We start from the raw sequence: 115,343 nt of genomic DNA, 5'->3' as shown, positions 1-115,343 counted from the left end.
AAGGGTGCGCCCACCGCCATGCAAGTGGTGGTGCGTGGCAAAACCACCGAGCTGAAACTGCTTGCCGAGCCCGCTAAAGGTTCGCTGAACAAGGTCGCGGATGCGTTGAAAGCCGCGCAGTAATCAGGCGACGGAGGCGCTAGCCCCGATACCTCACCGCCTCGACAAACGCACTGAACGCCGGCGACGCCTGTCGCCGGTTCGGGTAGTACAAGTGAAAGCCTTCGAAATACGGGCTCCAGTCGACCAGCACTTCTTTCAAGCGACCGCTGGCGATGTGCGGTTCGGCCATGGAGTCCGGCACGTAGGCCAGGCCCACGCCGTCCAGTGCGGCGTTGAGCACGTGGATCATGCTGTTCGACGTGAATTGCCCATTGACCCGTATGTTGAGCTTGCGGCTGCCCTTCTCGAACTCCCAGGCGTAGCAGCTGCCGTTCGGCGAGTGGCGGATGTTGATGCAGGTGTGTTGAGTCAGGTCCTGAGGCTGCAGCGGGACGGGGTGTCGCTCGAAGTAGGCCGGCGACCCGACCACTGACAAGCGCCAGTCAGGCCCCAGGCGCACGGCAATCATGTCCTTGCTGATGGATTCACCCAGACGGATGCCCGCATCGAAACGTTCGCTGACAATATTGGTAAAGCCGTAGTCGATGCAGATCTCGATCTGGATATCCGGGTACTGCGCCAGAAACCCCGCAAGCATAGGGCGGATGATGCCTTCTGCGGCGTCATCGGAGCAGGTAATGCGAATGGTGCCGGCGGGCTTGTCACGCAGCTCGCCCAACACTTCGACTTCTGCAGCAATCTGATCCAGCAGCGGCCCGATCGAGCGCATCAGCCGTTCGCCTGCTTCGGTCGGGGCTACGTTGCGGGTGGTTCTCGCCAGCAGGCGCAGGCCCATGCGCTCTTCAAGGCCGCGCAGGGTGTGGCTCAGGGCTGAAGGCGTAACGCCCAGCTTGGTGGCCGCCTTGGTAAAGCTCTGATCGCGTGCTACCTGCAGAAAGGCTTGCAGATCATTGAGTTTGGGTGTGCTCATTGCTGAATTTTTCTCACAAGCGCGTTTAAATTGTGGTGTCTAATCATCCTAATACCTTTGCCCTAACCTGTGCCGACTATTTTCAATATCGCCAGGTCAGGACGCATGCAAGCATTCGATTCAACGCTAAAGGGGGCTGAGACGACAGCACATCCGCCAGCCTGGGGCGCCGTGTTTTCGATGGCGCTGTGTGTGGTGGTGCTGATTGCGTCGGAGTTCATGCCGGTCAGCCTGCTGACACCCATCGCGCAGGACCTGGGCATCAGTCAGGGGCAGGCAGGGCAGGCGATTTCGATCTCCGGTTTTTTTGCCGTGCTGACCAGCCTGCTGAACACGCCGCTCACCGGGCATCTGGATCGCAAGCCTGTCCTGCTGGGCTTCAGCCTGTTGCTGCTGGTGTCTGGCGTGATCGTCACGCTGGCCTCCAACGGCTGGTTGTTCATGACAGGCCGTGCATTGCTCGGGATCGCCATCGGCGGCTTCTGGTCGATGTCGACCGCTACCGTGATGAAGCTGGTGCCGAAGCAATCGGTCGCCAAGGGCCTGGCACTGATCAACGGCGGCAATGCGCTGGCTGCAACGGTCGCCGCGCCATTGGGCAGCTTCATGGGCCAGTACATCGGCTGGCGCGGCGCGTTTTTCCTGGTCATCCCGCTTGCGGCGCTGGCGTTTGCCTGGCAGTGGCTGAGCCTGCCGGCCATGCGCAGCCAGCCGAACAACCGGGCACGCAATCCGTTCCGCCTGCTGCGCAACCCGCAAGTGGCCGTCGGCATGAGCGCGATCCTGTTGCTGTTCATGGGCCAGTTCGCCGTCTTCACCTACCTGCGCCCGTTTCTGGAAGAGATCACCGGGGTCAGCGTCAACACGTTGTCCCTGATGCTTTTGGCGCTGGGGGCCAGCGGGCTGGTCGGCACCTACCTGATCGGCAGGCTGCTGCACAAAGGCCTGTATGCCTGCCTGATCGTCATTCCGCTGCTGATGGCGGTGCTGGCCGTGGCGCTGACTGGTCTGGGTCATTCGCCACAGTCCGTCGCCATTGTGCTTGCCGTCTGGGGCCTGATTGCCACGCCGGCACCAGTCGCCTGGGGCCTCTGGTTGAGCCGCACGCTGCCCGACGATGCCGAGGCAGGCGGCGGCCTGATGGTGGCGACCATTCAATTAGCGATCACCGCCGGGGCCGGCATCGGCGGCGCGCTGTTTGACAGCCTTGGTTGGTGGAGCCCGTTCGCATTCGGTGGCGTGTTACTGGCGTGTTCGGCCGCGCTGGCCTGGACGGCACGCGACAACGCGTCTGTGCAGGAAAGCAACACCGGTCAGGGCCGGGCAGATAAACGCGGGTCAATTTCTCAACGAGGTAACACGCCATGAAAAATATTCTTTTGATGCTTGGGCTTTTAATAAGCTCATACGCTGCGACAGGAGCAGACATGTCTCACGGTGCCGATAATTTCTACACAAGCGACAAGGTCGTTGCGCAAAAAGTGCTGTTCAACAACCAGTACAAGATGAAAGTCGCGGGCAATCTATTTATACCCAAAGGCTCGAACCCGAACGTTAAAGCTCCGGCAATCATCGTTGGCCATCCGATGGGGGCGGTGAAGGAGCAAAGTGCCAACCTGTACGCGCAGAAACTGGCCGAGCAAGGGTTTGTCACCTTGTCGCTGGACCTGTCGTTCTGGGGCGGGAGCGAAGGCCAGCCGCGTAACGCCGTTTCACCCGATCTCTACGCCGAAGACTTCAGTGCTGCAGTGGACTTCCTGGGCACTCAGACCTTCGTGGACAAAAAACGAATCGGCGTGCTGGGGATTTGCGGCAGTGGCAGCTTTGTCATCAGTGCCGCGAAGATCGACCCGCGCATGAAAGCCATTGCCACGGTGAGCATGTATGACATGGGCGCCGCCAACCGCAACGGCCTGAAACACTCGCAGACGCTGGCGCAGCGCAAGAAGATCATCGAGCAGGCGGCACTGCAGCGCGACGTGGAATACAGCGGCGGCGACACTGCGTATACCAGCGGCACGGTACACAAACTGACTGACACATCCGGCCCGATCGAACGCGAGTTCTATGATTTCTATCGCACGCCGCGGGGCGAGTTCACGCCCGAAGGCCAGTCCCCCGAACTGACCACTCACCCGACGCTGACCAGCAACATCAAGTTCATGAACTTCTATCCGTTCAACGACATCGCGACCATCTCGCCACGCCCGATGTTGTTCATCGCCGGTTCAAAGGCGCACTCGCTGGAGTTCAGCGAGGAAGCGTACAAACTGGCCGGCCAGCCCAAGCAATTGATCATCGTGCCGGAAGCCGGGCATGTGGATCTGTACGATCGGGTCGATCTGATCCCGTTCGACAAGCTGGGCGAGTTTTTCAAGAACAACCTGAAGTAGTCCGCCAGAAAACACTACGCATGAAAAGGCCCTGCACAAGCAGGGTCTTTTCTTTATCAGTCACTGATCGCGCAGGTGAATGTCCAGCCCCTGCCGGCCTGTTGCAAGATCCGCTCGCAATGTCAGCGCCGGGATCTCGTAGTCGCCGTCGTTTTGCCTGCGAAAGGGCAAGGGTTCAAGGGTGAACAGGGTATCCAGGCGGTCGCCATAGTCGGCGCAAATCTGCGCAAATGTTGCGCTGTCCACTTTGCCTGCCCGGTACACAGGGAAGGGCGCGAGCACATCGAAACCTGGATAGAACAGGATGCCGTGCTGGATAGGAAAGAGTACGTCGTTCAGCGCCCCGTTTACGCCACGCTCGCTGTAGTGGGACTCCCAGCCGCCCATGGTCACCGTCAGCATGGCGCGCTTGCCTGCCAGCGTTCCTTCACCATAGCGATCACCCCAGTGCTGGTCGCTGTGCTCGCCCACGCCGTAGGCGAAACCACAGGCGTACACCCGCTCTATCCAGCCTTTCATGATCGCGGGCATCGAAAACCACCAGAGCGGAAACTGGAATATGACGGCGTCTGCCCAGAGTAGTTTGGCCTGTTCGGCCTCGATGTCCGGCGGCTGAATACCGGCGGCAAACACGCGTTGCGACTCAAGGGCAGGGTCAAAGCGGCTGCTTGTTTCATGACCGGGAGCATCGTTGGCGTCGATGATCGCTTTCCAGCCCATCTGGTAGAGGTCGGACACCTGCACTTGATGGCCGTTGTTCTGCAGATGATCGACTGCGAAGTCTTTCAACGAACCGTTCAGCGAGCGCGGTTCGGGGTGGGCGTAGACAATAAGTACGTTCATGAGGGCTCCGGTTTGTCTCTAATGAGGCAACGCTACAGACTCGATCGGGTATGCTGGAAATCAATCTCCCAAACACTTGGTATGTGCATGAACAATACCTTGCGGCGTATCGACCTCAATCTGCTGGTCACGCTGGATGCACTTCTCTCGGAGCAGAACGTGACCCGTGCGGCGCATCGGCTGAACCTGACCCAGCCCACCGTCAGCCTGCAATTGGGCAGGCTGAGGCAAGTGCTGGACGATCCATTGTTGTTGCCGGGACCGCGGGGCATGACCCCGACCGCGCGGGCTGAAGAACTGCGCGAACCTCTCAGGCAGGCACTTGCAGCGCTGGAGTCTGCTTTGCTGCCCGGCCGGGATTTCGATCCGGCAACGGCCGATCACACCTGGCGTGTGGCTGCCAGCGACTACGCGACCATCGCATTGATATGGCCGTCGCTCGGCAGGTTGCGCAGCAGTGCTCCGGGCACACGTCTGGCCCTGTTGAACAAGCACCCTGTCAGCCTGGCCGCAGATCTTGAAAGCGGTCGGCTGGATCTGGCGTTGCACACCCGCGAGGAGGCGCCGCCCAAGCTGCGCCAGCGGTCGTTGATCCATGAGCGTTATGTGCTTGCTGGCCGGCATGATCATCCGGACCTTGTGCAACCCGTGTCGCTGACACGTTTCTGTGAGCTGGAGCATGCGGTCATGTCTCCCAACGGCGGTGGCTTCGCCGGCAGCACCGATCAGGCCTTGGCGGCGCTGGGGTTAAGTCGGCGGGTCGTATTGTCGGCGCCGCATTTCGGCTCGCTGGTGTCGGCATTGACCAGCAGCGACCTGGTTGCCGTGGTGCCTGAACGGCTGGTGCGCGGCCAGCCGACGCTCGTGGTTCAGGAACCGCCGCTTTCGATTCCGGGGTTTGAAATGCTCATGCTGTGGCCAGAGCGTTTGCACCGCGATCCGGCTCATAGGTGGTTGCGAGAACTGATGGTCTCGGCCATTGATTGAGCCGTGCGACGCTCACGATTCAAGCCCGCAGCCTGCGCTCGCGCAACGCACTCAAACACTCGCGCCCCGCAGCCTCGGCGGTTTGCATGACCGTCTGGCTGTTGTCCTCGGTGATCCAGGTCAGCAGCCGCACCTGACCCGTCGCCTGGCTGCCGCCATGCATGCGAGACAGGGTTTCGCGCTGCTTGAGCATGGCTTTCATGCGGGTGGCGAGCATGAAGATATCGTCGATGAAACCGTCTTCGACGTTGTCGTGATGCTCGATGCCCAGCCCCGTGGCGTCGTGGTCGATACGCAAATGGTAGTGCATGGCCCCGGTTGCATCCTCGCTGCCGAACAGCGCGATGACGAAGCCTTTGCCCAGCAGCGAGCGCAAGGCGTGCTGGATGATTTCCTGCACATCGGGGGTGATCTGTCTGACTTCGCGGCTCATGTAACGACTCCTGACCTGATGAGTAGTGCAGGCAGTATTCAACGACGGGATGTAAAGCGCGGTCCGGGCCAGGTAATGCTGGGTAAAGACCGCCTTGTTCATGCTGTAAAAGCTCCGCCTCAAAAGGTCTGGCCCAGCGAGAACTGGAACACTTGGGTCTCGGCGTCTTCGGGCTTTTTGATCGGCACGGCGAGGTCGAAGCTCAGGGGGCCGAGCGGCGAGTACCAGGTCAAGCCGACGCCGACCGAACTGGCCATCTGGTCGATATTGATGTTGCCGCAGTTCTGCGTGGTGGTCAGGTAGCACTTGTCGGCGTAAACCGTGCCGAAGTCCCAGAACAGCGAGGTGCGCAGGGATTTCTGGTCTTTGACGAAGGGCATCGGGAAGAGGTATTCCATGCCGCCGGTGATCAGGATGTTGCCGCCCAGGGCTTCGGTGTCGCGGTCGGAATAGTAGATCTGCCCCTGACTGGCGTAGGTGCCGGTGGCCGGGGTATTGCGCGGCCCCAGCGTGCCGTCCTTGAAGCCGCGCACCGTGGCCTGGCCGCCCGCCGTATAGTTTTCGTAGAAGGGCAGGCCGTCGGTATCGCCGTAACCGTTGCCGTAGCCGAGTTTGGTATGCAGGCGCAGCGAGGTGGTGTCGCTGAGCGGCAGGAAGGTCTGGCCGTTGTAGTCGAGTTTGTAGAACTGCAGGTCACTGCCCGGCACGGTGCTGGTCAGGGTCAGACTTTGCGAGTGCCCGCGGGTGGCAAGTACGCCCTTGTTGAGGGTCGATTCCGACCAGCCGACGCTGGCCTTGAGGTTGGTGAACGCATCACCCTCGCGCTCAATGAAGTCGTAGATCTCGTCAGCGCTGTAGCTGCCGGCGTCGAGGGTGTCACGCTGGATCGACAGCCCGTAGGTCAGGCGCGATGTTTCGCTGATCGGATAGCCGAGGTTGACCCCTGCGCCCACGCTGTTGAGCGAGTAGTAGGAGACCTCGTCGTCGTCATCGTAATACTTGCTGTAGTCGGTCGCGTTGTAGAAAACGTTGTAGCCCAGGCTCACCCCGTCAGGCGTGAAGTACGGGTTGGTGAACGCGAAGTTGTACTTGGTCTGGTACTCGGAGCGGGTCATGCCGAGGCTGGCGAAGTTGCCGGTGCCGAGAATGTTGTTCTGCGAGATAGAGCCGCCGAGTATCAGCCCGGCGCTTTGCGAAAAGCCCACGCTGGCGGTGATGTTGCCCGAGGCCTGTTCTTCGACGGCGTAGTTGATGTCCACCTGATCGTCGGTGCCGGGGGCCGCTGGCGTTTCGACGTTCACTTCCTTGAAGAAACCGAGACGCTCCAGGCGCACCTTCGACTGGTCGATCAGGTAGGTCGAGGCCCAGCCGCCTTCCATCTGGCGCATTTCACGGCGCAGCACTTCGTCGGCGGTCTTGGTGTTGCCGCGAAAGTTGATGCGGTTGGCGTAGGCGCGCTTGCCGGGGTCGACCACGAAACTGATATCAACGGTGTGATCGGCATCGTTGGCTTTCGGCAAGCCGTTGACGTTGGCGAAAGTGTAGCCATCGTTGCCCAGACGGCGGGTGATCAGGTTGGTGCTGTCAGTCATGACCTTGCGTGAAAACACCTGGCCCGGTTTGACCAGAATCAGTTGTTCGAGCTGGTCCTTCGGCACTTTCAGGTCGCCGCCCAGTTTGACGCTGCCCACCGTATACCGGTCGCCTTCGGTGATATTGACGGTAATGAACACGCCTTTCTTGTCAGGCGTCAGCGACACCTGCGTCGAGTTGATATCCATGTTGATGTAGCCGCGGTCCAGGTACCAGGAGCGCAGTCGCTCCAGGTCGCCGGAAAGTTTTTCGCGGGCGTACTTGTCATCGTTCTTGAAAAACGACAGCCAGTTGCTGGTCTTGAGCTGAAACTGATCAGCCAGCTGTTCATCGGAGAACACGGTGTTGCCGACCACGTTGATGTGCTGGATCGACGCCACCGTCCCTTCGTCGATGGTGATTTTCAGGGCGATGCGGTTACGTGGTGCAGGCAGCGCCTCGGTATCGACCGAGGCACTGTAGCGGCCCTGGGAGACATATTGGCGTTGCAGTTCATTGCGCACGCCCTCCAGCGTGGCGCGCTGGAATATCTCGCCTTCACTGAGCCCCGACTGCTTGAGCCCCTTCATCAGGTCGTCGGTGCTGATGACCTTGTTGCCGACAATCTCGATACTGGCGATAGAGGGGCGTTCGACTACATTGATCACCAGCACATTGCCATCGCGTGCAACGTTGATGTCCTGAAAGAAACCGGTCTTGAACAGTGAGCGCGACGCGTCGGCCAGGCGCTGCTCATCGGCCTGATCGCCGACATTGAGCGGCAGCGCAGAGAATACGCTGCCGGCTGATACGCGTTGCAGGCCGTTGACGCGGATGTCCGAGATGGAAAAAGTGTCGGCGTGTGCCAGCGGGACGCTGATTAACAGGCAGAACGATAGAAGCAGACGCGAAGAAATCATCAAACCCTTTCCAGAAAGCTGCGACAAAGGCATTTGAGCGCTGCCGATGACACGCCAGAAAGGGCCGGTCCGGCGGGCGCTGTTGGCTGCGCAGCATAGGGCGAGGGCATGTTGGGGACGGTTAACGCCGTGTAAGGTTAGGTAAAGATCATCGAGCCCGGCTGACACGCCGCAGCAGCGCCGGGATAATCGGCAACCACCAATCAAGGGCCTGCCATGACTTCCGTATTGCTTGTCGACGATGACCGGGAACTGACGGAAATGCTCAGCCAGTACCTGACCCGTGAAAGCTTCGACGTGACCTGCACCAACAGCGCTGAAGAGGGCGAGGTTGAAGCCTTGTCCGGGCGTCACGACATCGTCGTGCTGGACATCATGATGCCGCGCATCTCCGGTATTGAGGTGCTGCGGAGGATCCGTGCGCAAAGCCAGGTGCCGGTGATTCTGCTGACCGCACGCGGCGACAATATCGACCGTATTTCCGGTCTGGAATTGGGCGCCGACGATTACGTGCCCAAGCCCAGCTCGCCGGGTGAGCTGGTGGCGCGTCTGCGGGCGATCATGCGCCGGGTGCGTGCGGTGCCGGTGATCGAGACGGTCAGGGATGTGATTCAGGCCGGAGAGCTGATGCTCTGGCCAGGCAAGCGTGAAGCGCGCTGGCAGGGCGTGACGCTTGAACTGACCGGCAACGAGTTCTGCCTGCTCGAAGAGCTGGCGCGGCATGCCGGGCAACTGGTCAGCAAACAGAACCTGTCGATGAACGCGCTGGGACGGCCGCTGGCCCGCTACGATCGCAGTATCGACGTGCACATCAGCAGCATTCGCCACAAGCTCGGCCCGCGCAACGATAACCAGAGCTGGATACAGAGCGTGCGCAATCTGGGCTATATGTTGATCACGCCATGAGACCGAGCCGGTTGTTCTGGAAGCTGTTTCTGGCGTTCTGGCTGGCGACCAGCCTGACCTTCATGGTCGGTGCCGGCCTGTTCATGTTCACCCAGTCGGGGCGTGGCGATCCTTCGTTCAGCACGGTGCTCGACAACGAAGTGCGCATTTTGCAGCGCTCGGGCATTGCCGCAGGGCAGGCGTTGCTCGATGCCTGGCAGCCGGAGGGTCACAGCAAGGTCGGTCTGTACGACAGCCAGGGGATGCTGCTGGCGGGCGATTTGCTGGAAAACCCTCGCTTCGAACTCGCCGTGCGCACACGCGAAGGTGCACTCGTGCATATCCGCTCTACCCAGCGCCCCAACCATGACGATCAACCCTCTCACCTCAATCCGCTGATCACCGGCACGGTCATGAGTGCGCTGTTCAGCTGGTTTCTCAGCAGCTATCTGGTGGCACCGCTGATTAAATTGCGCGAGGCGATGGGCAAGGTCGCCAGAGGCCGATTCGACACACGGGTGAAACCTGATATGGGCCGCCGGCGCGATGAAATCGTCGACCTCGCCGAGGATTGCGACCGCATGGCCAATCAGCTCAAGGTCATGGCCGACTCCCAGCAACAACTGCTGCATGACATTTCCCATGAGCTGCGTTCGCCGCTGACGCGCATGAGTGCCGCCATCGGCCTGCTGCGCCAGGAGCCGACCCAACTGGACATGCTCGAACGCATCGAGCGCGAATCGGAGCGCATGGACTCACTGATCGAAGAATTGCTGACCCTGGCGCGCATGCAGAGCGATGTCGAAAGCCTGACCCGCGACCAGGTCGATGTCATCAGCCTGCTGGCGGCCATCGTCGAAGATGCCGAATTCGAGGCCGGACTGAAGCAGTGTCGGGTCAGGCTGCAGGCTCCCGGGTCTTTCGTCGCACAGGTCGACAGCGAACTGCTCTACCGGGCCTTCGAAAACGTGATCCGCAATGCCGTTCGCCACACGGCGGTCGGCACGGATGTAGTGGTGGTCGCCAACGTTCAGGCCCAGCCGCTGTGCCTGATGGTCAATGTCATCGATCAGGGGCCGGGTGTGGACGAGGCGTGCCTGCAACGGATTTTCCAGCCCTTCGAGCGCGGTCCGGAGAATGCCGCGCAGGGCTTTGGCCTGGGCCTGGCCATCGCCCTGCGGGCTATCGAAATGCACGGCGGGCAGATCGCCGCACGCAATCGGCCGGGCGGCGGTCTGGTGGTCGATGTGCTGCTGCCGGTGTCGTGACGGCGCTCGATGGCCGTCCCTCGGCGCGTTGCTCAATGCTCAGCGCAACGGCGCCTGGAGACTGGCCCTGAGCCCGCCCTCCGGACGATTGTCGAGGCTTACGTTGCCACCCATCAGCAGCGCGACTTTCTCCACGATGGCCAGCCCCAGACCTACTCCTTGATCGTTGCCACGGCTGTAGAACGGCTCGAACAAGCGTTCGCGCTCCTGCTCATCGATACCGGGGCCCTGATCGTCGACATTGAGCCGGAAGCAATGCTCACTGAACGTCAGTTCCACCGTGACCTGGCCGCCCTCGGGTGAAAAGTTGACGGCATTGGTGATCAGGTTGTGCAAGGCGATGTCCAGCGCGGGGAAGTCCACCGTTACGTCGCGGCTGGCTTCACTGCACTCAAAGGACAACTCCAGATGCTTGCTCAGCACCCACGGGGTCAATTGCACCAGACTGTCGCGCACAGCGCTGACCAGATCCACCGCCACCTTGCCCGCTGGCGACGGGCCGGGTTCCAGGCGCGCAATGGTCAGCAACTGGTTGACCAGCCGCGTGGTACGGTCCACGCCGATGATCAGGTAGCCCAGCGACTGTTTCCGCTGTTCTTCGTTGTGCGCTTCCAGGACGTTTTGCGCGTGCACCCGCAGGACCGCCAGAGGCGTGCGCATTTCGTGGGCCGCATCGGCGATGAAGCGCCGCTCGCGTTTGAGCAGGTCCTGGATCTGTCCCAGCAGGCGGTTCAGGGCGGCCTGCATGGGTTCCAGTTCGGTGGGCAGGGCGTTGAGCTGCAGCGGGTGCAGAGCACCGGCGTTACGGCCGCGCAGGGTATTGGCGAAATCGGCCAGCGGCCTCAGCCCCCAGCGGATCGCCAGCCAGATGGCGATCATCAGCACCAGACTGCCGATCAGGTTCGGCAAGACTGTGTGACGCACAATGCGATTGACCAGATCCGAGCGCACGTCATCGCGCTCACCGACCCAGACCAGCAGACCATGCTGCTCGTCCCTGAGCACGAAGGCTCGCCATTGATGGCCGGCCATGTCGTTGAAATCACTGAACCCGGTGCTCTGTGGCGGATGAGTGAAGGTCGGGGCGCTGGCAGTGTGTACCAGCGAGTTGTTGTCCTTGTCCCAGACCTGAAAGGCGATCTTGCCCTCGTAAGGGTGGCCGTCCACACGTGGTTCAGCCTGGGCGAGGGCCTGATTAAAGGCCTGATAGAGTTGCGCATGTTCCTTGCGCTCCATGGGCATGCGCATCACGCCTTCCAGCAGCCTCGCGTTCTGCGCCAGCTGGGCATCGTAGATTTCCGCGATTTCGTGATTGCTGTCATGCACGTTGAACAGCGTCAGTACCAGAAGACCACTCAGCAGCAGGCCGATGATCAGGGTCAGTGTGCGGCGGCGTATCGACTTCAAGAACGCTCCTCCACCAGGTAACCCACGCCTCGAATGGTACGGATCAGGGTGCTGGAAAACTTTTTGCGCAGATGGTGAATGTGCACTTCAAGGGTGTTGCTTTCGGCCTCTTCGTTCCAGCCATAGAGCAGCTGCATCAGCCGTTCGCGGGTCATGACCCTGCCTGGTGGCGAGAGCAATTCATACAGCAATTGGTATTCCTTGGGCGTCAGGGCAACTGCGGCATCGTGATAGCTGACCTGTTGCGTGCTGGGGTCCAGGCGGATGCCGTTGTGTTCGATCAGCACCTTGGCGCGCCCGGCACTGCGGCGTAGCAGGGCGCGCAAGCGGGCTTTGAGCTCGGACACATCGAAGGGTTTGACCAGGTAATCGTCAGCGCCACTGTCCAGGCCGATAATCCGGTCTTCGGTGGCGTCGCGTGCGGTCAGGATCATGACCGGCAGCGTCGAGCCGCTGTGACGCAGTCGACGCAGGACTTCAAACCCACTCAGCGTCGGCAGGCCGACGTCGAGAATGGCCAGATCGAAGCTCTCGCTGAGCAGGGCATGCAGGGCGCTGCTGCCGTCCTTGATCCAGTCAACGGTGTAGCCTTCCCGGCTGAGTGCCTGCTGAATGCCTTCGCCCAGTGCAACGTCGTCTTCGATAAGCAGCAGACGCATGGTGTCTCCGTCAGTTGAGCTTCTTGTTCACGCTGGCGAGCAGCGACTGGATGTCTTTCCTGCGCCCGGCGTCGGCCTCTTCACGGCCCGGACGGGGTGGTGCCTGCAACGCCTTGTTCAGGGCTTGCTGTGCTTGAGCATAGTTGCCCTGATCGAACTGATGCTGCGCCGAGAAAAATAGCGTATCTATGCCGTTCGGGTTGAGTTTCAACGCCTGCTCCAGCAATTGCCCGGCCTTGGCCGAGTCGCCGAAGCCTATCGGCCAACCCGGAACCTTGTCATACAGCGCTGCCAGGCTGGTGTAGGCCGAGCCCTGCAAGGCATTGGCGTCCAGGGTCATGGCCTTTTCCAGGTCGGCCTTTGCCTGTTTGGCTTTGCCCAGCGCACCAAGGCCGCCTTGTGCCCCGGCCCAACTGCTGGTGACGATGCCCGACCAGATCCACGCTTCTGCTGCGTCGGGACGATCCTGAGTGAAGGCCGTGGCTTGCGTGGCCAGCTTCTCGAACGCGTCGACACGCTGCTTCTCGGGCAGGCCGTACTGAATATGCGCCCATTCCTTCTGGATACCGGCCAGACGTTGCTGGTCGGGTGCATCGAGTGCCCAGAGCGGCAGGCTGATCAGGCTCATGACGACGAAAGCGATTCTTTTCATGGTATGTGCTTCTCTTGCGCAATGGGTGAACTGTGGTGGCGGATCAACGGGAGGTGCTTGCGCAGGCCGCGGTCCACGAGGGTCGGCAACAGGCTGTTGAGCCTGACGAAAAAACGCTCCGGCCAACCCAGGTAAAGCTCTCTGCGGTTGCCTGCAATGGCCTGGAGCACCGCCTGGGCGACGTCCTGCGGGTCGTCGACTGCTGAACTCAGCGCGTCGTTCAGTGCCTGTGCTGCGGCGCTGTTCATGCTGGTCCGGGTGGCGCGCGGGGCGACGTACAGTACGCCCACCCGGGTGTCGGCCAGCTCGCGACGCAGCGCTTCGGAAAACCCTCGCAACGCAAACTTGCTGGCGCAGTAGGTCGCATACCCGGCATGGCCGATGGAGCCGTAGGTAGAACCGACGTTGACCACCATGGCTTCGCTGGCCTGCTTGAGCACCGGCAGCATCAGGCTGGTCAACTGGATCGGTGCATGCACATTGAGGGTCAGCATGGAATCGATGTCGCTGGCTGACAGCTGTTCGAGCATCGCGAAATGGTTGGTGCCCGCCGCATTGATCAGCAGGTTGACGCCAGGCACGGCACTGACCGCGCGGACTACTTGCTGACGACCCTGTGCCGTGCACAGGTCCGCCTCGACCCAGTGCAGGTTGGCTGAGTAGAGTTCGAGCAGCTGACGCAGCGGATGCACATGGCGCGACACTGCCAGCACCTTGGCGCCCTGGCTGCACAATGCTTCGGCAATGGCCAGACCGATGCCGCCGCTGGCACCCGTGAGGACGACGTGCGCGTCAGGCAGCCGCATGAGCCGACTCCTTGTGCGTGGTCAGGGCAGCGCCCGGCAACTCGCGAAACATGTCGGTGTACAGGCGGTAAACCATGCGCGACGCATGAATCACGGCCTGTTGATCGTCCGGATCGTCGACCTTGTCCATCAGTGTGCGGAAGGTTTCCATGTGGCCGATGTCCAGGCTGCCGTGAGAACTCAGGTAGCTGAACGCTTCTGGCCCAAGGCCGAGCCCTTCGCGCATGCTGTCTGCTGCGTGCGTGGCCAAGGCAATGCTGGTGCCTTCCAGCACATTGACCATGCCGAACAGGCCCACCGGGTTGCCGCGTGCGATGAGGTCGTAAAGGTAGGCGACCATCAGCTCGATAGGCGCGCCGGGTTGGCCGTTTTCCACGGCGTCAGCCTGACCGCCGCAGGCACGCAGGTCGTTGATTACCCACTTTTCATGCCCGTATTCGTCCTCGATGTACTCACAGACGGCCGCGCGCAGCCATTCCATGCGCGACGGCAGCCGCGCGCCGCAAGCCATCATCAACGGCACGGTATGGCGCACGTGGTAGTAGGCCTGAGTCAGAAACGCCCGGTAACTTTCCAGGCAGACCTGGCCGGCCATTGCCTGGCGGATGATCGGCAGATTGAACAGGGTTTCGCGTTGTTCCTGGGTCGCATCCTGCAGGGTCTGAAAAAAACTCATGACAAGGCACCTTGGGTCAGGTTGGAGGGAGTGAAAAGTGTTTGGTAGCGTTCAAGAATGGCCTCGCGGCGAGGCCGGCCATTCGCGGTAGACAAACCGTTTGCGGGGCTGAAAGGTTCGTCGAGGCGGGTCCAGCTCGTGACGCGGGCATAATCGGGTAGCGTCTGATTGGCCTTGTTGACGGCCTCGTCGATCTGCAGGTCAGTGGTGCCGGGGCTCGATGGCCAGAGCAGGGCGTGGTTGGACGGCAGGGCCTCGCCATACACGAACGCTTGGGCAATGCAGAGGCTCTGGGTCAGTTCGGCTTCGATCCATTCCGGATTGACGTTGCGTCCGAAACTGGTCACGAACTGATGTTTCTTGCGGCCTTTCAAGTACAGGTAGCCGTCAGCATCGAGCTCACCCAGATCGCCGGTAGGCCACCAGGCCGGTGCGGGTGTGGTGTCGCCCAGATAGCCGAGCATCGGACTGCCGGCCACCAGCACTTCGCCGTCAGCGGCCAGGCGTAGCCAGATGTGCGGCAGTGGGCGACCGACGCTGCCGGCACGCTGGGCGTCCGGTCGATTGAGGGTGATGACCGAGGCGCACTCCGACAGGCCATAGCCCTCGAAGACCGGCAGGCCTGCCGCTTGAGCGCGTGACAGCAGATCAAGGCTGACGCGCGCGCCACCGACTGCAGCGAAGCTCAGCATCGACGCATCGAACGCGCCCGCTTCGCAGGCCGTCACCAGCAGCAGCAACAATTGCGGAACCAGAATCATGCTGTCCGGGCGGCGCTGTTGCAAAAACATCAGCAGACGCGAGGCGTCGACGCCACTGGCACCCTGGATACCCAGTTCCTGCTGGCTTGGCAGGCTGATGCGTGCGCCGGCATACAGGGCTGCATAACAGCCAATGTTTTCCAGCAGGATCGCCAGCGGCAACAGGCTCAGATGGTGTACAGGTCGCACCGACTGACTGGCTTCATGAAGCCCGCGAGCAACTCGGAGGATGCTGTCGGCACTCAGGCACACGCCCTTGGGGGTGCCTGTGGTGCCCGAGGTAAAGGTCAGTTTGGCGGTGCCCACTGGCATGTACACTTGCTCGGCAGCGCGGCGTTGCCAGAATGCGCCGTGTTGTCTGTAGTCAGAGGCCTGCAGCTCTTGGGCGAAGATCGACACGGTAATCACCGTGTCCGCCTGGCTTCGTTCCAGGCAATGCCGTCTTTGGGTGAGGCTGAAGAACGGCGGCAGCGCCACGCAGCTCAGGCCTTCGAACAGCACGGCCAGGTCCCAGAGCAGGGCGTCGGGGCTGTTGTCCAGCATCAGCGCCACGATCCGCGCATTGGCGACGCGCAACTGTTCGCGGCGCTGCGTAATCTCCTCGACCAGTGCGGCGTAATCCAGCGTCCGGTCTTCGCCTTGCAGGGCGATGGCCCGGGGCTGCTCATCGGCCAGCGTCTGCAGTCTTAGCCAAAAGGCTTCACGTTCATGCGACATGGCAATCAGGCTCCAGTGTCTGTGGCAGTCCAAAACGCTCGAAGATGCCCATGCTGCTCAGGTGCAGAAAACCGGCACGGATATCGCCGACATGCACGCTGGGCCGTGAGTCGTAATACGAGCCCCAGGTGTGACGCCCTTCGCCCAGACGGGCCGGATCGGCAGCGCACAGCGTGACCGGATTCAGGCCCAGACGATTGAAGCTGTTGACCAGTGCCGCATTGCCGGTAAAGGCGACCCATTCAAACCCGCTCATCGCCAGCAACCAGGTCACTGTGATGATGCTCAGTCGAGCGCTGCCCAGGCTGTTGGCCGCCAGGTTGCCGACTTCGACGATGCCCTGGCGCTCGATCAGGCGGCCTGCCGCAGCGTTGACCTGCTGTTCGATGGGCGCATCCAGATAGTTCTCCAGAAACAATGTGCCGGCGCTGGCGTGACGGATACCGGCAACGGCACACAGCGCGCCGCTGCCGTCCTGGAGTCCGAAAAGCTCCGGCATGAATTGCCTGACGTCGGCGTCGTGGGCCTTGCGAAATTGTTGCTGAACGAACAGTTCCAGAGGTTCACGCTGCTGTTCATGCGCCAAGGCGCGGAAGAGGGTCAGGGTGGGTGCCCCGGTATTGCCAAAACTCAGCGGTAGACGAATGTTCGAATCGATATCAGGCATTGGCGAGGCTCCTCCCCCGGTCAGCGAGTAGGGTGGAGTATCGAAGCGCTTTCTTAACCGAATCTGAAGGTAGACAAAGAAATCACGACCTTCGATTTTCCGCGCGCAAGAGGGGTGAAATATCGGCGCGAGGTGCGAGACGGCGGCATTGTCCGGCAAACTTGCGATTGGCCTTTATTCGCCCGTTGGTAAACAAAATCGGCCTTTGGTGGTAAAGAAACTCGGCCCCGGCGCTCGAAACCGTTACGCTATGCAGCTGTATTTTTGTTTTTCGTCGAGGTAGCACCCGTGTTTTCCGAATTCGCCCTGCACGAACGCCTGCTCAAAGCTGTGGCCGAGCTTAAATTTGTCGAGCCTACGCCCGTGCAGGCGGCCGCCATTCCGCTCGCACTGCAAGGGCGCGACCTGCGGGTGACTGCGCAAACCGGTAGCGGCAAGACCGCCGCATTTGTGCTGCCGATCCTCAACCGTCTGATCGGCCCGGCCAAGGTTCGCGTCGACATCCGTGCGGTGATCCTGCTGCCGACCCGAGAGCTGGCTCAGCAGACGCTCAAGGAAGTCGAGCGCTTTTCGCAGTTCACTTTCGTCAAGGCCGGTTTGATCACCGGTGGCGAGGACTTCAAGGTTCAGGCCGCCATGCTGCGCAAGGTGCCGGACATTCTGATCGGCACGCCGGGTCGTCTGCTGGAGCAGTTGAACGCAGGCAATCTGGACCTCAAACACGTTGAAGTGCTGGTACTGGACGAAGCCGACCGCATGCTGGACATGGGCTTCTCCGAAGACGTCGAACGTCTGGCCGGTGAATGTGCCGGTCGTGAGCAGACCATGCTGTTCTCTGCGACCACCGGCGGCGCTGGCCTGCGGGAAATGATCGGCAAGGTGCTCAAGGATCCACAACACCTGCAAGTCAACAGCGTCAGCGAGCTGGCTTCCGGCACACGCCACCAGATCATCACTGCTGACCACAACGTGCACAAAGAGCAGGTTCTCAACTGGCTGCTGGCCAACGAGACTTACCAGAAAGCCATTATCTTCACCAACACCAAGGCCATGGCCGACCGTCTGTATGGCCGCCTGGTGGCGCTGGAATACAAGGCGTTCGTGCTGCACGGCGACAAGGACCAGAAGGACCGCAAGGCGGCCATCGACCGTCTCAAGCAAGGCGGTGCGAAGATCATGGTTGCCACCGATGTGGCGGCTCGTGGCCTTGATGTCGAAGGTCTGGACATGGTGATCAACTTCGACATGCCACGCAGCGGCGATGACTACGTCCACCGCGTCGGGCGTACCGGCCGCGCAGGCAGCGACGGTCTGGCGATCTCGCTGATCTGTCATGGCGACTGGAACCTGATGTCGAGCGTGGAGCGCTACCTCAAGCAGAGCTTCGAGCGTCGCGTTATCAAGGAAGTCAAAGGCACCTACGGCGGGCCGAAGAAGGTCAAGGCCTCCGGCAAGGCGGTAGGCGTCAAGAAGAAAAAGACCGACGCGAAGGGCGACAAGAAGAAAGTCGCGGCCAAAGGGCCGACCAAACGCAAGACGGTCAACCGTCCCAAGTCCGACCTGGTCAGCCAGGACGGCATGGCCCCGCTGAAAAAACGCAGCACCCCGGCCCCGGCTGCCGAGTGATTGCCGTGATCGCTCCCGTGCATTCGGGAGCGATCAACCTCTTTAAAGTACTGACAACGCCTCGCTACACCGCCCGCCAGCTTCTCTGAACCGTCATACGCCTCGCAGGTCACACCCTTTGAGTCGCATGCCCGTGGCTGGAGGTCATGGGTGATCATTCCATGCTGGACGGAGGTTTAGAGAAATGACTTACAACTGGGATCTTATCGAGCGTTTGTTGCACGATGTGCAGAACAACGGCACCGCCTCGACATCCACTGAATTCGAGACGCTGCTCAATCGCAGCTACATCGAACCGCGCCCTCGCGAGGAAGGCGGAGGTGGCTCGACGTACATGCTGACAAAGCGCGGCGCAAGCCTGCTGGCTTTGATCGACAGCAGCATTCCGGGGAATGACCACCCACGTCAGGTACTCAATGAGCAGGTCGGCGACCCCCTTGACCCCGCGCTCTTCGACACCATCGCCAAAAAGCCCCAGATCGCCTAACACCGCCGACCCCGCGCATGCCGATTCCGGGCAGGACGCAGAGCGTCCGGAACGGCATACCCACCCGGAGCATGGGTACGATAGCTGTGGTAAGAGGGCTATCGGACTACTTCTGCGACTTCAGGCAATCGAGGTCGGTGAAGTCTTTGCGCATGTCGGCGATGCGGCTCAGCAATTTGGCGCGTTGTTCCGGGGTGCTCAGGGCGGTGATGTCGACGATCAGCGATATCGCGGCCTTCTCGGTCTGGTCGTAGGCCTTGCGGTATTCAGGGGTCCAGAACGTTTCGCGGTCCTGCAATAGCGCGGCGATGCGTTGCGGAAAGTCGCTGGCCTGACGCTGCTGCACCGTGGCCAGGAACAGGTTCTGCCAGCGCGTACGGTTTTCAATCCAGGCCTTGTTCTGTTCGCCCAGCGATGCAGACCAGGCCTGAATGCGGTCTTTCTGCGCCTGATTGAGCTTGCCGACCCAAGGCGTCACGCGTTTCTGCATACGGTCGGCACGTTCTGCGATCTGGCGTTCCAGTGGCTGGTCGAGGTATTTGTTTTCGCGTTTGCGCTGATCCTTGGCGAACGACTCCTGCATCTCCTGCACTTGCTTGTCATCAAAGCGCGACAGCAACTCCACCGCAGACGGGGTGATTTCCTTCGAGATCTTGGCAATCGCCTCTTTGGCTTCGCTGGTACGAGCCTGCAGCCCTTCGTACGTCACCTGGTCGGTCTTGACCATGTCTTCGAGCTTGTCCAGCCAGGTCAGGTATTCCGGCAGTTGGGTGCTGCAGTGCCAGCTCAAGTGTTGCTTGAGGCGCACGTCCAGCCAGCCTTTCTGTTCCGAATTCATGTCCAGGTAGTCGCTGAGCGTCCACGGAATGATCACGTCGAGGTTGCGATACGCCAGTCCTACCTGATTGCATCCTGCGAGCAGTGCAACGGTCATCAACAGCGTGACGAATGCTTTGAATAAAGACTGCATGACATCTCCTTGGCGTACTGACGTGCAGTAGAGGAGTGTAGCGTCTGGCAGTTCAACCGGTTTGGGCCTTTAAAAGAATGAACGCACCGCTTTGAGGGTAAACGTCCCGTCACAGCGTGCGTTGTGGCCGCTGTAAACGCTGCAATCGCCGCCGCTCAGGCTTGAGCCGCTGTAGATGAGGTTCATGTCGATGCCCAGCCAGGGGCGTGACAGGTTCAGCGACCAGTCGTTGAAGCCGTTGATCAACCCGCCGTCGGCGGCGGACTGCGGGGTATCGAACTGGTGATTGGCGTACTGCATGCGCACCCCGACGCCGAGTTGCTCGATGGCGCCCAGATCGACGAATACCGTGCTATCGCGGGTACCGACATCGTTGCTGAAGGCCGCGCCGATCCGGCTGTCACGCATGCGCAGACCGGCATAGAACTCGTGGCTGTCGATCTGGCTGGTGTCGGGGTAACTGTAACGAATCATCCCCAGCTCGTAGCCAAGGGTGTTATCGAAGGGCTTCTTGAAGCCCATGTAGGAATCGAGCTCCATCGCGGTATCGGAGGCCAGGCCCACGTTGGGCGCCCACTGCCCGAAGTAGAAACCGCTCTCGTGAGTCAGGTCCATGCCGCCGTGAAAGGAGCCGGAGCCGCCGGTGGGCGTTACCAGACCCTGGGCCATGCTGCGCGTAGGCGTGGTGGCGAGTTTCAGGTCGAAGTCGCCCAGATCCCGCTCCAGAACCTGGGCAGAGACGGACTGACAAAAAAGCATGGCGCTGAAAGACAGCACGTGTAAGCGATGGCTGAGCATGGCTCACTCCTTGATCTGCGAGGAGTGTGGTCAGGGATGGCGTATCGAAAATGGCTCAGGAGCCGACACATGCCGCGAGCTAGAGCCTCGCAAGCATACCGTCGAAATGAGCAGAGGGCGGACCGTTCGTCGATCCGTTGTGTGTCAGTTGGCCGCAGTGGTGCGCGCAGAGGGGATGATCAGACCGCGAATCACCACCAGCGCCTGCTCGAACGACGGGTAGCCGCTCTTGGCGACGTCCAGTTGGGCGTATTCAGCCTGGTAACGTTCGGCAAGCTTTGGATCGCTGACGCTCAATTGCTGGGAGAGCAGGGCGATGGCCAGGGGATGCTTGTGTTTCGCAGCGGTTTGCAGCAAATCGATAATCTGCTTTGGGTCGGCCTGCTGGCGAATCAGCAACACGGCCTGATAGAACTCGGCTTCGCCCGACGCGTCGTCAAGTGCGGCTCGGCGCAGCATGGCTTCGGCCAGCTCATAGTTTTCGCGGTTGTCTTCGCTGATCAGCAGTTTGGCCTGCAGCATGTCGTTCTGATACAGCAGGTGCTCCGCCCGGCAGGGGCTGTCGGTGAGCTGACTGTCGTTGGGGCCGTTTTCGCAGTGGTGCGACGCGCAGCCGCCAAGGTAGACAAGTGCACCGAAAAGCATCCAGTTCTTCATTCGAGCATTCCACAAAGAAGATAACGTCCAGAGCGTGATCCAGCTCGTGGTCATAGTGATATCAGAGGAGAGAGTAGCAGCGTGACCGGAAGAATATCCAGCGAAGGATGGTCAATCTAGCGCCTTGAGTGTCAAGGCGCGTAGAGATCGACAGGCAGGACGCGGTTTTACTTTTTACCGAGATTGATCTGCTTGGAAGGTGCAAAGGTCTGGCCACTCACGCCTTTGGCAATTTGCTGGATTTCACCGCCGGACTTCAGGAAAGCTGCAATCTGCGCGTTGATCGAGTCGCTCGTTTCAACGGCTGGGGCGGGTTTGGCTTTCGAGTGGGATGCTTTGATACGCATGGCTGCCATTTACCTTCATAAACGTAATACGGCCAGCCAGAGTACAGGAAACGCTTGATTATTGCTTGGTGAATATGGCATTCGCCCGAGCGGGGCCTGTAATCGGTGGCTGGCCGGATTTCTTCTAAATGGCGCTAACCGACTGTTTTCAGATATAAATTTTCGATGAGGCGCTGCGCCGCCGCCCAGCAAGGCCGATCGATGGGTAACCGGGAAACTGACGAGTGGAGGCTGCATCGCCACCTTCGGCCACGCAACGCGAACCCGGACTCAAAGTCGGGTAGAATGCCGCCCACGTAATGAGGGTATCTGGAAATGGCTTTAATCGGGCGCTACAACAGCTTGCAAATCGTCAAGCACACGAACTTCGGTCTGTATCTGGACGGTGCGCAGGATGGAGAAATCCTTCTGCCCAATCGGTACATTCCCAAGGACGTTCCTACGGAAGATGAAGACTGGCTCAATGTGTTCGTCTATCTGGACAGCGAAGACAAGCTGCTCGCCACCACTGAAAAACCCAAGGTGCAGGTCGGTGAGTTCGCCAGCCTGAAGGTGGTTGAAGTCAACAGCATCGGTGTGTTCCTCGACTGGGGCCTGCCCAAGGACCTGTTGCTGCCATACTCCGAAGAGAAGCGCACGCTGCAGGCCGGTGATTACTGCGTGGTTCACGTCTACCTCGACAAGCACACACGGCGCATCACCGCCACTGCGCGTCTGGACCGCTACCTGGATAAAACTCCCGCCAATTACAGCGTGGGGCAGGAAGTCGATCTGCTGGTCGCCGAAGCGACCGACATGGGCTTCAAGGCGATCATCAACAACAAGCACTGGGGCCTGATTCACAAGAACGAAGTGTTCAAGTTCATGCGCGCCGGCAAGCAGGAAAAAGGCTACATCAAGGAAATCCGCAGCGACGGCAATATCAGCCTGAGCCTGCAGCCCGTCGGTGCAGAGGCCGCAAGCAGCCTGAATTCGAAGATTCTTGCCAAGCTGCGCGAGAACGACGGCACGCTGCCAGTCAGCGACAAAAGTGATCCGCAGGTCATCAGCGGCCTATTTGGCGTCAGCAAGGGCAACTTCAAAAAGGCCATTGGTGCGTTGTACAAGCAGGGCCAGATCGTGATTCACGCCGACCGTATCGAGCTGGTCTGATACGGCATCGCAGCCTGGGTGCCCTTGAGTTAATCGATGTGAGCTGCAATCGACGCAGCTTGCGGCACCTCAGGCCCAGGTGGCGAGCGCGTCTATTTCCTGGCTCAGGCGATCAAACGGCAAGGTGCCGTTGAATACCCGGGCGTCTTCCAGTGCCTCGCCACTGCGTCGCAGCAGCAGGACCGGCACCGCTCTCAGTCCAAGCTTTTGCGCCAATTGCTGGTCGTCCATCACGGCCTTTTCGAAATGACCGGCGTTGAGTGCCTGCTCCATCGCTTGCCGATCCAGTCCGGTGGTGGCGGCCAGCTCGAGCAGCGTGTGCGTCTCGCCGATATCCAGCCCCTTTTCGAAGAAAGCCCGATAAGCCTCTTTGTGGAAGGCTTCAAAACTTCCTGCGTTTCTGGCAAAGGCCGCGGCTTCCAGCACCTTGCGGCTGCGCGGCTGAACGCTGGGCATCTTCATTGTCACCTGACGCCTGTCGGCCATCGGCAGCACTGAGCGAGACCAGGTTTCACGCAGATAATCGGCACTCGGGTCGAGCAGTGCCAGCGGATCAGGGCGCAGTTCAAAGGCATGCCAATTGAATTCGAGCCGTTCACCGTAGGTTTGCTGAAGCTGTTCCAGGACGGCCAGTTGCAGGTAGCAGAAGGGGCAGACGTAGTCGCTCCAGACATCTATTTTCAGGGGACCAACAGTGTTCATGTGCTTGAAACTCCATAACGCTCGTTAACACTGACTCCCTTAACCTTTTAAAAGTCCTGAAGTTGGATGGATCAATGTCTACCTTTGGTCGGTCATACCCTCAAGCGGGCTTTCCCGGCCCTGAAACTTCATCAAGGACGCGCCATGAAAAGAATACTGATCGCTTACTTCGGCACATTGCTGGCGTTTCTGATCCTCGACGGACTGTGGCTGGGCGTGTTGATGGGGCCGACCTACCGTGAATGGCTCGGACCGCTGATGCTCGATACGCCCGTATTAGGACCTGCCATCGCGTTTTATCTGCTGTATGGGGCGGGGGTGGTGTTTTTCGGCGTCATGCCTGCGCTCAGAGTGCAACGACTGAGCCATGCGACATTGTGCAGCGGTCTGCTGGGGCTGATTGCCTATGGCACCTATGACCTGACCAACTGGGCCACCTTGCAGGGCTGGCCGGCGCAGCTGGCGCTGGTGGATCATGCGTGGGGCACGATTGTGTCGGCGCTGGCCGGTACGGCGGGCTATCTGGCGGTACGTAAGTTTGCCTGAAGCGCTGTGCCGCAATGAGCGTTGCCGATGCGCAACGTTCACCCGACGCAGTGCGCGAGCGTAGCGGCTACGCTGCCGCTACGTTCAGAGTTACTTCTGCAGGAAGCTGGCAAAACTCAGGTTGCTGCCCTTGGGGCGCATGTCCTTGAGGAAAGAGTCCTTGTCGGCGCTCAGCTCCAGGCTGACGGTCGGCTTGCGCTTGTCGGCATTGCGCACTTCAAGGCCTTCCATGTGATCGCGCATGAAGACCGTGGTCACTTTCAAATGCAGCAACTGGTCGGTTTCAGGCGTGTGCAGCAGCAGGTGCAGCCACTCGTACTGACCTACTTGCAGGCGCGGGACAGGCAGGTCGAACCACCAGATGTTTCTTTTGTGGTCGAGCACGGCGAAATGCGTGTTGTTGACGCCCAGCACTGCACCACCCAGATCCTGGTTTCTGCGTGCGATGGCCAGCTTTTTATCGAGTTTCATAACGTTCCTGTGAATCGGTGTGTTCAGCGTGTCGGCCCTGCCGGACAACGGTGGCGCGCATTCTCGCACAAACTCTGCCGCAAACATGCCCCAATGCACGGCAGATGAGCGGCAACAGGGCCCCGAAAATAGTTGAAACTCTTTGCCTCCCACGCAGGTCAATCTTTCGTCGAGTACGACATCCGATTCCAGTGCGGTCTTCAGACCCAGGAGATTTTCGATGAGCAGCACCAGCGATAAAGCCAAAGGTATGGCCAACGAAGCAGTTGGTAACGTCAAGCAGGCTGTTGGCAAGGCTACCGACAATGACAAGCTGCAGGCTGAAGGCAAGGTACAAGAGCTGAAAGGCGAAGGCCAGCAGGCCGTAGGCAAGGTCAAGGACGCGATCAAGAAGGGCGTTGACAAGGCTTGAGTCGATTGTTTCCGGCGCGTTGGCGCCGGGAGCATGCATTACCGATAACGGTCATCCACGGATGGCCGTTATGCTTTCTGCTCTGCGGGACTGAAACCTTTCATGGCCTGTCCAGTCAATGTGCCATCGGTATTCGCGTATCGGCTCCGTCAGCGCGATATGTCATCTAGGACATGCCGGTTTTCAGGATGTAAGGTTTTCCAGTAAGGGAGCGAGAGGAAGCGCCATGATTTTCCCCCATTTGCGTAAATTGAAAGTCGGCAAGGTGCTGGTGAGAACCGTCAACGAGTTCCTCGATGACGAGATGTCCACCTATGCATCGGCACTGGCTTACCAGATGCTGTTTTCTCTGTTTCCGTTCCTGCTGTTTCTGATCGCGCTGATCGGTTTCTTGCATCTGCCGGACTTTTTCTCCTGGTTGCGACTGCAATCGGAGTTCCTCTTGCCGCCGCAGGCCCTCGAGCAGGTCAACCCGGTCATCGACCAGTTGCAGCAGTCCAAGGGTGGCTTGCTGTCGATCGGTATCGTCATCGCGCTGTGGACCGCGTCAGCAGGTGTGCGCCTGATGATGAGCGCCATGAACGCTGCGTACGACGTAGTCGAAGGGCGTCCTATCTGGAAGCGTCTGCCGCTGTCGATTCTCTACACAGTAGGCATTGCCGGCATGTTGCTGGCGGCAGCCGCCTTCATGGTGCTCGGGCCGCAGGTCATGAACTGGATTGCCGCGCAGATCGGCATGGAAGACTTCATCGTCACACTGTGGACCATCCTGCGCTGGCCCGCGATCATCATTCTGCTGATGGTCGCTGTGGCACTGATCTATTACGTGATGCCTGACGTCAAACAGGAGTTTCGCTTCATCACTCCAGGTTCGGTGCTGGCCGTGGTGGTATGGATCGTTGCTTCCCTGGCCTTCGGTTTTTACGTCAAGACCTTTGCCGACTACAACGCCATGTACGGCAGCATCGGCGCGATCATCGTGCTGCTGCTGTATTTCTACATCTCGGCGGCGGTGCTGTTGCTGGGGGCGGAAATGAATGCGGTGATCGAGCACATGTCCGCTGAAGGCAAGGACGCAGGCGAGAAGGAAGCCGGTGACGGCGGCGAAGAAAGCAGCGAGACAGACAAGCAGCATGTCTCCGGTCTGGGCCGCGACCACTCAGTGCCGCTGCAGAAGGCTGACGAAGCCTGATCGATTTCTGTGGCAAGATCGCTTTTTAAGTCGGCAAGAGACAGGCAGTCATGATCCACAAAATCCTGAAGATGGGCGATGAGCGCTTGTTGCGCATCGCCCCTCCGGTGCCCGCAGAGATGTTCGGCAGCAGCGAGCTCGATACGCTGATTGCTGACATGTTCGAAACCATGCACAGCGTCGGCGGTGTTGGCTTGGCGGCACCGCAGATCGGCATTGACCTGCAACTGGTGATTTTCGGTTTCGAGCGCAACGAGCGCTATCCCCAGGCCGAGGCGGTCCCGCAGACGATCCTCATCAACCCGCTGATTACCCCGCTGAGCCCGACGCTGGAAGAGGGCTGGGAAGGGTGTCTGTCAGTGCCCGGATTGCGCGGCATGGTGGACCGTTATCAGAGCATTCGTTACGAAGGCTTCGATCCTCAGGGGCAGCCCATCGAACGTGTTGCCCATGGTTTTCACGCACGCGTCGTTCAGCATGAATGCGACCACCTGATCGGTCGACTTTACCCATCCCGCATCACCGATTTCAGTAAATTCGGCTTCATGGACGTGATGTTTCCGGACATGGACCCCAACGCCGACGAGTGATCGTCGTGTGGCACAGCGAAGCCGTCAGGCTTCGCGGCACAGTGCTATCAGCGGCTTGCTGCGGCTGTAACGCATGAATCGTTCGCCGAGGGTCTGTGGCAGACGCTGTGCCGTCTCGAATCCTGAGCGTTGGTAGAAGACCAGCAGGTCCGGATGGCAGAACAGCCAGATCGGCCCGCCCAACGGTTGCAACGCGGCTTCGATCAAGCCCCGCGCCACCGCTTGTCCACGCAGCGCCGGCGCCACGAATAGCCCGGTCAGCCAATGCCCCTCTGCAACGGGCGTCAAGCACAACGCGCCGATGATTTCTGCCTGCTTTGCAACCCATGCCTGGCCTTTGCTGGCAGCGCGCATTGACGACTGGTGCTCGCGGTAGAACTTGCCCAGCAATGGGCGACATTCATCAGGTAGTGGGTAGAACTGGATTTCGGACATCGCGGCTGCGCTTGAAATAGGAGCCTTGCATCATACAGAGGCTCAAGCCTTGACAACTAATCGGCGCAGGCTGGTGTCGATACTTTCAGACCCGTTTCTTCCGCGCCATTTGAGGTGAGCATGAAATCAATAACACGACTACTGGGCTGTTCACTTCTGGCGCTGGGCCTACTGGGTCAGACCGCGACCGCGGCTGAAAAAACCAAGCCTATCCAGTTTGGCGCGCTGACCTGGGAAAGCGGCAGCCTGATCACTGAAGTCCTGCGTACCATTGTCGAGAAGGGCTATGGCTACCCGACCGATACCCTGCCAGGCAGTACGGTCAGCCTGGAAACCGCGCTGGCGAAAAATGATATTCAGGTGATCGCCGAAGAATGGACCGGACGCAGCCCGGTGTGGGTCAAGGCTGAAGAGGAAGGCAAGGTGCTCGGCTTGGGCAACATCGTCAAGGGCGCGACCGAAGGCTGGTGGGTGCCCGAGTACGTGATCAAGGGCGACGCCGCCAAAGGTATCAAGCCGCTGGCGCCTGACCTGAAGTCTGTCGCGGACCTGGCGCGCTACAAGGACGTCTTCAAAGACCCGGAATCGCCGGACAAGGGCCGATTCCTCAACAGCCCGAGCGGCTGGACCTCGGAAATCGTCAACACCCAGAAACTCAAGGCTTATGGCCTGGCCGACAGCTTCGTCAACTTCCGCACCGGCTCGGGCGCAGCACTGGACGCCGAGGTCGCATCGTCCATCCGGCGCGGCAAGCCGGTGTTGTTTTACTACTGGTCACCTACGCCCCTGTTGGGCAAGTACAAGCTGATCAAACTGGACGAGCCCGCCTTTGACGCTGAAGCCTGGAAAACCCTGACCGACGCCAGCAACCCCAACCCGCGCGGCACGTCTTCGCTGGCGGCAACGCTGTCGATCGGCGTGTCGGCAGAATTCAGCAAGCAATACCCTGAGCTGGTGAGTGTCTTCAAGGGCGTGGATTTTCCGATTGACCTGCTGAACAAGACCTTGGGCGAAATGAGTGACAAGCATGAGGATGCCAAGGTCGTGGCTGCACGCTTTCTCAAGCAACATCCCGACGTCTGGAAAGCCTGGTTGCCTGCCGATGTGGCGGAACGGGTCAGCAGCAGTCTTTAATGTTCACTCTGCTGCATGGCGCCAGGCGCATAGCTGATAGCGGCATCAATGACCGGTATGCGACGCGCCGAGTGGTAAAGCCCCGCCGAGCTGATAAGTTCAGGTCTGGGTCAATCGATGCTCGGGAGGCGTCATGACTGATCACGCTCGGGGCTCGCGGGGCAATTGGCAGACCTGCCTGGCATTGCTGGCCTGTCTGTGCCTGGACGCGATGCATCCGGCCAGCGCCGAAGAGGCCGACGACATGGCGCTGGCCCTGGTGGAACAACGAAACCTGGGCGAAGGCCTTGCCTGGCTGGGCTATCAGGTCGCCTCGCGCACGGCGACGTTTGCCGGTATCGTGCAGGCTGTCGGCAAGACTGAAGCGCAGGAACTGGTACAGAAAGAATTGCAGCGCCTCAAGCCGGAATATCAGGCGCAGTGGGACCGCAACCTGGCAGCCGCTTATGCTCATGCCTTTACCGCCGAGGAATTGCGTTCGCTCAATCAGGGCGAGGATTCGCCTGCATTGGGTAACAGATTCAGGGCGAGAAATACCCAGGTCAGCACCGATATGAAAGCCCGGTCATCGGAGCTGCTGGGACAATTTGTCAGTCGTGCGCTGAGCAATGCCGAGGCAGCACTGCGACGCTGACAGCTATTTTGACGAGACGAGGCAAAGAACATGGACGCATTCATGCAGGCAGCATTCGATGAGGCGCAACTCGGGCTGAAGGAAGGCGGAATTCCTATCGGCTCGGTCATCGTCCACGGCGGCAAAATCATCGGTCGAGGCCACAACCGTCGTGTACAAGAGGGCAGTGCGACGAAGCATGGCGAGATGGATGCGCTGGAAAATGCCGGTCGCCAGCCTGCCAGTGTCTACCGTGACTCGGTCCTCTACACCACGTTGTCGCCTTGTGCGATGTGCAGCGGTGCGATCCTGCTCTACGGGATTCGCAAAGTGATCATCGGTGAGAATGAGTCCTTCATGGGCGAGGAAGAACTGCTGCGCTCGCGTGGCGTGCAGATCGACGTGCTGGACAACCCTGAGTGCACACACATGATGAAAGACTTTATCGCCAGCAAGCCCGAACTGTGGAACGAAGACATCGGCGAGTGAATCCCGCGTCTTGTCAGCCCCACGCTCCGCGTTCATCGTAAATCTGACTGCTCATCGTGCCAATGCTCCGCATTGGCATGCAGTTCGTGACGCTCCTGCCTTAAAGTGCGGTTTGTGCCACTAATGTGCCTTTAACGGTGATAACCTCCTCTCATCTTTATCACGGTATGCACATACCCAGCCGTTTACCTGGCCATTTTTGGAGCCCGACATGTCGGTCCAGCAGCGCAACAACGTCAATATTTCAGGCGACGGACCGATCACTCTGATTTTCGCTCATGGATTCGGCTGCGATCAGAACATGTGGCGTTTTATGGCGCCGCACTTCGCAGCGCGCTTCAAGGTCGTGCTGTTCGACCTGGTGGGCAACGGCAATTCTGATGTGTCGGCCTGGTATCCGCACAAGTATTCGTCGCTCAAGGGCTATGCAACTGACTTGTTGCAAGTGGTCAACGAGTTCGCCGCAGAGGGGCCGGTGGTGCACGTCGGTCATTCGGTCAGTTGCATGATTGCCGTGCTGGCCGAGCTTCAGTCGCCCGGCCGGTTCGACGGTCACATCATGATTGGTCCATCCCCGCACTACCTCAACGAGGGAGATTACATGGGGGGATTCACTCGCGCCGATGTGGATTCGTTGCTTGAGACGCTGGAAAGCAATTACCTTGGCTGGTCGAGCACCATGGCGCCCGCACTCATGGGCGCCTCGGACCGGCCTGAACTGAGCGAAGAACTCGCCAACAGTTTCTGTCGCACCAATGCCGAGATCGCCAGACAGTTTGCCCGCGTGACGTTTTTATCCGACCATCGTGCAGATGTCGCGCAACTCAAGAGCAGAACACTCATTCTGCAAAGCAGCGACGATATGGTGGTGCCAGTCGAGGTGGGTGAATATTTGCACCGCGTCATTACCGACAGCACCCTGCGCATGATCGACAACGTAGGGCATTACCCACACATGAGCGCAGCCCAGGAATGCATTACTGCGATGAATCAGTTTCTGGCCTCTTACGAGAGCGCCGCACATGACCGTTGAACAGGTGAGTCTGCCTGTTACGGGAGATCTCTACGAGCATGCGCCCTGTGGTCTGTTGATCACGTTGCCCAACGGCACTATCGAGCGCGCCAACCTGACGTTTTGCCGATGGCTGGGGCTGGAGCGCGACGCTGTTGTGGGCCGCCGCTTTCAGGAACTGCTGAGTCTGGCAGGCAAGGCCTTTCTGCAGACTCACTGGGCACCCACACTGCTGGCACAAGGTTCAATTGCCGAGGTCAAGGTCGAGCTGATTCATGCCGATGGCCGCCCCATTCCGATGATGCTCAATGCCGTCCGCCGCGAGTACCCGTCGGGGTATTTGCATGAAGTTGCCGTGTTCCTGGCCGAAGAGCGCAACAAGTACGAGCGCGAACTGCTGGCTGCCCGCAAGATCGCCGAGGAGCTCCTGCAACAGCAGATGACCGTGCAGAGCGAGCTGACCTCGGCGCGTAATCGCTTGCGTCTGGCGCATGCCGAGGCGGAGATCCGGGCTATTTTTGCCGAACAGATGATTGGCATCGTCAGCCACGACCTGCGCAACCCGCTGGCCGCGATCAAGATGGCTGCCGGGCTGCTGGAACGCACGCCGCTGGAGTCGCGCCAAGAGCGGATTCTTGGACACATCAACCATTCCACCGACCGTGCCGATCGCATGATTGTCGACCTGCTGGATTTCACCCACGCCCGGGTCGGCAGTGGCATTACCGTCGTACCTCAGCCTGTCGATTTTCACGCAGTCGTCGCCCGTGGCGTCGAAGAGCTGCGCCAGGTTTTCCCGGATCGGGTGCTGACCCATCGCAGCGAAGGGCAGGGCGCGTGTTCGGCTGATCCTGACCGCCTGCTGCAGATGCTTGGCAATCTGGTCAGCAATGCCATCAATTACGGCACCGACGACGGCGAGGTTTTGATTACGTCGTCGTTCGACACCTGGATGATCAAACTGTCGGTGCACAACGTTGGTGAACCGATACCCATGGAGAAGGTAGACGACCTGTACGAGCCCGTCGTACGCGTGGTCAGCGACAGTGACGAGACGCGCACCGTCGGGCTCGGGCTGTTTATCGTGCGCGAGATCGTTCGAGCCCATCTGGGCGATGTGACGGTTCGTTCTTCGGCTGAAGAGGGCACGACCTTCACCGTGGCGTTTCCGCGTCCCCCGGCGAAAACCGAGGTTTGATCAGGTTTCATGCAGATTGACGATCAACCGGTGTTATTCACGGGTGCAGAAAAATCGTTACAGTTCTAAACTTACGAGCTGCGTCATCACATCAAGGCTCATACAGGTTCTACATGCGGCGATCCCTTTCAAATGATGTGGCCACGATCAGTCGGATCAGCGCGGTGCCGGCCATCCTGCAAGTCATTGCCGAATCCACCGGGTTGGGTTTCGCCGCCGTGGCGCGTGTAACCGAAACCACCTGGACGGCCTGTGCGGTATTGGACAAGCTCGATTTCGGTTTGAAACCCGGCGGCGAGCTGGAGCTGAGCAGCACCATCTGCCACGAGATTCGCAGCTCCCACAAGGCTGTGGTGATTGATCATGTCGCTGAAGATCCGTTGTTCTGTGCGCATGAAACACCACGTCTGTACAGCTTCCAGAGCTATATCTCGGTGCCGATCTTTCTTTCCGACGGCTCCTTTTTCGGCACTATCTGCGCGCTGGATCCCAAGCCGGCGAAGCTGACCGGTACGCCCATCGAAGCCATGATGGTGTCGTTCGCACGCCTTCTGGCTCTGCAGATCGAGGCCGAGGAAAACCTGCAACAGGCGCGTGAAGACCTGCTCGCCGAACGTGAGGTGGCTGAGCTGCGCGAGCAGTTTATCGCCGTGCTGGGGCACGACCTGCGCAACCCGCTGTTTGCCATCAATGCCAGCGCCGAATTGCTGCTGCGCCGTCCGCTGGATGAAAAGGCCGAGCAGATCGTGCACCACATCCTGACCTCTGGCCAGCGCGCCTCGCAGCTGGTCGATGACGTGCTCGATTTTGCCCGTGGCCGCATGGGTCATGGCATTCCTCTCAGTATCCATGAGGCGCCCGGCCTGGATAAAACCCTGGAACATGTGATTTCAGAGGTGCAGCGTGTTCACCCGTCGCGGCCGATTCACTCGAACATAGGCGCGCTGGAGCGTATCCGCTGCGATCACGAGCGAATCGCGCAATTGCTCTCCAACCTGGTGTCCAACGCGATCAGCCATGGTGATGCCGAGAGCCCGGTCGAAGTGACGGCAGGCGTGCATGGCGAGGTGTTTGTGCTCAGCGTTACCAATCAGGGAGAGCCGATACCTGAATCGGTTCGTGCGCAACTGTTCCTGCCGTACTCAAGACCCATCACCGACGAGCCGCAAGCCGGGCTCGGACTGGGGTTGTACATCGCCAGCGAGATAGCCATCGCTCATGGGGGTACGCTCGAGGTGTGCTCGACGCGAGAGCAGGGCACGGTCTTTACCTTCAGCATGCCGTTGAAATCTGCGTAGGCACCCTGCGCCAGCTTGTGCGTTTTGAGCGCACCGGCTGTCTGCAGTGTGGCTTTTGTTATCCGCAAAACCTTGGGCTGCAGGCCGTCACGTCGTTCTGCTTCGACAGCCCTGAGCATCCTTGTTACAAACTCTCCCAGCGCTTTGCTTGCTCATTGGCAGTGTCGCGTCGAACCTGAGGCCCGGGTTGCCATCAAAGGCCTGAGCCTTCACGGTTACTCCGAAGTTTTCACTTTGCCCAGAGGTAGTGATGAACAGTTTTGTGCGCAATCTTGTCGGCGGCGTGCTTGTTGCGTCATGCAGCATCGGTGCGGTCCAGGCGCAGACGCTGCCAAACAGCACCCTCAACAACGGTGCCAGCAGCAACCCCTATAACAGCCCGATTCACCGTGCCAACCCCAACAGCCGCCAAGGCACCGAGTCCAGCGTGCCACCGTCTCGTGGCCCCAACATTGCGCCGCCGGTGCGCAAGCCCACTCTGGAAAACGGTGGCATTGGCAACGGCTACCCTACGCGCCAGAACACGCCACGTCCTTCTACTACTCCGATAACCGACCCCAAGCGCGGCAACTGAATTTTCAACCCGGCGAACCCTTGCGGACGTCGACTCAATGCATAAGGAAACGCTCATGCTTAGAAAAACCCTGATCGCGACATTGTGTACTGCAGCCATTCTGAGCCTGCCACTGGCGGCCAGCGCCGCTACGGAGTCCTACAAAAGCGAACTGGGCACCGTCACGGTGACGCCTGTTGTCGAAGGTCTGGACCATCCGTGGGGGCTGGCCTTTCTGCCTGACAGGCAAGGCATGCTGGTGACAGAGCGTTCCGGCAACCTGCGCGTGGTGTCGGCGGATGGCAAATTGTCTGCACCGCTTTCCGGAGTCCCGCAAGTCTGGGCGCAAAAACAGGGCGGTCTGCTCGATGTGGTGCTGTCACCGGACTTCGCCAAGGACCGCATGGTCTATCTGACCTACTCCGAGGGCAGCGGCAAGACCGCCGCCGAGGGCGATACCGCCGGCACTGCCGCTGGGCGTGGTCGCCTGTCCAAAGACATGACCCGTCTGGAAGACTTCGAAGTTATCTTCCGCCAGGAACCGAAACTGTCGGTGGGCAACCACTTCGGCGCGCGGATGGTCTTCGATCGCGACGGTTACCTGTTCATCGCGCTGGGCGAAAACAATCAGCGCCCCACTGCGCAGGATCTGGACAAGTTGCAGGGCAAGATCGTGCGCATCTACCCGGACGGCAGCGTACCGAAAGACAATCCGTTCGTGGGCCAGAAGGGCGTACGCCCCGAGATATGGTCCTATGGCCATCGCAACCAGCAGGGCGCCGCGCTGGATCCCTGGACCGGGACGTTGTGGACCAACGAGCATGGTCCCAAGGGCGGTGATGAGCTGAATATCATCGAGCGTGGCGCGAATTATGGCTGGCCGATCGCGACCCACGGTATCGACTACTCGGGTCAGCCGATTCCGGAGTCCAAGGGCAAGGTTGTCGAAGGAACCAAAATTCCGTTCCAGGTCTGGGAAGTGTCGCCGGGCCTCAGTGGCATGGCGTTCTATGACCACAGCCTTTTCAAGGCATGGGATCACAGTGTATTCATCGGTGCGCTGGCCACTGAAGAGTTGATCAGGCTGCAGTTCGAGAATGACAAAATCGTTCATGAAGAACGTCTGTTGAAAGACATGAAACAGCGCATACGTGATGTTCGTCAGGGACCGGATGGTTACTTGTATCTGTTGACCGACGACGATAAGGGCAGTCTGCTGAAAGTGGGCTTGGCTCAGTAATAAACTGTTAACCGCTTGAAAAAGAAAATTCCCACAATATTGTGGGAATTTTCTTATGAGTTGCTTGCGGTGGTAACCGGTAAAGCAGTCGGATCAATTATCTTTTGCGTCACGTACCACTTCGCCCGTTTTGGCATCAACGTCGTAGTTCCACTCCACACCCTTGGCGTCTTTCAGTTCGATCTGATAGATCAGGCGGCCGGTGCGGTCCTTGTCCAGTTCGGTATCGTGGACCGTGAAGCCCTGGTGCTTGGCAACGGCATTCTTGTTGAACTGTCCAAAGTCACCCAACGCTTGGGACTTGTACAGGCGGATCACTTCATCGGGACCAACGTCAGCTTGGGCGGCACCAGCAACAGCAGTGAGGGCAACAGCGGCGAAAACGGCAGGCATAAGTTTCATGGGGTATTCCTTTCTGATTGATCTGTCTTGATTGATTCATCACACGCTGATTGGTTCAGCGGTTTTGTTGAACTCAGATTATCCGCGCTTACTTAATTCACGCTTAATTATTCAAGTGTGTGGGGCGTTTTGAAGCCGGTCTCGCTCTGCTGATTCGTAAGTAAAGTTTTCCCCAGCACTTCGTTTAAAGGCAAAGCATCACGTAAAGGTTGAAAAAAACCGACAGTGAACGTAAAAGGTTGGCCCCCTGCCGGAAGGTGCGTCGCGTCTGTCCAGGCATCTGTCCTTGCGGAGTCTGCTCGATGAGAACGCCTTACCGACCTGCCATGCGCCACGCCTGGCGATTGTTACCGTTGGGTATGGCGGTTGCCTCGCCGTTGCTGGCCGCAGAGGTGCTTAGCCTGGATGCGGTCAATGTCACTGGGTTCAGCGAGCCGGAAAGCACCGGCGACTATAAAGCCGAGCGGGCGTCGATTTTCGGGTTCGATCAGGCTTCACTGCTGGATACGCCTGCCTCGGTGTCAGTGTTCAGCGCTGCGTTGATCAAGGACCGTCAGGCAAAGCTGCTGAGTGAAGTGCTGCGCAACGATGCGTCGGTCGGCGACGGCTATGCCCCGGTGGGCTATTACGAAAACTTTGTGGTGCGCGGGTTTTCGTTGAACGCCGCCAACAGTTATCGCATCAATGGCCGCAGCATTGCCGGTGAGCAGAACGTAGCGCTGGAGAACAAGCAGCAGGTCGAGTTGCTCAAGGGGCTTTCCGGCCTGCAGAGCGGCGTGGCCGAGCCCGGTGGGGTCATCAATTATCAGACCAAACGGGCGCATGACGTTCGCTCGGTCACGGTCTCGACCAACGAACACGGCGAACGCTACATCGCGACCGATGTCGGTGGCTGGTTCGGCAGCGAACAGCAATTCGGCCTGCGCGCCAACCTTGCCCATGAAGACATTCGTTCATATGTCGAACACGCCGATGGCCAGCGCGATTTTGCCTCCCTGGCGTTCGACTGGAACATCAGCGAGCGCGCCCTGCTGCAACTCGATGTCGAGTACCAGACCAAAGAACAGCGTTCGGTGCCCGGTTATCAGCTTCTGGGCGGCACTGCGCTGCCTCACGACGCCTCGCCACGTAACTTGCTGGGCCACCAGAACTGGTCCAATCCGGTCGGTATCGACTCGCTGAACATGAACGGACGTTTCGAATATCGCTTCAATGACAGCTGGAAGGGCAGTCTCAGTGCTTCGCGCAGTCGCGTGGTCATCGATGACTACAGTGCCTTTGCGTGGGGGTGTTACGGCTCGGCCAGTTGCGCCGGGCAAGCGGTGCCTAATCATTTCAGTGCCGAGGGCGGTTATGACATCTATGATTTCCGCAGCCCGGACGATACGCGTCGCAACGATGAAGTCGAAGCAGCCATGTCCGGTACATTCGCTACCGGATCGCTGGGGCACGAACTGACCTTCGGTAGCAGTGCCTACCGCCGTACGGTCGATACGCGCGGGACCTTCAACGAATTTGTCGGCACGGGCAATATCAATGAGGCACCTGAGCAGGTGGCACCCTCGACCCTGGCGCTTGCACATACCGAGCGCCGCCTGGACAGCCGCCAGTACGGGCTGTTTGCCACCGACCGGATCAGCTTCAACGAGCACTGGCAAACCGTGCTGGGCGGACGCGGGGTGCGGCTCGACGAGCAGGCATTCAACGAGGACGGCAGTGATGCGCGACACACCGAGCGCTATGTGTTTCTGCCGCAGGCGGCGCTGATCTACAAGCCGGTGGACAATGTTTCGCTCTACACCAGCTACAGCAAGGGCCTGTCGCTGGGCGGGACGGCGGCGTGGTTCACCACCAATGCCAGTGAAATTCTCGCGCCGACCGTATCCCGACAGCTGGAAGCAGGCATCAAGTATGACTGGCAGCGCATGAGCCTGACCGCCGCAGTGTTTCAGGCCCGTCAGGCCTACCAGTATTCCAGGCCCAACGATGACGGTACGTTCACTTACGTGCAGCAAGGCGAGCAGAAAAACACCGGCCTTGAGCTGGGGGCAAGTGGCTGGGTGACTGACCGCCTGCAGATATCCGCCAGTGCGGCGGCCATCCGGGCGCGCGTTGAAGACAGCGGCACCGACGCCTATGACGATCACCAGGCCCTCAATGTGCCCAGATACCGTGGCACCCTGCAAGCCGACTACAGCCTGCCGGTGCCCGGGCTCGCGTTGCTCGGTGGAGTGCAGTACAGCGCAAGCAAGTACGCTGACCGTGAAGGTACCGTGCAGGTCAATGACTACGCACTGTTCAATATCGGCAGCCGTTACAGCACCCGAATCAGCGGTTACGACACGGTCCTGCGCCTGACGGTAGACAACCTGTTCGACAAACGCTATTGGCGTGATGCCGGAGAGTATTTGGGTGACGACTACCTGTTCATGGGCGCGCCCAGAACGGCGAGATTGTCGGCCTCCGTCAACTTTTAGCGAAGGGCTCTGGTGCGAGGAGCATCGGCACGACAGTCGAGATGATCGTTCGGCATACTCCCGCATGGCAATGCAGTCCGGAACGGCATGCGACGCGGAGCGCCGCACGATAGTCGGGATCATCGTTCCCGCTACAGGCCTCAGCTCCGTATCAGTGCGCCCGCAAGCTTTGCTATTCTTCGCGCCCTGTGAGCGTCAGGCGCTCTTTTCAGCCATGTTTCGGGGGCTTCATGACGGCCATCGTTCAATCCACTCCGCAACCTTTCACCAAAGGCGACTACAAGACCCTGAGTCTTGCCGCGCTGGGTGGGGCGCTGGAAATCTACGACTTCATCATTTTCGTGTTCTTTGCGCTGACCCTCAGCCAGCTGTTCTTTCCCCCGGACATGCCCGAGTGGCTGCGTCTGCTGCAAAGCTTCGGGATCTTCGTGACCGGCTATCTGGCGCGCCCGCTGGGCGGGATTCTCATGGCGCACTTCGCCGACCGGCTGGGGCGCAAGCGCGTGTTCAGCCTGAGCATTCTGATGATGGCTCTGCCTTGTCTGCTGATCGGCGTCATGCCCACTTACGCACAGATCGGTTACTGGGCGCCGCTGGTCCTGCTGGCGCTGCGCATCCTGCAAGGAGCCGCTGTGGGCGGCGAAGTGCCAAGCGCCTGGGTATTCGTAGCAGAACACGCGCCCAAGGGGCACCGCGGCTATGCACTGGGCGTACTGCAAGCCGGCCTGACGTTCGGATATCTGCTGGGAGCGCTGACCGCAACATGGCTGGCGCGGGTCTTCAGCCCCGGCGAAATTCTTGACTGGGCATGGCGTATTCCGTTCCTGCTCGGTGGCGTATTCGGTGTGGTTGGGGTCTGGTTGCGCCGCTGGCTAAACGAAACCCCGGTGTTCATCGCCCTGCATGCCCAGCGTGAACACCTGCCGGCGCTGCCGCTTGGCCAGGTGCTGCGCGATCATCGCCAATCCTTGCTGCCTGCTGCGCTGCTGACCTTTGTGCTGACCTCAGCAGTGGTGGTTCTGGTGGTGGTTACTCCGACTGTCATGCAGCAGCGCTTTGGTATCAGTGCCAGCGACACCTTTGCCCTGAGTGCCGTCGGTATCGTGTTTCTCAATATAGGCTGCGTGCTGGCAGGCATGCTGGTCGACCGTATCGGCGCCTGGCGCGGCATCCTGTTCTACAGCCTGCTGATGCCGATGGGCATCGGCGTGCTTTATACCAGCCTCATCGAGCAATGGATGCCACTGGGCATTGCCTACGCGATTGCCGGACTGGCGTGCGGGATTGTCGGTGTGGTGCCGTCGGTGATGATCGGACTGTTCCCGGCGAACATCCGGGTGTCAGGCATCTCGTTCACTTACAACATCGCCTACGCCTTCTGGGCCAGCACCACGCCATTGCTGCTGATTGCCCTGGTGCCCTGGAATATCTGGGTGTGTGTGCTGTACAGCCTGATCATGGGCGCCACGGGCCTGATGACCGCTGCAGTATTCGGCCTGCGCCGGGGCATGGTGGTGGATGACCTGGCAAGCGGTAAAGCCGGATAACTCCGGGCGGGGTGACGCAACGCCCGCTGCTCACCTCTGCCGGGGTGAGTGGCAGCTCGAACATGGCCGGAAAGTTCCTTGTGCAGACGCGTTCAATTGTAACAAGTGATTGTAATTCCATTTCCTCAAGTCTATCTTGCCCCTCTCTATAGTGTTTACGTTATTTATCTAGTGCGTCCTTGCTTCGTGCCCGCGGAAAATATTTCGCCAGGTGGGTCATTCATGGCGTCGATAAATAGGAAGACTTGATTATTCTGTATTTGCCGTAGGATTTTTCCTTGGTATTTAAATATTAAAGATTTTTCTTACGGCTTTCAGCTTTATTGCGAAGCTTTGAGGGCTATCTCGTGTTAATGCAAAACAAGACTAAATAAAATGATTTCTGTGCCGATTTACTGTGTAGGTCATGGAAGACGAATGTAAGAAACATCCTACGAATTTGCCGATTAGGCAAAATGATGGCAAGGGGAAGTATCATGTGGGTGACAATGAGAGAGCAGGAGGTTCTTGGCCTGTTGTTGCAGGGATGTACGAACAAGGAAATTGCCAGGCAGCTCAGTATCAGTGACTACACCGTTCGCGATCACGTATCTTCGCTGCTAAGAAAGAATCAGGTAAGGACGCGTGCCGAGCTCATGGCCCGGTGTGTATCTCTATTGCTTCCGGGGAACACTGTCCAACCCCCTACATCTGTCGGATTGCGCAGCGAGCCAGCACATACATAATGTGTCTTGTCGCAACCTGTAACTTGTTAATGCAATAAGCACTGCTGATACTTTGGCAGTGCAATCAATAATACCGTGCTGCTCTGTGACTGCCGTCAGCCACTGCTTCCTGGCTGTCTGCATAAAGGACTATCCGAAACCTGCTCGCACGACGAACTGTAAACAATAAAAAAGGAGCCACTCATGACTGTTTGTTTTGTTCGGGGCGAGTCAGGTGCCGACACGTCGTTGCGGCTGGATCCGCAGCGGCCTGATTTTAATATGACAACGGACTTCCAGCATCTGACAACCCGGCAGTCCGCGCTTTCGGTGACGCAACTTGCCGAGCAACAGGCAAAGCTGTCCGGCCCCGTTGGCCTGTTTGCCAAACTCTGTCGGCAGCTTCGTTCGCATGGGCGTCAGTCACCCTTGCTCGAAGACATTGCACGGCTTGAGGGCCGCAAGCGTCAATGGCTGGCCGAGCGCGCCGTACAATTTGCACTCGGGCTGCACGGCCGTCGGTCAGAAGCCGAGAACCCGTTCAAAGGCCTGGTGCGCGAAGACCTGTGCTGCATCGTATTCGATGATCCATCGCCGCACACGCTGGTCGAGCGTTATGCCGCCAGCGAAGCGCTGCGGGCTCAGGACAGTGAGTACTTCGTCAAACTCATAGCCACCACGCGCAATACCGTCGAACGGCGAATCGTCTTTCATGGTCTGCTCGAACACTTCGACCGGCTATTGCCCATCGAGAAGAGCATCTATCCGCTCAACTATCGAGCTGTTCAGCAAGCACACCTCGATCATGAAGAAGCCCTCTACGGCGCACTGATAAAGCAGCAGCCCATTGGCACATTGCTTGAGAGGCATACGCCTGAGTGGCTGTTGGATAACCTCTCATCGTTTGAACTTTCCATTGATCAAGCGTGTGGCTAATCAGGTCTCGGACGTGGGTATTTATACCAGTTGGTTGATGGGGTTTTTACAAGCGGTTTAGATTTTCTCTAACAGAACATGTTTAATCAGAGTGCGCGTTAGCGCGTTCGGTGAATGGTAAAAAATAGCGGTTCGTGCAGATGCTTTCAAGCCTGCGGCTTTCGCACGGCCGATGAATTTGATTTATAAATATTGGAGTAACACCTGTGAAAAAAATAGCACCTTTGCTTGTGTTGTTAGTGTCGGCTGCCAGCCAGGCGGGCGATTATTCTGTTACGACCACCCGAACACCGACGTTTATCAATGGGCCTGGTCACAGTGCGTTTTCCCGACACCAATTGAGATTGGCTGATTACCCCCGCGGCGCGGCGAATAACTCCCGGTTGCAAAAGATTTCCTGGACCGCTACGTCTTTTCCGGAGAGTACGGGTGAGCAGGCAAAAATATGTTTCAGACGCGGAGGCGTACACGAATCGAGCTGTATTCAGATTGATCCAGGTATGCCAGGTGATACTGATCAATTTAATAGCTTGGGGTTCAGCTATGCATCGGATGTTTTGATAAAACACCAAGCTGTCAATGGGCCTTGGCAAAGCAAGCCTGCCGGGCCAGAAACAGTCACCTTTCATTTAACGTATTGATTGTTCATCCCTGGCGATAACCGCCAGGGAACTTTCGGGGCAGGAGCCAACGTCATGCGAGTCATAAGTTCCGGAGCAGATGCACTGATAGCCGCGCAACAACTTGATGATAAAAGAGCGGCAAAAAACATGACCTCAATTGCCAATCCCACCCTCCTATCAACCTCTCCAGACTCTGCGGTGACCATCAGCGGGCAGGCCCTCCTGAAACACAGGGTGTTCGGATTCGCGGACTCTGCTCGTTCTGCACCCATGCTAGGAAAAGCCGAATGTGGAATGTCCATGCCCCAGGCGTTTTTTCTAACCCGGGATGATCGGAGTCTGTTGGGTGACGTTTACGGTTGGGCGAGTGATCAGGGAGCTGATTTGAGCTATGTCGATGACTTGGCGTTTCAGTTGGCTTCTTACAGAGAGAGTGATGATGGAGGGATAATGCTTCGTCATAACCAAGGCAAAACATATGACGTAGAAGGCCACAAGGTGTTCTACAGTTTTACCGAGCCGCACGCGGCCACCGCCAAGCGTATTACCGAAAGCGATGGGTTAAAAACAACGCGGCTGGATCAGGGGTTCGTTCGCTTCATCACTGACAAGGACTACGGGTCCATAGGTCACAATAATTTTGAGTTCATGGAAAAAGTCATCAACAGGTTTTCAACGGCGGGGGAACGGGACGAACAACTGGGTGCAGACTTCACTACTTATAAAAGCCAGAAGAGTGACTACATAAGGACGCTGTCCAAGGAAAAATACACGCCAGGTGAAGGCGACTCTCGAGAAACGACCTCCGTAAAAAAAGCCGCTAAACCCAAGGAAGTAACTCTGGAAAGCCTGCGTAACGATATGCGCGAGACGTTTCTGAAAGCGATGGGGGTCACGAGTCTCTCATCCCTGTTCGACATGCTGTTCAAGGATAAGCGTTGACGGATCAGGCTTGTGCGCCAAGCGACTGGAGTTCTGGTTGCGCATCCTGATGGCTGGCGACGCGGTTGCGGCCGGTGCTTTTGGCCAGATACAGCGCTTTGTCTGCTTCGTGCAGCCACGACGAGGCATCGGGCATTTCAGGGGAGTAGGCGGCAATGCCGATACTGAGGCTGACCTTGAGATTGCAATGCAGGATGTAGGTCATTTCATCTATCGCCAGGCGCAGGCGCTCAAGAATTTCCTTTGCTTGAAGCAAGCAGGTGTCGGGCAAAATGACGCAGAACTCATCGCCGCCACAACGTCCGATCAGGTCGGAATCGCGCAGGTTTTCTGTCAGTGCCTCGCTGATACTCTGCAATACCGTGTCGCCCATCAGGTGACCATAAGTGTCGTTGATGACCTTGAAGTGATCGATATCGATCAACGCGATGACGCACTCCTGATACGTGTTCTGGCTACTGGCGTACTCCAGGTCAAGCAGATCCTTCCACGCTCCGTGATTGAGCAGACCGGTCAGGCTGTCGGTACGGCTGACCTTGCGCAGGATGTTGCGGTGCTCCCATAGTTTGAGTGTGACCTGATGGCTCAGCCAGCCGATGAAAATAGGGTAGGTCACCAGTACCGGAAGGCAGGCGTAGATCTGCGCCATGTTGCCATGCAGATTGACGACAGGGTCGAGCGCGGCCAGCGAAATCAGCACGCCCAGTGCCTGCATGCACAGGCCTTGCAGCATCAGACGTGGCCCGGCGGCCGCCATGTTATGCATGGCCATCATGGCGAGGACCGTTATACCGGGAACTGCGCTGAAACCCATCGCGCCAACCCAGAAACCGCCCATCATCGAATCGAAAAGCAGATTTCGCCATTCAGCCTGGTAGGGCTCGCGCGACGTTCTTGCGAGCTGGTAAGCAACATGCGGCCATACGAGGCTGTAGAGCAGTGCCAACAACCACGCCCAGTGTGCTGTATTCACGTAATACAGAGAAACAGCGACCGTCACAAAGCCAACGCTTACACCGAAGCATCTCGGGGCGTAGATCCGCTTGGCGAATGCCATCCCTCTGCGGTGATAGGTGCTCATAGATTCTTACCGGACATTACTTTCGAATCGGTCAGAAATCGACGCCGCTTGACCGAAGGGCTGGAGTTTGAGCGTTCACTAGTGGCAAGGGAAGAGTATTTTGCCGAGGGGTGTCAAATAATTACATATTGATGAAACTGGCTGTTTAAAAGTCAATTAAATGACATAAACAGTACTAAAACCTGTTCAAAAATATGACGAAACATACAATTTAATACACCGTGAATAACCGGGGCAGGGTGTCTGGTTGTTGGCAGACACGCCGCCTGGCGAGTTCAGTCAAGCGACGGTCAGGCGATTACAACGTTGCCTTGTTTTGCTGCGTGCTGGTCATCCATGCAACGGCAATGGACAGCAGCGCAACAACAGCGGCGACATACCCTACGGCACCCAGCCCCAGGTGCTCGATGGTAAGGCCTCCGATGATCGATCCCAGACCGATCCCGGCATTGGCGGCCGAGACATTCAAGGTCCCGGCCAGTGCCTGGGCCTGAGGCGCTGCTTTCATCACCCTGATCTGGCAGATCGGAAACAACGCCGTATGCGCGATGCCCCAAATCACCAGTACCACGGCCAGCAACGGCATGGAGCCTGCGGCCGGTACGCTTGCGGTCATGCCCAGCGCGAGCAACAGCGCAAAGGCCATGGTCGAGCCGAGCGGGCTGCGGTCCACATAACGTCCACCCAAGGCATTGCCGATCAGGCCGACCGCGCCGAAGCCCATCAACCACCAACCCACTTGAGCCGATTCGATGCCCGCGATGCGTTCCAGCGTGTCAGCCAGGTAGGTGTAGGCACCGAACATGGCCGTGAACAGCAGGATGGACAGCAGCAGGTTGGCGAGGAAGAACGGATCCCGGAGAATTTTTGCCTGCTCGGCGAGGCCGACTTTTGCGGTAGGTTCGATACGCGGCATCGACAGTGCCAGCAACAGAGCCATTAACGCTGACAGCAGCGTCAGCGCCCAGAATGCCCCGCGCCAGCCCACGGCATCGGCAAATACTGTACCCAGCGGGATACCGAACAGCATGGCAGCCGAGATGCCGAGGTAGACCTGCGCAACGGCCTTGCCAGCGCGCTTCGGTCCGGCCAGCAGGCTTGCCGTTTCACTGGCGGTGCCCCAGAACACCGGCAAGGCCAGTGCCGGAATGAACCGCGCCAGCGCCAGCACCCAGATATTGCTCGACACCGCCGCCAGTGCGTTGGCGGCGGCGAAGATCAGCAGAATGACGATGAACGTGCGCTTGCGGTCCAGGTGCGAGAGCATGGCTGTTAGCGGTGGGCCAAAGAGCATCACCGTGAAGGCGAACAGCGTTACCAGCAAGCCGGCGGTAGAGATGGAGATCCCCAGATCACGGGCCATTGAAGGCAACAGACCGATGATGAGAAATTCAGTGGTGACGATCACGAAGCCGGCCAGGGCCAGAATCGCGATGGACAAGCCGGCGCCGGTCGAGCTTTCGCTACGGGCGCCGGAGGCAGTGGTTTCCAGAGAAGGCATAGTGCAGACCCATTAAAAATAAGTCCGCCAGCTTATTGCAGAAATGAGCTTCTATCTTTGCCAAGTTTTCCCTTTGTTGTGGACTGGAATTCACTAATAAGGATTCGTAGGCATCCTGCCCAAGGTCCAGACCCTGGGCGAGTGATTATGCGAGGTGTTTCGCGCGGATCAAGTCGCATCGGAGCGGCTGACCGGTCCGCAGATCATTGGCCGATGACAGTCTTCACCAGCGCGGCGTGCTCTTTCGGATTTTTTGCATTGGAGACCACGTTCAGCACGGCTGCGCGGGTACCCGATGCAGCGACGATCGATGTGCTCAGCACCTGAGCGTCGCTCATGGTTGCCGAGGTATCCAGTTGGCGCACACCAAGACCATTCTTCTTGACGATCTTCTTGTCACCCAGCTTTTTGAAGTCCTTGTAGCCGGTACTCTGCTGGGCAAGGATGCCGGTGACCAGCCCGTCAAGTACTGCGCCGTCGTTATCGTTGGCCTGCACGCCCATTGGCATAGGCGTTTCGGTAACGATCAGCACGCGCTTTTCGGCCGCATTGGTGTAGAGCGACCCGGTCACACCCTGAGCCTTGGCTTTTGCATCAATCTCGGGCATCTCGCCCTGTACGTAGCCCGCAGGAATGGTGAAGGCCAGTTTGCCGCCCAGCAGCGAAGCGTTTTGCACTGCGGCAGCGGCGGGCGCAGCGGCCTGCGGTTTGGTGGCAGCCTGAACGCTGACCATGCTCTGACATGCTGCCAGTGCGACACATACAGCCATTGCCTTGAAACCGAAAAAGCGCATGGAAATTCCTTTTTGTCTGTTAATGACGGAGGCGTTTGCCCTGAGGCATGTGATTGACCAGACAGGTAAAAGTGCCCATAAAAAAACGACCAGCCCGATCACTCCGGCTGGCCGTCGTTTTGCTGCGTTATGCTTATTCGGCGATCTGCAGCTTGCGCGACTCGGTATAGACGTAGCGCACTTTTTCATACTCGAACGGCGAGTTGAGCTGACCGTAACGGAAGCTGGTGACGTAACGGCGGTCAACGGCACGCAACACAGTGATTTCCGGATGGTCGCTGCTGACTTCAGCCACGTTGAGGAAGTTGATCTGGTTTTCAGCCGTGTAGTCGAACAGCATGCCGCCGGTGTCACGCAGGTTCGATGGGCCGAACAATGGCAACACCAGATAAGGTCCTGAAGGCACGCCGTAGAAGCCCAGGGTCTGGCCGAAGTCTTCGCTCTGGCGCGGCAGGCCCATCATGGTCGCCGGGTCCCACAGACCGGCGATGCCGATGGTGGTGTTGAGCAGCAGACGGCCAGTGGTGTCCAGCGAGCGCTCGCCCTTGAACTGCAGCAGGCTGTTCAACAGGTTGGAGACGTCACCCAGGTTGCTGAAAAAGTTGCTCACACCGCTGCGTACGAAGCCAGGAGTGATGTAGCGGTAGCCGTCCACCACCGGCAGGAATACCCATTCATCGAAACGGTAGTTGAAGTGGTAGACCCGGCGGTTCCAGGATTCCAGCGGATCATAGACTTCCAGTGCGTTGATGGAGGCGCGCTCGAACTCACGCTGATCCAGCCCCGGGTTGAATTGCAGCGACTTCAGCGGCTGAGTGAAACCATCAGCATCGGTCTGACGGGCCACAGTGGCCGGGTGCTGAGCCTTGTTGCTGGTATCCGCGTCAGCGGCCTGGACTGTGCCGGCACAGAGCAGAGCGGCAAGAAGTAAAAGACGTTTAGCCACGGAAAAACTCCAGCATGGCGTCGGTGTTGACGCGGTAATTAAGGTTGCCGCAATGCCCGCCGTACGGGTAAACGGTCAGGCGATCGCCAAAGGTCTTGCGCAGGAAGCCGAGGTCACCCGAACCCAGGATCACGTCGTCGGCGTTGTGCATGACGGCAATCTTGGTGTTGCTGTGCAGGTAGTCCTTCAGGGCGTAGAGGCTGACCTGGTCGACCAGTTGCAGCAGGCTACCGCCGTCGGTGCGTGCACGCCACATCGGGATGACCTGTTCGGTCAGGTAGCAATCGAAGTCGCACTGCAGGGCGCGCTTGAGGAACGGCGTCAGGCTGGTGCCTTCGGTGATCGGGAATTTCGGTGGCGTAATCAGACCGCGACGGTTGATCAGGTCGGAGGTGAACGCGATGTCAGCCGACGAGAAGCGGAACGAGGTACCGATCAGCATCGCCATCTGTTCATTGGTCAGGTGCTGCTTGGACTGCTGGAAGTCGAACAGCAGTGCATCATTGAGGTCGATGTAGCCTTTTTGGCGGAAGTAGCGGGTCAGCTTGGCCAGCACCAGTTCATAGAACGTGGTGGTGTTGTTGATGCCCTTGACGTTGGTCTGTACCAGTTTGTCGAGGTTGCTGATCGAGGTGTAGAGATTGACCGGCGGGTTGAGCAGCAGGACCTTCTTGAAGTTGAAGCTGCGACGGGTTTCGTCCAGCTTGCTGACGAATGCAGCATTCAGTGCGCCAAGGCTGTAACCGGTCAGGTAATAGTCGGTTACCGGCAGTTGCGCCTGCTGAGCCCGAATGGCCTGCATCACGCGATAAATGTCTTCTGCGTCGTCGGTGGAGACGCCAGGAGTCGCAAAGCGCGAGGCCGAGGTCATGAAGTCATAGCTGGTGGGCGAAGACAGCTGCACGACGTGGTAGCCCGCGCCGTAATAGAGCTTTTTCAGGAATTCATTGATGGTGCTGTTATACGGCGCGCCCGTGCCGGCGATCAGGAAGATCAGCGGGGCAGCGTGGTCTTGTTTGGCCAGGCGATAATGCAACTTTTTCACCGCCCAGAAGTTGTCGGGCAGGGTGAACTCGCGCTCGGGATGCAGGTTCAGGGTGTAGACATCCTGATCGATATCTTCATCGTCAGGCAGGTCGGGGCGCAGAGCGGGCGGTGTGGTCGCAATGGTCGCTTCAAACGGATTAGTCAGCGGGTAGCCATAGGTGGCGGAGTCGACGGTGGTTGCCAGAGCGGACGCACTTAAACACAAGCCACCTATAACAGTGGCGAGGCGCAGAAAACGGAGCATGACTAAATCCCTTGGGAAAGAAGTGCTGATGAGATACGCAGGCTATGACCAAGGTGTAGTGCCAAAGTGCCCCATCCACCGGTTAACCCTGTAAATAAGACGGAACAATACACGTTCTTTGGATTTTGCAATGCAGATATGCGGTTTATTTTTGCGTGACTAGCGTATTTGCTGGCCCGGCTCGACGTTTGCAGTGCTGGTGAAGGTTGGCAGGCCATGGCCTGGAGGCGAAATTTGCGGCTTGCGTAAAGCACAAAGGAGAGCCGTAGCTCTCCTCCAATGTGGTTCACGTGCTCTTTTTATTGTTATGGGGCGGCCTGTTATTGTTGTTGGCGACCAGTCCCTTTACAGCGTTGTTGTGCGACCCCCATACGGGGTCAAGAGCAAACGTATTTTTTTGAGCGCTGATTCGCTTTAATCACCTGCCTGCACAACAGGGTGATCCCACCGGTTCTGGAGCTACCTGACGGTAGCTTTATTGTTCTCGGGCCGGTCGCGAGGCCTTTCATTGAAAGGTCCCTGTAAAGCTGATCCACTCCAAAAAAATCTGTTAGCTGCGCCTCTGTCCGTTTTGTTCTTGTTGTGTCAGAGCCGTTACGTATTGTTTTTATTGGTTTGCTGCATCGTTTGTTGTTTTTGTTGTATCAGAGATATAGCAGGACCCGTGCCAGTTTTTGAAAACTCTTTTAAATCAGTAGCTTGTGAATTCTTATGGTTGGCGCGTGGTCGTAGAGCCGGAAAAAATGTTTCCGTGTTACCCGTTCGCGGTGGTGATCGTAAAGCTGCGGTAACACATCGTGTTTCCTTCGTAGCATGAGCCAGAGTGGTGCGCTGCAGGTCTGTATCGTCTATACGACGATGGTATGGGGGGGCGTTCTCCTCTGGGCATAAAGGTGTGCCCCTGCCGCTAATGGCCAGCTTCAGACGTTTTTCGCTGTGCGTTGTCGTTGATGGCTCGTTGTTGTCGTTTCCCATTGCCCCAGTGTCGCAGACAGAGCATGCCTGCCTGTCGTGCAGGTCGATTATCAGGGTGGCGTTGCGGTGCGTTTGATTGCGCGTGGCAGCGATAAAAACGTGCAAGGCGCCGCGTGCCCCAAGGTCGGGCGCGGGGGCGGTCTGGAGAACAACGTTAACCATGCCCCGACAACCGTCGGTGCAGACTTCCGGGGAAGCGACAATGATGATGCGAAAAATACTGGGGGCGGGTGCCGCTCTGGTACTTGCGGTCAGCTCCACGCTGGCGATTGCCGAAACCAAGACCCTGACCATCGGCTATGTGGAAGGCTGGTCCGACAGTGTCGCGACCACCTTCGTGGCCTCCGAAGTGATCAAGCAAAAGCTTGGTTATGACGTCAAGTTGCAGTCTGTCGCTGCTGGGATCATGTGGCAGGCGGTGGCAACCGACAAGCTCGATCTGATGCTGTCTGCGTGGCTTCCGGGCACGCATGGCGAGTACTACGCCAAGTACAAGGATCAGGTCGTCAACTACGGGCCTAACTTCAAGGACGCCAAGATTGGCTTGATCGTGCCTGAATACGTCAAGGCCAAAACCATCGAAGACCTGAAGACCGATGCTTCCTTCAACAAGAAGATCACCGGCATCGATGCGGGCTCGGGCGTGATGCTCAAGACCGATCAGGCCATCAAGGACTACGGTCTGGACGGCTATAAACTGCAGGCGAGCTCCGGCGCAGGCATGATTGCCGAGCTGACCCGCGCGGAAAAGGCGAAGAAGTCCATCGTCGTCACCGGCTGGGTGCCGCACTGGATGTTCGCCAAGTGGAAACTGCGTTTCCTGGACGATCCGAAAGGTGTCTACGGCGAGGCTGAAACCGTCGACAACGTGGGCAGCCTGGGGCTGGAGAAGAAAGCTCCTGAAGTCGTGGCCTTCCTGAAAAAATTCCAGTGGGCGTCCAAGGATGAAATCGGTGAGGTGATGCTGGCGATTCAGGACGGTGCCAAACCTGAAGCTGCAGCGAAGGACTGGGTCGCCAAGCACCCCGACCGCGTCGCCGCATGGACTGCCAAATAGTCGCAAAGTGTCTGAATAGCCCTTCTCAAGGCCGTCTGGTGTTATCGCCAGACGGCCTTTTGTTTTTCTGCCCCGGAGTATTTTCCGTGCGACCGACTGCCGGTGGGTTCAGACCGTGCGAGAAGAGGTATCCACAGCTAATGTCGTTCTAATACTAAGGTCGTCTGGAGTGCGCGCCGGACCCGACTAAAGTGCATTACGTGACATCTCATCTGTGCTGCGAGGACAAAAACAATGAACGACAGCATTTACCTCTCGATTCAAAACAGCCCCCGTTTCAAGGAGCTGGTCTCCAAAAGAGAGCGTTTCGCCTGGATTCTCTCGGCGATCATGCTTGGCCTGTATGCGGCCTTTATTCTTTTGATTGCTTACGGACCCCATATTCTGGGGGCCAAACTAAGTCCCACTTCGACCATTACCTGGGGAATGCCGATAGGCGTAGGGCTGATCCTTTCCGCGTTCATATTGACCGCCATCTATGTTCGCCGTGCCAACGGTGAATTCGATGACCTGAACAACGCGATCCTCAAGGAGGCTCAGCAATGATCCGGCGCCTATCAGCAGCACTTGGCCTGGCCGCCTTCGCGCCGACCCTCTGGGCGGCAGACGCGTTGACGGGTGCAGTGCAGAAACAACCCCTGAACGTCGCCGCGATCGTCATGTTCGTGGTCTTCGTCGCTTTCACGCTGTACATCACCTACTGGGCATCGAAAAAGAACAAGACTGCGTCGGACTATTATTCGGCAGGTGGCAAGATCACCGGCTTCCAGAACGGTCTGGCGATTGCCGGTGACTACATGTCGGCAGCGTCCTTTCTGGGGATTTCCGCACTGGTCTACACCTCCGGCTACGATGGCCTGATCTACTCGATCGGCTTCCTGGTGGGCTGGCCGATCATCCTGTTCCTGATCGCCGAACGCCTGCGCAACCTGGGTAAATATACCTTTGCCGACGTGGCCTCGTACCGCCTCAAGCAAAAGGAGATTCGCACCCTGTCTGCCTGCGGCTCGCTGGTAGTGGTGGCGTTTTACCTGATTGCGCAGATGGTGGGTGCCGGCAAACTGATCCAGCTGCTGTTCGGTCTTGACTACGCCGTTGCGGTGGTGCTGGTCGGTATCCTGATGTGCCTCTATGTGCTGTTCGGCGGCATGCTCGCCACCACCTGGGTGCAGATCATCAAGGCGGTGATGTTGCTGTCCGGTGCGTCGTTCATGGCACTGATGGTCATGAAGCACGTCAACTTCGACTTCAACATGCTGTTCTCCGAAGCGATCAAGGTTCACCCCAAAGGTGAAGCGATCATGAGCCCTGGCGGGCTGGTGAAAGACCCGATCTCGGCGTTCTCGCTGGGTCTGGCCCTGATGTTCGGTACTGCCGGCCTGCCACACATCCTGATGCGCTTCTTCACCGTGAGCGATGCCAAGGAAGCCCGCAAGTCGGTGCTCTACGCGACCGGCTTTATCGGCTACTTCTACATCCTGACCTTCATCATCGGTTTCGGCGCGATCCTGCTGGTCAGCACCAATCCGGCGTTCAAGGATGCGGCAGGCGCCTTGCTGGGCGGTAACAACATGGCGGCGATTCACCTCGCCGATGCCGTCGGAGGCAGTCTGTTCCTGGGCTTCATCTCGGCAGTCGCCTTCGCCACCATTCTGGCAGTGGTTGCCGGTCTGACCCTGGCGGGTGCTTCGGCGGTTTCTCACGACTTGTATGCCAGCGTCATCAAGGCAGGCAAAGCCAACGAGAAGGACGAGATCCGTATCTCGAAAATCACCACCATCGCCTTGGCGGTCGTGGCGATCTTTCTGGGTATTGCCTTTGAAAGCCAGAACATCGCCTTCATGGTGGGCCTGGCGTTCTCGGTCGCGGCAAGCTGCAACTTCCCGATCCTGCTGCTTTCCATGTACTGGAAAAACCTGACCACCCGTGGCGCCATGATTGGCGGCTGGATGGGCCTGATCAGCGCAGTGGTGCTGATGGTGCTGGGTCCGACCATCTGGGTGCAGATACTGCATCACGAGAAAGCCATTTTCCCTTACGAATACCCGGCGTTGTTTTCCATCGCCATTGCCTTCGTAGGGATCTGGTTCTTCTCCATCACCGACAAGTCGAAAGCGGCGGAGGGCGAGCGCGCTCTGTTCTACCCGCAATTCGTCCGCTCGCAGACCGGGCTGGGTGCCAGTGGTGCGGTTTCACACTAAGGCATGAGTGTTATGAACTAAGCAGCCTTCGGGCTGCTTTTTCATGGGCGATAAAAAACCCCGCTTGAAAAAGCGGGGTTTCTTATTGGCTACATGCGCTGCTGCGTGGAGCAGCAGGTCATATCTTGCCGAGCAACACCAGAATCAGCAGGATCACCAGGATCGTACCGATGATGCCCGACGGACCGTAGCCCCAGCTGCGCGAGTGCGGGAATACTGGCAAACCGCCAACTAGCAGCAGAATCAGAACGATGATAAGAATAGTGCCGATGCCCATGGTGAGTTCCCTCTTTACATTAATGTTAATTAGCAGATGCAGTTGAAACGTCACACCGAACGGTATGAAGTGGCCTGCTTGACTCATCGGACTCTGGGCGTTGGAGAAAGGTTCGATCTATTTTAAATAATTTATTACACATTTTAAAATCATTGAAAGTCAGAGGCTTACCGTATTTTTGTCTGACAATAAATGGGGCTTTTTTTGACTTGGCGCGTTTGAATCGGTCTTAAAAACAATTGAACTAAAGACCCTGGAAAGTCTCAGCGCGATGCGAACTTTCTACCTGAGGCATGGCCCGCAAGAGGACACAATGATGGTTTATCGAGTGGCGGCGGATGCCGTGGTCGTGTTTCATCTACTGTTCATTGTGTTCGTCCTGTTCGGCGGACTGCTGGTATTGAGAAGGCCCTGGCTGGCACTGCTGCACGTTCCTGCTGCGGCCTGGGGGACAGCGGTCGAGTTTCTGCACCTGTATTGCCCGCTGACACCGCTGGAAAACACCCTGCGCAGCAACGCTGGAGGGCAGGGCTATACCGGGGGCTTCGTTGAGCATTATCTGATCCCGCTGATTTACCCGGCCGGGCTTACGCCGGGCATGCAGCTTTGGCTGGGTGGCATCGTCGTGCTGCTAAACGTGTCGGTGTATGGCCTGTTGCTGCTCCGTTATGTGGCCCGGTCCAGGCGTTCATAGGGCTGCGGTTTGCTCCAGGCATTCAGCGTCTTGATGGTGGGTTTGTGGTGCTTCTAGTGTGATTACACTCAGACAACTCCTGCACATCACAAGGCACTCGCTATGCAAAACCGCATCATGATTACTGGCGCCGGCTCAGGTCTGGGTCGTGAAATTGCACTGCGCTGGGCACGCGAAGGGTGGCGGCTGGCACTCTCGGACATCAATGATGCCGGCTTGCAGGAGACCCTTGCGCTGGTACGCGAAGCGGGTGGTGACGGCTTCGTACAGCGTTGCGACGTTCGCGATTACAGCCAGCTCACCGCGTTTGCTCAAGCGTGCGAACAGCGTTTTGGCGGCATCGACGTCATCGTCAACAATGCGGGGGTGGCTTCCGGGGGCTTCTTCAACGAGTTGTCGCTGGAGGACTGGGACTGGCAGATCGCGATCAATCTGATGGGGGTGGTCAAGGGCTGCAAGGCGTTCCTGCCGATGCTGCTGGCCAGCAATGGCCGGATCATCAACATCGCCTCGATGGCAGCGCTGATGCAGGCGCCGGCGATGAGCAATTACAACGTCGCCAAGGCCGGGGTCGTCGCGCTTTCCGAGAGCCTGCTGGTCGAGTTGCATGACCAGGGGATTGGTGTTCATGTGGTCTGCCCGTCGTTCTTTCAGACCAACCTGCTGGATTCCTTCCGCGGCCCCACGCCCGCGATGAAGGCGCAGATCGGCAGGTTGCTGGAGAAGTCGCCGATCACCGCCGGGGATATCGCCGACTGCATCTTCAGGCAGGTCGGCGAAGGCGAGTTCATGATCCTGCCTCACGAAGAAGGCCGCATGGCCTGGGAAATGAAACGCAAGCAGCCACAGGCGATGTATGACGAAATGACTGTCATGTGCGCCAAGATGCGCGCCAAGGCGCAGAAGGGGCATGCCTGACTGACCCGGACGCTCCGCGTCCTCTTGGGTGGTATCAAGGTCATGACCGCACTGTTTTCTGATAGGGTTGCGTGCATATTTCAGCCCTGACCTGTGAAGCTTTCATGCTCAATTACCTGTGGTTCTTCCTTGCCGCCCTGTTCGAGATATTCGGTTGCTATGCCTTCTGGCTGTGGTTACGGCAAGGCAAGAGTGCGCTGTGGGTGATTCCTGCGCTTGTCAGCCTGACGGTGTTTGCACTGTTGCTGACACGTGTGGAGGCGGCTTATGCGGGCCGAGCCTACGCGGCGTATGGCGGGATCTACATTGTCGCGTCGATTGCCTGGCTGGGCCTGGTCGAGCGGGTCAGGCCATTGGGCACGGACTGGCTGGGTCTGGCTTTCTGCGTCATCGGTGCGACCATCATTCTGCACGGGCCGCGTTGGTCCGCCGCTTGATTAACCACAGCCGCGAACGACATTTCCCACTGATTTGGCCGGAAAGTAAGACGTTTCCTTCAGTCTTTTCCGGTGCTGTTGCAGGACGTTACTGATTTGCCATCAGTGCATTGAAGCGCCGTGTCTCGCCATGCACCCTGCCTCTTTTGCGCAACGCAAGGGTGGGAAAAATGCTGGTACTGACGCGGGAAATTGGCGAAACGTTTTCCATCGGTGATGACATCACCGTGCAGATCCTGGGGATCAACGGCAATCAGGTCAGGCTCGGGATCAATGCCCCGAAAGACGTCAAGGTTCACCGCGCCGAGGTCTACAAACGAATTGCCAGGACGCTTGCCCAACAGGCAACAACGCCGCTTCAGTGAGCGGCGTTGTCAGCAAACGATGTTTTAGGTGAATGACCTGACGCAGGCCCTGCAGGGGCTATTCGAAAAACTCCTTCGGCACGTCGTGCTTGAGCATCAGCTGACACTGCTGGCTCTCAAGGTCGAAAAAGATCACCGCCTGACCCTTGGTCAACGCATGACGCACGCGCAATACCCGGGTTTGCAGGGGTGTTTCGTCGCCATTATCGGTGCCCTCACGGGTGACGAAGTCCTCGATCAGGCGAGTGAGGGTGTCAGGTTCCAGTTGGTCGTAGGGGATCAGCATGGCGGTTCTCGTGTCGATGAGCGGCGATGATAGAACTGCGGTGCCGTGCACCGCAATTCACAGGGCCTCAACTCTCTTCGCGATTCTGCCCGATAAGGCTGTCAACGGGTGGCACGCGGGTATCGGATTCCATCTGCGCATCGTGCTCAATCTGATGGCTGAAGCGCTCCAGCGAGCTCTGCGCTGGTTTGGCATCGCTGGCGAATACCGGCGGGCTGAGGATGTAGGCACCCAGCAACTTGCTCAGCGCTGCCAGACTGTCGATATGCGTGCGCTCGTAGCCATGCGTCGCGTCACAGCCGAAGGCCAGCAGGGCGGTGCGGATGTCATGCCCCGAGGTCACGGCCGAGTGCGCATCACTGTAGTAATAGCGGAACAGGTCACGGCGCACCGGCAACTCGTTGTCCACGCCCAGCCGCAGCAGATGGCGGGACAGGTGGTAGTCGTAAGGACCGCCCGAGTCCTGCATCGCCACGCTGACGGCGTGTTCGCTGGAATGTTGACCCGGCGCAACCGGTGCAATGTCGATGCCGACGAACTCGCTCACGTCCCAAGGCAGTACACCCGCTGCGCCCGTCCCGGTTTCTTCGGTGATGGTGAACAGCGGGTGGCAGTCGATCAACGGCTCGGCACCGCTTTCGACAATGGACTTCAGGGCGGCGAGCAGTGCTGCCACACCGGCCTTGTCATCCAGGTGACGGGCACTGATGTGTCCGCTCTCGGTGAACTCCGGCAGCGGGTCGAAGGCCACGAAGTCACCGATGCCTATGCCCAGTGATTCGCAGTCGGCGCGCGTGGTGCAATAGGCGTCCAGGCGCAGCTCGACGTGGTCCCAACTGATCGGCATTTCGTCCACGGCGGTGTTGAACGCGTGACCGGACGCCATCAGCGGCAGAACGCTGCCACGGATCACGCCGGTGTCGGTGAACACGCTGACCCGGCTGCCTTCGGCAAAGCGGCTCGACCAGCAGCCGACCGCAGCCAGCGCCAGGCGGCCGTTGTCTTTGACTTCCCGAACACTGGCACCAATGGTGTCCAGGTGCGCCGATACGGCCCGGTCAGGGCTGTTCTGCTTGCCCTTCAGTGTGGCGCGGATGGTGCCGCGGCGGGTCAGTTCGAACGGGATCCCGAGCTCTTCGAGTCGCTCGGCCACGTAACGCACAATGGTGTCTGTGAAGCCGGTGGGGCTTGGGATCGCGAGCATTTCCAACAGAACTTTCTGCAGGTATTTCAGATCCGGATCGGGGATATTTGCAGGGGTCATGGATGCTCCTTATGGAACAGTTGCAAGCCACGGGCTGCAAAGGCTGATGCGCCTCTTGCAGCCGTGCCCGCAGCTGCGATCAGATATGCACAGGCAGGCTGTGCGGAAACAACAGATCGACGAAACGTTCGGCGGTGGGTTGCGGTTCGTGATTGGCAAGCCCTACGCGTTCATTGGCTTCGATGAACACGTATTCAGGCTGATCGGCGGCCGGCACCATCAGGTCCAGGCCGACGACCGGGATGTCCAGCGCCCGCGCGGCACGCACCGCTGCGTCGCTGAGCACCGGGTGCAGAATGGCCGTTACATCTTCCAGGCAGCCGCCGGTGTGCAGGTTGGCAGCACGGCGCACGGCCAGGCGCTGATCCATCGGCAGAATATCGGCATAGTCGAAACCGGCCTCGCGCACTGTGCGCTCGGTTTCCTGATCCATCGGAATACGGCTTTCGCCATCCGTTGCTGCGGCGCGGCGTCGGCTTTGGGCTTCGATCAACTGTTTGATGGTGTGGCGGCCGTCACCGATGATTTCAGCCGGACGGCGTATCGCCGCAGCCACGACCTGAAAGCCGATCACCACGATGCGCAAGTCCAGGCCTTCATGAAAGCTTTCCAGAATCACGCGAGTGTCGAACTGGCGGGCCTGCTCGATAGCACTCTGTACATCGTCAATGGTGCGCAGATCGACCGCTACGCCCTGGCCTTGTTCACCGTCCAGCGGCTTGACCACGATTTGCCCGTGCGCTTCGAGAAACGCCAGATTGTCGTCTGCGCTGCCCGCCTTTTGCTGCGCGGGCAGGCGCAGGCCGGCAGCCTTCAGGGCACGATGGGTCAGGCTCTTGTCCTGACACAGGGTCATGCTCACCGCGCTGGTCAGATCGCTAAGCGATTCGCGGCAGCGTATACGACGACCGCCGTAGCTGAGGGTGAACAGCCCGGCATCCGCATCATCCACCTGCACGTCAATGCCGCGCCGATGGGCTTCCTCTACAATGATCCGCGCATACGGATTGAAGTCCGCCTGCGGGCCAGGGCCGAGAAACAACGACTCGTTGATACCGTTCTTGCGCTTGATGGCGAAGGTCGGCAGGTTGCGGAAATTCAATTTGGCGTACAGCGCCTTGGCCTGATCGTTGTCATGCAGCACCGACAGGTCGAGGTAGCTGAGGCCGCGACTCATGAAGTGCTCGATCAGGTGCCGAACCAGCACTTCGCCGACACCCGGCCGCGTGCATTGCGGATCAACCGCCAGGCACCAGAGGCTGCTGCCTTTCTCCGGGTCATTGAAGGCCTTCTGATGATTGAGGCCCATGACGCTGCCGATGATCGTCTTGCTGCCTTCGTCCTCGGCCACCCAATACACCGGGCCACCTTCGTGGCGCGGGGTCAGCAACTCGGGGTCGATGGGCAACATGCCGCGCGCCAGATACAGGTTGTTGATGGCCTGCCAGTCGTTCTCGTTGTGCGCACGGCGGATACGGTAGCCGCGAAACACACGCTGCGCCGGGCGGTAATCGCTGAACCACAGACGCAGCGTGTCCGACGGGTCGAGAAACAACTGCTGCGGCGATTGCGCCAACACCTGTTGCGGCGCTGCCACATACAGCGCGATGTCGCGCTCGCCGGGTTTTTCGTTGAGCAGGTCCTGAGCCAGCGCTGCCGGATCAGGGTAGGTGTGACCGATCAGCAAACGTCCCCAGCCACAGTGCAGCGCCAGAGGGTCTGCATCTATCTGGCTGCCGTCTTCAGCGAGTCGTGCCTGCAGACGTTCGTACGAGGGCGACTGGCCGCGCAACAGGCGCTGGCTATAAGTCGTCGCGTTCTGTTTCATCGATCACAGTCCCTGTTCGCTGAGCCAAAGGTTCAGCGCTGCCAGTTGCCACAGCTTGGAGCCGCGCAATGGCGTGAGCTGGCCCTCGGGGTTGGTCAGCAGCTTGTCGACCATCGCAGGGTTGAACAGGCCGCGGTCCTGACTGGAGTCGGTCAGCAACTCGCGCACCCAGTTAAGCGTGTCGCCCTGCAAGTGTTTGAGGCCAGGCACCGGGAAGTAGCCTTTTTTGCGATCGATCACTTCCGAAGGAATGACCATGCGCGCAGCTTCTTTCAGCACCTGTTTGCCACCGTCGGGCAGCTTGAATTTACCCGGAATGCGAGCCGACAGTTCGACCAGACGATAGTCAAGGAACGGCGTGCGCGCTTCCAGGCCCCAGGCCATGGTCATGTTGTCGACACGCTTGACCGGGTCATCGACCAGCATCACGGTGCTGTCCAGACGCAAGGCCTTGTCGACGGCAGCGCTGGCGCCTGGCTGGGCAAAGTGATCGCGAACGAAATCACCGGCGGCGTCATTGGCAGTGCGCCACTTCGGCTGCACAGTCTCGGCGTATTCTGCGTAGCTGCGGTCTACAAATGCATCGCGGTAGGCTGCAACCGGATCGCTTGCGCCGTCGACTTGCGGGTACCAGTGGTAACCGGCGAACAGTTCGTCGGCACCCTGGCCGCTCTGTACCACCTTGCAGTGTTTCGACACTTCACGCGACAGCAGGTAGAAGGCGATGCAGTCGTGGCTGACCATCGGCTCGCTCATGGCGCGGAACGCCGCAGGCAACTGCTCGATGATCTCGCGTTCCTGAATACGCAACTGGTGATGGCGCGTGCCGTAATGCTTGGCGATCAGGTCGGAATACTGAAATTCGTCGCCACGCTCGCCGCCGGCATCCTGGAAGCCGATGGAGAAGGTCGACAGGTCCTCGACACCCACTTCACGCAGCAGACCTACCAGCATGCTCGAGTCGACGCCGCCGGACAGCAGCACACCGACGTCCACTGCAGCACGCTGACGGATCGCTACCGCTTCACGCGTACTGTCCAGTACGCGGTCGCGCCAGTCTTCGAGGGTGAGGTTTTTCTCGTCTTCGTGCGGGCCGTAGGGCAGCGTCCACCAGACTTTCTGTTCGACCTTGCCGCTGGCGTCGATACGCATCCAGCTGGCTGGCGGAAGTTTTTCGACGCCGGCCAGCAAGGTGCGCGGCGCAGGCACCACCGCATGGAAGTTGAGGTAATGGTTGAGCGCCACCGGATCAAGCATCCCGCTAATGTCACCACCTTTGAGCAGGGCAGGCAGCGAGGATGCGAAGCGCAGGCGCTTGTCGGTTTTCGACAGGTACAACGGCTTGACGCCGAGGCGGTCACGGGCGATGAACAGCTGCTTGCTGTCACGTTCCCAGATGGCAAAGGCGAACATGCCGTTGAGCTTGGGCAGCATGTCTGCGCCCCATGCGTGATAGCCCTTGAGCAACACTTCGGTGTCACCGCCGGAATGGAACTGATAGCCAAGGCTTTCCAACTCGGCACGCAATTCAGGGAAGTTGTAGATCGCGCCGTTGAAGGCCAGGGACAGGCCCAGATTGCTGTCGATCATCGGCTGCGCCGAGCCGTCCGACAGGTCCATGATTTTCAGGCGACGATGACCAAGGGCAACCGGCCCCTGGCTGTGAAACCCCCACGCATCCGGGCCGCGAGGCGCCAGCTCATGGGTAATGCGTTCAACAGCGGCTAGGTCCGCTGGTTGATGGTCGAAACGTAATTCACCTGCTAATCCGCACATAAGTCCTTACCGGGTTTCCGTTGGGGAGGTGACTGAGAAAGTGCAGTCACCCAGAAACTGACCCAGTGAGGGCATGGTAGTTTTAGATCAAAAAGTTATAAGCGTTTGTTTTCAGCTGGCTGGCAACGTGCTCTGGAATTGATGCGCTAACTGGGTTCGGTTTGCTGTCGTGCTTACCGCACCCGCTTTAAGACGGATTTTTCTGGCATGTAAAGCGGATTCGGCTCATTGACGGTGATGTTTGCAGCACGCTAGTTTGGGGCCTATGAAAGCACGCCAACTCACTCGGCATACATAAAGGAGTATCGATATGAACAAGCACATTGCACAGGTTTGCGAAGAGTACGAAGGCTTTTAAACCCGTTCAGGAATTTCAAATGGAGGCCCCGATCGGTCTCCATTTTTTATGAGAAAAATCATATGGATATGTGTCTGGCTCTGGCCGAACTGCTGGCAAAAGAAGCGCTTCGCAATGTTCTTCTGTTCTGCGGAGTGCTCACTGCGATCGTTTCGATGTACATGGTGTTGGCTCTCGCAGCGCCAACAGGTGTTTCGAATTGAAAGCGCAACCGCCAGCAGGATCCGCTCAATACCCGGTCATCTCCAGATACCCCACACCTTCCTGACTCCCGCTGAACTTCACCGGCCCCTCCCAGTAGGGAATACTCACGCCCATCCAGGCGGCCGGGTTCAGCGCGTCGGTGGTGATGTCCAGGTTTCGGTCGGGGACCCTGACTCTCCAGCGGGTGGGCACTTTATGCTCGCCGATCAAGGTTTCCTTCAATGGCTCCAGACTGATTTCGTTGGCGTGCAGCATCCGGGTGGTGCCGTCGGCGCTGATCCAGTTACCGGTCAGGTAGGGGGCACCGCCCTTGTGGCGGATGCGATAGAGCATCAGGCGATCGCCGTCTGCCAGTTGCAGCGAAAACCAGTCCCAGCCGCTCTGGTTGGCGGTCAGTGGCTGGCTGCTCCATTCCCGGTCCAGCCAGGCGTGGCCGGTGACCTGATAGGACTTGCCCTGTATTTCCACGCTGCCTTTGGCGTCGAAGAACGGCTGGCTGTAGTAGTACGACGCCTGGCCCGCCTCCGATTTCTGGCTGTAGCCCTGTTCGCCCTGCAGCACCAGCGGTTTGCTGGATGTCAGGTTCAGGTCGTAGCGAAAGTCCTTGCCGCTGGCCTTCAGTCGCATGGCAGTCAGTGGATCACCACTGCGGACATTGCTGGTCAAGGCCCAGTCATCGATCCACGCCGAGAAGGGGGCCAGCGTCACGTCGGCCTGACCGATGCCGCCGCGCGCATAACGCTCCGCCACATAATGACCACTGCTTGAAGTCGCCGCCGCATGGCCGAGCCAGATCGTGCCGTCATTCCAGCCGCTGCCAGTCTGTTGGCCGGGGCGCAGGGCATTGCGAAACAACGTCCACTGCACGCCGAACTGCTGGCCCGCGTCATCCTTGAGGGTGGCGGTGATGTACCACCACTCGATACGAAAGCCGGGATGCTGGCCGTGGTCTTGCGGGAATGTAAAGACCTTGCCCGGCGTCACCTGCGCGTAACTGTCGGCGGTATTGCCCAGTCCGGCGAATCCGCTTTCAGGTTGTGGTTTGTCGTCGCAGGCAGCGAGCAGCCCGACGAGGACCAGCGGCATCAGCCATTTACTGTTCATTGGCGAATGTCCTGAGTAGATCCGCTGGACGGCTGCGGTACAGCTTCAGCAGCGGCCAGGCCGAGGCCAGCAAAGTCGCCAGCATCGCCAGCGCCATCAATTGCAGCAGTTGCAGCGGGAACACCTGCAGCGGCAGGCGCCAGCCAAAGGCGCGAACGTTGATCACCGCATCCAGGCACCAGGCCAGCAGCAGCCCGAGTGGCAGCGCGAGCACCAGTGTCAGGACCGCCAGCAGCCAGGTCTGTCCCAGGTTGAGCAGCATCAGTTGCCGTCGCGTGACGCCCAGCGCCCATAACGGGGCGAGCTGCCCGAGGCGGCTCTGGCTTTGAGTCAGCAGGCTGATGAACAGCGCCACGCCAGCAACGCCCAGTGTCAGGCTGTTGAGAGCGGCAGTGGCGGCAAACGTACGTTCAAAGACCTGGCTCGACCAACCCTTGAGCTGGCTCTGATCGATGATGTGATTGTCGTCCAGCTTGAAACGCGCTTGCAGCCGGGTGACCAGCGACGGGATTGCCGCCTGATCGACCCTCAGGTTGAAACGCACCGGCATCGATTGCGGCCAGTGGGCGAGCAGGTGCCGGGCATTGACCAGAAGATGTCCCTTGGGGTTGCCATAGTCGGCATAGATCCCGACGATGCGCGGGGTCCACTTGCCAGTGGGCACCGGGATGCTCAGCGTATCTTCCAGCCCCAGTTGCAGGCGGCGTGCCAATTGTTCGCTGAGCATCACCGTGTCTTCATCGCGCAAAACATTCCACGGATCACCAGCGACGGATTCCAGCAATGCCCAGTGCTGGCGATAGGTGCCGTGATCGATCACACCAAACAGGTCGGCAGGCCAACCCTGGACTTGCACCGGCACCTGCCAGTTGGGCAGCACGGCGCTGACATCCTGTTGCTGGCTCAGCCAGGTGTTCAGCGGCCCGGCCTGCTCGGGGTTCTGCGGGCTGACATACAGTTCAGCGGTCAGGCGTTGCTCCAGCCAACTATTGAATGTCTGGCGAAAGCCCGAGGTCATGCTGCCTGCGCCGATGTTCGCGGCCATCGCCAGCAACAGGGCCATCAGCGCCAGGCTCAGGGCGGGCAACTGTTGACGGCAATCCGCCAGAAACCATTGCCCGAGCACCGAGCGGCTGCGCTTCAACAGGCCGCCAAGCATGGCGTCCAGCAAAACCGGCAGGGCCAGCGCGGCGCTGAGCAGCAGGGCGGACATCATCACAAACCCCAGCATCAGACTGGTGCCGAACAACAGCGCGCTCACGGCAACCACCGCGCCCAGCACCGCCACCCAAGCCTGGCGCTGCAACCACCGCGCATGGGCTTGCTGCCATGCCTGGGCATCGGCCAGTGCCAGCAACGGCAGGCGCGCAGCCCGCAACAGGCTATTGGCACCGGCCAGCAACGCACCAAGCAGACTCAGGCCGATACCGCTCAGCCACCACCACAGACTGAGGTTCAACTGGCCGGCGACCTCCGCGCCGTACAAGCCGCGCAGGCTGGCCGCGACATCCGGCAATAACAGGCTGGCCAGCAGATAGCCGCTGACCACGCCAAAAATACCGCCCAACAGCGCCAGTGCCCCAAGTTCTACGCCCAGCGCAGCGATCAACAGACGTGCGCTGACGCCACAGGCACGCAGGTTGCGCAGCAGGCCACGGCGCTGTTCAAGGGCCAGGCCAATGGCGGCGTGGACAATGAACAGGCCGACGATGAAGGACAGTACCCCGAGTGCGTTCAGATTCAGATGGAAGCTTTCGGTGAGGCGCTCCAGATTGTTTTCTTCGCCGCTTTTCTTGATCACCAGCAGGTCATTCAGGGCTGCCGGTAGCACGGGGTTCTGCCGGGCAAAATCCTTGGCCAGCAAGAGTGCGGACAACTGCCCTGGCTGGCCCAGCAGCGGTTGCGCAAAGCCTATGTCCGTCAGCAAAACACCGGGCGCCATGTCGGGTTTGGCGTGCAAGGGGGGCAGCGCGACGCCGGTTTCGGTCAGCGGCTGCTGGCCTTCCTCAAGCCCCAGCGCTTGCAGGGTCTGCGGCGCAATCCAGGTCATGCCCGGCGGTGTGAGGAAGTCCACGACCTGTTCGGCGTTCAACGTCTGTCCGGCCAGTGCCGAGCCGGGCGGCAAGGTCACCGGCTCGATACCCATCAGTTGCAGGCGACGGTCTTCACGCCCTTTAAGCACGATACGGCCTTGCAGCATGGGCGACACGGGCCAGCCTTCGCGGCGCAGCTCGATAAACAATGCTTGCGGGAACAGCCCGCCGCTGCTGGCGGTGATACGGGTCTGCGGCTCGCCGCCAATCAACTGGCTGGCACGCTGGTAGCTTTCCCGCGCCTGGCTATTGAGCGCCTGCACGCCTGTGAGCAGCGCGGTGGCCAGCCACAAGCCGGTCAGCACACTGAAAAACTGCACCGGATGACGGCGCCAATGGCTCAGCAGGGCGCGCAGCGTCCAATAGAAAACCCGCATCAGCGTTTGCCTTCGTCAGCCAGACGCCCCAGATGCAGCACTACTTTGCGCGACAGCCGCTGCGCGACGCGCGGGCTATGGGTGACCATCAGCAGACTGGTAGGGCTGTCGGCGAGGATATCCAGCAGCAGTTGCAGCACCTCGTCGCTGGTGGCTTCGTCGAGATTGCCGGTGGGTTCGTCAGCCAGCAGCAGGCCGGGTCGCGAGGCGAGGGCGCGGCCTATCGCTACACGTTGCTGCTGTCCGCCGGAGAGTTGTTCGGGATAGCGATCCAGCAGCGCGGCCAGGCCCAGTCGCTCGATCAAATGCGCCTGCCAGGCTGCATCAACGCGCCCGGCCAGCCGTGCCTGAAACGCCAGGTTGTCGGCTATTTTCAGGCTGCCGATCAGGTTGAACTGCTGAAACACCAGACCGATCTCGGTACGCCGCCAGTTGGCCAACTGGCTTTCGTTCATCAGGTCCAGACGCTGGCCTGCGACCTCGATGCTGCCATCGTCGACCTGATCCAGGCCCGCCACCAGATGCAGCAAGGTGCTCTTGCCACTGCCGGACTCACCCATCAACGCCAGGCTTTCGCCCTGTGCCAGATGCAGATCGACACCACGCAAGACATCCAGCGGTCCCTGTGCCGTGGTGTAGCGCTTGAATACGTTTCGCACTTGCAGCATGAGCAACCCAATCGTTCTGACAGACGCTCAAGAGTAGCGCCTGAGCGTGCTCGTAGGAAATATCGTGCGACGCTCTGCGTCGTCATGCCGTTCAGGACGCTTTGCGTCTTCTTTGCGACGCAGAGCGTCGAGAGCTGTATTCCCACGCTGGAGCGTAGGGAACGATCATCTCAACTAGCGTGCGATGCTCCACGTTGGTCCTGCTTTTCAGGCGACTTCCCGCCGCCGCGAATCAGCCCGCGCAGCGCGAACCGGTTGGGGTGACAGGCCTCGGCCACGCTACGTGGCAAAGGCAGTGGTTCGTTGTCGAGCCAGGCGGCGATCAGTTCGCCACACAGCGGCGCGGTGATCAGCCCGCGCGAACCGTGGCCGCTGTTGACGTACAGGCCGTCCAGCCACGGGCAGGCGCTGTCCGGCACCTGACGTGCATCCTTGCCCAGTGCGGCATAGGCCTGCATGAACGCCTTGCGGTCGGCCAGCGGACCGACGATGGGCAGATAATCCGGGCTGGTACAGCGAAACGCCGCGCGCCCCTGCAATTGTTCGGGCGATAAAGCGGCGGCCTCAAGGCGTGAAGTGAGGTCTTCCGAAATCTCCCGCAACAGCCCCAGATTGTCCAGATGATCGGCCAGGTTCGGCGTCAGATCAGTGCTGTTGAAATCGAAACTGGCGCCCAGCGTATGTTCGCCCAGGCGCGCCGGAGCCACATAACCCTCGGCGCACACCACGCTGCGCAATGCCGCGCTGGCCTGAGTCTGCGGCAAACGGGTGATCTGCCCGCGGATGCGTTTGAGCGGCAAATCGGCGCTCTGCGAAAACTGCTGGATATCAGCTGCCCCGGCCAGCACCACGACCGGAGCGCTGTCGATCAACCGTTCCTCACTCCAGACCTGCCACTGATCATCGACACGTCTCAGCTCCAGTGCCTGCTGATGAGCGATCAGGCTGATATTGGCGTGCGCAGCCTGTGCGTGACACAACGCAGGCGGATGAACCCAGCCACCTTCGGGGTAAAACAGCCCGCCACTGTTCAGCGCAACGCCGCTCTGCGCTTCGGCCGCAGGCTGGTCCAGCAGGTGCAGGAGTGATTCGGGGAAGGCATCGGCCAGTTGTTTCTGGCGCAGCGCTTCCTTGTCGTCGAAGGTCAGTTGCAGCACCCCGCAAGCGTCCCAGTCGACCCCGCGCTGCAAGCGTTCAAGCAGCCTTCGTGTATGACCGAAACCGCTGAGGATCAACTGTGACAGCGCTGTACCGTGCGCCGACAGTTTCAGGTACAGCACGCCCTGCGGGTTGCCGGATGCTTCCTGTGCCGGTGCGGCGTGGCGCTCCAGCAGGCTGACCTGCCAACCGCGTTGCGCCAGACTCTGTGCCGTGGCGCAGCCGGCCAGCCCCGCGCCAATCACCAGCGCTTTACGCTCGCCGCCAATCGGCGCGGGGCGGGCGAACCAAGGCTTGGCAGCAGGGGGGAGCGCTACGTCCTCTGGCCAAGCGATAAAAGCGCCACGCAGGACTTCCCATTTGTGGCCGATGCCCGGCACGCGCTTCATCTTGAACCCTGCCGCATTCAGCGAGCGGCGCACCCAGCCGGTGCTGGTGAAGGTGCCTATCGTGGTGCTCGATGTGGACAGGCGCGCCAGTTCGGCAAACAGCTCGGGGGTCCACATTTCCGGGTTTTTCGCTGGCGCAAAACCGTCGAGAAACCAGGCGTCCACCTGCCCGTCCAGTTGCGGCAGCATCTGCAGCGCATCGCCGATCAGTAGCGTAAGCGTCACGCGGCCGCCCGCGAACACCAGACGCTGAAAGCCTTCATGCACAGCCACATACTGATCGAGCAATTGACCCGCAAACGGCGACAGCTCGGGCCACAACGCCAGGGCACGCTGCAGGTCGGCATGGCTCAACGGGTATTTCTCGACGCTGACGAACTGCAGGCGCGCAATGGCGGGCGCGCACTCCTCGAACAACTGCCAGGCACAAAGGAAATTCAGCCCGGTGCCGAAGCCGGTTTCACCAATGATCAACCGGCCTTCATCCGGCAATTCGGTGAAGCGCCGGCGCAGGTCGTTCTGCACCAGAAACACATGGCGCGTTTCGTCCAGACCGGACTCGGTGGAAAAGTACACGTCGGAAAAATCGCGGGAACGCGGGTTGCCGTGTTCGTCCCAGTCGATCTGGGCGTGGCGGGTAATGGTCATGTCGGGCTCAGCGAAGGCAGTGGCGGCATTTTAGCCGTCTGCGCAGAGAAAAGTGCTATCAAGGATGTGCGGATTGACCGATGCCTGCAATCAATGGTCACAATCTCCATCAGGCGTTCTCTGAGCCCACATCAATCAGGAGCTGTGCATGTTTGAATCCGCTGAAATCGGTCATGTCATTGACGATGAGACTTACGAGGCAGCGTTGCCGCAACTGCGCGAAGCGTTGCTCGAAGCGCAGATAGACCTGCACGAGCAGGCTGGTCGCCAGATCATCGTGCTGATCAACGGCATAGAAGGCGCGGGCAAGGGCGAGACCGTCAAACTGCTCAGTGAGTGGATGGACCCGCGCCTGATCGAGGTGCGCACCTTCGATCAGCAGACCGACGAAGAACTCGCTCATCCGCCCGTCTGGCGCTACTGGCGGCAATTGCCGGCCAAGGGCCGCATGGGTATTTTCTTTGGCAACTGGTACAGCCAGATGCTCCAGGACAGGGTTCACGGGCGCTTCAAGGACGCCGTGCTCGATCAGGCCATCAGCGGCGCCGAACGTCTGGAAAAGATGCTCTGCGATGAAGGCGCGCTGATCTTCAAGTTCTGGTTTCACCTGTCCAAAAAACAGATGAAGCTGCGCCTCAAGACCCTCAAGGATGATCCGTTGCACAGCTGGCGCATCAGCCCGCTGGACTGGCAGCAGTCCAAGACCTACGACAAGTTCGTGCGCTTCGGCGAACGGGTCCTGCGTCGCACCAGTCGTGAATACGCCCCCTGGCATGTGATCGAGGGTGTGGACGCCAACTACCGCAGCCTGACCGTCGGCCGCCTGTTGCTGGAAGGCATGCAGGCCGCGCTGAACAAGGCCGAGCCCGAGACCGCTGCGCTGACTGTCGGGCCGCTGGCGATTCACAGTAACGAGCTGACCCTGCTCGACAGCCTCGACCTGAGCCTGAACCTGAGCAAGGACGATTATCAGCAACAGTTGATTACCGAGCAGGCGCGGCTGTCCGGCAACATGCGCGACAAGCGCATGAAAAGCCACGCGCTGCTGGCAGTGTTTGAAGGCAACGATGCGGCAGGCAAGGGCGGTGCGATCCGACGTGTGGCGGCGGCACTGGACCCGCGTCAATACGCCATCGTGCCGATCGCCGCGCCCACCCAGGACGAGCGCGCGCAACCGTATCTGTGGCGTTTCTGGCGGCAGATACCGGCGCGCGGCAAATTCACCATCTTCGATCGCTCGTGGTACGGCCGCGTGCTGGTTGAGCGGGTCGAGGGTTTTTGCAGCGAGTCGGACTGGAAGCGCGCGTATTCGGAAATCAATGACTTCGAAGAGCAGCTCACCGACGCAGGCGTTGTGGTGGTCAAGTTCTGGCTGGCCATCGATCAGCAGACCCAACTGGAGCGTTTCAAGGAGCGCGAAAAGATCCCGTTCAAGCGCTACAAGATCACCGAGGACGACTGGCGCAACCGCAAGAAATGGCCTGACTACCGCCAGGCAGTCGGCGACATGGTGGATCGCACCAGCACCGAAATCGCGCCGTGGACATTGATCGAGGCCAACGACAAGCGCTGGGCCAGGGTCAAGGTGTTGCGCACCCTCAACGAAGCGCTGGAAGCGGCGTTCGCCAGGGACAAGAAGAACTGATGGTCTGAGCGTTGCGGTGGCGTCGGTTTTACTCGGCGCTACCTCTTGCAACCGCCCGGCGGGCGCGTCTTCTGCCTGAGGATATAGATCGTCATCAGCACTGCGCTGGTCAGCATGAAGACCCGTGCCCAGGGTGAGGGCGCCAGGTAGCAGGACAGGCTGATGCTCAGCCACATCAGGCCGATGGCGTAGACCTTGCCCTTGAGCGGGATGCCGTTGCCTTCGAGGTAATCACGAATCCACGGACCGAGTTGCGGGTGGTTGACCAGCCAGTCGTAGAAGCGCGGAGAGCTGCGCGCGAAGCAGGCCGCGGCCAGCAGCAGAAAAGGCGTGGTGGGCAGCACCGGCAGGAAAATACCGACCACGCCCAATACCACGCTCAGCCAGCCAATCGCTACAAGCAGATAGCGCACCGACCGGTGACGGCTGGTGCGCGGTGAGCCTTGCGCCATAGGCGCCGACTCAGTGATGGCGGGGCTTGAGGATCGCCGGCTTTTCGTCCGGTGCCTGGCAGAGCAGGTACAGGGCGGTCAGCGCTTCGGGGATCTGCACGATCATGTCGTCCATCAGGTTGGCGTCCTGGGCGATGTCGGCGAACTCCGGCTGTTCGTCGAACAGGCCCGAACCGACCATGATCGGCAGGAGCATTTCGCTGACTTCTTCCTCGGCACTTTCAAACCAGGCGTTTTCACGCAGGAACACGCCTTCCATGAAGCCGATGCACCAGCCGCGCAGGTCGGAATCATCAGGGTCGTCGCCCAGGTCCAGATCGCACGGCAGCTCGAACTCTTCGTCCGAAGCCAGCTGGCGGGCAATGTGTGCCTTGAGGGCAATCAGCGTCGCTTCGACTTCTGTCTGTTGCGCTTCGCTGGAGTACTGCGGCGGCTCGGAGAACAGCGCGTCGATCCACTCGCGCTCCGGCACCTCTTCAGCGCAGATTGACAAGGCGGTCAGGTAGCCATGCGCGGCCACGTAGTCCAGTGCTTCTTCGTGCAGTTCATCTGCATCGAGGAAGACTTGCAGGCGGGTTAATTGCTCAGCGAAGGACATGGAAGCGCTACCTTGAAAATATAAACGATGCTGGATTCTAGGCCCTGAGCGTCCGTGGCGCCAGCGCGCAGGCCAATTGCAGTTAATTTCGACCGCTCATGTCCCAGTCATCCATTGCTCCCGAGCGCTCGGGTATACTCCCCCGTTTTGCAGTGCAGCAGGATATTCCGGGGTTTTTTATGCTTGAGCAGGCACAACGCGTACTTAAAGACATCTTCGGTTACGACAGCTTTCGTGGTCGCCAGGGTGCCATTATTGAGCGCGTAGCCAGCGGTGGCGATGCGCTGGTGCTGATGCCCACCGGTGGCGGCAAGTCCCTGTGTTTTCAGGTACCAGGGCTGTTGCGCGACGGGCTGTGCGTTGTTGTGTCGCCACTCATCGCGCTGATGGACGACCAGGTTGCCACGCTGGATGAACTGGGCGTATCAGCCGCTGCACTCAACTCGACGCTCAGCGCCGAGCAGCAGCGCGAACTGGCCAATCGCATTCGCCTGGGCGAAGTCAAAATGCTTTACCTCGCCCCGGAGCGCCTGGTTCAGCCACGCATGCTGTCATTCCTGCAAAACCTCAAGATTGCCCTGTTTGCCATCGACGAAGCGCACTGCGTGTCGCAATGGGGTCATGACTTCCGCCCGGAATACCTGCAACTGGGTCAACTGGCCGAGCTGTTTCCGGATGTACCGCGCATCGCGCTGACCGCCACCGCCGACAAGCGCACCCGCGAAGAAATCGTCACGCGTCTGCACCTGCAGAACGCCGAGCGCTTTCTGTCCAGTTTCGACCGGCCCAACATCTTCTATCGCATCGTGCCCAAGGAACAGCCGCGCAAACAGCTGCTGGCCTTTCTTTCCGAACGCCGCAGCGACGCCGGTATCGTCTATTGCCTCTCGCGCAAGAAGGTCGATGAGGTCGCCGTCTTTCTCAGTGACAACGGCTACCCCGCGCTGCCTTATCACGCTGGTCTGCCGTCCGAAACCCGGGCGGCCAACCAGAAGCGCTTTCTCAACGAGGAAGGGCTGATCATGGTCGCGACCATCGCGTTCGGCATGGGCATCGACAAGCCCAACGTGCGTTTTGTCGCGCACATGGACCTGCCCAAATCGCTTGAGGCTTATTACCAGGAGACCGGTCGGGCAGGGCGTGACGGTCTGCCCGCCGATGCCTGGATGGCCTACGGTCTGCAAGACGTGCTGATGCTCAAGCAGATGCTGCAGAACTCCGAAGGCGACGAGCGTCACAAGCGGCTGGAGCAGCACAAGCTCGATGCGATGCTGGCCTTATGCGAAGAAACCCGTTGCCGTCGGCAGACCCTACTGGCCTATTTCGACGAAGACATGCCCAACCCGTGCGGCCATTGCGACAACTGCGTCGATGGCGTGCAGACCTGGGATGCCACCGAACCTGCGCGTCAGGCGCTGTCGGCCATCTACCGTACCGGCCAGCGATATGGCGTCGGTCATCTGGTCGACGTGTTGCTCGGCAAGTCCAATGACAAGGTAGAGAGCTTCGGTCATCAGCACCTGTCGGTGTTCGGCGTCGGCAAAGCGCGAACCGAGTCCGAGTGGCGCTCGCTGTTCCGCCAACTGGTTGCACGTGGTCTGGCGGACATCGATCTTGAAGGCTATGGCGGCCTGCGCCTCAGCGAAACATGCCGCCCTTTGCTGCGTGGCGAAGTTTCTCTGGAACTGCGCCAGGACCTCAAGCCACAAACCACATCGAGAAGCAGTTCCGGCAGCCCGGCCAGTCAACTGGTGCGTGGCGAAGAGCGCGAGCAGTGGGAAGCCCTGCGTGCCCTGCGGCGCAAGCTGGCCGAAGAGCACGGTGTCCCGCCTTACGTTATTTTCCCGGACTCGACCCTGCTGGAAATGCTGCGCAGCAAACCCGGATCGATGGCCGAGATGGCCAAGGTCAGCGGTGTGGGTGCGCGCAAGCTGGAGCGTTATGGCGAAGCCTTTCTCGAAGTGCTCAGCGGCAAGGCCGAGGCACCACGGGTGGTCGCCGATGTGCGTCACGAACTGATCAGCCTGGCGCGCGCAGGCATGACCCCGACGCAGATCGCCGGTCAGTTGCAGTGCTCGGAAAAAAATGTCTACACCCTGCTGGCCGAAGCCATCGGTAAGCAGCAGTTATCCATTGAGCAGGCGCTGGACTTGCCGGAGGACCTGCTGGGTGAAGTGCAGGATGCCTTTCTCGATGGAGAAGGGGAACTGCCGCCGGTGTCGGCGATTGCCGAGCAGTTTGCCGGGCGGGTGCCGGAGGGTGTGTTGTATTGCGTACGCGCAGCGCTGCAATCGGAGTTTGAGGTATAACGGCGTGCGACGGAGCGTCACCGTCCCGTGCTTGCTTGAACATAAGGACCATGCTTAGCTCGCTAATAATTAGTTTTAATCACGAGTGTCCTTATGCCAATGACTGATGAACATCGTTTCGGGATGCAACTCGGACACCTCACGCGAGGCTGGCGTGCGGAGCTGGATCGCAGGCTGGCCGATCTTGGCCTGTCTCAGGCTCGCTGGCTGGTCCTGCTGCACCTCGCGCGCTTCACCGAGCCGCCCACCCAGCGCGAGCTGGCGCAGAGTGTGGGCGTAGAAGGCCCCACCCTGGCGCGCTTGCTTGACAGTCTTGAAAAACAGGGCCTGGTGCAACGTCAGGCGGTGCTTGAGGATCGACGTGCAAAAAAGATCCTGCTCAGTGACACGGCATTGCCCCTGATCGAAAAAATTGAAAACATCGCCAATGTATTGCGTATCGAGTTGTTCGAGGGCGTGAGCGAAGAGGATCTGCGCGTCAGCATGCGTGTGCATTCGCAGATTCTGGCCAATCTGGAAAGATCCTGAGACGAAGCTGCGCATTCTCAACCATAATCGTTAAACGGATACTGACGTCCATTTGATTACGTGAGAAGCCTGCCGTGGTTTCCATAAGGGTTCGCATGCTGAAGAGTTCACTGGCTGCTGTCGAAGGTGCAGGTCGCAGGGCGCGCGGGGCGTTTGGCAGGGGCGTGTTAGCGGTCTCGTTACTGACCTGCTCCACGTTGGCGTCTGCGTTGGGCCTGGGTGAAATCACCTTGCACTCGGCGCTCAACCAGCCATTGAATGCCGAGATCCAGCTGCTGGAAACCGGCGGTCTGAGCAATGAAGACGTGGTCGCCCGGCTCGCATCGCCCGAAGCGTTCGCCAAGGCGGGCATGGAACGCGTGTTCTTTCTCAATGACCTGCGCTTCACGCCGATACTGCGCGGTGATCGCGGCGTGATTCGGGTGGTGTCCAGCAAACCGGTCACCGAACCCTACCTGAGTTTTCTCGTCCAGTTGGCGCGGCCGAATGGCGATTTGCTGCACGAATACACGCTGCTCCTCGATCCTGCCACCTCGGCGCAAGGCCTGGCTGCCACGCGCAGCCGCAACCAGCAGCGCTCGGCCACCTCCGCTTCGGAAAGCCGCATGCCGGTCGCGCCACCGGCGGCCGTGCAGGGCAAACGCTATACGGTGGCCAGTGGCGACACGCTCAATGGTATCGCCAGCCGCTTGCAGGGACCGGGCAACAAGGTGTCGGCAAGCCAGCTGGCGGACGGTATTCGTTCGCTCAACCCGCAAATCTTCGCCGCAGGCGCCGGGTCTGCGCTCAAAGTTGGCCAGGACCTGTTGCTGCCGGACGCCGCAGTGCTGCCGACCGCGGCAGCGCCTGCCGCAAGCGCTGCCGCGCCGTCGCCAAAGCCTGTCGAATTGCAGCGTACCGCCGAGCAGTTGTCGGCCGCTGCCATCGAAAACCAGCAATTGACTCAGTCACTGGAGGCGCTCAAGGCGCAGACGCAGGAATTGCAGGAAGAGATGAGTGGCAAGGACAAACAGATCATCGCCTTGCGCAGTGATCTGGCCGCTGCGCAATCCGCGGCCACGCCAGCTGCACCGGCAACAGTCACGCCTGCACCTGTCAGTCCTGCCGCTGCGCCTGCCGCCCCTGCTCAACCTGTTGCTGCGTCGGGCAGCGATTCATTCCTCAGCCTGCCGATACTGCTCGCTGCCGTATTGATCGTGCTGCTGCTGGTGGCGTTTGCTTATTCGAAACGACGTCAGCAGCGCAAGGAGTCCATAGCGTCCGCTGTCAGCCCGGATGACCAACTGATCAAGCCCGCTCAGGCATCCATGCTTCCGGTGTTCGAAGTGCCTGCTGTTGCGCCGCAGCCCGTGGTGCAGAGCCCATCGACGCCGGCACCGGCCAAGCCATCGCCAGCACAACGCTCGCCTGGCGCTGCTCCGGATGCGCTGGATGGCGTGAGCATTTACATCGCCTACGGACGCTTCACCGAGGCGATGGGTATTCTGCGCAGCGCCCTGGAAACCCAGCCCGAGCGTGATGACATACGCATTCGCCTGCTGGAGTTGCTGGCGGAGCAGGGCGACGGCAGTGGTTTCGTTCGCGAAGAACAGGCTGCGCTGGAGCATGGCGTCGATCCGCAGACCATTCAGGACATCCGCGATCGCTTCCCGCAGCTAAAGGCTGCCGAGATCGCTCCCGTAGCGGCTGTTGTGCCGGCTGTCGCGGTAGCAGCCAGCACATTGTCTTTCGATAAATCCGAGCCAGAGCCTGAGCTCTACCTGCAGCCCGAGGCTGAGCCAGAACCCGCCGCGCAGCTGGATGAAAGCGCCGCTGCGGCGCTGAACCCGCAGCACGCCGACGAGTTTCAGTTGAACCTGGACGACCTGTCGATGGACGCCGACTGGGATCTGGTCGATCCATTCGACAGCCCGCCGCCGCGTGCCAAGCCTGCCGCTGCGCCAGCGCCCGCTGAAGTCGATCCCGGTTTTTCTTCGGACCTGACTCAACTGCCGGAGGTCTTCGAGCTCTCGGATGAACAGTTCCTCAGTGACTTCTCCGAGCCCGAGGTGGTCGAGCCAGTCGAAGTACTTGCGCCATCTGCCGCCGACGGCCTGAGTGACGATTTCCTCGACAGTTTCATGAACGATGACGCCGATTTCGACCTGCTGGATCTGGAAGAACCGCCGCTCAGCCAGATCAATCAGGCGCAAGTGCTGATTGAGGACGGCGATCTCGAATCGGCCCGTGAAATCCTCCAGCAGATCATTGACGAGTCCGATGAGGAGCATCGGCGCATGGCCCGCGAGCTGTTGGCCAACATCAGCTAAGCGCAGCGTGTAAGGGGCGACCGGTCCTGCGTTCAGCGAAAGATCGGTCGGATCCCCCGGCATTTCGGGTAGGCCACACAACCCCAGAACTCCCCGGCGTTCTTGCCGGTGCGGGCCACCTTGATCACCATGGTTTTCCGACAGTGCGGGCACGCAGGCGCCGCCGGCTTTGCCGTGGGTGTTGGCGGCGCAGGTTTGTGGGGCTTTTTGCCAGGGTTGGCGCGGCGGGTTCTGACTGGCGCTTGCGGTTCAGGCAATTGCGCTGCAGGCGTAGCGGGCTCCGGGTGCTGTTGCCGGTTCGGTGTGCCTCCCGCAACCCGGCTCAATAACCCGCGCAGTTTCTTGATAAGTGCTTGCAGCGCAGAGGTCGTGTTGTGTGCCATGGGGTTGCCTTGGGTCTGTGCCTTGGGCCGGGATGCGATCAGGTGCCGCATGGTGCAGGCATCCTCCTTGCGGCGCAAACACCTTACGCCGCTCTCATTCCTGCCGTTTCTTGAGTGACGTAATCCCCAGCCGTTGTTAAAGCCCTGAGTCTTGGGGGCGATAACAGTGCATCATGACTATCGGTTGTCACTTTGAAAGGCTGTGCTACACCTTCAGCATCTGCCCGGAGTATCAGCATTATCACGGAGTGATTCCTAATGCGCGTCAACATGCCTATCACGCAGACTGAGCGGACTTTTCCGGCCTCTGAACGCCTGATCTCCACCACCGACCTTAACAGCCACATTACTTACTGCAACGACGCCTTCGTCACCCTGAGCGGTTTTACTCGCGAAGAGCTGGTCGGGCAGACGCACAATCTGGTGCGCCACCCGGACATGCCAGCCTCGGTGTTCGCGCATATGTGGGAAACCATCAAGCAGGGCAAGCCGTGGATGGGGGTGGTCAAGAACCGCTCCAAGCAGGGTGATTACTATTGGGTCAGCGCTTATGTGACGGCGGTTTACGAAAACGGCCGGATCGTCGGGTACGAGTCGGTGCGCTCGCTGCCGACCCGCGATCAGGTGCGTCGCGCTGAAGCGCTGTATGCGCGGTTGCGGGCTGGCAAGTCGGCAGTGTCCTCCAGCAGCTCGGCGGCCTATCACCTGATTCGCCAGTTACCGATGATCCTCTGCGCGCTTGCGCTGGCTGTGGGTGTTTACCTGCTCGACGATTTGCCGTCGATCATCATGATCCCGATTGTGATGGTTGTGTTGGGCGTTTTTCTTGAAGTGCGTCAGCGCCGCAGTATCCGCGAAACCCTTGAAGAACACCCCAAGGCCTTCACCAGTGCATTGATTGCGCTGACCTACAGCGATAATCGCGGCCCGCAGGCCCAGCTCGACCTGGCCATGCTCAGCGAAGAAGCGCGCTTGCAGACGGCCTTGACGCGTCTGGCGGATACCGGCGAGAGCGTGCGCCAGCATGCCGGCCGGTCAGCGCAATTGTCCCTTCGCCAGGCCGAGTCGCTGGATCAGCAGCGCAGTGAGGCCGATCAGTCAGCCACGGCCATCAACCAGATGGCGGCGACCATTCAGGAAGTCACCCACAACGTGCAGAACACTGCCCATGCTGCCGAGGAGGCCGACAAGCTCGCGCAACAGGGGCGTGGGCTGGCAGATGAAAGCCTGCTGGCGATTCGGCACATGGCGACCTCGGTTACCGACATTGGCAACGCCGTGGGGGAACTGGCTGATGCGACTCAATCGATCGGCAGTGTGGTCGATGTGATCACCTCGATCGCTCAGCAAACCAATTTGCTGGCGCTCAATGCAGCCATCGAAGCGGCGCGTGCCGGTGAACAGGGACGTGGTTTTGCGGTGGTGGCCGACGAGGTGCGCTCGCTGGCGTCTCGCACGCAGTCGTCGACCGAGCAGATCCAGCAAATCATCACCTCGCTGCGCGATGGCGCCGACCGGGCGGTAAAGACCGCCAACAAGGGCGAGCAGATCTCTCAGGAGAGTGTCGCCAGCGTTGAAGCCGTGCAGAAGGCGCTGGATGGCATCAGCCAGTCGGTGACCCGCATCACCGGCATGAGCCAGCAGATGGCGTCGGCGTCTGAAGAACAGAGCCACGTCGCGGAAACCATCAGCCAGCAAATCACCCGCATTGCGCAACTCTGCGACGAAAGCGCCAGCCAGGCGCAGCAAGGCTCGCAGATCAGCAGCGAGCTGGAAGAAATGGCGCACTACCTGCACAGTCTGGCAGAACGGTTCAGCCGCTAGGCAGGCCATTCCCTTGATAGGACGCGGAGCGTCCTGAACGGCATTACCACGCGCGCACCACTTATCGTGCCCATCGCTCCGCGTGGGCATGCCGTTCATGACGCTCTGCGTCATCTTTTTCCGGGAATCTCAGAATGAATATTTATTATTGCCTGACAACTTTTGGTGCTTTCAGACAAGTAACGCCGTTGGCAACTGTTACTGGAAACACTAGGTAGAGCGCGAGAAAAACAAGTCGCGTGCAATTAAATGGCCACTACTCCGCACTTGAGCCGCATAATAAAATTCGAAATAATCTCAATAGATTCAAGCGCCTATCAGCTATGTATATGTCCTGCGATGCGTTTTCCTTATGTCTTTACCTTTGTATCAGAATTGAAATAAAACTGTTGCCAAGTTTTACACTGCGGACTATGTTCTGGAATCGCTCAATCAAGAGCCAACCAGTATCAGGTGTGCAGGGATGCAAAAGTCGAAGTGCGTGAGTGTTGTCCGTTATTCGTTCAAGCCTGTAGCAACCGGCGCGCTGTGCGCGCTGTCTTTTACGTTTGGCTGCTCGGCTTATGCTGACTATGTCGAGCAGGGCAAGCCGGGTGACGCTGCCAGTTGGCGCTCGGCAGAATTCCAGAGCGACTGGGGTCTGGGCCGTATCCAGGCTGATCAGGCCTACGCCGCTGGCATCACCGGGGCTGGCGTCAAAATCGGTGCACTGGACTCGGGTTTCGACCCGTCCCATCCGGAAGCCACGCCGTCCCGCTACCACGCAGTCACCGCTACCGGTACCTACGTTAACGGCTCGCCGTTCAGCATCACCGGTGCCATCAACCCGAACAACGACACCCACGGCACACACGTTACCGGCACTATGGGCGCGGCGCGCGATGGTGTGGAGATGCATGGCGTGGCGTACAACGCGCAGATCTACGTCGGCAACACCAATCAGAACGACAGCTTCCTGTTCGGCCCTAACCCCGACCCGCAGTACTTCAAAGCGGTGTATGGCGCCTTGGCGGATGCCGGCGTGCGCGCCATCAACAACAGCTGGGGCAGCCAGCCGGCCGACGTGACCTACGCCACCGAAGCGGGCGTGCGCGCTGCCTACGCTCAGCACTACAACCGCGGCACCTGGCTGGACGAAGCGGCGAATGTCTCGCGCAAGGGCGTGATCAACGTCTTCAGTGCAGGCAACACCGGTTACGCCAACGCCAGCGTGCGGGCTTCGCTGCCTTTTTTCCAGCCGGATCTTGAAGGCCACTGGCTGGCCGTGTCTGGCCTCGACAGCAGCAACGGTCAACGCTACAACCAGTGCGGCCTGTCCAAGTACTGGTGCATCACCATGCCCGGTCGGCTGGTCAACAGCACCGTGCCGGGTGGCGGTTACGGCATCAAATCCGGCACCTCCATGTCCGCGCCGCATGCCACTGGCGCACTGGCACTGGTGATGGAGCGTTTCCCGTACATGACCAACGAGCAGGCGCTGCAAGTGCTGCTGACCACCGCCACCCAGCTCGACGGTTCGATTACTCAGGCACCGACCAACAGCGTCGGCTGGGGTGTTGCCAACCTGGAGCGGGCAATGCGCGGTCCGGGCCAATTGCTCGGCACCTTCGACGCTAATCTGGGTGCAGGGTTGACTGATGTGTGGAGCAATAATATCTCCGATCAGGCGCTGATCCAGCGTCAGTCCGAGGACAGCGCCGAGCAGGCCACCTGGCAGCAGACGCTGATCAGTAAAGGCTGGCAGAACGGCGTTGCCAGTACCGCCAGCCAGCAGGATCAGGCCGATTATGCCACCGGCACTGCTCGCGCCGCCGCGGCTGCGCAACGCCAGTATCAGGGCAGCCTGATCAAATCCGGCGCAGGCCGCCTGATTCTCGACGGCGCCAATACCTATCGCGGTGACACACTGGTCAATGGCGGTTTGCTGTCGGTCAATGGATCGCTGGTGTCAGCCGTGCAGGTCAACGCAGGCGGCACACTGGGCGGCAACGGCCAGATCGGCGGGCTGACAGCGCGCAACGGCGGTATCGTCGCGCCGGGCAACTCCATCGGTACATTGCAGGTCAATGGCAATGTCACCCTTGAGCCGGGTTCAACCTACGCCGTCGAGCTCTCGCCAACCGCCAGTGACCGCATCGTCGCTACAGGCAGCGCCACGGTGTCAGGCGCGAACATGACGCTGGCGCTGGAGAATGCAACGCCTGTGGCCTTGAGTTCTGCTCCGATCCAAAGCGTGGTAGGTCGCCAGTACAACGTGCTGCAAGCGGCCAATGGCATCAATGGTCAGTTTGGCAGCGTGTCCTCCAACTACGCCTTCCTCGGTGGCCGACTCGACTACGCAGCCAACGCGGTCGCACTGAACGTCGAGCAAACTGCCGCTTTCAATAGCGTGGCGCAAACCCCTAACCAGGCGGCTGTGGCGACTGCCGCCGAACAGCTCGGTGCCGGTAACGCGGTGTATGAAAACCTGCTGCTTACCCAGAGCGCTGCCTCGGCACGCGACAGCTTCCAGCAATTGTCCGGGGAAATTTACCCGGCCATCGGCAGTATGTTGATCAACGACAGCCGTCAGGTCCGGGATGCGGTGGGTGAGCGCTTGGGCGCCAGCGTGTTTGGCACCGATGGCAACACTGCCGCACAAGACAACGTCTGGCTCAAAGCCCTGGGCGCATGGGGCAAGACCGACTCGCGCGACGACACCGCGGGTTACACCTCCTCGATTGGCGGGCTGCTCGCCGGTGTCGATGGCAACCTTGCCGATGACACCCGTCTGGGCGTCGTCGCAGGCTATAGCGACAGCTCATTGAACATGGGCTCCGGCACGCATTCCCGGGCTTCGGTGGACAGCTACCACTTGGGCGCGTACCTCGGCCATGAAATCGGTGCGCTGCGCCTGACCCTGGGCGCCGCACACAGCTGGCATCGCATCGACGCGCAACGCGACGTGCAGGTCGGCGGCGCAGCGGGCAAGGAGAAAAGCAAACACGATGCGCAGAGCACGCAGGTGTTCACCGAGGCGGCGTATCGCATTCACCTGCAACCCGCGACGCTTGAGCCGTTCGCCAATCTGGCCTACGTCCACCTGAACACCGATGGTTTCACCGAGAAGGGCGACGCTGCAGCGCTGTCTGCCGGTAGCGACAACCGTGATGCGGTACTCAGCACCCTGGGCCTGCGTGCCCTGAAGAGCATCGCGATCAGCGACCGTCAGAAGGTCGACCTGTCCGGCAGCCTCGGCTGGCAGCACAACCTGAGCAACACCGATTCTGAACAGCATCTGGCATTTGCCTCCGGTGGCAGCAGTTTCGCTATAGAAAGCTCGCCACTGGTGCGCGATGCCGCGCTGGTCGGTGCTCACGCCAGTCTGGCGTTGAGCAAGGAGGCAAGGATCAGCCTCGATTACAGCGGCCAGCTGGCCAGTCGTGAGAAAAGTCACGGTGTCGGCCTGAGTCTTAACTGGCAGTTCTAAGCAGTAGACAACCCTAAACCCAAAAGAACGACGCGCATGCAGATGCATGCGCGCGGAGATTCGTGCGCGTTAACTAAGGACGGTAATTTTCATGAAAGATGCACTCAGCACCCGACACACCTCTGTCAAACCCCTGAGACAAGCCATTCGGGCGGTCAATCGCGCATCCTGTGGCGCGCTCGCCTGCTACCTGGCAACACTGGGCGTGGCTCATGCCGCACCGTATGTGGAAGCAGGGCAGGCGGGCAATGCCGCCAGCTGGCGCAGTGCCGAATTCAATGCCGACTGGGGCCTGGGCGCGATCAACGCCGATCAGGCCTACGCCGCAGGCTACTCGGGCAAGGACATCAAACTGGGCATCTTCGACCAGCCGGTCTACGCCCCGCATCCGGAATTCGACAGCCCCAACAAGGTGGTCAATCTGGTCACCAGCGGCATCCGCGAGTACACCGACCCGTACATCCCGGTGAAGGCGGGCGACGCTTTCCGCTACGACGGCGCACCGAGCCTGGACTCCGGCGGCAAACTCGGTAACCACGGCACCCACGTCGGCGGCATTGCCGGTGGTAATCGCGACGGCGGGCCGATGCACGGCGTGGCCTACAACGCGCAAATCATCAGCGCCGACAACGGCGACCCGGGCCCGGAAGACGGCATCGTACTGGGCAACGACGGCGCGGTGTATCAAGCTGGCTGGAACGCGCTGGTCAACAGCGGCGCACGGGTCATCAACAACAGTTGGGGCATCGGCATCACCGACCGTTTCACTAAGGGCGGGCGCGATCCGGCGTTCCCGCACTTCACCGTGCAGGACGCGCAAGTGCAGTTCGACCAGATTCGCCAGATCCTCGGCACGCGTCCGGGTGGCGCGTATCAGGGCGCGATCGACGCTGCACGCAGCGGCGTGGTAACCATCTTCGCCGCGGGTAACGACTACAACCTCAACAACCCCGATGCGATGGCCGGGCTCGGCTATTTCGTACCAGACATCGCGCCCAACTGGCTGACCGTCGCCGCCCTGCAACAAAATCCGGATGCCGCAGCGGCCGCTACCACGCCCTACACGCTGAGCACTTTTTCGTCGCGCTGTGGCTACACCGCCAGCTTCTGCGTCTCGGCACCGGGCACGCGCATCTACAGCTCGGTGCTCAACGGCACCAGCCTGGCAGACCTGACCGTCGGCTGGGCCAACAAGAACGGCACTTCGATGGCTGCGCCTCACGTCGCAGGCAGCATGGCTGTGCTGATGGAGCGCTTTCCGTACATGACCGGCGCGCAGGTCGCCGACGTCCTGAAAACTACCGCCACCGACCTCGGCGCGCCGGGCGTCGATGCGCTGTACGGCTGGGGCATGATCAACCTCGGCAAAGCGGTCAACGGCCCGAGCATGTTCGTTACCGAAGCGGACATTCCTGCCGAGTTTCGTATCGACGGCGCCTACGGCGACAGCCAGTTCGTGGCTGACCTGCCTGGCGTTGGTGCGATTGTCGATGCCGGCAAACCGACCCAACGCACCTGCAGCGGGCCGCAATGCGGGCTGGACGTATGGAGCAACAACATCTCCGGCCACGGCGGCCTGACCAAACAAGGCATCGGCACCCTGGTGTTGACCGGCGCCAACAGCTACAGCGGCCCGACGCTGGTCAATCAAGGACGCCTGGCCATCAACGGCTCGCTGGCCTCTGCGGTCACCGTCAATAACGGCGGCATACTGGCTGGCAATGGCAGCGTCACCTCGCTGAACGCCAACCGGGGCGGCACCGTCGCGCCGGGCAACTCTATCGGCACCCTGCAAGTGGCGGGCGATCTCAACCTGGCACCGGGCTCGACCTACGCGGTTGAATTCTCGCCCACCGCCAGCGACCGCATCGTGGTCGGCGGCACCGCGACCGTGAGCGGCGCCAACATGGCCCTGTCTCTGGAAAACGACAATCCTGCACTGCTCAGCAGCAACCAGACCAGCAGCGTTCTGGGTCAGCAGTTCAACGTGCTGCAGGCGGCTGGCGGCGTTCAGGGGCAGTTCGGTTCGGTGACCGATAACTATGCATTCCTGGACGGTAACCTGGCCTATAGCGGTACAGGCGTGACACTGGCCCTTGCACGTAACGGCGACAGCTTCGCCAGCGCCGCACAAACCGACAACCAGCGCAGCGTGGCCCAGGCCATCGAGCAACTGAGTACAGGCAACTCGGTCTACGAGGGCATCATCCTCAGCCAGGACACTGCCAGCGCACGCCGCGCATTCACCCAGCTGTCGGGTGAGGTGCATCCGGCCATCGCTACACAGCTGATTAACGACAGCCGCCAACTGCGCGACGCAGTGGGTGATCGTCTGCGCGTAGAAGGCTTGTACGACCAGCCAGCACCGGGCACTGAAGACAACTCGGTGTGGGTCAAGGCGCTGGGTGCCTGGGGCAAAAACAGCGGCAGCAGTGACAGCGCCAGCTCGACCTCATCGCTGGGCGGTCTGCTTGCCGGTGTGGACGGCCTGATCAGCGAGCACACCCGTTTGGGCGCGATGGCAGGTTACAGCGACACCTCGCTGAGCCTGGGTGACGACACCCACTCGCGGGCCTCGGCAGACAGCTACCACCTGGGTGCCTACATCGGCCACGAACAGGGCGCATTACGCCTCACCGCAGGCGCATCGCACAGCTGGCACCGCATCGACGTGAAACGTGACCTGCAATTCGGCGCGTTTTCCGACCGTCAGAAGGTCAAGCGCGACGCCCAGTCGAGCCAGGTGTTCACCGAAGCCGCCTACCGCCTGAACCTGCAACCGCTGGCACTGGAGCCATTCGCCAACCTGGCTTACGTCCACTTCGACAGCGACAGCTTCACCGAAAAAGGTGGCGCCACGGCCCTCAAAGGCAGTGACGACACACGCGACACCGTGCTCTCGACCCTGGGCATCCGCGCCGGTAACCGCTTCAACCTCAACGACACACAAAAACTCGACGTCTCCGCCACCCTTGGCTGGCAGCACAACCTGAACGACACCTCGTCTGAACAACACCTGGCCTTCGCCAGCGCCGGCAACAGCTTCAACGTACAAAGCGTCTCCATGGACCGCGACGCCGCCGTAGTCGGCGCCCGCGCCAGCCTGGCCTTGGGCAGGGACGCACGCATCAACCTGGACTACAACGGTTTGCTGGGTGCGCGGGATAAGACTCACGGTGTGGGGCTGTCGCTGGATTGGCAGTTCTGATGAGGGATGCCTGCGGGGTGTAGTGGCCCCGCAGGCTCTCGCCACCTGTCGTGCCCATTGCTCCATATGAATATCGGGCTAATGCTCCGCGTTGGCACGCATTTCGTGACGCTCTGCGTCATATCCAAAGCCATCAGGCAAATGCCTGATCACTCACAACTCCGGCTTCTGGCCGTAGGCCCTGGGGCGCACCGGTCGACGTTTCGCTGACCCGCTTCTGCCCGTAGGGCGTAGGAGCGAACTTGTTCGCGATCTGCCGGGAACCTGCAGTAAAACCTGTGTATACGTTACGTCCTTGGCAACCAAATCTCAGATTGGCCTAGCCATGCCTCATTGCCAAATAGGCTCACCGAACAACCCAAATCCCCAACAATCACCTCAACAAACAAAATTTGATGGCTCATTACCATCATGGTAAAACCTTGCAACAGACACTTGTCTGCACTCGCTAAGGAATAGCCATGAAAAAGACAGGGACAGGCCTCTTCGCCATACTCGCATTGCTCTGCGCCTTCACCGTGCAGGCCAGAGGAACCCAGGTAACAGACGCCTCAATCGTCAAAGCCATCATCCAGGAATCCATCGACGGTTACCCCGGCAACTGCCCATGCCCCTACAACTCTGCCCGCAATGGCAGTCAATGTGGCAAACGCAGCGCGTACAGCCGCAAAGGTGGCTACGCACCCATCTGCTACAAGGATGACGTCACCAACGAAATGATCAACGACTACCGACGCCGCCTGAAAGACTGATCCGACGAGACACAATGGCCGTCACCTAGATGTCACGGCCATCACCACGCATTCAACCCAGCCGAGAAGCAGGCAACACCGCCCGCCACCAAGACCTGCCTAAACTGCGCGGACGCGCCTCAACCTGCATCTGCGGATGCGCCAGCAGCATCGGCATATCCCGCAACCGTATCCACGGCTCGCTGTGCCAGTGCAACAGACTCACCGACAAACCCGGCCACTGCAGCATGCTCAGGTTTGGCGTGCAGTCATCGAACGGCACCTGCCCATCCCGCAACGCAGGCACCACCTCATGGGTAAGCCACTGTCGTAACCCACGATTCTCCGCGTGATAGTGATGCACCATCATCGCGTACGCCCCCGACTCACTGACGATCAGCTCTGACTGTGCTTCGCCGTGCAGGTCGAGCGTGATCATCCGGTGCTGGTCAGCGTCCAGCTTGCGCAGCGTCCGCTCGTTCAAAGGCCAGCCGATCATGCGACCCAGATCGCGGGCGCTGAACCAGGGTTGGTTTTCGAGGAGGAGGGCGAGGAGCTGGCGGTTGTGGCGGTGGAAGGGGGTTGGGGTGAAGCCGGCAAAAACCTCTTGTGCCTGACGATCACTGCCCCGGAATAGATTGTTTAACATGCTGACCTCTACGTATGAGCTGAAATGACGTTAAAGACCAACGCAGAGCGGGCGTAAGAAATCCCAACTGAGCGGATCAGCAAAGCCGAGATTCCCGTTTGATTAGAACGATTGGAATCTGGAGCTATGCGTGAACTCGCTGCATCTACGTTGGGTGTTTCTTAGGCACCGGCGCATATGATACTGGCGCTGGCAACGTGTCGATATCGGACTGGGGAGGGATGGGCTGTCAGGGGTTTCCGATCTTCAGGCAAGGTATCGGGCTCAGCAACCCATATCGTTCCAACGTTCCGCGTAGGAATGCAGTTCGCGACGCTCTGCGTCGCATTCTCAGGGCTGTTACATAAACACGACACCACCGACGCTTCGCTTTACCCATGCTGGCAATCTAGATACTGTTGTCGGACTTTTCCTACAGGGACGTTCGGCAATGCCTTCGCTCAATCAGATTTTCTTCGGTCCGCCCGGTACGGGGAAAACCTACGCCACAGTCGAAGCGACGTTGCAGATTCTGGATCAGCCTTTTCTTGCAAAAAATGCCGGTAATCGGTCAGCGCTAAAAGCTCGTTTCGACGAGCTGCTTGCAGCAGGTGATGTGCGCTTTGTGACCTTTCATCAGAGCTTCAGCTACGAAGACTTTGTCGAAGGGCTTCGCGCTACGACTGATGAGCAAGGCCAGATCCGTTACGAAGTGGTCTCAGGCGTTTTCAAAAGCCTCTGCGAGTCAATTGCGAGTGAACTGAGCGGAAAATACCGAGCATTCAAAGTCGGTGATCGCTACGGCACAGGCTACAAAGTGACCCGCGCCACACCTGACGTCGTTGAGATAGAGAAGCCTCAAGGTAAGCACCTTCCCATAGGTATGAGTTTGCTAAATACGCTCGCTTCTTATGTGGACGCAGGCACCTTCACTATCGAAGAACTGGGCAATGGTCGCTGGGACAAGAAAGTGCCGGGTTCCATCCTTGATCCGTTCTTGGTGAATGGCTACAAGAACTTTCTGCCGTCGATGGTCGAACACATGCTGGGTAAAAGCGAGGAGGGCTTATTTGAGCCTGCCCCTATTCAGCATAGCGATGCCAAAGTGCTGATCATTGATGAGATCAACCGAGGCAACGTCTCGCGCATCTTCGGCGAGCTGATCACCCTCATTGAACCTTCCAAGCGTGCGGGCGCGTCAGAGGCACTCGAGGTTACGCTGCCTTACTCGAAAGAGCGCTTCAGCATCCCCAGCAACATTCACTTGATCGGCACCATGAACACATCTGACCGATCATTGGCCGCACTTGATATTGCCCTGCGTCGTCGCTTCACGTTCATTGAGGTGCCTCCTAACCCGGAGTTGCTTGAAGACATAGAGGTTGATGGCATCGCTATCGACGAATTGCTCAGTGTGATGAACCAGCGCATAGCAGTCCTGCTTGATCAAGATCATTGCCTGGGGCACGCGTACTTCATGTCTCTCGAAAGCGATCCGACATTGGAGCGGCTGGCAGGCATTTTTCAAGAGCAAATCCTGCCGCTACTTCAGGAGTATTTCTTCGAAGATTGGCAGCGTATCCAGTGGGTCCTCAACGACCAACGCAAAGCTCCAGAAAATAGGTTCTTGATCCAGCCGAGCCAAGACCTCAGCGTGCTGTTTGGAGATGCTGTCACTTTGGGGCAGAACAACGAACGTTGGGAATTGAATCTGCCTGCATTCAAGAATATCGAGTCATATCTGGGTGTAATCGATCACAACCTGAGCGTCAGTGCGCCGCTGGAAGCGAAGAGCGTCAGAACGGAAGGCGTAGACATACGACAAGCCGCTAATGGCAGTATTGAGGTCTATCGTGGAGGTCAGCAGGTCAAACCTGCCAAGCCACATTTGCGAGAGATTGCCAGCAAACATGGCCTATCTATTACATCAGCGTCGGGCATCAAGCTGAACACGCGGAGCCTCGGGCGTAAGATCATCAAGTTCCTTAGCGAACAGCAAAGGTGAAAACCACCGTAACGGTCCGGGAATATGCTCGGCTGACAACCAGCAATGTTCTTAGCCCGACGCTCGACGTAGCCCAGGTATCGCCTTCAGCTTTCGACTGGCTCTGTGAAATCAGTTCTCGCTTTAGCAAAGCGGGTGCGGCACTGGTTCAAGTTGAAGGCCGCCGCTGGCTTAAGCTCGATAATTACGTTGGCGCGCTGGAGACACCCTGCGGTACGCGTATCGAAATCCTGCCTAAGCATTTTGAACAAGGCGACTGCATCCAGCAAAGCCGTGCGCTGCTCAGGCGCATGATTCAGAAGTCACTAGACCTACCTACACGTAAGGTCGGCGCAACCGCATTACAGCGTTTCGACGCACCCTTGACTGAATGGGTGATGAGCAGCTTTCTTGATGCGCTCGACCACCTCATCAAACGCGGCCTTCGCTCCGACTACCAACGAGTCGAAGAGGAACAGCGATATTTGCGCGGCCAACTCAACACCGCCCGCCAAATGCGCCAACCTCCTGGCCGACAGCACCACTTTCAAATTCGTCACGACGTATTCCTGCCCGATCGGGCCGAGAACCGCCTTCTCAAAACAGCGTTAGATACCGTTTGTAAAACCACTCAAGACCCCAGTAACTGGCGTCTCTCCCACGAACTGCGTTCACTGTTGCTAGAGATCCCAAACAGCCGAGACGCCACTCAAGATTTCAAGCAGTGGCGCCACGACCGGCTCATGGCCCATTACCAGCCTGTAAAGCCTTGGTGCGAACTCATCATCCAACAGCAAACACCACTGGCGATTGCGGGCGAATGGCAGGGCATGAGCTTACTGTTCCCGATGGAGAAGCTGTTTGAACGCTACGTGGCTGCGTGCCTGAAAGATTCACTGCCGCCAGGCGCTACGCTGCATACCCAGCGCAGCAGTGAGTATCTGTGCACTCATCAGGGCAAAAAGGTCTTTCAGCTACGGCCTGACTTGATGATTACTCAGGGAGAGAAGAGCTGGGTTCTGGACACCAAATGGAAGCGGCTGGACAGCGAGTTGGGTGGCAAAAATTATGGCCTGAGCCAGACTGATTTTTATCAGTTGTTTGCGTATGGGCAGAAGTATTTGAACGGGCAGGGGGATCTGGTGCTGATTTACCCGAAACGTGCTTCGTTTCAGGAGGCGTTGCCGGTTTTTGAGTTTTCGGAGGGGCTGCGGTTGTGGGTGGTACCGTTTGATATCGAGACGGGATGTTTGATATCAGGTGTGCTGCATTTACAGGTCTTTTCGTAACTTTCCCCTTTGGCGGGCACCAAAGGCATGCCTAGCGTCACCTCGAAATACTGACTGGTGGTTGTGAATTTTATTGTGCACCCGCATCTCTCGACTATAGCTTGCACGATGGCGAGGCCAAGACCGCAGCCAGTACTTGAACTACCGCGCCAAAATCGCTCAGTCAGGAGATGAATATTATCTTGTGACATCTCAACGCTCACGTTCTTAACCGTCACCAACGCGAACCCGCTATCGTCGGTCACGCTAACGACCACCTGCGTATTTGCTGGGCTGTGGCGCAGCGCATTATCAAGTAGGTTGCGAAGCGCAGCCACGGCAAGTACGGCCGGCATATCCAGGCACGCCAAGGGTCTTACAAACTGAAAGGTCTGAACTATCCGCTCTGTGCTGGACGTTGCATCCTGAACAGCTAACGAAACGACCTGTTCGACACCGCATTGACTTCCATCATCAAATGACAGACTGCCTTCAACCCTGGCCAACAGAAGCAATTGCTCAAGCGTGCTATGCAGACGATCAGTACCTTGCTCGGCTCGGCTCAACGCCAAGCACTGCGCTTCCCCTGAAGTCATTTGCGCAACCTGCAGATGGGTTTTAATGGCCGTCAATGGACTACGTAATTCATGTGCTGCATCACCCGTCAGGCGGCGTTCACGCTCGATTGCCCGGCTGATACGCATCAACAAGTGATTTTGAGTTTCCAGCAAAGGCTTTAACTCACAAGGAAGCATCTGAAGGTGCAGTGGTTCAAGGGAGTCGATGTTGCGCTTTCTCAATTCGTCGCGCATACGATTGAGTGGCGCCAGGCCCTTACCTATTCCCAACCAAAGCGTTGCGACGCAGGACAAAAGCGCTACCAATACTGGCATTGACGCTGATAGCAGGACAGAGTGATTCAGTTGCTCACGCTCTTGCTCGCGGTCAGCCGTCGTGATGCGAACGTCGTCCTGCACAAGCGTGAAACTTCTCCAATGCTCTCCATCAATCACTTGGTCATAAAAACCACCGCTGGGACTGGCGATGACAGTGCCAGTATTGCTGCGGTTACTTGCCAAAATTTCCCCGCGTAACGAACTGACCTCACACGCCATGCCATCGGGGATGCCCAACTGATCGGCGCTGAAATGAGCCCCGTGATCTTTGCTGGACAAAGGTTGAGGCAACTGGGCGACCAAACCCGCAACCATTCGTGCTGATGCCACAAGTCGCTGATCCAGTGAGTACATCATTTGGCTACGTACATCTTGGAACATCCAGGTCGCAGCGAGTGTCCAGACCGCGACAAAAGCAACACCCAGTATCAGACTTAAGCGTAAACGCAGGCTCATGAACAGCAACTCTGGAGTGAAGAAGCAACGCCTAGTCGATACCCTGAGCCTCTAACCGTCTCGATGATTTGCACTCCCAATTTGCGCCTTAGATGAAAAATATGGACATTAAGTGCATTGCTCTCGACCTCATCAGTGAACCCGTACACGCTATCTTTTAGTTGCTCAAGCGAGAGAACACGCCCTGGATTGTTCAGGAGGGCCAAAAGCACTGCTTGTTCACGACGCGAAAGGTCTATGGCAGTGCCAGATAGCCAGGTTTCCCGCGTACTGGGGTCGTAAGTGAGAATGCCATGTTCGATGTGGTTTACCGTTCGTCCTGCAACGCGACGAACCAACGTATGTAATCGAGCAAAGAGTTCCCTAAGGTCGAATGGCTTTACCATGTAGTCATCAGCTCCAGCGTGGAGCCCCTTGACCCGATCATCCACGTCATCACGTGCGGTCAAAATCAACACCGGGATGTTATGCCCTCGACTTCGTAAGGATCTCAAAAGGCTGATACCGTCTTCATCGGGCAACCCCAGATCAAGAATCATCACGTCAAACTGCGCCGCATCTAAGATCGCATGAGCCGCAGAGGCTGAGCCAACACGGTCAAGGTTAAGGCCTTGAGCATGCAAACCAGCGACGATGCCACTGGCAATAAGCTCGTCATCTTCACAAAGCAGCACGTGCATTGTTGGACCCTAATGGAGGAAAGAATTACACATAGAACGCATCGGAGACTGCTACGGTCTGCGTTCACGAAAAATAACTATGCCTGATGTTGCAGATTGCCTCTCTGACTGAGCGTTTATTTCTCAACAGGCGGATGATTGATACAGCTATGTTCATATCATCCGCCCCAAAAAAACAGCTTGAGTGTTATCTTCAATCACTTTAAATATTCAAGCCCTCATCAACATCAGTGCGTCGGCTTAGACAGTGGAAAGCATTTTTCAATGGATTGGCTTTTCCTCGGCTTTTGACACATCTTTGTGTTTGACTGATGAGGTGACAGCCGATTTATCGTTGTGCTTTTTGTCTTCAGGCCCCGCAAGTTTCTCACGTGCTTGCTGACGCTCAAGCGCTCTAGCTTCTTGGCGTTTTTGCAAAATATCAGCGCCGTCTTGAGCAAAAGCGGCGCAGCAGCACAGACTAAGAAACGAAGCCAAAACCAGTGTCGGCGTTTTCATTAATACATTCCTCTCGGGGCAGGTTTGCAGAGCTAATCCGTCTGCTTGGATGAGCTATAATTTAATGCACCTCGATTAACCCAGTATTAAGAGCGACTAAAAATCACAAAAAATACACTCGCATACTATTATCCCTACCGTTCAGCACCCTCGCTCCGCCTGTAACCTACAGCCGTCTTTATAAAGGGCGGATTTGCTATACAAAAGAATGGCTAAACATCTGCTCTTGTAAATGCCGACAACAGCTCACTTTGTAAACGAGCGCACATCGTCAATGTACGGGTATGACGTTGTTGCTCACGCTACGGACACTAATGAAAACAAGAGCAAGGCTCACCAACGCAGCCGCAAGCAGCAAAGCCAACCATGCATGCGCGCCGATCTGTGCGAGAGAGCCGGCCAACGGTGTAGCAAGCGAACCTAGAATGTGCGTGCTGGCACCTAATAAAGCGGCAGTGGCACCTAACGCTCGTTCTTGTGAGGCCATCGCAATGGACATGAGTGATGGTTCGGCGATCCCAAAACCGAAAACAGCGATGAATAGCGCTGGGACGATGCCATAAAGATCTGCACCTACGTACACGGCGAGCAGTGCCAGCGCTGAACCGCCGCTCATCATGGCAACTCCAAGCAGTGCCATCAGGCTCGCCGAGCATCTGCTGGCCAAACGGCTACCGGTCATTGCACCCAACATCATAGCCACGCCCGTGCCGCCGAATACAAAGCCGAAGATGTCTGAACGCAAGGCGTAGCCACTTTGGTACACAAAAGATGCACCACCGACGTAGCCAAACAAAAAGAAAAACACGGATGAAAGGGCCAGAGCAGGAAGGATAAATCGCTTATCCGCAACAAGACGCCGATAGGTGCCGAACACACTGGCAGGCCTGAACGGCGTGCGCTTTTCTCTGGCTAAGGTTTCCGGTAGGCAAACACTGGAGTTTAACAAAGCCAACACACCGACAATGGCCAGCGCCAGCATCACGGCTCGCCATCCGAAGTGCACATTGATGATGCCGCCGAATGCCGGTGCGAGTATCGGGGCGGCACCCTGTATGGTCACGAGCAGAGCGAAGAGCTGCGTGGCACGAATGCCGCTGGAGAGGTCGCGCACCGAGCTCATGGCGATAACGAGCACCAGCGCAACAGACAGCCCCTGAAAGAATCGAGCGAGCAGCATGGCGCCCATCGACTCGCTTAAGGATGCCCATAACGAAGCCAGGATGAACGCCGCCAGGCCCGCCAGCAAAGGGCGTCGACGGCCTAGCGCGTCGATAACCGGCCCGAACACGAGCTGTCCCGCGCCCATTGCCAATAAAAACACCGTCAACGTCAGCTGCATGGTGGCGTAGTCAGTATTCAGGTCCTTGGTCATCTGGGGCATGGCCGCCAAGTACATATCGATGGCCGAGGGCCCAAGTATTGTGATCAAGGCCAGAGAGGCTGCTGCCTTGAAGCCGACGGTGTGCTGTGGGGTATCCATAATTTGACCGACTCGTACCTTCAGGATGCACTTGCAACGCATCAAAGAGAATTCACATACGCTACGCATGCCAAATCAAATCGTATTGACATTCAAGAGGTATGTCAATTAGCGTACGCAGCGTATGTGAGCTAAAAGGATGCTTTTATGCAGCAACAACGCCGTACGCGCGCCGGAATGATTGAGCAAACTCGCGCCAAGCTGGTAGCAGCCGCCCGGCAGGCATTTGCCAGCCAGGGCTTCGCCCATACTTCAATGGATGATTTCACCGCCGAAGTCAGTCTGACGAGGGGGGCGATCTATCACCATTTTGGCAATAAGGAAGGATTGCTACTCGCAGTCATCGAGCAGATCGAGACCGAGGTGGGCGAACGCCTTCAGGCAATTTCGGATGCGGCACCTTCTCCGTGGGAGGCCTTCCGTCGACGTTGTCGCGCCTATCTTGAACTGGCACTGGAGCCGGAAATCCGCCGGATTATCTTGCAGGATGCACGTGCCATCTTCGGTGATGTTCCGCAAGCCGCTCAGTCATTGGGCATTGCCGCACTGCAAGCCGCGCTCGACGGACTGATTGCCGAAGGTGTCGTGGCACCGCTGCACACAACCGTGACAGCCCGAATGATCTATGGCGCTGTCACCGAAGCATCGTTCTGGATCGCAGAACCTGATGGCGACATTGAGGCACGTTTGGCCCAAGCACTTGAAGGCTTGGAACGGCTACTAAGCGGTCTGCTTAATAGCTAACCGCTGCCACCTCACTTTTCAGGAATACCTACTATGCAATGGCGCAATAGCGCGACCTGTTTTGGTGGCCTTGCCAAATTTTTTCACTGGACGAGCGCGGCTTCATTTATCGCGGCTTATATCGTCGTCTATTACGTTATCTGGTTCATGGATGACACCTCGCCGGAGTCTTTGCCAGTGCTCAATATTCATTGGGTGCTTGGCCTGCTAGTCGGTTTTCTAGTGTTGCCCAGGTTGCTATGGCGATTGCTGGACATGCAGCCGGATAACCCGCCCGGTTCGGCGTTGGAACACATACTCGCGCACGTTGCGCACGGGGGACTCTATGGTCTGATGATTGCGATGCCGCTAACGGGCTACTTGGGCACGGGGGCACCTACTGACTTCGGACTGTTCAGCATGACAGGCTTCAATGAAACCAAGCTATTCGCCTGGTTCAGTGTCACATTCAGTTTAAGCTATGAAGCGTTTGAGGCTCCGATAGATACTGTTCATCATTTCCTTGGGAAGTGGGTTGCCTGGGTCGTGGTGAGCCTGCATGTGTTAGCTGCGCTCTTCCATCACCTGGTACGCCGCGACAGTGTTTTGAGACGTATGCTGCCTTGGTCAAGCCTGCCTAAAGCGTCATGAGCTGTGGGAGCCCGGCAAGCGTGGAGAACGCTTCCAAATTAAGGGATTGATGTTTAAATCCTGCCTCTGACAGAGGGGCAGGAGTCATTAGTCTACTATCTCCTTTGTTCCATGCTAATTGTTGACTGGCCAGCCAATTGAGCAGCGCTTTGAGCAAAGTTCAAACCCCGCGTCTATCGATCAGTCCAACGCTTACAGATAAGGTGATATGCCCGCGTTTTGCCTTGGCAAATGAAGCGAAAACGGTTTATTGAATGCGGGAGGGGTGCACTGGTAATACGGGACAAGCCCTCATTTCTGTTTTTCTCTTTGTAAGTGTCAACGCTATTATTGCAGGTCTAGCAGCTTATCCGGGGTCAGGGTCTTATTTCGTCGGTTCGAACCGTTCACGACTTAGGGGAAAATAGAGAAACCCGCAGTCCGGAAGTATCAAGGTGCTACTAGCCGGTACTGTCGGCACATCAATGACATTCTCCCAGGTCCCTATGGCAGTCATGCAGACAGGGCAAGCCAGGTTCTGACATCCGGTTTATCTGCGACAAACTTGTGCTGTAACTGCCGAGTTCTGTATGGAACTTGGCCAGCACGCCAGGAATTCGGCAGGGCCGCGGACATCGTCACTCGGCTCCCGAAAGGATATTAAAATCAGGGATGTTTACGCATGACGTCGTCGCATCAACACGTATCGAACAACTCCAATGTCTCGTATGAACTATCTTCTGTACAGCAGGGTATCTGGCTCGGTCAGATAGCGAATCCGGACATACCGCTGTACAACATTGGCATGAAGCTGGAGATCAAGGGTGATCTCGATATTCCAATGTTCGAGAAGGCTATCAATCTCGTTGTCAGGCATAATGATGCGCTACGACTTGCCTTGTTCCAAGAGGGTGATATAGCCCGGCAGAGAGTGTTGCCATCTGTCGATATCACACTCGAACTCGTCGACTTTTCAGACTACGTTGACAGCGTCGAGCGAGCGCAGGAATACCTTCAACACGCATTTTCCCGACCCTTCAATCCATTGGCAGGCATTCTTTGGGAGGCGCAGCTCGTACGGTGCAGTGCATCCCGTCACTACTGGCTGGGTCGCTACCATCATTTGGTCATGGACGGCTCAGGGGCGACGCTGTTTTGCCATGCAGTCGCGAAGGCCTACAACAATTTACTGGTGGGCATCGACGAGCTCGAGGAAGGCCCTTCCTACAGAGACTTCCTGGTCAAAGACCAGGCCTATCTGAATTCGCCGCGCCTGGAGCGTGACCGGTCGTTTTGGCGCGAACGCTACGCAAAAATACCGCCATCCCTGCTGCAGTGGTCCGGCGACCATGCCGTGGGTTCGATGTGCAAGAGCGGTCATATTCGCTCGACGATCAAGCGTGACCTGTTCAATGCTGTGGCCGCGGTTGCCACCGAGCATGGCCTTTCTCCTGTCACGGTGTTCTTTGCAGTCGTCAGTGCCTATTTTTCACGCGTCGGTGGTGCAGAAGAAGTCATCATTGGCATGCCCCTGCATAACCGCACGACGGCCCGCCAGAAACAGACGATCGGGATGTTTTCTTCCGTCATCCCGATCGGCGTACGGGTTGACCCTAATCGCTCCCTGCTCGAATTGATGGGCGATGTGGCCGCCGAATTGCGACGCTGCTACCGCCACGAGCACTTCCCGATTGCGGAACTGAATCGCGCCCTGAATATTGGCCATTCCAGGCGCAAGCAGATCTTCGATATCACGCTTTCATTCGAAAAATTTGACGCAGACTTTTTCTTTGGCGGCGCCCCTTCGAAGGCGATCAGGATGTACAGCGGCTTCGATCAGACGCCGCTCTCAATCGCTATCTGTGATTACTATTCGGATGAAGACGTAGTCGTTGACTTCAACTTCAATCTGGCCTGCTTTCGCCCGGACGAAGTTGAGCGGATTCGGGACCGCATTACGCTGCTTCTGGAGACAGTTGCCGCTCATGAATCGACGCCGATTGGCCAGCTTGCGCTTATGGGGGAAGCGGAACGCCGGCAAGTGCTGGTCGAGTTCAACGCAACACACCAGGCCTTGCAACAGGATCTATTGGTCCATCAGATTTTCGAACAGCAAGCGCAGCAGCAGCCCCAAGCGCTTGCACTGGTCTGCGGCGACGAGCGCGTGACCTACGCTGAACTCAACGAACGCAGCAATCAGGTGGCTCATGCCTTGCTGTCACTGGGCATTGCTCCGGACGACCGCGTGGCGATCTGTGTGGAACGCAGTGTTGAGATGGTGGTGGGCTTGCTGGGGATCCTGAAGGCGGGCACTGCCTACGTGCCGCTGGACCCTGGGTATCCGCCGGAGCGGTTGCGCTACATGCTGGAGGACAGCGCGCCGGTGGCGGTGCTGGTGCAGCGTACGACCAGGGACTTGCTGGGTGCGTTGGCGATGCCGGTGCTGGATCTGCAAAGCGTGAACCGGGCGGCTGAAACCGAGCATGATCGCGTATTGCCGACGGTCGCGCCACAGCACCTGGCTTATGTGATCTATACCTCGGGTTCGACCGGCCAGCCCAAGGGCGTGATGATCGAGCATCGCAATCTCGTGAACCTGGTGGCCTGGCATTGCGAGGCGTTCGGTCTGACCCATCGCAAGCGGGTTTCGAGCGTGGCCGGTGTCGGTTTCGATGCTTGCGTCTGGGAACTATGGCCAGCGCTGTGCGTGGGCGCCAGCCTGTCGCTGTTGCCTGGACAAGCGCTTGGCAATGATGTCGATGCGCTGCTGGGATGGTGGCGTCGGCAAGAACTGGATGTGAGCTTCTTGCCTACGCCGATTGCCGAGATTGCGTTCGCCCAAGGGATCGAGCCGGCGTCGCTGCAAACGTTGCTGATCGGTGGAGACCGGTTGCGTCAGTTTCCCAATCCGGGTAGTCGGGTTGCGCTGATCAACAACTATGGTCCGACCGAGACCACGGTTGTGGCCACATCCGGTCTGATCGATGCAACGCAGTCGGTATTGCACATAGGCCGTCCGATAGCCAATACGCAGGTTTACCTGTTGGATGCGCACGGACAGCCTGTGCCTATCGGGGTCAGCGGCGAGATTTATATCGGCGGCGCGGGGGTTGCCCGGGGTTATCTGAACAGGCCGGAACTGACGGCGGAGCGTTTTCTGGATGACCCGTTCAGTGCCGAAACGGCGGCGCGAATGTACAGGACTGGCGATCTGGGGCGCTGGTTGGCGGACGGCAATATCGAGTACCTGGGGCGCAATGACGATCAGGTCAAGCTCCGGGGAGTTCGTATCGAGCTGGGCGAGATTGAGGCGCAACTGAGGCAGATCGCGGACATCAGAGACGCGGTGGTGATTGCCCAGGAGGATACGCCGGGTGAAAAGCGTCTGACGGCGTACTACACGATGCAGGAAGCTGCACAGGCCATGACAGCGCAGACGTTGCGTGCTGCCTTGCAGGCGAGGCTGCCGGAATACATGGTGCCGGCGGCGTATGTGAAAGTGTCCGAATGGCCGCTGACGCCGAACGGCAAGCTGGATCGGCGGGCATTGCCGGCGCCGGGGGACGACGCTTATGCCAGTCGTGACTACGAGGCGCCGGCAGGCGAAGTCGAGCGTGCGCTGGCGGAGATCTGGCAGGAGCTGCTCGGTGTCGATCGGGCGGGGCGCAACGATCACTTCTTCGAGCTGGGTGGGCATTCGCTGCTGGCGATGAGGCTCATCTCCCTGGTCCGGCAGCGTTTGAGCGTGGAATTGGAACTGGCCGCGTTATTCGCGAATCCGCAGCTCGAGGCGCTTGCCTGCGTGGTGGCGCAGGCACAAAACAATACACTGCCGCAGATTGTGCCAACGTCACGAGAGGCGCAACTGCCGCTGTCGTTTGCTCAGCAACGGTTGTGGTTTCTGGCGCAGATGGAAGGTGCCAGCGCTGCTTACCACATACCGGCGGGGCTGCGCATCGTCGGCGCGCTGGATGAAGCCGCCTTGCAGCGTGCGTTGAACCGGATTGTGGCGCGTCACGAAGTACTGCGCACAACGTTTGTCCAGACCGGGGATCAGGCCATAGTGCTCTGCATCCATCCCGAGGAAACAGGCTGCCCGTTGCGCAAGTACGATCTCACGACGCATGCCGATAGCTCGAGTGAGTTGGCACGACTGATGGACGAAGCAGCCATTGGGCGCTTCGATCTTCAGCAGGGACCGCTGATTCGAGGGAGTCTGGTTCGGCTGAGCGATGACGAGCATGTGTTGCTGTTGACGATGCACCACATCGTATCGGATGGCTGGTCGATGGGCGTGTTGACGCGCGAGTTGGGAGCGCTCTACGCGAGCGGTTGCCAAGCTGATGCAGACCCGTTGCCGCAGTTGTCGATCCAGTACGCGGACTATGCGGTGTGGCAACGAGGCTGGTTGAGCGGCGAGGTATTGCACAAGCAAAGCACCTACTGGCAGACCGCTCTGCTCGATGCGCCGGCATTGCTGATGTTGCCCTCTGATCGTGTACGTCCGGCGCAACAGGACTATACGGGCGATGCGGTGCCCGTGGTGCTGGATGCGACGCTGAGCCATGAGCTCAAGGCGCTGAGTCGGCGGCACGGCACGACCCTGTTCATGACATTGCTGGCGGGCTGGGCGACGGTATTGAGTCGTTTGTCCGGGCAGGATGAGGTGGTGATCGGTTCGCCGGTGGCGAACCGGATGAGCGCTGAGGTCGAGGGCCTGATCGGGTTTTTTGTCAACACCCTGGCGTTGCGCGTGAATGTGTCGGACGATCCGGCGGTCGAGGCATTGCTGAGTCGCGTCAAGGCCTGCACGCTGGCGGCCTATGAACACCAGGATCTGCCTTTCGAGCAGGTGGTGGAGTTGCTCAAGCCGGTGCGCAGCTTGTCCCATAGCCCGCTGTTCCAGGCGATGCTGTCGTGGCAGAACACGCCGCCCGCAGAACTGGCGTTGGAGGGGCTGGAGCTAACGCTGCTGGATTCGGTAGCACGCACCACCAAGTACGATGTGTCCCTCGACTTGGCGGAGGTGGAGGGACGGATCGTCGGTTCGCTGGAATATGCGACGGCGCTGTTCGACCGCGAGACGGCCCAACGCTACGTGGCGTATCTGGAACGGGCGCTGCGTGCGATGGTCGAGAACGATCGCCAGGTAGTGGGCGCGATCGAGCTCTTGGGCAAAACCGAACGTCGGCAAGTGCTTGTCGAGTTCAACGCGACACATCAGGCCTGGCAACAGGATCTATTGGTCCATCAACTTTTCGAACAGCAAGCGCAGCAGCAGCCTCAAGCGCTTGCACTGGTGTGCGGCGACGAGCGAGTGACGTACGCGGACCTCAACGAACGCAGCAATCAGGTGGCTGATATTTTGCTGTCACTGGGCATTGCTCCGGACGACCGCGTGGCGATCTTTGTGGAACGCAGTGTTGAGATGGTGGTGGGCTTGCTGGGGATCTTGAAGGCGGGTGGTGCCTACGTGCCGCTGGACCCTGGGTATCCGCCGGAGCGGTTGCGCTACATGCTGGAGGACAGCGCGCCGGTGGCGGTGCTGGTGCAGCGTACGACCCGGGACTTGCTGGGTGCACTGACGATGCCGGTGCTGGATCTGCAAAGCGTGAACTGGGCGGCTGAAGCCAGGCATGATCGCGTGTTGCCGACGATCACGCCACAGCACCTGGCTTATGTGATCTATACCTCGGGTTCGACCGGTCAGCCCAAGGGCGTGATGATCGAGCATCGCGCCATTGTGAACCGCCTGTTGTGGGCACAGGACCAATATCGGCTGAGTCGCGAAGACCGCGTCTTGCAAAAGACACCGTTCGGTTTTGACGTGTCGGTCTGGGAGTTTTTTCTACCCTTGCTCGCGGGTGCGCAATTGGTGATCGCGCGTCCGGGAGGCCATCAGGACCCCGAGTATCTGGCCGAGTTGATCGCAGACTCGGGTGTCACGATATTGCATTTCGTACCGTCCATGTTGCAGAGCTTCCTCAATCAGTCTGGCCCGCTGGCCTGTAGCACATTGCGGCAGGTGTTCTGTAGCGGCGAGGCGTTGCCCTATAGTTTGCAAAAGCACTTCGAGCAACGCTTTGCACATGTGCAATTGCATAATCTGTATGGCCCCACTGAAGCCGCTGTCGACGTCACCTACTGGCACTGTGTGCCCGACCTGCATGCGGGGATCGTGCCGATCGGCCGGCCGGTTGCCAATACCCGGATGTATCTGCTGGACCCGCACATGCAACCGGTCCCGGTTGGCGTCTGCGGCGAGATTTATATCGCGGGTGTACAGCTCGCGCGCGGCTATTTGAATCGTGATGAGCTGACCGCAGAGCGGTTCGTGAAAGACCGTTTCAGCAACGACCCGACGGCGCGGATGTACAGGAGCGGCGATTTGGGTCGTTGGCTGGCGGACGGCAATATCGAATACCTGGGACGCAACGACGATCAGGTCAAGCTCCGCGGCTTCCGTATCGAGCTGGGCGAGATTGAGGCGCAGCTGGCTGTGTGCCCTGGTGTCGGAGAGGCGGTGGTGATTGCCCGGGAAGACACGCCGGGTGACAAACGTCTGATCGCGTATTACACGACGCGGGAAGCGAAAGAGATCATTGCGGTGCAGACGCTACGGGCGGCCTTGCAGGCGAGTCTTCCGGAGTACATGGTGCCGGCCGCGTATGTGAAACTGCCGGGGTGGCCGCTGACACCTAACGGCAAGCTGAATCGCCGGGCGTTGCCTGTGCCGGAGGCCGACGCTTATGTGAGCCGCGGCTACGAAGCGCCGTGCGGGACGGTGGAGACGGCGCTTGCCGAAATCTGGCAGGAGCTGCTTGGTGTCGAACGGGTGGGTCGCCACGATCACTTCTTCGAACTGGGTGGGCATTCGCTACTGGCCGTCAGTCTGATGGGCCGGATGCGTCAAGCGGGACTGTCGGCGGATGTGCGGCTGCTGTTTGCCCAGCCAACCCTTTCTGCGTTTGCCGAGGTATTGGATAACGGTCATGAGGTAGAGGTGCCCGCCAACGGAATCGTGGTCGGGTGCACACGAATTACACCGTCGATGTTGCCGCTCGCGGACCTGAGCGAGGATGCCATCGAGCGGATTGTGCGTGCTGTGCCAGGCGGGACGGCGAACGTCCAGGATATCTATGCACTGGCGCCACTGCAGGAAGGGGTGTTGTTCCACCACCTTGCGTCGGTCGAGGGTGACCCCTATTTGCTAAATACGCGTTTTGCGCTGCCAAGCGAAGACCACCTGAAGGCGTTTGTCCGGGCACTTCAGGGTGTGATTGCCAGGCATGACATCTTGAGAACGGCGGTGCTGTGGGAGGGGCTGGACGAGCCGGTTCAGACAGTCTGGCGCGAAGCGCCATTGGCCGTTGAAGCGTTGGAGCTGAAGGCGGCCGACGGAGACATCGAACAGCAACTTCAGGAGCGCTTCGACCCCAGGCATTACCGGCTGGATTTGACGAAAGCGCCCTTGATGAAGATGGCTTACGCCTACGACGAAGCGAATAGTCGCTGGGTGGCGATTCTGCTGTTTCACCATATGGTGCTGGACCATACGGCGCTGGAAGTGGTGCAACATGAGGTGCAGGCGGATCTGCTGGGGCAGGCAGCCGGACTGCCGGATTCGGTACCCTATCGCAACCATGTGGCGCAGGCGCGACTGGGCGTAAGCCAAGCGGCGCATGAAGCGTTCTTCCAGGAAATGCTCGGTCAGGTGACAGAACCGACGCTGCCATTCGGTTTGCACGATGTGCAGGGTGACGGTCGGGACATCAAGCAAGCCAGGCAGGCAGTGGCCGCAGAGCTGGCGGGCAGGATCCGTCGGCAAGCCAGGAGTCTGGGCGTAAGTGCTGCCAGCCTGCATCATCTGGCCTGGGCGCAGGTGCTGGGGCGCACGTCGGGCCAGGAAGACGTGGTGTTCGGTACGGTGTTGCTGGGACGCATGCAGGGTGGCGATGGTGCCGACCGCTCGTTGGGGATGTTCATCAACACCTTGCCGTTGTGCTTGAACGTCGGTGAGCAAGGCGTGCGTGAGGGGGTGAAGGCCACGCATGCCCGCCTGACCGCGCTGCTCGGTCACGAACATGCGTCGTTGGCGCTGGCGCAACGCTGCAGCGCCATTGCTCCGCCGTTGCCGCTGTTCAGCGCGCTGCTGAATTACCGCCACAGCGCCGAGCCGCAAGTCTCGGACCAGGGAGACCGCGCCTGGGGCGGAATCGAGGTCCTGGGCTGGAATGAGCGAACCAACTATCCGCTGACACTGGCTGTGGACGATCTGGGCGAGGGCTTTGCACTGACCGTTCAAGCCACGGCGGGGATCGATCCGCAGCGGGTATGTGCTTACATGGAGACGGCGCTGGAGAGTCTGGTCGACGCGCTGGAACACTCACCTGAGTCGTTGCTGCGCAGTCTGGAGATGCTGCCGCGATCCGAGCGTCAGTTGCTGCAGGAGTGGAATGCGACGGCCGTGGATTATCCGCAAGGCACCTGCGTCCATCAGTTATTCGAAGCGCAAGTAGAAAAAACGCCAGAAGCGATTGCGCTGGTATTTGAGGCGCGCACATTCACTTATGCGCAACTGAATGCGCGCGCCAACCAGTTGGCGCATCATCTGATCGGCCTGGGCATCGGGCCGGATGACCGGGTGGCGATCTGCGTGGAGCGTAGCCCGGAAATGGTGGTGGGCTTGCTGGGGATCCTGAAGGCGGGTGCTGCCTACGTGCCGCTGGACCCGGCGTATCCGGAGCAGCGGTTGCGCTACATGCTGGAAGACAGCGCGCCGGCGGCGGTGCTGGTGCAGAGCGCGACCCGGGCGTTGCCGGGCGAGTTGGCGGTGCCACTGCTGGACCTGGAAGGCGGGTGCTGGGAAGCTGAGGCTGACCATGATCCAGTGGCGCGAGCCGTCAAGCCGGATCATCTGGCCTATGTGATCTACACCTCAGGCTCGAGCGGCCAACCCAAGGGCGTGTTGATCGAGCAAAGGGGCTTTCTAAACCTGATGCACTGGTATCTGGCCGAGCTGAACCTGGCGTCCGATGATGCCGTACTGCTTGTTTCCTCCTATAGCTTCGATCTGACGCAAAAAAATATTCTCGGTCCGTTATTGGTCGGTGGAACACTGCACCTGGCCAGAGAGGCTTTCATTCCCGAGGTGCTGCTGGAGCAGATTCAACGCGAGCGTATTACCCACATCAATCTTTCACCCAGTGCGTTCAACACGCTCATCGACGCAAACGATTCAAGGCAACTTGACAGCATCCGCCGGGTGGTACTGGGCGGAGAGCCTATTCAAGTCGCCAGGCTGGAAATGCTTCCCGAGCCGAGGCCCGAATTCATTAACAGTTACGGGCCCACGGAGTGTAGCGACGTGGTGGCCTGGCATAGACTGGTTGACGATATCGACTGTTATCGGTCTTCGGTATTTCCAATCGGCCGTCCGATCGCGAACACACGGATTTACCTGCTGGATACACACGGCCAGCCGGTGCCCATCGGGGTCAGCGGCGAGATCCATATCGGCGGTGCGGGGGTTGCCCGTGGCTATCTGAATATGCCGGAACTGACGGCGGAGCGTTTCCTGGATGACCCGTTCAGTGCCGAGCCTGCGGCGCGCATGTACAAGAGCGGCGATCTGGGACGCTGGCTGGCGGACGGCAATATCGAGTACCTGGGGCGCAACGACGATCAGGTCAAGCTCCGTGGCTTCCGTATCGAGCTGGGTGAGGTCGAGTCGCGACTGTCTGAGTGTCCCGGGGTCAGGGAAGCGGTGGTGCTGGTGCGCGAGCACCGTCCCGGCGACAAACGCCTGGTGGCGTACCTGACGGCGCAGGAAGGTGTCGAGTTTTCGGCGGCGCAGTTGCGTGAGCAACTGTCGCAAGGGCTGGCGGAGTACATGATCCCGAGCGCCTTCGTAACGCTGGCGCGTTTCCCGCTAACGCCAAACGGCAAGCTGGACCGACGGGCATTGCCGGCGCCGGAGGACGACGCTTATGCCAGTCGCGTCTATGAGGCGCCGGCAGGTGACGTCGAGCATGCGCTGGCAGAGATCTGGCAGGCGTTGCTGGGGCTGGAGCGGGTAGGTCGTCATGACCACTTCTTTGAACTGGGCGGGCATTCGTTACTGGCGGTACAACTGGTGTCGCGTCTGCGTCAGCGCTTCGAAGTCGAGGTGGCACTGCGGGATGTGTTTGCCGAGCCGACGCTGCAAGGTCTGGCACGTCAGGTGGCGAACGCCCGGCTCTCGGCGCAGACGCCGTTGACGCTGGTGGATCGAGATCTACCTTTGCCGCTGTCGTGGGCGCAGCAGCGCTTGTGGTTCCTCGATCAACTGGATCGGGCGGCGGGGGCTGCTTATCACATTCCGGCGGGACTACGGTTGCGCGGCCGATTGGACAGCGAGGCCTTGCAGGCCACGCTGGACCGGATCGTGGCGCGCCACGAAACCCTGCGCACCCATTTTGCCTTGCACGAGGGTCAGGCGATCCAGGTGATCGCGCCGGCGACCCAAGGGTTCGCCCTGGTCACTCATGACCTGCGCGCTCTGGACAGCGCAGCGCAACACGAGGCCGCAGAGCAGCTCGCTCGCGAGGAGGCGCTGGCGCCGTTTGACTTGTCGAGGGGGCCGCTGATTCGCGGACGGCTTGTGCAACTGTCGGAGACAGAGCACATCCTGCTGGTGACGCAGCACCATATCGTTTCTGACGGTTGGTCGACGGGCGTTCTGCTGCACGAAATCGGTATGTTGTACCGCGCCTTCAGCCAGGGGCTGGCTGATCCTCTGCCGGCACTGGCCTTCCAGTATGTCGACTACGCCGCATGGCAGCGGCAGTGGTTGCAGGGCGAAACCCTGCAAACGCAGGTCGAGTTCTGGCGGCAGCACCTGAGTGGCGCACCGGCCTTGCTGGAGCTGCCAACCGACCACCGCCGCCCACCGTTGCGCAGTTATGCCGGCGGACGGGTGAGCCTGGCCCTGAGCCCGGCATTGACGACAGGGTTGCGGCAGTTGGGTCAGCGTCACGGTGCGACGCTGTTCATGACCTTGCTGGCGGGCTGGTCGAGTCTGTTGAGCCGCTTCAGTGGGCAGGACGATGTAGTGATCGGCACGCCGGTGGCGAATCGTCCGCGCAGCGAACTGGAGTCGCTGATCGGCTTCTTCGTCAACACACTGGCGCTGCGCATCCGGCCGGAAGGGGGCCTGAGCGTGGCGGCGTTGCTGGAGCAGGTCAAGGCGGTCATGCTGGCGGCGCATGCGCATCAGGACCTGCCGTTCGAGCAGGTGGTGGAGGCGCTGCAACCACCGCGCAGCCTGGGTCATAGCCCGATCTTCCAGGTCATGCTGGCGCTGAACAATACCCCGGGCGGCGGCGAATTCAGCCTGCCGGAGCTGAGCCTGGAGCCGCTGCAAGCGTCGCACACGACGGCCCAGTTCGACCTGTCGCTTGCGCTGGTCGAGGCGGATGGCGGGTTGGTCGGCTCTCTGGAATACGCGAGTGATCTGTTCGAGCGTGCGACGATCGAGCGGATGGCGGGGCACCTGCAGGTACTTCTGGAGGGCATGGTGGCGGATGACCAGCAAGCGGTCGCAGAACTGCCGCTGCTGTCCTGCGAGCAACGTCGGCAGGTGTTGGAGTCGTTCAACGATACGGCAGCGGCCTACCCGGCGGACAAGTTGCTCCATCAACTGTTCGAGGAACAGGTGGCACAACAGCCCGATGCCCTGGCGGTGGTCGATGACGCCGGAAGCCTGACCTATGGCGAACTCAACGCGCGGGCGAATCGACTGGCACATTACCTGATCGGCCTGGGTATCCAGCCGGATGATCGGGTCGCGATCTGTGCGCAGCGCAGCCTGGAAATGGTGGTGGGCTTGCTCGGTATTCTGAAGGCGGGTGGTGCCTATGTGCCGCTGGATCCTGGGTATCCGCCTGAGCGATTGCGCTACATGCTGGAAGACAGCGCGCCGGTAGCAGTGCTGGTGCAAGCGGCGCTGCAGGAATGCCTGCCGGCGGTAAATGTGCCGCAGGTCGTGTTGGACAGCGTGGACCTGTCCTCAGGGACCGGTGGGCTGCCGTGTGGCAATCCGGATCTTGATGCCCTGGGGCTGACGTCGAGAATGCCGGCTTATGTGATGTATACATCCGGCTCCTCGGGAGTGCCGAAGGGCGTGCTGATTGAGCACCGCAGTGTGCTGCGTCTGGTTATCAATAATCCTTATGCCAGGATCACCACAGAGGATTGTGTTGCGCATGGCGCCAATACGGCCTTCGACGCTTCGACCTGGGAAATCTGGAGTGCGCTGCTCAATGGGGCGAAACTGTTGGTTGTGTCTCAGGCGACGCTGCTCAATGCCGCGCGCTTGAACCATGTATTGATTGAAGGTGGCGTGACCGCTTTATGGTTGACTGCTGGATTGTTCAATGAATATGTCGATGTACTCGCCGCTGCCTTCTCAAAGCTGCGATATCTCCTGGTCGGTGGGGATGTGCTCGATCCAGTGAGCGTTGCGAAGGTTTTGTCCCGCGTCCATCGCCCGAGGCATCTGATCAATGGCTATGGACCAACGGAAACAACGACCTTTGCCAGCACCTATGAGATCCATGCGCTGTCCGACAATTCGCGCTCGATTCCTATTGGCCGCCCCATCGGCAACACACGCATTTACCTGCTGGATGCACACGGTCAGCCGGTGCCCATCGGGGTCAGCGGCGAGATCCATATCGGCGGTGCGGGGGTTGCCCGTGGCTATCTGAATATGCCGGAACTGACGGCGGAGCGTTTCCTGGACGACCCGTTCAGTGCCGAGCCTGCGGTGCGGATGTACAAGAGCGGCGATCTGGGACGCTGGCTGGCGGACGGCAATATCGAGTACCTGGGGCGCAACGACGATCAGGTCAAGCTCCGTGGCTTCCGTATCGAGCTGGGTGAGATCGAGTCGCGACTGTCTGAGTGCCCTGGAGTCAGGGAGGCGGTGGTGCTGGTGCGCGAGCACCGTCCAGGCGACAAACGCCTGGTGGCGTACCTGACGGCGCAGGAAGGTGTCGAGTTGTCGGCGGCACAGTTGCGCGAGCAACTGTCGCAAGGGCTGGCGGAGTACATGATTCCGAGTGCCTTCGTAACGCTGGCGCGTTTCCCGCTAACGCCGAACGGCAAGCTGGACCGTCGGGCCTTGCCGGCGCCGGAGGACGACGCTTATGCCAATCGTGATTACGAGGCGCCGGCAGGTGACATTGAGCATGCGCTGGCGGAGATCTGGCAGGCGTTGCTGGGGCTGGAGCGTGTCGGTCGCCACGATCACTTCTTCGAACTGGGCGGGCATTCGTTACTGGCGGTGCAACTGGTGTCGCGTCTGCGTCAGCGCTTCGAAGTCGAGGTGGCACTGCGGGATGTGTTTGCCGAGCCGACGCTGCAAGGTCTGGCACGTCAGGTGGCGAACGCCCGGCTCTCGGCGCAGACGCCGTTGACGCTGGTGGATCGCGATCTACCTTTGCCGCTGTCGTGGGCGCAGCAACGCTTGTGGTTCCTCGATCAACTGGATCGGGCGGCGGGGGCTGCTTATCACATTCCGGCGGGACTGCGCTTGCGCGGCCGATTGGACAGCGAGGCCTTGCAGGCCACGCTGGACCGGATCGTGGCGCGCCACGAAACCCTGCGCACCCACTTTGCCTTACACGAGGGCCAAGCGATCCAGGTGATCGCGCCGGCGACTCAAGGGTTCGCCCTGGTCACTCATGACCTGCGCGCTCTGGACAGCGCGGCGCAACACGAGGCCGTAGAGCAGCTCGCTCGCGAGGAGGCGCTGGCGCCATTCGACTTGTCGAGGGGGCCGCTGATTCGCGGGCGGCTTGTGCAACTGTCGGAGACGGAGCACATCCTGCTGGTGACGCAGCACCATATCGTTTCGGACGGTTGGTCGACGGGCGTTCTGCTTCACGAAATCGGCATGTTGTACCGCGCCTTCAGCCAAGGGCTGGCCGATCCTCTGCCGGCACTGGACTTCCAGTATGTCGACTACGCCGCGTGGCAGCGGCAGTGGTTGCAGGGCGAGACGCTGCACACGCAGGTCGACTTCTGGCGGCAGCACCTGAGTGGTGCACCGGCCTTGCTGGAGCTGCCAACCGACCACCGCCGCCCACCGTTGCGCAGTTACGCCGGCGGACGGGTGAGCCTGGCCCTGAGCCCGGCATTGACGGCAGGGTTGCGACAGCTGGGTCAGCGTCACGGTGCGACGCTGTTCATGACCTTGCTGGCGGGCTGGTCGAGTCTGCTGAGCCGCTTCAGCGGGCAGGACGATGTGGTGATCGGCACGCCGGTGGCAAATCGTCCGCGCAGCGAACTGGAGTCGCTGATCGGCTTCTTCGTCAACACACTGGCGCTGCGGATCAGGCCGGAAGGGGGCCTGAGCGTGGCCGCGTTGCTGGAGCAGGTCAAGACGGTCATGCTGGCGGCGCACGCGCATCAGGACCTGCCGTTCGAGCAGGTGGTGGAGGCGCTGCAGCCCCCGCGCAGCCTGGGTCATAGCCCGATCTTCCAGGTCATGCTGGCGCTGAACAATACCCCGGGCGGCGGCGAATTCAGCCTGCCGGAGCTGAGCCTGGAGCCGCTGCAAGCGCCGCACACGACGGCCCAGTTCGACCTGTCGCTTGCGCTGGTCGAGGCGGATGGCGGGTTGATCGGCTCTCTGGAATACGCGAGTGATCTGTTCGAGCGTGCGACGATCGAGCGGATGGCGGGGCACTTGCAGGTGCTTCTGGAAGGCATGGTGGCGGATGACCAGCAAGCGGTCGCAGAACTGCCGCTGCTGTCGTGCGAGCAACGTCGGCAGGTGTTGGAGTCGTTCAACGATACGGCAGCGGCCTACCCGGCGGACAAGTTGATTCATCAACTGTTCGAGGAGCAGGCGGCGCAACAACCCGATGCCCTGGCGGTGGTCGATGACGCCGGAAGCCTGACCTATGGCGAACTCAACGCCCGGGCGAATCGACTGGCACATTATCTGATCGGCCTGGGTATCCAGCCGGATGATCGAGTTGCGATCTGTGCGCAACGCAGCCTGGAAATGGTGGTGGGCTTGCTGGGGATTTTTAAGGCGGGTGGTGCGTATGTGCCGCTTGATCCTGCGTATCCGGAGCAGCGGTTACGCTACATGCTGGAAGACAGCACGCCGGTGGCGGTGCTGGTGCAGGCCGAGACCCGGGCGTTGCTGGGCGAGTTGGCGGTGCCGACGCTCGACCTGCAAGATGGCGACTGGGAGGTTGAAGCTGAACACAATCCTGTAGTGCCGGCCATCACGCCGCAGCACCTGGCCTATGTGATCTATACCTCGGGCTCCTCCGGTAAACCCAAAGGCGTGGGCGGTCCACATCAGGCCATGGTTAACCGTCTTTACTGGATGCATAGCACTTTCGGTGGTCAGCGACTCGAAAAGCATGCACAAAAAACGTCGATCAGTTTTCTCGATTCGGTGACTGAAACGCTGATGCCCTTACTGTTTGGCGCGCAGCTGCATATCGTGTCGCCGCTGGCCTCCAGGGATCCGATACAGCTGTGGCAGGCGGTTACAGAGCATCAGTTGACCCGTCTGGTTCTTGTCCCTTCACTGCTGGAAGAACTGTCGAGAATAGAGAACCGACAAGTTTCGCCAGAAAAGCGGCTGATCGTTTGCAGTGGCGAGGTGTTTTCGTCCTCCCTGCTTGCTCGCACTCGCGCCTGGCTACCTTCGGCCACGATACTGAATTTCTACGGTTCGTCGGAAGCGGCGGGTGACTCTACTTTTTACCTGTGCGACAGCGCTGTTCAAGCGGGTCATTCACTTCCAATCGGCCGTCCGATCGCGAATACACGGATTTACCTGCTGGATGCACACGGCCAGCCGGTACCGATTGGGGTCATTGGCGAGATCCATATCGGCGGCGCGGGGGTTGCCCGTGGCTATCTGAATCTGCCGGAACTGACGGCAGAGCGTTTCCTGGACGACCCGTTCAGTGCCGAGCCGGCGGCGCGGATGTACAGGAGCGGCGATCTGGGGCGCTGGCTGGCGGACGGCAATATCGAGTACCTGGGGCGTAACGACGATCAGGTCAAGCTCCGCGGTTTTCGTATCGAACTGGGCGAGATCGAGTCGAAACTGTCTGAGTGCCCTGGAGTCAGGGAGGCGGTGGTGCTGGTGCGAGAGCACCGTCCAGGCGACAAACGCCTGGTGGCGTACCTGACGGCGCAGGAAGGTGCCGTATTGTCGGCGGCGCAGTTGCGCGAGCAACTGTCGCAAGGGCTGGCGGAATACATGATTCCGAGTGCCTTCGTGACGCTGGCGCGTTTTCCGCAAACGCCGAGCGGCAAGCTGGATCGTCGGGCATTGCCGGCGCCGGAGGACGACGCTTATGCCAGTCGCGTCTATGAGGCGCCGGCAGGTGACGTCGAGCATGCGCTGGCAGAGATCTGGCAGGCTTTGCTGGGGCTGGAGCGGGTAGGTCGTCATGACCACTTCTTCGAACTGGGCGGGCATTCGTTACTGGCGGTACAACTGGTGTCGCGTCTGCGTCAGCGCTTCGAAGTCGAAGTGGCACTGCGGGATGTGTTTGCCGAGCCGACGCTGCAAGGTCTGGCACGTCAGGTGGCGAACGCCCGGCTATCGGCGCAGACGCCGTTGACGTTGTTGACGCCGGTGGATCGCAATCTGCCATTGCCGCTGTCGTGGGCGCAGCAGCGCTTGTGGTTCCTCGATCAACTGGACCGGGCGGCGGGGGCTGCTTATCACATCCCGGCGGGACTGCGCTTGCGCGGCCGATTGGACAGAGACGCCTTGCAGGCCACGCTGGACCGGATCGTGGCGCGCCACGAAACCCTGCGCACCCACTTTGCCTTGCACGAGGGCCAGGCGATCCAGGTGATCGCGCCGGCGACCCAAGGGTTCGCCCTGATCACTCATGACCTGCGCGCTCTGGACAGCGCGGCACAACACAAGACGCAAGACGAGATGCAACACGAGGCCGTAGAGCGGCTCGCTGGCGAGGAGGCGCTGGCGCCGTTTGACCTGTCGAGGGGGCCGCTGATTCGCGGACGACTTGTGCAACTGTCGGAGACAGAGCACATCCTGCTGGTGACGCAGCACCATATCGTTTCGGACGGTTGGTCGACGGGCGTTCTGCTGCACGAAATCGGCATGTTGTACCGCGCCTTCAGCCAGGGGCTGGCTGATCCTCTGCCGGCACTGGCCTTCCAGTATGTCGACTACGCCGCGTGGCAGCGGCAGTGGTTGCAGGGCGAGACGCTGCACACGCAGGTCGACTTCTGGCGGCAGCACCTGAGCGGCGCACCGGCCTTGCTGGAGCTGCCAACCGACCACCGCCGCCCACCGTTGCGCAGTTATGCCGGCGGACGGGTGAGCCTGGCTCTGAGCCCGGCATTGACGGCAGGGTTGCGGCAGTTGGGCCAGCGTCACGGTGCGACGCTGTTCATGACCTTGCTGGCGGGCTGGTCGAGTCTGCTGAGCCGCTTCAGCGGGCAGGACGATGTGGTGATCGGCACGCCGGTGGCAAATCGTCCGCGCAGCGAACTGGAGTCGCTGATAGGCTTCTTCGTCAACACCCTGGCGCTGCGCATCCGGCCGGAAGGGCGCCTGAGCGTGGCGGCGTTGCTGGAGCAGGTCAAGGCGGTCATGCTGGCGGCGCACGCGCATCAGGACCTGCCGTTCGAGCAGGTGGTGGAGGCGCTGCAGCCCCCGCGCAGCCTGGGTCATAGCCCGATCTTCCAGGTCATGCTGGCGCTGAACAATACCCCGGGCGGCGGCGAATTCAGCCTGCCGGAGCTGAGCCTGGAGCCGCTGCAAGCGCCGCACACGACGGCCCAGTTCGACCTGTCGCTTGCGCTGGTCGAGGCGGATGGCGGGTTGATCGGCTCTCTGGAATACGCGAGTGATCTGTTCGAGCGTGCGACGATCGAGCGGATGGCGGGGCACTTGCAGGTGCTTCTGGAAGGCATGGTGGCGGATGACCAGCAAGCGGTCGCAGAACTGCCGCTGCTGTCGTGCGAGCAACGTCGGCAGGTGTTGGAGTCGTTCAACGATACGGCAGCGGCCTACCCGGCGGACAAGTTGATTCATCAACTGTTCGAGGAGCAGGCGGCGCAACAACCCGATGCCCTGGCGGTGGTCGATGACGCCGGAAGCCTGACCTATGGCGAACTCAACGCGCGGGCGAATCGACTGGCACATTACCTGATCGGCTTGGGTATCCAGCCGGATGATCGGGTTGCGATCTGTGCGCAGCGCAGCCTGGAAATGGTGGTGGGCTTGCTGGGTATTTTGAAGGCGGGCGGTGCGTATGTGCCGCTGGATCCTGGGTATCCGTCCGAGCGATTGCGCTACATGCTGGAAGACAGCGCGCCGGTGGCGGTGCTGGTGCAGGCCGAGACCCGGACGTTGCTGGGCGAGTTGGCGGTGCCGACGCTCGACCTGCAAGCTGGCGACTGGGAGGTTGAGGCTGAACATAATCCCGTAGTGCCGGCCATCACACCGCAACACCTGGCCTATGTGATTTATACCTCGGGTTCCACTGGTAAACCCAAAGGCGTGGCCAACCAGCATGACGGCGTCGTCAACCGGTTGTGGTGGGCAAAGAGCGAATACCGGATTGGAGCCGACGATCGTGTCTTGCAGAAGACGCCCTTCGGCTTCGATGTATCGGTCTGGGAGATCTTCCTGCCTCTGCTGGCCGGGGCACAACTGGTCATGGCCCGCCCCGGCGGGCATCAAGACCCTCACTACCTGATGGAGGTGATCGAGCGCCGAAGCATCAGCATGCTGCACTTTGTTCCTTCCATGCTGCAGGCCTTCGTCAATCAGACGCCAGCAGGCCGGTGTTCGACGCTCAAGCGAGTACTTTGCAGTGGTGAAGCGCTGCCGCATGCTTTGCTATTGCAAGGCCAGGCACATTTCCCGAAAAGCGAGTTGCACAATCTGTACGGACCCACCGAAGCAGCCATCGACGTCACGGCATGGCATTACGTGGCAGAGCAGGATATCGGTATCGTTGCGATCGGCCGTCCGATAGCGAATACACAGATTTACCTGTTGGATGCGCACGGCCAGCCGGTACCGATCGGGGTCAGCGGCGAGATCCATATCGGCGGTATCGGGGTTGCCCGTGGTTATCTGAATCGTCCGGAGTTGACGGCGGAGCGTTTCCTGGAAGATCCGTTCAGTGCCCAGCCGGCGGCGCGGATGTACAGGAGCGGTGATCTGGGGCGCTGGCTGGCAGACGGCAATATCGAGTACCTGGGGCGTAACGACGATCAGGTCAAGCTCCGGGGCTACCGTATCGAACTGGGCGAGATCGAGTCGCAGCTTGCGGGTTGCCCCGGGGTCAGGGAGGCGGTAGTGCTGGCGCGTGAGCACCGTCCCGGCGACAAACGCCTGGTGGCGTATTTGACGGCGCAGGAAGGCGCCGTATTGTCGGCGACGCAGTTGCGCGAACAACTGTCGCAAGGGCTGGCGGAGTACATGATCCCGAGTGCCTTTGTAACGCTGGCGCGTTTCCCGCTGACGCCGAACGGCAAGCTGGATCGACGGGCATTGCCGGCGCCGGAAGACGACGCTTATGCCAGTCGTGGTTACGAGGCGCCGGTAGGTGAAATCGAGCATGCGCTGGCGGAGATCTGGCAGGCATTGCTGGGGCTGGAGCGGGTGGGTCGCCATGACCACTTCTTTGAACTGGGCGGGCATTCGCTGCTGGCAGTGCAACTGGTTTCGTGCCTGCGTCAGCGCTTCGAGGTCGAAGTTGCACTAGGCGATCTGTTCATGCACCCGACAATCTGTGAACTTGCCGCGTCTTGCCATAGCGGTCTGAGCAAGGCTCTGCATCCGAATCTGACCACCATTCGCAAAGAGGGGGCTCAACATCCTTTGTTCCTCATTCATGAAGGCTCAGGGGATATCGGCTATGCCCAACAGTTGGCAAAGCAAATTCCCTCTGACATTCCGGTGTATGGATTTTCGGCGAGCGGACTGCAAAGTGGAGAGGAACACCTCACCACTATCGAGGCAATGGCCTCACGCTACATTGAGGGGATCCGCCATATACAGCCACAGGGGCCGTATCGCGTCGCTGGCTGGTCTGCCGGGGGAACGATCGCCTATGAAATTGCCCATCAACTGATAGGGGCCGGTGCTACGGTAGAATTCCTCGGGCTTGTCGACACCACCAGCGACTATCGGCATTTGTTTGATGCGCAGGAGGGCGGGTACGCTCATCTCGATGAGAGGCCGGATTTCGACGAGATCGAAGCCTTATTGAGACTTCTGCCGCCTGATGTACGTCAGGGGCCTGTCAGACACTTGGCTGCTGCTCGGGATTTCGAGGCCTTGTTGGCTTATACGCAAGTTCAAGGTCTGCTTCCTGAAGGTATAGAGAGTGATCTTGCAAAAAGATACCTGGCACTGATCCGCAGTATCGGTCTGGCGCTTTACCGTTACATGCCGCCCGCGCTGCCGGTGCGTGTCACTTTATTCTCAGCAATGGGAGAAAACCGTAGTGATATCAGCATTGGTTGGGAGGCGCTGATGCCCAAGGAGCAACTGCAAGTCATCTCCATCATGGGAACTCATCACTCCATTGTGAAAGAGCCCGACATTCGTGAGCTGGGGCGGGCGATCCTTGAGGCAGTCACCAATAAGGGGAGGGCCAGCCAAACCAGATTGCCTTTGGAAACCGTGTAGTTTCGTTTGACCTTCCCTTTGCCATCATCCGTCGTCCTGGTCTTTGCCGTCTGGGATGATGGCCGAGAGGAAGGTCAAGCAAGGCAAAAACAGGCGAGGCCCGGCCGGAGTCGCATTCGACCGGATTTAACCGAGTCAAACCTCACATTTTTGCCGAAACAAAAATAAAAAAGGCTGCCAGTTGGCAGCCCTTTTCTCAGAACCCGTTTCATTTTTGATGAGATGGGTTCAGCTTTTATTGCAACTCCGCGGGATGCAAATCAATCCCAGCTCAAAGCTCCACCTGTCTGATACTCAATAACCCGCGTCTCAAAGAAGTTCTTCTCTTTCTTCAAGTCCATGATCTCGCTCATCCAAGGGAACGGGTTGGTCGTCCCTGGATACTCTTCCTTCAAGCCAATCTGGCTCAGGCGGCGGTTAGCGATGAATTTCAGATAGTCTTCCATCATCGCAGCGTTCATACCGAGTACGCCGCGGGGCATGGTGTCGCGGGCGTATTCGATTTCCAGCTGGGTGCCTTGCAGGATCATCTGCGTGGCTTCTTCTTTCATCTCGGCATCCCACAGGTGCGGGTTTTCGATTTTGATCTGGTTGATCACGTCGATGCCGAAGTTCAGGTGCATGGACTCGTCGCGCAGGATGTACTGGAACTGCTCGGCGACGCCGGTCATTTTGTTGCGGCGGCCCATGGAGAGGATCTGGGTGAAGCCGCAGTAGAAGAAGATACCTTCCAGTACGCAGTAGTAGGCGATCAGGTTGCGCAGCAGCTCTTTGTCGGTTTCTACGGTGCCGGTTTCGAACTTCGGATCGGAGATCGAACGGGTGTACTTCAGGCCCCAGGCTGCTTTTTTAGCGACCGACGGGATCTCGTGGTACATGTTGAAGATCTCGCCTTCATCCATGGCCAGCGATTCGATGCAGTACTGGTAGGCGTGGGTGTGGATCGCCTCTTCGAAAGCCTGGCGCAGGATGTACTGGCGGCACTCCGGGTTGGTGATCAGGCGGTACA

Annotated in this window: 90 protein-coding genes (2 of these 90 cut by a window edge); 47 read left to right on the top strand and 43 right to left on the bottom strand. The window is 59.4% G+C overall.

The window, feature by feature from the left end; genetic code table 11:
- Window positions 1–123 carry the end of a hypothetical protein gene (locus JOE39_RS12960; protein WP_210077284.1) on the top strand. The gene continues 990 nt to the left of window position 1, outside the view, so only the last 123 of its 1,113 coding nucleotides appear in the window; its start codon lies beyond the left edge, outside the window; its stop codon occupies window positions 121–123.
- A gap of 16 nt (window positions 124–139) precedes the next feature.
- Here JOE39_RS12960 and JOE39_RS12955 read toward each other — a convergent pair whose 3' ends face one another.
- Window positions 140–1,033 carry a LysR family transcriptional regulator gene (locus tag JOE39_RS12955; RefSeq protein WP_003425485.1) on the bottom strand — a complete coding sequence of 298 codons (894 nt, stop codon included), beginning with the start codon at window positions 1,031–1,033 and terminating at the stop codon, window positions 140–142.
- A 105-nt stretch (window positions 1,034–1,138) separates the two neighbouring features.
- Between JOE39_RS12955 and JOE39_RS12950 the strand changes: the two genes are divergently transcribed.
- Together JOE39_RS12950 and JOE39_RS12945 are read left to right on the top strand one after the other, a co-directional pair.
- Window positions 1,139–2,401: an MFS transporter gene (locus tag JOE39_RS12950; protein ID WP_057445702.1), complete on the top strand. Its 1,263-nt coding sequence runs from the start codon at window positions 1,139–1,141 to the stop codon at window positions 2,399–2,401.
- Window positions 2,398–3,426 (top strand): alpha/beta hydrolase, encoded by a 1,029-nt coding sequence (locus tag JOE39_RS12945; RefSeq protein ID WP_024649943.1) that lies wholly within the window; start codon window positions 2,398–2,400, stop codon window positions 3,424–3,426. The genes JOE39_RS12950 and JOE39_RS12945 overlap by 4 nt, the downstream gene beginning before the upstream one ends.
- 60 nt (window positions 3,427–3,486) lie before the next feature.
- Here JOE39_RS12945 and JOE39_RS12940 read toward each other — a convergent pair whose 3' ends face one another.
- Window positions 3,487–4,269 carry an NAD(P)H-dependent oxidoreductase gene (locus JOE39_RS12940; RefSeq protein ID WP_198706075.1) on the bottom strand — a complete coding sequence of 261 codons (783 nt, stop codon included), beginning with the start codon at window positions 4,267–4,269 and terminating at the stop codon, window positions 3,487–3,489.
- A gap of 87 nt (window positions 4,270–4,356) precedes the next feature.
- Here JOE39_RS12940 and JOE39_RS12935 point away from each other — a divergent pair, with 87 nt between their 5' ends.
- Window positions 4,357–5,256, top strand: coding sequence for a LysR family transcriptional regulator (locus JOE39_RS12935; protein WP_198706076.1), 900 nt, complete (start codon window positions 4,357–4,359; stop codon window positions 5,254–5,256).
- Window positions 5,257–5,275: 19 nt separating this feature from the next.
- On the opposite strand, the gene JOE39_RS12930 is transcribed toward JOE39_RS12935, so the two are convergent.
- The gene (locus JOE39_RS12930; RefSeq protein ID WP_003393300.1) at window positions 5,276–5,689 is read right to left on the bottom strand and encodes a hypothetical protein; all 414 of its coding nucleotides are present in this window, start codon (window positions 5,687–5,689) and stop codon (window positions 5,276–5,278) included.
- A 119-nt stretch (window positions 5,690–5,808) separates the two neighbouring features.
- Entirely contained in the window at window positions 5,809–8,181 is a 2,373-nt protein-coding gene (bamA, locus tag JOE39_RS12925; RefSeq protein WP_210077286.1) for an outer membrane protein assembly factor BamA, read from the bottom strand.
- Between the two features lie 216 nt (window positions 8,182–8,397).
- Here bamA and JOE39_RS12920 point away from each other — a divergent pair, with 216 nt between their 5' ends.
- Window positions 8,398–9,087, top strand: a complete 690-nt coding sequence (locus tag JOE39_RS12920; protein ID WP_003393298.1) for a response regulator transcription factor — start codon at window positions 8,398–8,400, stop codon at window positions 9,085–9,087.
- An 11-nt stretch (window positions 9,088–9,098) separates the two neighbouring features.
- The gene (locus tag JOE39_RS12915; protein WP_032659941.1) at window positions 9,099–10,334 is read left to right on the top strand and encodes an ATP-binding protein; all 1,236 of its coding nucleotides are present in this window, start codon (window positions 9,099–9,101) and stop codon (window positions 10,332–10,334) included.
- 39 nt (window positions 10,335–10,373) lie between these two features.
- Here the strand turns inward: JOE39_RS12915 and JOE39_RS12910 are convergent, their stop codons facing one another.
- The 7 genes from JOE39_RS12910 to JOE39_RS12880 are packed head-to-tail and all read right to left on the bottom strand — an operon-like array spanning window position 10,374 to window position 16,679.
- Window positions 10,374–11,741 (bottom strand): ATP-binding protein, encoded by a 1,368-nt coding sequence (locus JOE39_RS12910; RefSeq protein WP_003393296.1) that lies wholly within the window; start codon window positions 11,739–11,741, stop codon window positions 10,374–10,376.
- A complete protein-coding gene (locus tag JOE39_RS12905; RefSeq protein ID WP_003393295.1) occupies window positions 11,738–12,400 on the bottom strand; it encodes a response regulator in 663 nt (220 codons plus the stop codon). The genes JOE39_RS12910 and JOE39_RS12905 overlap by 4 nt, the downstream gene beginning before the upstream one ends.
- Before the next feature lie 10 nt (window positions 12,401–12,410).
- Window positions 12,411–13,052, bottom strand: coding sequence for a tetratricopeptide repeat protein (locus tag JOE39_RS12900; RefSeq protein ID WP_024664877.1), 642 nt, complete (start codon window positions 13,050–13,052; stop codon window positions 12,411–12,413).
- The gene (locus JOE39_RS12895) at window positions 13,049–13,858 is read right to left on the bottom strand and encodes an SDR family oxidoreductase (protein WP_210077288.1); all 810 of its coding nucleotides are present in this window, start codon (window positions 13,856–13,858) and stop codon (window positions 13,049–13,051) included. Before JOE39_RS12895 ends, JOE39_RS12900 begins: the two co-directional genes overlap by 4 nt.
- Complete coding sequence (locus JOE39_RS12890) at window positions 13,845–14,534, bottom strand: iron-containing redox enzyme family protein (RefSeq protein WP_210077290.1); 690 nt, start codon at window positions 14,532–14,534, stop codon at window positions 13,845–13,847. Before JOE39_RS12890 ends, JOE39_RS12895 begins: the two co-directional genes overlap by 14 nt.
- Window positions 14,531–16,012: an AMP-binding protein gene (locus tag JOE39_RS12885; protein ID WP_210077292.1), complete on the bottom strand. Its 1,482-nt coding sequence runs from the start codon at window positions 16,010–16,012 to the stop codon at window positions 14,531–14,533. Before JOE39_RS12885 ends, JOE39_RS12890 begins: the two co-directional genes overlap by 4 nt.
- Window positions 16,002–16,679 carry a thermostable hemolysin gene (locus JOE39_RS12880; RefSeq protein WP_024664874.1) on the bottom strand — a complete coding sequence of 226 codons (678 nt, stop codon included), beginning with the start codon at window positions 16,677–16,679 and terminating at the stop codon, window positions 16,002–16,004. Before JOE39_RS12880 ends, JOE39_RS12885 begins: the two co-directional genes overlap by 11 nt.
- Before the next feature lie 288 nt (window positions 16,680–16,967).
- Between JOE39_RS12880 and JOE39_RS12875 the strand changes: the two genes are divergently transcribed.
- Together JOE39_RS12875 and JOE39_RS12870 are read left to right on the top strand one after the other, a co-directional pair.
- Window positions 16,968–18,305 carry a DEAD/DEAH box helicase gene (locus JOE39_RS12875; protein ID WP_003402477.1) on the top strand — a complete coding sequence of 446 codons (1,338 nt, stop codon included), beginning with the start codon at window positions 16,968–16,970 and terminating at the stop codon, window positions 18,303–18,305.
- A gap of 184 nt (window positions 18,306–18,489) precedes the next feature.
- The gene (locus JOE39_RS12870; RefSeq protein WP_024664873.1) at window positions 18,490–18,792 is read left to right on the top strand and encodes a hypothetical protein; all 303 of its coding nucleotides are present in this window, start codon (window positions 18,490–18,492) and stop codon (window positions 18,790–18,792) included.
- A gap of 106 nt (window positions 18,793–18,898) precedes the next feature.
- Here JOE39_RS12870 and JOE39_RS12865 read toward each other — a convergent pair whose 3' ends face one another.
- The 4 genes from JOE39_RS12865 to JOE39_RS12850 all read right to left on the bottom strand — a co-directional run bounded on the left by JOE39_RS12865 (window position 18,899) and on the right by JOE39_RS12850 (window position 21,573).
- Window positions 18,899–19,762 (bottom strand): DUF6279 family lipoprotein, encoded by an 864-nt coding sequence (locus JOE39_RS12865; RefSeq protein WP_003425465.1) that lies wholly within the window; start codon window positions 19,760–19,762, stop codon window positions 18,899–18,901.
- Window positions 19,763–19,831: 69 nt separating this feature from the next.
- Window positions 19,832–20,560 carry a TorF family putative porin gene (locus JOE39_RS12860; protein WP_024663940.1) on the bottom strand — a complete coding sequence of 243 codons (729 nt, stop codon included), beginning with the start codon at window positions 20,558–20,560 and terminating at the stop codon, window positions 19,832–19,834.
- A gap of 144 nt (window positions 20,561–20,704) precedes the next feature.
- Window positions 20,705–21,217 (bottom strand): hypothetical protein, encoded by a 513-nt coding sequence (locus JOE39_RS12855; protein WP_003314495.1) that lies wholly within the window; start codon window positions 21,215–21,217, stop codon window positions 20,705–20,707.
- A gap of 167 nt (window positions 21,218–21,384) precedes the next feature.
- On the bottom strand, window positions 21,385–21,573 hold the full coding sequence (locus JOE39_RS12850; RefSeq protein WP_002554403.1) for a hypothetical protein: 189 nt from the start codon (window positions 21,571–21,573) through the stop codon (window positions 21,385–21,387).
- 306 nt (window positions 21,574–21,879) lie between these two features.
- On the opposite strand from JOE39_RS12850, the gene JOE39_RS12845 reads away from it, so the two are divergent.
- On the top strand, window positions 21,880–22,716 hold the full coding sequence (locus JOE39_RS12845; protein WP_003314497.1) for a S1-like domain-containing RNA-binding protein: 837 nt from the start codon (window positions 21,880–21,882) through the stop codon (window positions 22,714–22,716).
- Window positions 22,717–22,785: 69 nt separating this feature from the next.
- Here the strand turns inward: JOE39_RS12845 and JOE39_RS12840 are convergent, their stop codons facing one another.
- Complete coding sequence (locus JOE39_RS12840; RefSeq protein WP_003346259.1) at window positions 22,786–23,418, bottom strand: DsbA family oxidoreductase; 633 nt, start codon at window positions 23,416–23,418, stop codon at window positions 22,786–22,788.
- 144 nt (window positions 23,419–23,562) lie between these two features.
- On the opposite strand from JOE39_RS12840, the gene JOE39_RS12835 reads away from it, so the two are divergent.
- Window positions 23,563–23,964 (top strand): DUF2177 family protein, encoded by a 402-nt coding sequence (locus tag JOE39_RS12835; RefSeq protein ID WP_010421525.1) that lies wholly within the window; start codon window positions 23,563–23,565, stop codon window positions 23,962–23,964.
- Window positions 23,965–24,054: 90 nt separating this feature from the next.
- On the opposite strand, the gene JOE39_RS12830 is transcribed toward JOE39_RS12835, so the two are convergent.
- Entirely contained in the window at window positions 24,055–24,435 is a 381-nt protein-coding gene (locus JOE39_RS12830; RefSeq protein WP_003314501.1) for a hypothetical protein, read from the bottom strand.
- 220 nt (window positions 24,436–24,655) lie between these two features.
- Here JOE39_RS12830 and JOE39_RS12825 point away from each other — a divergent pair, with 220 nt between their 5' ends.
- From JOE39_RS12825 to def, 3 genes are all read left to right on the top strand, one after another.
- A complete protein-coding gene (locus tag JOE39_RS12825; protein ID WP_003314503.1) occupies window positions 24,656–24,847 on the top strand; it encodes a CsbD family protein in 192 nt (63 codons plus the stop codon).
- Window positions 24,848–25,073: 226 nt separating this feature from the next.
- Complete coding sequence (locus JOE39_RS12820) at window positions 25,074–26,039, top strand: YihY/virulence factor BrkB family protein (RefSeq protein ID WP_003314504.1); 966 nt, start codon at window positions 25,074–25,076, stop codon at window positions 26,037–26,039.
- A 50-nt stretch (window positions 26,040–26,089) separates the two neighbouring features.
- On the top strand, window positions 26,090–26,629 hold the full coding sequence (gene def, locus JOE39_RS12815; RefSeq protein WP_003314505.1) for a peptide deformylase: 540 nt from the start codon (window positions 26,090–26,092) through the stop codon (window positions 26,627–26,629).
- Between the two features lie 24 nt (window positions 26,630–26,653).
- On the opposite strand, the gene JOE39_RS12810 is transcribed toward def, so the two are convergent.
- On the bottom strand, window positions 26,654–27,064 hold the full coding sequence (locus tag JOE39_RS12810; protein WP_010421538.1) for a GNAT family N-acetyltransferase: 411 nt from the start codon (window positions 27,062–27,064) through the stop codon (window positions 26,654–26,656).
- A gap of 120 nt (window positions 27,065–27,184) precedes the next feature.
- Between JOE39_RS12810 and JOE39_RS12805 the strand changes: the two genes are divergently transcribed.
- The 8 genes from JOE39_RS12805 to JOE39_RS12770 all read left to right on the top strand — a co-directional run bounded on the left by JOE39_RS12805 (window position 27,185) and on the right by JOE39_RS12770 (window position 34,601).
- Window positions 27,185–28,198 carry an ABC transporter substrate-binding protein gene (locus JOE39_RS12805; RefSeq protein WP_017279208.1) on the top strand — a complete coding sequence of 338 codons (1,014 nt, stop codon included), beginning with the start codon at window positions 27,185–27,187 and terminating at the stop codon, window positions 28,196–28,198.
- Window positions 28,199–28,331: 133 nt separating this feature from the next.
- The gene (locus JOE39_RS12800; protein WP_210077293.1) at window positions 28,332–28,832 is read left to right on the top strand and encodes a hypothetical protein; all 501 of its coding nucleotides are present in this window, start codon (window positions 28,332–28,334) and stop codon (window positions 28,830–28,832) included.
- A gap of 30 nt (window positions 28,833–28,862) precedes the next feature.
- Window positions 28,863–29,300 carry a nucleoside deaminase gene (locus tag JOE39_RS12795; RefSeq protein ID WP_003393272.1) on the top strand — a complete coding sequence of 146 codons (438 nt, stop codon included), beginning with the start codon at window positions 28,863–28,865 and terminating at the stop codon, window positions 29,298–29,300.
- Between the two features lie 211 nt (window positions 29,301–29,511).
- Window positions 29,512–30,333 (top strand): alpha/beta hydrolase, encoded by an 822-nt coding sequence (locus JOE39_RS12790; protein ID WP_024663935.1) that lies wholly within the window; start codon window positions 29,512–29,514, stop codon window positions 30,331–30,333.
- Window positions 30,323–31,510: a PAS domain-containing sensor histidine kinase gene (locus JOE39_RS12785; RefSeq protein WP_024663934.1), complete on the top strand. Its 1,188-nt coding sequence runs from the start codon at window positions 30,323–30,325 to the stop codon at window positions 31,508–31,510. Before JOE39_RS12790 ends, JOE39_RS12785 begins: the two co-directional genes overlap by 11 nt.
- Before the next feature lie 113 nt (window positions 31,511–31,623).
- Window positions 31,624–32,808 (top strand): GAF domain-containing sensor histidine kinase, encoded by a 1,185-nt coding sequence (locus JOE39_RS12780; RefSeq protein WP_210077295.1) that lies wholly within the window; start codon window positions 31,624–31,626, stop codon window positions 32,806–32,808.
- A 250-nt stretch (window positions 32,809–33,058) separates the two neighbouring features.
- A complete protein-coding gene (locus JOE39_RS12775; RefSeq protein WP_003418274.1) occupies window positions 33,059–33,382 on the top strand; it encodes a hypothetical protein in 324 nt (107 codons plus the stop codon).
- A 55-nt stretch (window positions 33,383–33,437) separates the two neighbouring features.
- The gene (locus tag JOE39_RS12770) at window positions 33,438–34,601 is read left to right on the top strand and encodes a PQQ-dependent sugar dehydrogenase (protein ID WP_017279203.1); all 1,164 of its coding nucleotides are present in this window, start codon (window positions 33,438–33,440) and stop codon (window positions 34,599–34,601) included.
- 93 nt (window positions 34,602–34,694) lie between these two features.
- Here JOE39_RS12770 and JOE39_RS12765 read toward each other — a convergent pair whose 3' ends face one another.
- Entirely contained in the window at window positions 34,695–35,003 is a 309-nt protein-coding gene (locus JOE39_RS12765) for a PepSY domain-containing protein (RefSeq protein WP_210077297.1), read from the bottom strand.
- A gap of 302 nt (window positions 35,004–35,305) precedes the next feature.
- Between JOE39_RS12765 and JOE39_RS12760 the strand changes: the two genes are divergently transcribed.
- The 5 genes from JOE39_RS12760 (at window position 35,306) to JOE39_RS12740 (ending at window position 42,232) form a co-directional block, all read left to right on the top strand.
- On the top strand, window positions 35,306–37,480 hold the full coding sequence (locus JOE39_RS12760) for a TonB-dependent siderophore receptor (RefSeq protein ID WP_210077299.1): 2,175 nt from the start codon (window positions 35,306–35,308) through the stop codon (window positions 37,478–37,480).
- A gap of 230 nt (window positions 37,481–37,710) precedes the next feature.
- A complete protein-coding gene (locus JOE39_RS12755) occupies window positions 37,711–39,027 on the top strand; it encodes an MFS transporter (protein ID WP_003314515.1) in 1,317 nt (438 codons plus the stop codon).
- 455 nt (window positions 39,028–39,482) lie between these two features.
- Entirely contained in the window at window positions 39,483–39,752 is a 270-nt protein-coding gene (locus JOE39_RS12750; protein ID WP_003320199.1) for a LuxR C-terminal-related transcriptional regulator, read from the top strand.
- A gap of 183 nt (window positions 39,753–39,935) precedes the next feature.
- Window positions 39,936–40,667, top strand: a complete 732-nt coding sequence (locus tag JOE39_RS12745; protein WP_024663595.1) for a hypothetical protein — start codon at window positions 39,936–39,938, stop codon at window positions 40,665–40,667.
- A 695-nt stretch (window positions 40,668–41,362) separates the two neighbouring features.
- Window positions 41,363–42,232 carry a hypothetical protein gene (locus JOE39_RS12740; RefSeq protein ID WP_122219761.1) on the top strand — a complete coding sequence of 290 codons (870 nt, stop codon included), beginning with the start codon at window positions 41,363–41,365 and terminating at the stop codon, window positions 42,230–42,232.
- 4 nt (window positions 42,233–42,236) lie between these two features.
- Here the strand turns inward: JOE39_RS12740 and JOE39_RS12735 are convergent, their stop codons facing one another.
- The 6 genes from JOE39_RS12735 to JOE39_RS12710 form a co-directional block, all read right to left on the bottom strand.
- Window positions 42,237–43,313, bottom strand: coding sequence for a diguanylate cyclase (locus JOE39_RS12735; protein WP_024664147.1), 1,077 nt, complete (start codon window positions 43,311–43,313; stop codon window positions 42,237–42,239).
- A gap of 298 nt (window positions 43,314–43,611) precedes the next feature.
- Complete coding sequence (locus JOE39_RS12730; protein WP_003314520.1) at window positions 43,612–44,814, bottom strand: MFS transporter; 1,203 nt, start codon at window positions 44,812–44,814, stop codon at window positions 43,612–43,614.
- A 203-nt stretch (window positions 44,815–45,017) separates the two neighbouring features.
- The gene (locus JOE39_RS12725) at window positions 45,018–45,608 is read right to left on the bottom strand and encodes a hypothetical protein (RefSeq protein ID WP_003314521.1); all 591 of its coding nucleotides are present in this window, start codon (window positions 45,606–45,608) and stop codon (window positions 45,018–45,020) included.
- Window positions 45,609–45,741: 133 nt separating this feature from the next.
- Window positions 45,742–46,554 (bottom strand): VacJ family lipoprotein, encoded by an 813-nt coding sequence (locus JOE39_RS12720; RefSeq protein ID WP_003393253.1) that lies wholly within the window; start codon window positions 46,552–46,554, stop codon window positions 45,742–45,744.
- A complete protein-coding gene (locus JOE39_RS12715; RefSeq protein ID WP_003314524.1) occupies window positions 46,547–47,845 on the bottom strand; it encodes a lipoprotein in 1,299 nt (432 codons plus the stop codon). The genes JOE39_RS12720 and JOE39_RS12715 overlap by 8 nt, the downstream gene beginning before the upstream one ends.
- Before the next feature lie 594 nt (window positions 47,846–48,439).
- Entirely contained in the window at window positions 48,440–48,982 is a 543-nt protein-coding gene (locus JOE39_RS12710; protein WP_183133098.1) for a hypothetical protein, read from the bottom strand.
- 40 nt (window positions 48,983–49,022) lie between these two features.
- Here JOE39_RS12710 and JOE39_RS12705 point away from each other — a divergent pair, with 40 nt between their 5' ends.
- The 3 genes from JOE39_RS12705 to JOE39_RS12695 all read left to right on the top strand — a co-directional run bounded on the left by JOE39_RS12705 (window position 49,023) and on the right by JOE39_RS12695 (window position 52,078).
- Window positions 49,023–49,877 (top strand): glycine betaine ABC transporter substrate-binding protein, encoded by an 855-nt coding sequence (locus JOE39_RS12705; protein WP_003412711.1) that lies wholly within the window; start codon window positions 49,023–49,025, stop codon window positions 49,875–49,877.
- A gap of 234 nt (window positions 49,878–50,111) precedes the next feature.
- Complete coding sequence (locus JOE39_RS12700; RefSeq protein WP_003314526.1) at window positions 50,112–50,423, top strand: DUF485 domain-containing protein; 312 nt, start codon at window positions 50,112–50,114, stop codon at window positions 50,421–50,423.
- Window positions 50,420–52,078 (top strand): cation acetate symporter, encoded by a 1,659-nt coding sequence (locus tag JOE39_RS12695; RefSeq protein ID WP_010421599.1) that lies wholly within the window; start codon window positions 50,420–50,422, stop codon window positions 52,076–52,078. Before JOE39_RS12700 ends, JOE39_RS12695 begins: the two co-directional genes overlap by 4 nt.
- Window positions 52,079–52,196: 118 nt before the next feature.
- Here the strand turns inward: JOE39_RS12695 and JOE39_RS12690 are convergent, their stop codons facing one another.
- Window positions 52,197–52,355, bottom strand: a complete 159-nt coding sequence (locus JOE39_RS12690) for a DUF3309 family protein (RefSeq protein WP_002552554.1) — start codon at window positions 52,353–52,355, stop codon at window positions 52,197–52,199.
- A gap of 316 nt (window positions 52,356–52,671) precedes the next feature.
- Here JOE39_RS12690 and JOE39_RS12685 point away from each other — a divergent pair, with 316 nt between their 5' ends.
- From JOE39_RS12685 to csrA, 4 genes are all read left to right on the top strand, one after another.
- Window positions 52,672–53,049, top strand: coding sequence for a DUF2784 domain-containing protein (locus JOE39_RS12685; protein WP_024648668.1), 378 nt, complete (start codon window positions 52,672–52,674; stop codon window positions 53,047–53,049).
- A 102-nt stretch (window positions 53,050–53,151) separates the two neighbouring features.
- Window positions 53,152–53,967 (top strand): SDR family oxidoreductase, encoded by an 816-nt coding sequence (locus JOE39_RS12680; protein ID WP_003393233.1) that lies wholly within the window; start codon window positions 53,152–53,154, stop codon window positions 53,965–53,967.
- A 104-nt stretch (window positions 53,968–54,071) separates the two neighbouring features.
- Window positions 54,072–54,404, top strand: a complete 333-nt coding sequence (locus tag JOE39_RS12675) for a YnfA family protein (protein WP_210077301.1) — start codon at window positions 54,072–54,074, stop codon at window positions 54,402–54,404.
- Window positions 54,405–54,574: 170 nt separating this feature from the next.
- Window positions 54,575–54,769: a carbon storage regulator CsrA gene (csrA, locus tag JOE39_RS12670; RefSeq protein ID WP_003314532.1), complete on the top strand. Its 195-nt coding sequence runs from the start codon at window positions 54,575–54,577 to the stop codon at window positions 54,767–54,769.
- Window positions 54,770–54,827: 58 nt separating this feature from the next.
- Here the strand turns inward: csrA and JOE39_RS12665 are convergent, their stop codons facing one another.
- The 4 genes from JOE39_RS12665 to JOE39_RS12650 all read right to left on the bottom strand — a co-directional run bounded on the left by JOE39_RS12665 (window position 54,828) and on the right by JOE39_RS12650 (window position 59,923).
- Complete coding sequence (locus tag JOE39_RS12665; RefSeq protein WP_003314533.1) at window positions 54,828–55,055, bottom strand: YheU family protein; 228 nt, start codon at window positions 55,053–55,055, stop codon at window positions 54,828–54,830.
- Window positions 55,056–55,122: 67 nt separating this feature from the next.
- Entirely contained in the window at window positions 55,123–56,319 is a 1,197-nt protein-coding gene (locus tag JOE39_RS12660; protein WP_003314534.1) for an osmoprotectant NAGGN system M42 family peptidase, read from the bottom strand.
- Between the two features lie 79 nt (window positions 56,320–56,398).
- On the bottom strand, window positions 56,399–58,147 hold the full coding sequence (gene ngg / locus JOE39_RS12655; protein WP_024664149.1) for an N-acetylglutaminylglutamine synthetase: 1,749 nt from the start codon (window positions 58,145–58,147) through the stop codon (window positions 56,399–56,401).
- Window positions 58,148–58,150: 3 nt separating this feature from the next.
- Window positions 58,151–59,923, bottom strand: coding sequence for an N-acetylglutaminylglutamine amidotransferase (locus tag JOE39_RS12650; RefSeq protein ID WP_003402540.1), 1,773 nt, complete (start codon window positions 59,921–59,923; stop codon window positions 58,151–58,153).
- 420 nt (window positions 59,924–60,343) lie between these two features.
- Here JOE39_RS12650 and JOE39_RS12645 point away from each other — a divergent pair, with 420 nt between their 5' ends.
- Window positions 60,344–60,484: a hypothetical protein gene (locus tag JOE39_RS12645; protein WP_232924159.1), complete on the top strand. Its 141-nt coding sequence runs from the start codon at window positions 60,344–60,346 to the stop codon at window positions 60,482–60,484.
- A 25-nt stretch (window positions 60,485–60,509) separates the two neighbouring features.
- Here JOE39_RS12645 and JOE39_RS12640 read toward each other — a convergent pair whose 3' ends face one another.
- The 4 genes from JOE39_RS12640 to mnmC form a co-directional block, all read right to left on the bottom strand.
- On the bottom strand, window positions 60,510–61,589 hold the full coding sequence (locus tag JOE39_RS12640) for a lipocalin-like domain-containing protein (RefSeq protein ID WP_024664150.1): 1,080 nt from the start codon (window positions 61,587–61,589) through the stop codon (window positions 60,510–60,512).
- The gene (locus tag JOE39_RS12635) at window positions 61,579–64,059 is read right to left on the bottom strand and encodes an ABC transporter permease (protein WP_004416700.1); all 2,481 of its coding nucleotides are present in this window, start codon (window positions 64,057–64,059) and stop codon (window positions 61,579–61,581) included. The genes JOE39_RS12640 and JOE39_RS12635 overlap by 11 nt, the downstream gene beginning before the upstream one ends.
- Window positions 64,059–64,727: an ABC transporter ATP-binding protein gene (locus tag JOE39_RS12630; RefSeq protein WP_004416701.1), complete on the bottom strand. Its 669-nt coding sequence runs from the start codon at window positions 64,725–64,727 to the stop codon at window positions 64,059–64,061. Before JOE39_RS12630 ends, JOE39_RS12635 begins: the two co-directional genes overlap by 1 nt.
- A gap of 170 nt (window positions 64,728–64,897) precedes the next feature.
- Window positions 64,898–66,922: a bifunctional tRNA (5-methylaminomethyl-2-thiouridine)(34)-methyltransferase MnmD/FAD-dependent 5-carboxymethylaminomethyl-2-thiouridine(34) oxidoreductase MnmC gene (gene mnmC, locus JOE39_RS12625; protein ID WP_024664151.1), complete on the bottom strand. Its 2,025-nt coding sequence runs from the start codon at window positions 66,920–66,922 to the stop codon at window positions 64,898–64,900.
- Window positions 66,923–67,070: 148 nt separating this feature from the next.
- On the opposite strand from mnmC, the gene pap reads away from it, so the two are divergent.
- Entirely contained in the window at window positions 67,071–68,567 is a 1,497-nt protein-coding gene (pap, locus tag JOE39_RS12620; RefSeq protein ID WP_004416703.1) for a polyphosphate:AMP phosphotransferase, read from the top strand.
- A gap of 38 nt (window positions 68,568–68,605) precedes the next feature.
- Here pap and JOE39_RS12615 read toward each other — a convergent pair whose 3' ends face one another.
- Window positions 68,606–69,019 carry a YbaN family protein gene (locus tag JOE39_RS12615; protein WP_210077303.1) on the bottom strand — a complete coding sequence of 138 codons (414 nt, stop codon included), beginning with the start codon at window positions 69,017–69,019 and terminating at the stop codon, window positions 68,606–68,608.
- Between the two features lie 10 nt (window positions 69,020–69,029).
- Complete coding sequence (locus tag JOE39_RS12610) at window positions 69,030–69,617, bottom strand: YecA family protein (RefSeq protein ID WP_003314545.1); 588 nt, start codon at window positions 69,615–69,617, stop codon at window positions 69,030–69,032.
- A 179-nt stretch (window positions 69,618–69,796) separates the two neighbouring features.
- Here JOE39_RS12610 and recQ point away from each other — a divergent pair, with 179 nt between their 5' ends.
- From recQ to JOE39_RS12595, 3 genes are all read left to right on the top strand, one after another.
- Window positions 69,797–71,926 (top strand): DNA helicase RecQ, encoded by a 2,130-nt coding sequence (gene recQ, locus JOE39_RS12605; RefSeq protein WP_024961117.1) that lies wholly within the window; start codon window positions 69,797–69,799, stop codon window positions 71,924–71,926.
- Between the two features lie 93 nt (window positions 71,927–72,019).
- Window positions 72,020–72,454 carry a MarR family transcriptional regulator gene (locus JOE39_RS12600; RefSeq protein ID WP_003363288.1) on the top strand — a complete coding sequence of 145 codons (435 nt, stop codon included), beginning with the start codon at window positions 72,020–72,022 and terminating at the stop codon, window positions 72,452–72,454.
- A gap of 95 nt (window positions 72,455–72,549) precedes the next feature.
- Complete coding sequence (locus tag JOE39_RS12595) at window positions 72,550–74,763, top strand: FimV/HubP family polar landmark protein (protein WP_057445713.1); 2,214 nt, start codon at window positions 72,550–72,552, stop codon at window positions 74,761–74,763.
- A gap of 32 nt (window positions 74,764–74,795) precedes the next feature.
- Here the strand turns inward: JOE39_RS12595 and JOE39_RS12590 are convergent, their stop codons facing one another.
- Entirely contained in the window at window positions 74,796–75,146 is a 351-nt protein-coding gene (locus JOE39_RS12590; protein WP_003393205.1) for a topoisomerase DNA-binding C4 zinc finger domain-containing protein, read from the bottom strand.
- Between the two features lie 258 nt (window positions 75,147–75,404).
- On the opposite strand from JOE39_RS12590, the gene JOE39_RS12585 reads away from it, so the two are divergent.
- The 4 genes from JOE39_RS12585 (at window position 75,405) to JOE39_RS12570 (ending at window position 84,399) form a co-directional block, all read left to right on the top strand.
- Entirely contained in the window at window positions 75,405–76,970 is a 1,566-nt protein-coding gene (locus tag JOE39_RS12585; protein ID WP_074910336.1) for a PAS domain-containing methyl-accepting chemotaxis protein, read from the top strand.
- 463 nt (window positions 76,971–77,433) lie between these two features.
- Window positions 77,434–80,439, top strand: coding sequence for an autotransporter serine protease (locus tag JOE39_RS12580; protein ID WP_074910338.1), 3,006 nt, complete (start codon window positions 77,434–77,436; stop codon window positions 80,437–80,439).
- A gap of 91 nt (window positions 80,440–80,530) precedes the next feature.
- Entirely contained in the window at window positions 80,531–83,647 is a 3,117-nt protein-coding gene (locus JOE39_RS12575; protein ID WP_210077305.1) for an autotransporter serine protease, read from the top strand.
- A gap of 461 nt (window positions 83,648–84,108) precedes the next feature.
- Entirely contained in the window at window positions 84,109–84,399 is a 291-nt protein-coding gene (locus tag JOE39_RS12570) for a hypothetical protein (RefSeq protein WP_010421722.1), read from the top strand.
- A gap of 52 nt (window positions 84,400–84,451) precedes the next feature.
- Here the strand turns inward: JOE39_RS12570 and JOE39_RS12565 are convergent, their stop codons facing one another.
- Window positions 84,452–85,027 carry a Bro-N domain-containing protein gene (locus JOE39_RS12565; protein WP_032659861.1) on the bottom strand — a complete coding sequence of 192 codons (576 nt, stop codon included), beginning with the start codon at window positions 85,025–85,027 and terminating at the stop codon, window positions 84,452–84,454.
- A 430-nt stretch (window positions 85,028–85,457) separates the two neighbouring features.
- On the opposite strand from JOE39_RS12565, the gene JOE39_RS12560 reads away from it, so the two are divergent.
- Together JOE39_RS12560 and JOE39_RS12555 are read left to right on the top strand one after the other, a co-directional pair.
- Window positions 85,458–87,011 (top strand): AAA family ATPase, encoded by a 1,554-nt coding sequence (locus JOE39_RS12560; protein ID WP_029572048.1) that lies wholly within the window; start codon window positions 85,458–85,460, stop codon window positions 87,009–87,011.
- Window positions 87,008–88,279: an McrC family protein gene (locus tag JOE39_RS12555; protein WP_010421730.1), complete on the top strand. Its 1,272-nt coding sequence runs from the start codon at window positions 87,008–87,010 to the stop codon at window positions 88,277–88,279. Before JOE39_RS12560 ends, JOE39_RS12555 begins: the two co-directional genes overlap by 4 nt.
- Here JOE39_RS12555 and JOE39_RS12550 read toward each other — a convergent pair.
- The 4 genes from JOE39_RS12550 to JOE39_RS12535 form a co-directional block, all read right to left on the bottom strand.
- Window positions 88,162–89,610, bottom strand: coding sequence for an ATP-binding protein (locus tag JOE39_RS12550; protein WP_010421732.1), 1,449 nt, complete (start codon window positions 89,608–89,610; stop codon window positions 88,162–88,164). The genes JOE39_RS12555 and JOE39_RS12550 overlap by 118 nt on opposite strands.
- Entirely contained in the window at window positions 89,607–90,290 is a 684-nt protein-coding gene (locus JOE39_RS12545; RefSeq protein WP_010421735.1) for a response regulator transcription factor, read from the bottom strand. Before JOE39_RS12545 ends, JOE39_RS12550 begins: the two co-directional genes overlap by 4 nt.
- Before the next feature lie 261 nt (window positions 90,291–90,551).
- Complete coding sequence (locus tag JOE39_RS12540; RefSeq protein WP_210077307.1) at window positions 90,552–90,788, bottom strand: hypothetical protein; 237 nt, start codon at window positions 90,786–90,788, stop codon at window positions 90,552–90,554.
- A gap of 271 nt (window positions 90,789–91,059) precedes the next feature.
- On the bottom strand, window positions 91,060–92,271 hold the full coding sequence (locus tag JOE39_RS12535; RefSeq protein WP_010421739.1) for a multidrug effflux MFS transporter: 1,212 nt from the start codon (window positions 92,269–92,271) through the stop codon (window positions 91,060–91,062).
- A 147-nt stretch (window positions 92,272–92,418) separates the two neighbouring features.
- Here JOE39_RS12535 and JOE39_RS12530 point away from each other — a divergent pair, with 147 nt between their 5' ends.
- From JOE39_RS12530 to JOE39_RS12520, 3 genes are all read left to right on the top strand, one after another.
- Window positions 92,419–93,015 carry a TetR/AcrR family transcriptional regulator gene (locus JOE39_RS12530; protein ID WP_003434343.1) on the top strand — a complete coding sequence of 199 codons (597 nt, stop codon included), beginning with the start codon at window positions 92,419–92,421 and terminating at the stop codon, window positions 93,013–93,015.
- Window positions 93,016–93,048: 33 nt separating this feature from the next.
- Window positions 93,049–93,645, top strand: coding sequence for a cytochrome b (locus JOE39_RS12525; RefSeq protein WP_003434345.1), 597 nt, complete (start codon window positions 93,049–93,051; stop codon window positions 93,643–93,645).
- Between the two features lie 661 nt (window positions 93,646–94,306).
- Window positions 94,307–114,334 (top strand): non-ribosomal peptide synthetase, encoded by a 20,028-nt coding sequence (locus tag JOE39_RS12520; RefSeq protein ID WP_210077308.1) that lies wholly within the window; start codon window positions 94,307–94,309, stop codon window positions 114,332–114,334.
- A gap of 260 nt (window positions 114,335–114,594) precedes the next feature.
- Here the strand turns inward: JOE39_RS12520 and JOE39_RS12515 are convergent, their stop codons facing one another.
- A protein-coding gene (locus tag JOE39_RS12515) for a ribonucleotide-diphosphate reductase subunit beta (protein WP_054993501.1) crosses the window boundary here: on the bottom strand, window positions 114,595–115,343 show its 3' portion. 499 nt of this gene lie beyond the right edge of the window; the window shows 749 of its 1,248 coding nt (coding positions 500–1,248); its start codon lies beyond the right edge, outside the window — the gene reads right to left on this strand; the stop codon is at window positions 114,595–114,597.

It is taken from the genome of Pseudomonas sp. PvP100 (assembly GCF_017833055.1).
Classification (GTDB): Bacteria; Pseudomonadota; Gammaproteobacteria; order Pseudomonadales; family Pseudomonadaceae; genus Aquipseudomonas; species Aquipseudomonas syringae.
This window is presented reverse-complemented; position numbering and strand designations above follow the sequence as displayed.

Bases quoted from the DNA above. Each gene is read 5' to 3' on its own strand.
- JOE39_RS12745 (WP_024663595.1), top strand. From the start codon at position 39,936: ATGACTGTTTGTTTTGTTCGGGGCGAGTCAGGTGCCGACACGTCGTTG.
- JOE39_RS12590 (WP_003393205.1), bottom strand. From the start codon at position 75,146: ATGGCACACAACACGACCTCTGCGCTGCAAGCACTTATCAAGAAACTG.
- JOE39_RS12570 (WP_010421722.1), top strand. From the start codon at position 84,109: ATGAAAAAGACAGGGACAGGCCTCTTCGCCATACTCGCATTGCTCTGC.
- JOE39_RS12650 (WP_003402540.1), bottom strand. From the start codon at position 59,923: ATGTGCGGATTAGCAGGTGAATTACGTTTCGACCATCAACCAGCGGAC.
- JOE39_RS12630 (WP_004416701.1), bottom strand. From the start codon at position 64,727: ATGCTGCAAGTGCGAAACGTATTCAAGCGCTACACCACGGCACAGGGA.
- JOE39_RS12940 (WP_198706075.1), bottom strand. From the start codon at position 4,269: ATGAACGTACTTATTGTCTACGCCCACCCCGAACCGCGCTCGCTGAAC.
- JOE39_RS12600 (WP_003363288.1), top strand. From the start codon at position 72,020: ATGCCAATGACTGATGAACATCGTTTCGGGATGCAACTCGGACACCTC.
- JOE39_RS12520 (WP_210077308.1), top strand. From the start codon at position 94,307: ATGACGTCGTCGCATCAACACGTATCGAACAACTCCAATGTCTCGTAT.
- JOE39_RS12945 (WP_024649943.1), top strand. From the start codon at position 2,398: ATGAAAAATATTCTTTTGATGCTTGGGCTTTTAATAAGCTCATACGCT.
- JOE39_RS12660 (WP_003314534.1), bottom strand. From the start codon at position 56,319: ATGACCCCTGCAAATATCCCCGATCCGGATCTGAAATACCTGCAGAAA.
- JOE39_RS12920 (WP_003393298.1), top strand. From the start codon at position 8,398: ATGACTTCCGTATTGCTTGTCGACGATGACCGGGAACTGACGGAAATG.
- JOE39_RS12690 (WP_002552554.1), bottom strand. From the start codon at position 52,355: ATGGGCATCGGCACTATTCTTATCATCGTTCTGATTCTGCTGCTAGTT.
- JOE39_RS12680 (WP_003393233.1), top strand. From the start codon at position 53,152: ATGCAAAACCGCATCATGATTACTGGCGCCGGCTCAGGTCTGGGTCGT.
- JOE39_RS12535 (WP_010421739.1), bottom strand. From the start codon at position 92,271: ATGGATACCCCACAGCACACCGTCGGCTTCAAGGCAGCAGCCTCTCTG.
- JOE39_RS12900 (WP_024664877.1), bottom strand. From the start codon at position 13,052: ATGAAAAGAATCGCTTTCGTCGTCATGAGCCTGATCAGCCTGCCGCTC.
- JOE39_RS12615 (WP_210077303.1), bottom strand. From the start codon at position 69,019: ATGGCGCAAGGCTCACCGCGCACCAGCCGTCACCGGTCGGTGCGCTAT.
- JOE39_RS12725 (WP_003314521.1), bottom strand. From the start codon at position 45,608: ATGCGCTTTTTCGGTTTCAAGGCAATGGCTGTATGTGTCGCACTGGCA.
- JOE39_RS12540 (WP_210077307.1), bottom strand. From the start codon at position 90,788: ATGAAAACGCCGACACTGGTTTTGGCTTCGTTTCTTAGTCTGTGCTGC.
- JOE39_RS12885 (WP_210077292.1), bottom strand. From the start codon at position 16,012: ATGTCGCATGAACGTGAAGCCTTTTGGCTAAGACTGCAGACGCTGGCC.
- JOE39_RS12800 (WP_210077293.1), top strand. From the start codon at position 28,332: ATGACTGATCACGCTCGGGGCTCGCGGGGCAATTGGCAGACCTGCCTG.
- JOE39_RS12760 (WP_210077299.1), top strand. From the start codon at position 35,306: ATGAGAACGCCTTACCGACCTGCCATGCGCCACGCCTGGCGATTGTTA.
- JOE39_RS12895 (WP_210077288.1), bottom strand. From the start codon at position 13,858: ATGCGGCTGCCTGACGCGCACGTCGTCCTCACGGGTGCCAGCGGCGGC.
- JOE39_RS12750 (WP_003320199.1), top strand. From the start codon at position 39,483: ATGATGGCAAGGGGAAGTATCATGTGGGTGACAATGAGAGAGCAGGAG.
- JOE39_RS12850 (WP_002554403.1), bottom strand. From the start codon at position 21,573: ATGGCAGCCATGCGTATCAAAGCATCCCACTCGAAAGCCAAACCCGCC.
- JOE39_RS12855 (WP_003314495.1), bottom strand. From the start codon at position 21,217: ATGAAGAACTGGATGCTTTTCGGTGCACTTGTCTACCTTGGCGGCTGC.
- JOE39_RS12955 (WP_003425485.1), bottom strand. From the start codon at position 1,033: ATGAGCACACCCAAACTCAATGATCTGCAAGCCTTTCTGCAGGTAGCA.
- JOE39_RS12585 (WP_074910336.1), top strand. From the start codon at position 75,405: ATGCGCGTCAACATGCCTATCACGCAGACTGAGCGGACTTTTCCGGCC.
- JOE39_RS12775 (WP_003418274.1), top strand. From the start codon at position 33,059: ATGAACAGTTTTGTGCGCAATCTTGTCGGCGGCGTGCTTGTTGCGTCA.
- JOE39_RS12935 (WP_198706076.1), top strand. From the start codon at position 4,357: ATGAACAATACCTTGCGGCGTATCGACCTCAATCTGCTGGTCACGCTG.
- JOE39_RS12645 (WP_232924159.1), top strand. From the start codon at position 60,344: ATGGATATGTGTCTGGCTCTGGCCGAACTGCTGGCAAAAGAAGCGCTT.
- JOE39_RS12685 (WP_024648668.1), top strand. From the start codon at position 52,672: ATGGTTTATCGAGTGGCGGCGGATGCCGTGGTCGTGTTTCATCTACTG.
- JOE39_RS12525 (WP_003434345.1), top strand. From the start codon at position 93,049: ATGCAATGGCGCAATAGCGCGACCTGTTTTGGTGGCCTTGCCAAATTT.
- JOE39_RS12675 (WP_210077301.1), top strand. From the start codon at position 54,072: ATGCTCAATTACCTGTGGTTCTTCCTTGCCGCCCTGTTCGAGATATTC.
- JOE39_RS12710 (WP_183133098.1), bottom strand. From the start codon at position 48,982: ATGGTTAACGTTGTTCTCCAGACCGCCCCCGCGCCCGACCTTGGGGCA.
- JOE39_RS12755 (WP_003314515.1), top strand. From the start codon at position 37,711: ATGACGGCCATCGTTCAATCCACTCCGCAACCTTTCACCAAAGGCGAC.
- JOE39_RS12705 (WP_003412711.1), top strand. From the start codon at position 49,023: ATGATGATGCGAAAAATACTGGGGGCGGGTGCCGCTCTGGTACTTGCG.
- JOE39_RS12595 (WP_057445713.1), top strand. From the start codon at position 72,550: ATGCTGAAGAGTTCACTGGCTGCTGTCGAAGGTGCAGGTCGCAGGGCG.
- mnmC (WP_024664151.1), bottom strand. From the start codon at position 66,922: ATGACCATTACCCGCCACGCCCAGATCGACTGGGACGAACACGGCAAC.
- JOE39_RS12890 (WP_210077290.1), bottom strand. From the start codon at position 14,534: ATGAGTTTTTTTCAGACCCTGCAGGATGCGACCCAGGAACAACGCGAA.
- JOE39_RS12565 (WP_032659861.1), bottom strand. From the start codon at position 85,027: ATGTTAAACAATCTATTCCGGGGCAGTGATCGTCAGGCACAAGAGGTT.
- JOE39_RS12930 (WP_003393300.1), bottom strand. From the start codon at position 5,689: ATGAGCCGCGAAGTCAGACAGATCACCCCCGATGTGCAGGAAATCATC.
- JOE39_RS12870 (WP_024664873.1), top strand. From the start codon at position 18,490: ATGACTTACAACTGGGATCTTATCGAGCGTTTGTTGCACGATGTGCAG.
- JOE39_RS12835 (WP_010421525.1), top strand. From the start codon at position 23,563: ATGAAAAGAATACTGATCGCTTACTTCGGCACATTGCTGGCGTTTCTG.
- JOE39_RS12770 (WP_017279203.1), top strand. From the start codon at position 33,438: ATGCTTAGAAAAACCCTGATCGCGACATTGTGTACTGCAGCCATTCTG.
- JOE39_RS12740 (WP_122219761.1), top strand. From the start codon at position 41,363: ATGCGAGTCATAAGTTCCGGAGCAGATGCACTGATAGCCGCGCAACAA.
- JOE39_RS12880 (WP_024664874.1), bottom strand. From the start codon at position 16,679: ATGCCTGATATCGATTCGAACATTCGTCTACCGCTGAGTTTTGGCAAT.
- JOE39_RS12825 (WP_003314503.1), top strand. From the start codon at position 24,656: ATGAGCAGCACCAGCGATAAAGCCAAAGGTATGGCCAACGAAGCAGTT.
- JOE39_RS12830 (WP_003314501.1), bottom strand. From the start codon at position 24,435: ATGAAACTCGATAAAAAGCTGGCCATCGCACGCAGAAACCAGGATCTG.
- JOE39_RS12765 (WP_210077297.1), bottom strand. From the start codon at position 35,003: ATGAAACTTATGCCTGCCGTTTTCGCCGCTGTTGCCCTCACTGCTGTT.
- def (WP_003314505.1), top strand. From the start codon at position 26,090: ATGATCCACAAAATCCTGAAGATGGGCGATGAGCGCTTGTTGCGCATC.
- JOE39_RS12550 (WP_010421732.1), bottom strand. From the start codon at position 89,610: ATGAGCCTGCGTTTACGCTTAAGTCTGATACTGGGTGTTGCTTTTGTC.
- JOE39_RS12665 (WP_003314533.1), bottom strand. From the start codon at position 55,055: ATGCTGATCCCCTACGACCAACTGGAACCTGACACCCTCACTCGCCTG.
- JOE39_RS12695 (WP_010421599.1), top strand. From the start codon at position 50,420: ATGATCCGGCGCCTATCAGCAGCACTTGGCCTGGCCGCCTTCGCGCCG.
- JOE39_RS12810 (WP_010421538.1), bottom strand. From the start codon at position 27,064: ATGTCCGAAATCCAGTTCTACCCACTACCTGATGAATGTCGCCCATTG.
- JOE39_RS12905 (WP_003393295.1), bottom strand. From the start codon at position 12,400: ATGCGTCTGCTGCTTATCGAAGACGACGTTGCACTGGGCGAAGGCATT.
- pap (WP_004416703.1), top strand. From the start codon at position 67,071: ATGTTTGAATCCGCTGAAATCGGTCATGTCATTGACGATGAGACTTAC.
- JOE39_RS12545 (WP_010421735.1), bottom strand. From the start codon at position 90,290: ATGCACGTGCTGCTTTGTGAAGATGACGAGCTTATTGCCAGTGGCATC.
- recQ (WP_024961117.1), top strand. From the start codon at position 69,797: ATGCTTGAGCAGGCACAACGCGTACTTAAAGACATCTTCGGTTACGAC.
- JOE39_RS12790 (WP_024663935.1), top strand. From the start codon at position 29,512: ATGTCGGTCCAGCAGCGCAACAACGTCAATATTTCAGGCGACGGACCG.
- JOE39_RS12860 (WP_024663940.1), bottom strand. From the start codon at position 20,560: ATGCTCAGCCATCGCTTACACGTGCTGTCTTTCAGCGCCATGCTTTTT.
- JOE39_RS12845 (WP_003314497.1), top strand. From the start codon at position 21,880: ATGGCTTTAATCGGGCGCTACAACAGCTTGCAAATCGTCAAGCACACG.
- csrA (WP_003314532.1), top strand. From the start codon at position 54,575: ATGCTGGTACTGACGCGGGAAATTGGCGAAACGTTTTCCATCGGTGAT.
- JOE39_RS12700 (WP_003314526.1), top strand. From the start codon at position 50,112: ATGAACGACAGCATTTACCTCTCGATTCAAAACAGCCCCCGTTTCAAG.
- JOE39_RS12795 (WP_003393272.1), top strand. From the start codon at position 28,863: ATGGACGCATTCATGCAGGCAGCATTCGATGAGGCGCAACTCGGGCTG.
- JOE39_RS12530 (WP_003434343.1), top strand. From the start codon at position 92,419: ATGCAGCAACAACGCCGTACGCGCGCCGGAATGATTGAGCAAACTCGC.
- JOE39_RS12640 (WP_024664150.1), bottom strand. From the start codon at position 61,589: ATGAACAGTAAATGGCTGATGCCGCTGGTCCTCGTCGGGCTGCTCGCT.
- JOE39_RS12730 (WP_003314520.1), bottom strand. From the start codon at position 44,814: ATGCCTTCTCTGGAAACCACTGCCTCCGGCGCCCGTAGCGAAAGCTCG.
- JOE39_RS12715 (WP_003314524.1), bottom strand. From the start codon at position 47,845: ATGCTCCGTTTTCTGCGCCTCGCCACTGTTATAGGTGGCTTGTGTTTA.
- JOE39_RS12580 (WP_074910338.1), top strand. From the start codon at position 77,434: ATGCAAAAGTCGAAGTGCGTGAGTGTTGTCCGTTATTCGTTCAAGCCT.
- JOE39_RS12780 (WP_210077295.1), top strand. From the start codon at position 31,624: ATGCGGCGATCCCTTTCAAATGATGTGGCCACGATCAGTCGGATCAGC.
- JOE39_RS12785 (WP_024663934.1), top strand. From the start codon at position 30,323: ATGACCGTTGAACAGGTGAGTCTGCCTGTTACGGGAGATCTCTACGAG.
- JOE39_RS12635 (WP_004416700.1), bottom strand. From the start codon at position 64,059: ATGCGGGTTTTCTATTGGACGCTGCGCGCCCTGCTGAGCCATTGGCGC.
- JOE39_RS12560 (WP_029572048.1), top strand. From the start codon at position 85,458: ATGCCTTCGCTCAATCAGATTTTCTTCGGTCCGCCCGGTACGGGGAAA.
- JOE39_RS12865 (WP_003425465.1), bottom strand. From the start codon at position 19,762: ATGCAGTCTTTATTCAAAGCATTCGTCACGCTGTTGATGACCGTTGCA.
- bamA (WP_210077286.1), bottom strand. From the start codon at position 8,181: ATGATTTCTTCGCGTCTGCTTCTATCGTTCTGCCTGTTAATCAGCGTC.
- JOE39_RS12575 (WP_210077305.1), top strand. From the start codon at position 80,531: ATGAAAGATGCACTCAGCACCCGACACACCTCTGTCAAACCCCTGAGA.
- JOE39_RS12735 (WP_024664147.1), bottom strand. From the start codon at position 43,313: ATGAGCACCTATCACCGCAGAGGGATGGCATTCGCCAAGCGGATCTAC.
- ngg (WP_024664149.1), bottom strand. From the start codon at position 58,147: ATGAAACAGAACGCGACGACTTATAGCCAGCGCCTGTTGCGCGGCCAG.
- JOE39_RS12950 (WP_057445702.1), top strand. From the start codon at position 1,139: ATGCAAGCATTCGATTCAACGCTAAAGGGGGCTGAGACGACAGCACAT.
- JOE39_RS12805 (WP_017279208.1), top strand. From the start codon at position 27,185: ATGAAATCAATAACACGACTACTGGGCTGTTCACTTCTGGCGCTGGGC.
- JOE39_RS12840 (WP_003346259.1), bottom strand. From the start codon at position 23,418: ATGAACACTGTTGGTCCCCTGAAAATAGATGTCTGGAGCGACTACGTC.
- JOE39_RS12610 (WP_003314545.1), bottom strand. From the start codon at position 69,617: ATGTCCTTCGCTGAGCAATTAACCCGCCTGCAAGTCTTCCTCGATGCA.
- JOE39_RS12820 (WP_003314504.1), top strand. From the start codon at position 25,074: ATGATTTTCCCCCATTTGCGTAAATTGAAAGTCGGCAAGGTGCTGGTG.